Origin of the sequence: Bifidobacterium sp. wkB344 (assembly GCF_003688305.1) — a bacterium.
GTDB classification, from domain to species: domain Bacteria; phylum Actinomycetota; class Actinomycetes; order Actinomycetales; family Bifidobacteriaceae; genus Bombiscardovia; species Bombiscardovia mizhiensis.
In genome coordinates, this window is the sequence record NZ_NPOQ01000013.1 from 57,672 (window position 1) to 173,014 (window position 115,343).

The 115,343-nt window shown below is 58.3% G+C and carries 88 protein-coding genes, 4 tRNA genes and 1 pseudogene (2 of these 93 cut by a window edge); 59 read left to right on the forward strand and 34 right to left on the reverse strand.

Features of this window, described 5'->3' with window-relative positions:
• The 11 genes from CI601_RS03720 to CI601_RS03775 form a co-directional block, all read left to right on the forward strand.
• Position 1: a 1-nt sliver of a LacI family DNA-binding transcriptional regulator gene (locus CI601_RS03720; RefSeq protein WP_121914347.1), read on the forward strand. Its footprint begins 1,004 nt before the window's first position; only 1 of the gene's 1,005 nt is visible here; the start codon falls outside the window, past its left edge; its stop codon straddles the left edge of the window (only 1 of its three bases is visible, at position 1).
• A 348-nt stretch (positions 2-349) separates the two neighbouring features.
• Positions 350-2,746, forward strand: a complete 2,397-nt coding sequence (gene nrdD / locus CI601_RS03725; RefSeq protein ID WP_034524928.1) for an anaerobic ribonucleoside-triphosphate reductase — start codon at positions 350-352, stop codon at positions 2,744-2,746.
• Between the two features lie 69 nt (positions 2,747-2,815).
• On the forward strand, positions 2,816-3,538 hold the full coding sequence (nrdG, locus tag CI601_RS03730; protein WP_121914348.1) for an anaerobic ribonucleoside-triphosphate reductase activating protein: 723 nt from the start codon (positions 2,816-2,818) through the stop codon (positions 3,536-3,538).
• Positions 3,539-3,594: 56 nt separating this feature from the next.
• Entirely contained in the window at positions 3,595-5,121 is a 1,527-nt protein-coding gene (gene gltX / locus CI601_RS03735) for a glutamate--tRNA ligase (protein ID WP_121914349.1), read from the forward strand.
• A gap of 68 nt (positions 5,122-5,189) precedes the next feature.
• Positions 5,190-5,262, forward strand: a tRNA-Glu gene (locus CI601_RS03740).
• A gap of 41 nt (positions 5,263-5,303) precedes the next feature.
• Positions 5,304-5,375, forward strand: a tRNA-Gln gene (locus CI601_RS03745).
• Positions 5,376-5,690: 315 nt separating this feature from the next.
• Positions 5,691-6,866, forward strand: a complete 1,176-nt coding sequence (locus CI601_RS03750; protein WP_121914350.1) for an NAD(P)/FAD-dependent oxidoreductase — start codon at positions 5,691-5,693, stop codon at positions 6,864-6,866.
• A gap of 281 nt (positions 6,867-7,147) precedes the next feature.
• Positions 7,148-8,200, forward strand: a complete 1,053-nt coding sequence (gene cydB / locus CI601_RS03760; protein WP_121914352.1) for a cytochrome d ubiquinol oxidase subunit II — start codon at positions 7,148-7,150, stop codon at positions 8,198-8,200.
• Between the two features lie 61 nt (positions 8,201-8,261).
• The gene (locus tag CI601_RS03765) at positions 8,262-10,232 is read left to right on the forward strand and encodes an ABC transporter ATP-binding protein/permease (protein WP_259465301.1); all 1,971 of its coding nucleotides are present in this window, start codon (positions 8,262-8,264) and stop codon (positions 10,230-10,232) included.
• Between the two features lie 19 nt (positions 10,233-10,251).
• Complete coding sequence (cydC, locus tag CI601_RS03770) at positions 10,252-12,111, forward strand: thiol reductant ABC exporter subunit CydC (protein ID WP_121914353.1); 1,860 nt, start codon at positions 10,252-10,254, stop codon at positions 12,109-12,111.
• Between the two features lie 260 nt (positions 12,112-12,371).
• Positions 12,372-13,865, forward strand: a complete 1,494-nt coding sequence (locus CI601_RS03775; protein WP_121914354.1) for a cytochrome ubiquinol oxidase subunit I — start codon at positions 12,372-12,374, stop codon at positions 13,863-13,865.
• A 232-nt stretch (positions 13,866-14,097) separates the two neighbouring features.
• On the opposite strand, the gene CI601_RS03780 is transcribed toward CI601_RS03775, so the two are convergent.
• Entirely contained in the window at positions 14,098-15,057 is a 960-nt protein-coding gene (locus tag CI601_RS03780) for a polyprenyl synthetase family protein (RefSeq protein WP_121914355.1), read from the reverse strand.
• 228 nt (positions 15,058-15,285) lie between these two features.
• Between CI601_RS03780 and CI601_RS03785 the strand changes: the two genes are divergently transcribed.
• Positions 15,286-16,740, forward strand: a complete 1,455-nt coding sequence (locus CI601_RS03785) for a serine/threonine protein phosphatase (RefSeq protein ID WP_121914356.1) — start codon at positions 15,286-15,288, stop codon at positions 16,738-16,740.
• 26 nt (positions 16,741-16,766) lie between these two features.
• On the opposite strand, the gene CI601_RS03790 is transcribed toward CI601_RS03785, so the two are convergent.
• Complete coding sequence (locus tag CI601_RS03790) at positions 16,767-17,513, reverse strand: IclR family transcriptional regulator (RefSeq protein ID WP_172636696.1); 747 nt, start codon at positions 17,511-17,513, stop codon at positions 16,767-16,769.
• Between the two features lie 193 nt (positions 17,514-17,706).
• Here CI601_RS03790 and leuC point away from each other — a divergent pair, with 193 nt between their 5' ends.
• From leuC to rbsD, 14 genes are all read left to right on the forward strand, one after another.
• A complete protein-coding gene (gene leuC / locus CI601_RS03795; protein ID WP_121914357.1) occupies positions 17,707-19,110 on the forward strand; it encodes a 3-isopropylmalate dehydratase large subunit in 1,404 nt (467 codons plus the stop codon).
• A 52-nt stretch (positions 19,111-19,162) separates the two neighbouring features.
• On the forward strand, positions 19,163-19,849 hold the full coding sequence (gene leuD / locus CI601_RS03800) for a 3-isopropylmalate dehydratase small subunit (protein ID WP_110412409.1): 687 nt from the start codon (positions 19,163-19,165) through the stop codon (positions 19,847-19,849).
• A gap of 113 nt (positions 19,850-19,962) precedes the next feature.
• On the forward strand, positions 19,963-20,922 hold the full coding sequence (locus tag CI601_RS03805) for a CPBP family intramembrane glutamic endopeptidase (RefSeq protein WP_121914358.1): 960 nt from the start codon (positions 19,963-19,965) through the stop codon (positions 20,920-20,922).
• 168 nt (positions 20,923-21,090) lie between these two features.
• Positions 21,091-23,619: a CPBP family intramembrane glutamic endopeptidase gene (locus CI601_RS03810; RefSeq protein WP_121914359.1), complete on the forward strand. Its 2,529-nt coding sequence runs from the start codon at positions 21,091-21,093 to the stop codon at positions 23,617-23,619.
• Between the two features lie 103 nt (positions 23,620-23,722).
• Entirely contained in the window at positions 23,723-24,775 is a 1,053-nt protein-coding gene (locus CI601_RS03815; RefSeq protein ID WP_183129740.1) for a CPBP family intramembrane glutamic endopeptidase, read from the forward strand.
• A 139-nt stretch (positions 24,776-24,914) separates the two neighbouring features.
• Complete coding sequence (gene murA, locus CI601_RS03820; protein ID WP_121914361.1) at positions 24,915-26,246, forward strand: UDP-N-acetylglucosamine 1-carboxyvinyltransferase; 1,332 nt, start codon at positions 24,915-24,917, stop codon at positions 26,244-26,246.
• A gap of 14 nt (positions 26,247-26,260) precedes the next feature.
• A complete protein-coding gene (locus CI601_RS03825; RefSeq protein ID WP_121914362.1) occupies positions 26,261-27,154 on the forward strand; it encodes a 1-acyl-sn-glycerol-3-phosphate acyltransferase in 894 nt (297 codons plus the stop codon).
• 116 nt (positions 27,155-27,270) lie between these two features.
• Entirely contained in the window at positions 27,271-28,269 is a 999-nt protein-coding gene (locus CI601_RS03830) for an NAD(P)H-dependent glycerol-3-phosphate dehydrogenase (protein WP_121914363.1), read from the forward strand.
• A gap of 293 nt (positions 28,270-28,562) precedes the next feature.
• A complete protein-coding gene (locus CI601_RS03835; RefSeq protein WP_183129741.1) occupies positions 28,563-29,711 on the forward strand; it encodes a D-alanine--D-alanine ligase family protein in 1,149 nt (382 codons plus the stop codon).
• Between the two features lie 786 nt (positions 29,712-30,497).
• Complete coding sequence (locus CI601_RS03840) at positions 30,498-31,505, forward strand: LacI family DNA-binding transcriptional regulator (protein WP_121914364.1); 1,008 nt, start codon at positions 30,498-30,500, stop codon at positions 31,503-31,505.
• Between the two features lie 181 nt (positions 31,506-31,686).
• Positions 31,687-33,186 carry a sugar ABC transporter ATP-binding protein gene (locus CI601_RS03845; RefSeq protein ID WP_121914486.1) on the forward strand — a complete coding sequence of 500 codons (1,500 nt, stop codon included), beginning with the start codon at positions 31,687-31,689 and terminating at the stop codon, positions 33,184-33,186.
• Between the two features lie 23 nt (positions 33,187-33,209).
• Positions 33,210-34,196: an ABC transporter permease gene (locus tag CI601_RS03850; RefSeq protein ID WP_121914365.1), complete on the forward strand. Its 987-nt coding sequence runs from the start codon at positions 33,210-33,212 to the stop codon at positions 34,194-34,196.
• Positions 34,197-34,264: 68 nt separating this feature from the next.
• Positions 34,265-35,212: a substrate-binding domain-containing protein gene (locus CI601_RS03855; protein ID WP_121914366.1), complete on the forward strand. Its 948-nt coding sequence runs from the start codon at positions 34,265-34,267 to the stop codon at positions 35,210-35,212.
• A gap of 82 nt (positions 35,213-35,294) precedes the next feature.
• Positions 35,295-35,690 (forward strand): D-ribose pyranase, encoded by a 396-nt coding sequence (rbsD, locus tag CI601_RS03860; protein WP_121914367.1) that lies wholly within the window; start codon positions 35,295-35,297, stop codon positions 35,688-35,690.
• 155 nt (positions 35,691-35,845) lie between these two features.
• Here the strand turns inward: rbsD and CI601_RS03865 are convergent, their stop codons facing one another.
• Positions 35,846-36,730, reverse strand: coding sequence for a mechanosensitive ion channel family protein (locus tag CI601_RS03865; protein WP_259465302.1), 885 nt, complete (start codon positions 36,728-36,730; stop codon positions 35,846-35,848).
• The gene (locus tag CI601_RS03870) at positions 36,730-37,179 is read right to left on the reverse strand and encodes a GNAT family N-acetyltransferase (RefSeq protein ID WP_121914368.1); all 450 of its coding nucleotides are present in this window, start codon (positions 37,177-37,179) and stop codon (positions 36,730-36,732) included. Before CI601_RS03870 ends, CI601_RS03865 begins: the two co-directional genes overlap by 1 nt.
• A gap of 200 nt (positions 37,180-37,379) precedes the next feature.
• Between CI601_RS03870 and CI601_RS03875 the strand changes: the two genes are divergently transcribed.
• On the forward strand, positions 37,380-38,051 hold the full coding sequence (locus tag CI601_RS03875) for a sugar O-acetyltransferase (protein ID WP_395947999.1): 672 nt from the start codon (positions 37,380-37,382) through the stop codon (positions 38,049-38,051).
• On the opposite strand, the gene CI601_RS03880 is transcribed toward CI601_RS03875, so the two are convergent.
• Positions 38,011-38,820, reverse strand: a complete 810-nt coding sequence (locus CI601_RS03880; RefSeq protein ID WP_121914370.1) for an ABC transporter ATP-binding protein — start codon at positions 38,818-38,820, stop codon at positions 38,011-38,013. The genes CI601_RS03875 and CI601_RS03880 overlap by 41 nt on opposite strands.
• Positions 38,821-39,192: 372 nt before the next feature.
• Between CI601_RS03880 and CI601_RS03885 the strand changes: the two genes are divergently transcribed.
• The 4 genes from CI601_RS03885 (at position 39,193) to CI601_RS03900 (ending at position 43,720) form a co-directional block, all read left to right on the forward strand.
• On the forward strand, positions 39,193-40,218 hold the full coding sequence (locus CI601_RS03885; RefSeq protein WP_121914371.1) for a helix-turn-helix transcriptional regulator: 1,026 nt from the start codon (positions 39,193-39,195) through the stop codon (positions 40,216-40,218).
• A gap of 124 nt (positions 40,219-40,342) precedes the next feature.
• The gene (gene rpmB, locus CI601_RS03890) at positions 40,343-40,537 is read left to right on the forward strand and encodes a 50S ribosomal protein L28 (protein ID WP_015021347.1); all 195 of its coding nucleotides are present in this window, start codon (positions 40,343-40,345) and stop codon (positions 40,535-40,537) included.
• A gap of 101 nt (positions 40,538-40,638) precedes the next feature.
• Positions 40,639-43,086 (forward strand): ATP-dependent DNA helicase RecG, encoded by a 2,448-nt coding sequence (locus CI601_RS03895; RefSeq protein ID WP_121914372.1) that lies wholly within the window; start codon positions 40,639-40,641, stop codon positions 43,084-43,086.
• A 16-nt stretch (positions 43,087-43,102) separates the two neighbouring features.
• Positions 43,103-43,720 carry an RsmD family RNA methyltransferase gene (locus CI601_RS03900; RefSeq protein WP_121914373.1) on the forward strand — a complete coding sequence of 206 codons (618 nt, stop codon included), beginning with the start codon at positions 43,103-43,105 and terminating at the stop codon, positions 43,718-43,720.
• Here the strand turns inward: CI601_RS03900 and CI601_RS03905 are convergent.
• From CI601_RS03905 to trmD, 6 genes are all read right to left on the reverse strand, one after another.
• Complete coding sequence (locus CI601_RS03905; protein ID WP_121914374.1) at positions 43,702-44,544, reverse strand: DeoR/GlpR family DNA-binding transcription regulator; 843 nt, start codon at positions 44,542-44,544, stop codon at positions 43,702-43,704. The genes CI601_RS03900 and CI601_RS03905 overlap by 19 nt on opposite strands.
• A 184-nt stretch (positions 44,545-44,728) precedes the next feature.
• Positions 44,729-45,709, reverse strand: a complete 981-nt coding sequence (locus CI601_RS03910) for an N-acetylglucosamine kinase (RefSeq protein WP_121914375.1) — start codon at positions 45,707-45,709, stop codon at positions 44,729-44,731.
• Positions 45,710-45,727: 18 nt separating this feature from the next.
• Complete coding sequence (locus CI601_RS03915) at positions 45,728-46,303, reverse strand: AAA family ATPase (RefSeq protein ID WP_121914376.1); 576 nt, start codon at positions 46,301-46,303, stop codon at positions 45,728-45,730.
• A 7-nt stretch (positions 46,304-46,310) separates the two neighbouring features.
• Positions 46,311-47,663 (reverse strand): MFS transporter, encoded by a 1,353-nt coding sequence (locus CI601_RS03920; RefSeq protein WP_147437939.1) that lies wholly within the window; start codon positions 47,661-47,663, stop codon positions 46,311-46,313.
• Between the two features lie 121 nt (positions 47,664-47,784).
• Positions 47,785-48,447: a bifunctional 4-hydroxy-2-oxoglutarate aldolase/2-dehydro-3-deoxy-phosphogluconate aldolase gene (locus CI601_RS03925; RefSeq protein WP_121914377.1), complete on the reverse strand. Its 663-nt coding sequence runs from the start codon at positions 48,445-48,447 to the stop codon at positions 47,785-47,787.
• Positions 48,448-49,562: 1,115 nt separating this feature from the next.
• Entirely contained in the window at positions 49,563-50,510 is a 948-nt protein-coding gene (gene trmD, locus CI601_RS03930; RefSeq protein ID WP_121914378.1) for a tRNA (guanosine(37)-N1)-methyltransferase TrmD, read from the reverse strand.
• 281 nt (positions 50,511-50,791) lie between these two features.
• Between trmD and CI601_RS03935 the strand changes: the two genes are divergently transcribed.
• Positions 50,792-52,195 (forward strand): MFS transporter, encoded by a 1,404-nt coding sequence (locus CI601_RS03935; RefSeq protein ID WP_121914379.1) that lies wholly within the window; start codon positions 50,792-50,794, stop codon positions 52,193-52,195.
• Positions 52,196-52,225: 30 nt separating this feature from the next.
• Here CI601_RS03935 and CI601_RS08530 read toward each other — a convergent pair whose 3' ends face one another.
• A complete protein-coding gene (locus tag CI601_RS08530) occupies positions 52,226-53,326 on the reverse strand; it encodes a YdcF family protein (RefSeq protein ID WP_259465304.1) in 1,101 nt (366 codons plus the stop codon).
• A gap of 272 nt (positions 53,327-53,598) precedes the next feature.
• Between CI601_RS08530 and CI601_RS03945 the strand changes: the two genes are divergently transcribed.
• The 3 genes from CI601_RS03945 to CI601_RS03955 are packed head-to-tail and all read left to right on the forward strand — an operon-like array spanning position 53,599 to position 56,620.
• A complete protein-coding gene (locus CI601_RS03945; RefSeq protein WP_121914381.1) occupies positions 53,599-54,417 on the forward strand; it encodes a (Fe-S)-binding protein in 819 nt (272 codons plus the stop codon).
• On the forward strand, positions 54,414-55,919 hold the full coding sequence (locus tag CI601_RS03950) for a LutB/LldF family L-lactate oxidation iron-sulfur protein (RefSeq protein ID WP_121914382.1): 1,506 nt from the start codon (positions 54,414-54,416) through the stop codon (positions 55,917-55,919). Before CI601_RS03945 ends, CI601_RS03950 begins: the two co-directional genes overlap by 4 nt.
• Positions 55,916-56,620, forward strand: a complete 705-nt coding sequence (locus CI601_RS03955; RefSeq protein ID WP_121914383.1) for a lactate utilization protein C — start codon at positions 55,916-55,918, stop codon at positions 56,618-56,620. Before CI601_RS03950 ends, CI601_RS03955 begins: the two co-directional genes overlap by 4 nt.
• Positions 56,621-56,726: 106 nt before the next feature.
• On the opposite strand, the gene rimM is transcribed toward CI601_RS03955, so the two are convergent.
• The 5 genes from rimM to CI601_RS03980 form a co-directional block, all read right to left on the reverse strand.
• The gene (gene rimM / locus CI601_RS03960) at positions 56,727-57,332 is read right to left on the reverse strand and encodes a ribosome maturation factor RimM (RefSeq protein WP_121914384.1); all 606 of its coding nucleotides are present in this window, start codon (positions 57,330-57,332) and stop codon (positions 56,727-56,729) included.
• Positions 57,329-57,562, reverse strand: coding sequence for an RNA-binding protein (locus CI601_RS03965; RefSeq protein WP_015021362.1), 234 nt, complete (start codon positions 57,560-57,562; stop codon positions 57,329-57,331). Before CI601_RS03965 ends, rimM begins: the two co-directional genes overlap by 4 nt.
• A 35-nt stretch (positions 57,563-57,597) precedes the next feature.
• On the reverse strand, positions 57,598-58,056 hold the full coding sequence (gene rpsP, locus CI601_RS03970) for a 30S ribosomal protein S16 (protein WP_046322448.1): 459 nt from the start codon (positions 58,054-58,056) through the stop codon (positions 57,598-57,600).
• Between the two features lie 216 nt (positions 58,057-58,272).
• The gene (locus CI601_RS03975; RefSeq protein ID WP_121914385.1) at positions 58,273-60,588 is read right to left on the reverse strand and encodes a glycoside hydrolase family 31 protein; all 2,316 of its coding nucleotides are present in this window, start codon (positions 60,586-60,588) and stop codon (positions 58,273-58,275) included.
• 28 nt (positions 60,589-60,616) lie between these two features.
• The gene (locus tag CI601_RS03980; protein ID WP_220702623.1) at positions 60,617-61,996 is read right to left on the reverse strand and encodes an SLC45 family MFS transporter; all 1,380 of its coding nucleotides are present in this window, start codon (positions 61,994-61,996) and stop codon (positions 60,617-60,619) included.
• A gap of 159 nt (positions 61,997-62,155) precedes the next feature.
• Here CI601_RS03980 and CI601_RS03985 point away from each other — a divergent pair, with 159 nt between their 5' ends.
• Entirely contained in the window at positions 62,156-63,178 is a 1,023-nt protein-coding gene (locus CI601_RS03985) for a LacI family DNA-binding transcriptional regulator (RefSeq protein ID WP_183129742.1), read from the forward strand.
• 16 nt (positions 63,179-63,194) lie between these two features.
• On the opposite strand, the gene CI601_RS03990 is transcribed toward CI601_RS03985, so the two are convergent.
• Positions 63,195-64,265, reverse strand: a complete 1,071-nt coding sequence (locus CI601_RS03990; RefSeq protein ID WP_121914388.1) for an endonuclease/exonuclease/phosphatase family protein — start codon at positions 64,263-64,265, stop codon at positions 63,195-63,197.
• 30 nt (positions 64,266-64,295) lie between these two features.
• Positions 64,296-65,912: a signal recognition particle protein gene (gene ffh / locus CI601_RS03995; RefSeq protein ID WP_121914389.1), complete on the reverse strand. Its 1,617-nt coding sequence runs from the start codon at positions 65,910-65,912 to the stop codon at positions 64,296-64,298.
• 410 nt (positions 65,913-66,322) lie between these two features.
• On the opposite strand from ffh, the gene CI601_RS04000 reads away from it, so the two are divergent.
• The 4 genes from CI601_RS04000 to CI601_RS04015 all read left to right on the forward strand — a co-directional run bounded on the left by CI601_RS04000 (position 66,323) and on the right by CI601_RS04015 (position 70,726).
• The gene (locus tag CI601_RS04000; protein ID WP_121914390.1) at positions 66,323-67,633 is read left to right on the forward strand and encodes an ABC transporter substrate-binding protein; all 1,311 of its coding nucleotides are present in this window, start codon (positions 66,323-66,325) and stop codon (positions 67,631-67,633) included.
• A gap of 31 nt (positions 67,634-67,664) precedes the next feature.
• The gene (locus CI601_RS04005) at positions 67,665-68,600 is read left to right on the forward strand and encodes a carbohydrate ABC transporter permease (protein WP_024627639.1); all 936 of its coding nucleotides are present in this window, start codon (positions 67,665-67,667) and stop codon (positions 68,598-68,600) included.
• 20 nt (positions 68,601-68,620) lie between these two features.
• A complete protein-coding gene (locus tag CI601_RS04010; RefSeq protein WP_024627640.1) occupies positions 68,621-69,502 on the forward strand; it encodes a carbohydrate ABC transporter permease in 882 nt (293 codons plus the stop codon).
• Positions 69,503-69,601: 99 nt separating this feature from the next.
• Entirely contained in the window at positions 69,602-70,726 is a 1,125-nt protein-coding gene (locus CI601_RS04015) for a glycoside hydrolase family 172 protein (RefSeq protein ID WP_259465320.1), read from the forward strand.
• Positions 70,727-70,749: 23 nt separating this feature from the next.
• Here CI601_RS04015 and CI601_RS04020 read toward each other — a convergent pair whose 3' ends face one another.
• Both CI601_RS04020 and cysS read right to left on the reverse strand, forming a co-directional pair.
• Positions 70,750-71,760 (reverse strand): LacI family DNA-binding transcriptional regulator, encoded by a 1,011-nt coding sequence (locus tag CI601_RS04020; protein WP_121914392.1) that lies wholly within the window; start codon positions 71,758-71,760, stop codon positions 70,750-70,752.
• Positions 71,761-71,764: 4 nt separating this feature from the next.
• Entirely contained in the window at positions 71,765-73,342 is a 1,578-nt protein-coding gene (cysS, locus tag CI601_RS04025; RefSeq protein ID WP_121914393.1) for a cysteine--tRNA ligase, read from the reverse strand.
• A 91-nt stretch (positions 73,343-73,433) separates the two neighbouring features.
• On the opposite strand from cysS, the gene CI601_RS04030 reads away from it, so the two are divergent.
• On the forward strand, positions 73,434-74,159 hold the full coding sequence (locus tag CI601_RS04030) for a type 1 glutamine amidotransferase (protein WP_121914489.1): 726 nt from the start codon (positions 73,434-73,436) through the stop codon (positions 74,157-74,159).
• Positions 74,160-74,161: 2 nt separating this feature from the next.
• Here the strand turns inward: CI601_RS04030 and CI601_RS04035 are convergent, their stop codons facing one another.
• From CI601_RS04035 to coaD, 9 genes are all read right to left on the reverse strand, one after another.
• Positions 74,162-76,126, reverse strand: coding sequence for an ABC-F family ATP-binding cassette domain-containing protein (locus CI601_RS04035; RefSeq protein ID WP_121914394.1), 1,965 nt, complete (start codon positions 76,124-76,126; stop codon positions 74,162-74,164).
• A gap of 63 nt (positions 76,127-76,189) precedes the next feature.
• The gene (locus CI601_RS04040; protein WP_121914395.1) at positions 76,190-76,849 is read right to left on the reverse strand and encodes a sugar O-acetyltransferase; all 660 of its coding nucleotides are present in this window, start codon (positions 76,847-76,849) and stop codon (positions 76,190-76,192) included.
• Positions 76,850-76,879: 30 nt separating this feature from the next.
• Entirely contained in the window at positions 76,880-77,434 is a 555-nt protein-coding gene (gene ilvN / locus CI601_RS04045) for an acetolactate synthase small subunit (protein ID WP_015021375.1), read from the reverse strand.
• A 14-nt stretch (positions 77,435-77,448) separates the two neighbouring features.
• The gene (locus CI601_RS04050; RefSeq protein ID WP_121914396.1) at positions 77,449-79,389 is read right to left on the reverse strand and encodes an acetolactate synthase large subunit; all 1,941 of its coding nucleotides are present in this window, start codon (positions 79,387-79,389) and stop codon (positions 77,449-77,451) included.
• A gap of 217 nt (positions 79,390-79,606) precedes the next feature.
• Entirely contained in the window at positions 79,607-80,368 is a 762-nt protein-coding gene (gene rnc, locus CI601_RS04055) for a ribonuclease III (RefSeq protein WP_121914397.1), read from the reverse strand.
• A 142-nt stretch (positions 80,369-80,510) separates the two neighbouring features.
• Complete coding sequence (gene rpmF, locus CI601_RS04060) at positions 80,511-80,705, reverse strand: 50S ribosomal protein L32 (RefSeq protein WP_015021378.1); 195 nt, start codon at positions 80,703-80,705, stop codon at positions 80,511-80,513.
• Between the two features lie 64 nt (positions 80,706-80,769).
• The gene (locus CI601_RS04065; protein WP_121914398.1) at positions 80,770-81,390 is read right to left on the reverse strand and encodes a DUF177 domain-containing protein; all 621 of its coding nucleotides are present in this window, start codon (positions 81,388-81,390) and stop codon (positions 80,770-80,772) included.
• Entirely contained in the window at positions 81,387-82,079 is a 693-nt protein-coding gene (locus CI601_RS04070) for a cell division protein (protein ID WP_121914399.1), read from the reverse strand. Before CI601_RS04070 ends, CI601_RS04065 begins: the two co-directional genes overlap by 4 nt.
• Complete coding sequence (coaD, locus tag CI601_RS04075; RefSeq protein WP_045923959.1) at positions 82,076-82,585, reverse strand: pantetheine-phosphate adenylyltransferase; 510 nt, start codon at positions 82,583-82,585, stop codon at positions 82,076-82,078. The genes CI601_RS04070 and coaD overlap by 4 nt, the downstream gene beginning before the upstream one ends.
• An 86-nt stretch (positions 82,586-82,671) precedes the next feature.
• On the opposite strand from coaD, the pseudogene CI601_RS04080 reads away from it, so the two are divergent.
• Positions 82,672-82,944, forward strand: a pseudogene (locus CI601_RS04080) (DUF3039 domain-containing protein); the annotation flags it as partial.
• Between the two features lie 40 nt (positions 82,945-82,984).
• On the opposite strand, the gene CI601_RS04085 reads toward CI601_RS04080, so the two are convergent.
• Positions 82,985-84,004: an aldo/keto reductase gene (locus CI601_RS04085; protein WP_121914400.1), complete on the reverse strand. Its 1,020-nt coding sequence runs from the start codon at positions 84,002-84,004 to the stop codon at positions 82,985-82,987.
• On the reverse strand, positions 84,004-85,350 hold the full coding sequence (locus CI601_RS04090) for a nicotinate phosphoribosyltransferase (protein ID WP_121914401.1): 1,347 nt from the start codon (positions 85,348-85,350) through the stop codon (positions 84,004-84,006). The genes CI601_RS04085 and CI601_RS04090 overlap by 1 nt, the downstream gene beginning before the upstream one ends.
• 106 nt (positions 85,351-85,456) lie before the next feature.
• On the opposite strand from CI601_RS04090, the gene CI601_RS04095 reads away from it, so the two are divergent.
• The 10 genes from CI601_RS04095 to CI601_RS04135 all read left to right on the forward strand — a co-directional run bounded on the left by CI601_RS04095 (position 85,457) and on the right by CI601_RS04135 (position 107,250).
• Complete coding sequence (locus CI601_RS04095; RefSeq protein ID WP_024627655.1) at positions 85,457-86,095, forward strand: Pr6Pr family membrane protein; 639 nt, start codon at positions 85,457-85,459, stop codon at positions 86,093-86,095.
• Between the two features lie 65 nt (positions 86,096-86,160).
• Complete coding sequence (gene rph / locus CI601_RS04100) at positions 86,161-86,925, forward strand: ribonuclease PH (RefSeq protein ID WP_024627656.1); 765 nt, start codon at positions 86,161-86,163, stop codon at positions 86,923-86,925.
• A 36-nt stretch (positions 86,926-86,961) separates the two neighbouring features.
• A complete protein-coding gene (rdgB, locus tag CI601_RS04105; protein ID WP_121914403.1) occupies positions 86,962-87,648 on the forward strand; it encodes an RdgB/HAM1 family non-canonical purine NTP pyrophosphatase in 687 nt (228 codons plus the stop codon).
• Positions 87,649-87,895: 247 nt separating this feature from the next.
• On the forward strand, positions 87,896-90,775 hold the full coding sequence (locus CI601_RS04110; protein WP_259465305.1) for a hypothetical protein: 2,880 nt from the start codon (positions 87,896-87,898) through the stop codon (positions 90,773-90,775).
• Between the two features lie 480 nt (positions 90,776-91,255).
• Complete coding sequence (locus CI601_RS08535) at positions 91,256-92,647, forward strand: hypothetical protein (RefSeq protein WP_259465306.1); 1,392 nt, start codon at positions 91,256-91,258, stop codon at positions 92,645-92,647.
• 111 nt (positions 92,648-92,758) lie between these two features.
• Complete coding sequence (locus CI601_RS08540; RefSeq protein WP_259465307.1) at positions 92,759-94,120, forward strand: hypothetical protein; 1,362 nt, start codon at positions 92,759-92,761, stop codon at positions 94,118-94,120.
• 417 nt (positions 94,121-94,537) lie between these two features.
• The gene (locus tag CI601_RS04120) at positions 94,538-97,399 is read left to right on the forward strand and encodes a hypothetical protein (RefSeq protein ID WP_259465308.1); all 2,862 of its coding nucleotides are present in this window, start codon (positions 94,538-94,540) and stop codon (positions 97,397-97,399) included.
• A gap of 419 nt (positions 97,400-97,818) precedes the next feature.
• Complete coding sequence (locus CI601_RS04125; protein WP_229132602.1) at positions 97,819-100,680, forward strand: hypothetical protein; 2,862 nt, start codon at positions 97,819-97,821, stop codon at positions 100,678-100,680.
• Positions 100,681-100,998: 318 nt separating this feature from the next.
• Positions 100,999-103,899, forward strand: coding sequence for a hypothetical protein (locus tag CI601_RS04130; protein WP_259465309.1), 2,901 nt, complete (start codon positions 100,999-101,001; stop codon positions 103,897-103,899).
• A gap of 414 nt (positions 103,900-104,313) precedes the next feature.
• Positions 104,314-107,250 carry a hypothetical protein gene (locus CI601_RS04135; RefSeq protein WP_183129743.1) on the forward strand — a complete coding sequence of 979 codons (2,937 nt, stop codon included), beginning with the start codon at positions 104,314-104,316 and terminating at the stop codon, positions 107,248-107,250.
• Between the two features lie 53 nt (positions 107,251-107,303).
• On the opposite strand, the gene CI601_RS04140 is transcribed toward CI601_RS04135, so the two are convergent.
• Positions 107,304-107,384, reverse strand: a tRNA-Leu gene (locus CI601_RS04140).
• A 40-nt stretch (positions 107,385-107,424) separates the two neighbouring features.
• Positions 107,425-107,497, reverse strand: a tRNA-Thr gene (locus tag CI601_RS04145).
• 121 nt (positions 107,498-107,618) lie between these two features.
• On the opposite strand from CI601_RS04145, the gene CI601_RS04150 reads away from it, so the two are divergent.
• The 7 genes from CI601_RS04150 to CI601_RS04180 form a co-directional block, all read left to right on the forward strand.
• A complete protein-coding gene (locus CI601_RS04150) occupies positions 107,619-108,743 on the forward strand; it encodes a mannose-1-phosphate guanylyltransferase (protein WP_121914407.1) in 1,125 nt (374 codons plus the stop codon).
• Positions 108,744-108,872: 129 nt separating this feature from the next.
• Entirely contained in the window at positions 108,873-110,570 is a 1,698-nt protein-coding gene (gene pgi, locus CI601_RS04155) for a glucose-6-phosphate isomerase (RefSeq protein WP_121914408.1), read from the forward strand.
• A 222-nt stretch (positions 110,571-110,792) separates the two neighbouring features.
• A complete protein-coding gene (gene rplS / locus CI601_RS04160) occupies positions 110,793-111,164 on the forward strand; it encodes a 50S ribosomal protein L19 (protein WP_024627419.1) in 372 nt (123 codons plus the stop codon).
• Between the two features lie 145 nt (positions 111,165-111,309).
• Positions 111,310-112,074 (forward strand): signal peptidase I, encoded by a 765-nt coding sequence (lepB, locus tag CI601_RS04165; RefSeq protein ID WP_121914409.1) that lies wholly within the window; start codon positions 111,310-111,312, stop codon positions 112,072-112,074.
• Between the two features lie 7 nt (positions 112,075-112,081).
• On the forward strand, positions 112,082-112,789 hold the full coding sequence (locus CI601_RS04170) for a ribonuclease HII (protein WP_121914410.1): 708 nt from the start codon (positions 112,082-112,084) through the stop codon (positions 112,787-112,789).
• 38 nt (positions 112,790-112,827) lie between these two features.
• Complete coding sequence (locus tag CI601_RS04175; protein WP_029676182.1) at positions 112,828-113,949, forward strand: LacI family DNA-binding transcriptional regulator; 1,122 nt, start codon at positions 112,828-112,830, stop codon at positions 113,947-113,949.
• 101 nt (positions 113,950-114,050) lie between these two features.
• Positions 114,051-115,343 carry the 5' portion of a xylulokinase gene (locus CI601_RS04180; protein ID WP_121914411.1) on the forward strand. The gene runs 321 nt beyond the window's last position, so only the first 1,293 of its 1,614 coding nucleotides appear in the window; the start codon lies at positions 114,051-114,053; its stop codon lies beyond the right edge, outside the window.

The window sequence follows — 115,343 nt, forward strand, 5'->3', positions numbered from 1 at the left end:
GGTCGGTTCCTGCCTGATTCAGGGGTCGGGGCTCGACAAAATATGTGCGTGTCGGGCGGCTGTGTCCTCCCTGGAAATGACTTCCAATGGCCTTTCGGCCATTTGCCGCCCTTGTCCAGACCCCTCTATTTGTGACTCAGTTCACAAAACACGTGAATAACTAAATGTAGGCAACGGATCATCCTCAGACACTACATATGGTGGTCACGGTGTGCTAGAGTGAGTCTTGTCATCAAAGAATGACATCCATGTGATTCGCCGTTTCCAGTCTGGAATTTGGAAACGCCAAAGCAACTGCACATGAGTAACCGTATGAGTCGTATGAGGAGTGACGATGGGTACTGAGGTCATGACCGATAGCGTGAAGGAGCGTGGCATTTCGGATCGCGATGCTGTCGATGGCATTCTGGTCGAGAAGCGCGACGGCCGGATCGTCGATTTTGATCCCGTCAACATCATGAACGCCATCGAAGCCGCCTTCAAGGATGTCAAGCACGAGGTCAGCCCTGAGGATCGCCAGCAGATCCGGGATATGGCCCTGACCGTCCAGTCCGAGATCACCGATCGCTACACCAACCCGGTCAAGATCGAGGACATCCAGACCTTGGTCGAGCATGCCCTGGTCAATGCCCACCTTTACGAGATCGCTCGCTCCTATACCTCCTACCGTCTTGACCGCGACATTCAGCGGGCCAAGGCCACCGATGTCAATGAGGCCGTTCACCGCCTGACCAGCAAGGACGAGACCCTGGTGCGTGAAAACGCCAACAAGGATGCCAACGTCTACGCCACCCAGCGTGACCTGCTGGCCGGCGCGGTCTCCAAGGCTTCAGCCTTCGCCATGCTGCCCAAGGATGTCTCCAACGCCCACATGAAGGGTGACATCCACTTCCATGACGCGGATTACTCACCCTTTACGGCCGAGACCAACTGCTCACTGCCTGACTTCGGCGACATGCTGGCCCACGGTTTCGAGCTGGGCAACGCCATGATGGACTCGCCAAAGTCCATCGGCACGGCTGCCACGCAGATCACCCAGATCATCAAGGACATCGCCGGCTCCCAGTACGGCGGCCAGACCGTCAACCGTTGCGACGAGATGCTGGACAAGTATGCGCGTCTGGACTACAAGAAGAACTATTCCATGGCTGAGGCCGTTCTGCCGGACGAGGAGCCCATCGACGTGGCCAAGGAGGTCGTCCGTGGCCTCAAGGCCCGGGAAGCTGATTGGCTGCACCTGGACGATCGTGCTCCCATCGGTGAGGACGCCCCCTTCGATCTGGACGCCCCGCAGATCGTTCGGCTGCGTCAGGTCTACGCCAAGATTCTGACCCGCAAGAACATCTACGATGCCATGCAGACCATGGAGTATCAGATCAACTCCAACCGCGTCTCCAACGGGCAGACCCCCTTCGTCACCGTGGGCTTCGGCCTGGGCACCTCCTGGTTCGCCCGGGAGATCCAGCGGGCCATCTTCCTGATCCGCATCCGCGGACTGGGCAAGGATCGCCACACCGCCATTTTCCCCAAGTTGGTCTTCACCATCAAGCATGGTCTGAACGCAGACGAGGGCGATCCCAACTACGACATGAAGCAGCTGGCTCTGGAGTGCTCGACCAAGCGTATGTACCCTGACGTGGTCTTCTACGAGAACCTGATCAAGATCACCGGCTCCTTCAAGGCCCCCATGGGCTGCCGCTCCTTCCTGCAGGCCTGGACCAACCCCGAGACGGGCGAGGACGAAGAGGACGGCCGCATGAACCTGGGTGTCGTCACCGTCAATATCCCTCGCATTGCCCTGGAATCCCGCGGCGACAAGGATCGTTTCTGGAAGATCTTCGACCAGCGTATGGAGGTGGCCCACCACGCCCTGCAGTTCCGCATCATGCGCTGCAAGCAGGCCACGCCCATCAATGCTCCCACACTCTACGAGTACGGCGCCTTTGGCAGGCTGAAGCCAACCGACAGCGTTGACACCCTCTTCCGCAACAGCCGCGCCACCGTCTCGCTGGGCTACATCGGCCTTTACGAGGCCACTAGCGTCTTCTACGGCAAGGACTGGATGAAGGATCATTCCTGGGATCCGGAAGGCAAGGAATTCGCTCTGAGCATCGTGCGCCGGATGAACCAGCTCTGCAAGCAGTGGGAGAAGGCTGAGGGGTACCACTATTCGGTATACTCCACCCCGGCCGAGTCGCTGACCGACCGCTTCGCCCGGATGGACAAGGAGAAGTTCGGCGTAGTCGACGGCGTGACCGACCACGACTTCTACACCAACAGTTTCCACTACCCGGTCTGGCTGCGGCCCACTCCCATGGAGAAGCTCAGCTACGAGCGCGACTTCCCCTACCTGGCCTCGGGCGGGTTCATCAACTACTGCGAGTTCCCCTCCATGCAGCAGAACCCCAAGGCCCTGGAGGCGGTCTGGGATTACGCCTATGACATCGGCATCGGCTACCTGGGCACCAACACCCCCATCGACCACTGCTTCGTCTGCGGTTATGAGGGCGATTTCGAGCCCACCGAGGAGGGCTTCAAGTGCCCTGAGTGCGGCAACGATGACCCCGACAAGTGCAACGTGACCAAGCGCACCTGCGGCTATCTGGGCAACCCCGTCCAGCGGCCCATGGTCCACGGCAGGCACGAGGAGATCGCCCACCGTGTCAAGCACATGGAGGGTGAGACCGGCCACGTGGTCCTCAAGGATGGATCCACCAAGGAGTGGTTCGACGACAAGGCCGAATAGGCTCTGAAAAGACGCAACCAATGGCGGGCCGGGCAGTTTGCGGCCCGCCATTGTCATGAGGAGGACCGTATGACGGACAAACAGGGGGCCATGAGAAAGACAGGCGGCCACCGTGACTTCGCAGCTGATGAACAGGGGCGCGGTCCTGGGGTTCCCTCTGTGTTGACCAACAATCCCAGGGCCGGCCAGTGGGACGGTCGTCGGCTCAGCCGGGGAATTGTGGCGGACTACAAGCGACTGGTCATGACCGACGGCGAGGGGATCCGCTGCTCCCTCTACGTCAGCGGATGCCCCTTCCGCTGCCAGGGTTGCTATAACGCATCCATCTGGGACTTCGGTGCCGGGCACCCCTATACCCAGCAGCTTGAAGACCAGATCATCAAGGATTTGTCGCTGTCCTATGTACAGGGCATCACCTACCTGGGCGGGGAGCCCCTGCTCAACACTCCTATGCTGCTCGGCCTTTCGAAGCGGATACGGCGTGAGTTCGGCCACGAGAAGGACATCTGGTGCTGGACCGGCTACACTTGGGAGGAACTGAACCGGCCGGGGGAGACCCCGGACAAGGCCCAGCTGATCTCCTATCTTGATGTGCTGGTGGATGGGCGCTATTTGGAGAATCGGAAGAACAGTCTGCTCCAGTTCCGGGGCTCGGACAACCAGCGGATCATTGACGTACCGCGGTCCCTGGAGCAGGGCCAGGTGGTCATCTGGCCCAAACTGCATGACCAGACCAGGTTCATCCCCGAGACCTACAGCAAGGACCGGCAGCAGGAGCAGCAGCGGGGCTGATACCGGCTCCTGCTCTGAATTGGTCTACGTCGCCTTGCCGGGGCACAATGGGTGTCATGACTGATGAGCATGATCATGACGCCAAACCCGACCTGCCCAAGGATCTGAGGGTTCGCTTCTGCCCTTCGCCGACCGGCACCCCGCATGTGGGCATGGTTCGAACCGCCCTCTTCAACTGGGCCCAGGCCCGGCACTCGCACGGCACCTTCGTCTTCCGCATCGAGGACACCGATGCCCAGCGGGACAGCGAGGAGAGCTACCAGCAGATCCTGGAGGCCCTCAAGTGGCTGGGGCTGGACTGGGACGAAGGCGTGGAAGTAGGCGGCCCGGATGCCCCCTACCGGCAGTCCGAGCGCGGCGATATCTACCGCGATGTGGCCCGGCAGTTGCTGGATGCCGGCTACGCCTACGAGTCCTACTCCACCGCCGAAGAGATCAAGGAGCGCAACCTGGCCGCCGGCCGTCCTGCCGCTTTCGGCTACGACGGCTACGACCGTGACCTGAGCGACGAACAGCGCCAGGCCTTCCGTGATCAGGGTCGGCGACCCGCCCTGCGCATCCGTATGCCTGACGAGGACATCGCCTTCGACGATCTGATCCGCGGACATATCGAATTCAAGGCCGGGTCCGTGCCCGATTATGTGATCGTGCGTCCCAACGGCGATCCTCTCTACACCTTGACCAATCCGGTCGATGATGCCCTGATGCGCATCAATGTAGTCCTGCGCGGCGAGGATCTGCTCAGCTCCACCCCCCGGCAGATCGTCCTCTACCGGTACCTGATGAAGCTGGGCATAGCCCGGGCTATGCCCCTGTTCGGGCACCTGCCCTACGTCATGGGTCAGGGCAAAAAGAAGCTGTCCAAGCGTGACCCCGAGTCCAACCTCTTTCTGCACCGAGAGCATGGCTTCATTCCCGAAGGCCTGCTCAACTATCTGGCCCTGCTGGGCTGGTCCATCGGCCCAGACCGGGATGTCTTCTCCATGGATGAGATGGTTGAGCACTTCGACATCCGCGACGTCAAGGCCAATCCGGCCCACTTCGACATCGACAAGGCCGTGGCCATCAATGCCGAGCACATCCGCATGCTGGAGCCACAGGACTTCCTGAACCGTTCCCTGCCCTACCTCAAGCGAGACGGGCTGGTGAGTGCCGAGCGCTGGCAGGACTTGAGCGGTCGGGAGCAGCGGATTCTGAGTGCTGCCGCCCCCCTGGTCCAGCCTCGCGTGCGGCTGTTGGGCGAGGTCTCCGGCATGGTGGGCAGTCTGCTCAGCCAGGATGAGTACCTGGAACCCGAGCCGGATGCCCGCAAACAGCTCAAGGATTCCGCTGGGCAGGTTCTGGACCTGGCTATCGCCGCTCTACAGGGGGTGCCTGACCAGGACTGGAAGACCGATCACCTGCACAACCTGCTCACTCAGGCGCTGGTGGATGAGGGCGGATACAAGCCCCGTCTGGCCTTCGGCCCGGTCAGGGTGGCGGTCTCGGGAAGACGGGTCTCGCCGCCTCTGTTCGAGTCCCTGGAGATCCTGGGTAAGAGTACAACACTCCGAAGGATGTCTAACTTGCGCCAAAACCTCTGAGCGGGTATATTTCTTTTTTGTTGTGCTACTGACCTGCTGAACCGGGTTCGTACGCGGCGAAAAGTGAAGCCCCCGTCGTCTAGCGGTCTAGGACTACGCCCTCTCACGGCGCCAACACCGGTCCAAATCCGGTCGGGGGTACGACATGTGGCAACCGTCCAAGCGGTTGTCGCACAGCCAATTGGGGTATGGTGTAATTGGCAACACAGGTGATTCTGGTTCATCCATTCTTGGTTCGAGTCCAGGTACCCCAGCGATAGAGATATGAGATCCTCAGGAGCGGAACATCGACACGGTGTTCCGCTCCTTTTGTTTACGGATTACCATAGGTTCTAGGAATGCTTCTGGTTTGCAAAGCGGCGGCCAGCGGTATCCACGAGAGTTGCTCACGGTGTGAGCAAGCAAACAAAAAGAGGAGGCCCGGCAGACCGCTATGTCAGAGTTTCCGATGATGGAATCTGATACTTTGAGCATAGAAGCTTGAGTGAGGAACCCAATCATCGGCTGATCGGGCTACATCACCCGGTATATGAATCATTGTACGATTTTTTCGGTAAAGGTGTGTGATTATGACGACAATCATGGTGTTGGGAGCTGGTTATGCGGGTCTTCGCGTGGTCAAGAAGCTGGCCCATGCAAAGACCGATGCCCATATAGTCCTGGTCAATAAGAACGAGTACCACTACGAGTCCACCCAGCTGCACCAGGTGGCGGCAGGAACCAAGGAGCCGGCGGATGTGGTCTTCGACCTGCGCAAGTCCCTGCCTGATTCGGTGGAGCTGATTATTGACAAGGTGGTTGGCATCGATCAGGACAACCGCAAGGTCAGCCTGGAGCATCACGATCCTCTGTCCTATGATTACCTGGTCAACGCCCTGGGCTTCGAGTCCGAAACCTTCGGCATCAAGGGGGCCGATGAGTACGGGTGGCCTCTTGTTGATGTGGACACCGCTCTGGCGGCCCGCAAGAAGCTGGAACAGACGTTGGCCCGCTACCAGACCAGCCATGATCCACTGGATCTGAGCATCGTGGTCTGTGGCGCTGGCTTCACCAGCATCGAGTACCTGGGCGAGCTGGTCTACCGTCTGCCTCAGCTCTCAAAGCGCCTGGGCTTCCCCATGGATCAGGTCAAGGTGGACTGCATAGAGGCCTCGCCCAAGATTCTGCCCATGTTCAGCAAGGACCTGGTCGACTGGGCTGTGGATTACCTGCGCAAGCGGGGAGTTAACTTCCACACTTCGACTCCTATCACCGAGGTCAAGCAGGATGCTGTGGTCTCCAATGACCAGGAGTTCAAGGCCCACACGATCATTTGGACGACGGGTGTGCGTGGGAGCCACGTTATTGCCGATTCCGGGTATAATCAGAAGCGTAACCGTGTAGTGGTCAGGGATGACCTGTCGGTGGAGCAGCATCCAGAGGAGTTCCTGGTGGGTGATGTCAGTGCCGTTCCCGACCCCCAATCGGGTCGGCTCTACCCAACCACTGCACAGATTTCGATGGCCCAGGCTGATACCGCGGCTGCGAATGTCCTCGCCAGAATGCGGGGGCAGGAGCCCCAGCGGTTCACCTTCCGGAGCCTAGGGACCGTGTGCTCTCTCGGTCCTCACGATGGGGTTGCCGAAATCGACCGTATGGGCACGCTGAAGCTCAAGGGCAAGGTGGTCTCGGTCCTGAAGTGGATCGTGAACGAGCGGTCGGTCCTGGAATTGGCTGACGTGCGTACCATGTTGGAGAGCAACTGAACCAGCGTCTCAAGGGACGTAAAGGGCTAGACGACGAGGGAGAGGAGGACGAACATGATTCAGGTCATGTGGAAGCGGCGCATGTTCGTCCCGTCCCAGCCTCGGATTGGATCGTTCTGGGCGACGATGGCAATCGGCCCTGCGTCCATCGATATCATTGACTACCTCCTGCTCCTCCTCATTCCGGCGAAGACCGTGGCCGATTGTGGCCTCCGTCGGGATGGTGGAGGCCCCCGTGCCCGTGCACGGATCGGCAGGAGCGAGAGGAGAGTGGCATTAGCATGAGTTTTCTACAAGGTTTGTGGTTCTTTGTCATCGGCCTGCTTTTTGCGGGATTCCTTCTGCTTGAAGGATTCGACTTCGGCGTTGGCATGGCTACCAGGTTCGTGGCCCGCGACGGTGATGAGCGCGCCACTTTCATGAGGGCCATTGGCCCCCACTGGGATGGCAACGAGGTCTGGCTGATCACCGCCGGCGGCGCTATGTTCGCCGCTTTCCCGCTTTGGTACGCCTCCCTCTTCTCGGGGTATTACCTTCTGCTCTTCCTGGTGCTGGTCTCCCTGATTCTGCGTGGTGTTTCATTTGAGTTCGCCTCTCATGCACTGACCAGCCGTGAGCGTGGTGTCTGGCAGTGGGCCAACTTTATAGGCTCGCTCTTTGCGCCATTCTTCCTGGGCATGATGCTGACCAGCCTGATTCAGGGCATCCCCATGGATAAGAACGGCGATGCCTGGCCCGGGTTCTTCGACGTGTTCAACTGGCTGTCCGTGGTCGGTGGCATTGCTGTCGTCTTCTTCAGCTTCGTTCATGGCCTACACTTCCTGAGCCTGAAGATGGGCGTCATGGATTCCCGCCGGATGCTCAACGTCAGCGAGAAGGCCTACTGGATCGCCTATCCGGCCCTGGTTGTCTTCGTGCTTCTGGCCATCTTCAACACCGACTTCTACAAGGCTCGTCCGCTGTCCACTTGGTTGATCACCGTCATCATCCTGGCATCGGTTATTGGAGGCCACGTTGCCGTCTTCAAGAAGCACGGCGGCTATGCCTTCACCTGCTCAGGCATCACCCTGATGGCCATCATCGCCTTCATCTTCAACGGGCTCTTCCCGCGCGTGATGATCGCTGATGATCCGGCTCACAACCTGCTGATTCAGGACGCCTCAGCCTCACCGCTGACCATGAAGATCATGACCGTGGTGCTTTGCATCTTCCTGCCCATCATGCTGGCCTACTTCATCTGGAGCTACTTCATCCAGCGCAAGCGGCTGGACACCGATGGTGCCCATTTGACCTCGCCTGTGGCCCCTTCGGCCACCGCGGCTGAGACCGTCTGAAAATTACAGGAGGCAGGGGGGCAGTGCTGGCAGGACCGGAGCGCATCCGGAGGATAATGCATTGATTGACAAAAATCTCTTCCGTTTCGACGGAGTCCGGTCCACCTTGGGCTTGCTGGCCGCACTGTCCCTGCTCCAGGGAATAGGCGTGGTGGTTCAGGCCTACGGTTTGACCTTGGCTCTGGTGCGTATTTGGCACCTTCAGAACCTCAAGGTGTTGGTGGTGCCGGTACTGATCTTTGTGGCCGCCTACACATGTCGACAGCTCTGCGATGTGGCCAAGGATCGTTGTGCCACCGACCGTGCCGACGCCATCGTGGCCGAGCTGCGACCCAGTATTCAGGACAAGGTCTTCTCGCTGGGGCCATCGGCTCTGGCTCGGCGTGGCACGGGCTCGGCCGTCACCATGTTGGTGGATGGGCTTGATGAGGTGCGCACCTACGTACTGACGGTTCTGCCAAAGATGATGGATCTCATCTTCATTCCATTGATTGTCCTGGTTGTGGTTTGGACTCAGGATGCAGGTTCGGGGCTCATCCTCCTGCTCATGCTGCCCCTGCTCATCTTCTTCATGGTCATCCTGGGTCTGGCAGCCAGGGATCGCTCCAGCCGTCAGTATGCCCAATTCCGCAAGCTCAACACCAGGTTCATGGATACGGTGCTTGGTCTGCCGACCCTGAAGATGCTGGGCATTGATAAGGAGTACGAGGACGAGATCTATTCGGTCTCGGACCGCTTCCGCAAGAGGACCATGAGCGTTATCCGGGTGGCTATGACCTCCACCTTTGCTCTGGACTTCTTTGCTACCTTGGCCATCGCCATCATGGCCGTCTTCTTGGGCAACAACTTGATCAACGCCAAGGTGGAGCTCTTTCCAGCCCTCTTGGCCCTGATTCTGGCTCCTGAGTACTTCATGCCCATCCGCCAGTTTGGGGATGATTTCCACGCCACGCTGAACGGCAAGAATGCCTTGGACGATATTGCGGATATGCTGGCCCAGCCTGAGCCCAAGCGCTTGGAGGAACTGGACTGGTCCGGGTGGAAGGAAGACAGCCACCTGCACCTGGAAGGAATCGACTTTGCCTATCCTGGCCCCAAGCCGGTAGAGAGCAATGCTTCAGCCGGGGCGCAGATGGATGCCATGGCTAAGTCCGAGAGCCAAAAGACCAGCAAGAAGAGCCGCAGGCCCAAGTCACCCAAGGTTCATGGCGGTGATAGAGGGGCGGTCTCGGCTGAGTCCGGTTCTACAGCACCACAAGGAGCTGCAGTCGAGGCTGTCGCGGATTCACCGATCAATGGGTCTGAGGAGGGTTCGGAAGAGCAGCCTCTGGCACTGAGCGGCCTGGACTTCAACCTGCATGGTTTTTCCAAGGTAGCCATTGTCGGTCGTTCCGGAGCTGGCAAGTCCACGCTGATGGATCTGCTGGCCGGCTTTGATCAGCCCAAGGCGGGCACCATCGATCTGGATGGTCATCAGCTGGAGCATTGCAACGTGGCGGCCTGGCAGCGGCACATCAGCTACATTCCCCAGAACCCGTTCATCTTCCACGGTACTGTGGCCGACAATATTCGCTTCTACAACCAAGAGGCAGACGATGCCCAAGTGGCCCGCGCAGCTGATCGGGCTGGACTGACCGACTGGCTGAAAACATTGCCCGACGGTCTGGGCACTCAAATCGGTGAGGGTAACCGCGGCATCAGTGGTGGCCAGGCCCAGCGAATCGCCCTGGCCAGGGGCATCCTGGATCCCTCACGCGAGATTCTGTTCTTTGACGAGCCCACGGCACACTTGGACATCGAGACCGAATACGACCTGAAGCAGACCCTGCTGCCCATCATGGACGGGCACCTGGTAGTCCTGGCCACCCATCGTCTGCACTGGCTGGCCAACATGGACTGGGTGATCATGCTGGAGCATGGACGAATTGTGGCCCAGGGCGATCCGCACGAGCTGATCGGTCAGGGCGGACCATTGGATGCGCTGATCGATGAGATGGGAGGGAACCAGATTGCCGACTACCAGCAGGACTGAAACCGCCGGAAGAGACGACATGGGATCGTCGAAGACCTCCCGTCGCGGTCGGGGGCTGTCGGGCTATATGCATATCTGGCACCGGGACCATTGGTTCTGGCCCTACCTTCGACAGAATAAGGGGCTGCTTGCCCTGATCTTCTTCCTGGGGACCATCACCTTCGTATGCGCGGCCGGGCTGATGTTCACCTCCGGCTTCCTGATCAGCAGGTCGGCCCGCCACCCCTTCAACATCTTCGCCGTATACGTGCCGGTGGTGCTGACCAGGGCCTTCGGCATTGGGCGGCCCACATTCAAGTACCTGGAGCGCATCAAGAGCCATGACTGGGTGCTCCGGGTGGTTTCCAAGCTTCGGGTTCAGCTCTACCGCACCCTCTCGCAGGACGCAGCCTTCCTGAACGAGCATGAACGCACGGGCACGGTTCTGGGCATGCTCTCGGACGACCTGGACCATCTGGAGAACTTCTACCTGCGTACCATCTTCCCCACGGTCGTGGCCTACATGATGTGGGTGGTCGTCACCATCGCTGTAGGCGTCTTCTCCTGGCTGACCTCGCTCCTGCTCTTCCTGCTTTTCGCCCTGATCCTGATCCTGGTACCGCTGGTCTCGCTGGCTTATTCAGATGGGCGCTATGACATGGAGAAGGCACGGCGGCAGGATCAGTACACGGCAGTGACCGAGAGCTACATGGGCCTGGGCGATTGGGTAATCACCCGCCGTCGGCGCCGCTTCGTGGACACGGCGTCCGGTGATTTCACCGACATCGCCACCGGCCGCAGAGAGCAGAAGCGATTCGAACGCTGGCGCAACTGCGGCATCCAGATGATTTTCGCCCTCATGGTGGTAGCTCTGATTGTTGGAGCCGACCTACGCATGACCAGCTCCACATCCATTGCTGACTTCGCGGCAGCCGTGGTCTTGGCGGTTTTCCCCCTGGTCGACTGCTTCATCGTGGTCTCCCAGGCTGTGGCTGAGGTTCCTCTTTATACTGACTCGCTGGACCACCTGAATGATCTGACCGAGCGCGTCGAGTCCCGGCGGATTGAACCGAGTGCCCAGACCAGGTTGGAGGGGCCGATCAAGTCAATCGTCTTCGACCACGTCAGCTTCTCCTATGGTCCTGATGACCCCCTGCTGTTGGACGACTTCAGCCTGCGGATCGAAGGTGGCCAACGTGTGGCCTTGCTCGGTCCCAGCGGGGAGGGGAAAACAACGGTCCTTCAGCTGCTCCTGGGCGATCTGCGCCCCACCAGTGGCCGCATCCTGATCAATGGGATACCGGTCGATGCCTTGCAGGATCAGCGTCCAGAACTCTTTGGCTACCTGAACCAGCAGGCTTTCCTCTTCAACACCACCATTGCCTCCAATGGGCGTCTGGGTGCTCCCCAGGCCGATGACGATCAGGTTCGTCAGGCCTTGAAGGCTGTGCAGCTGGATCAGGTCGTGGATGACATGCCCCAGGGAATCGACACGCCGGTGGATGAGGCCGGCGGCCGACTTTCAGGTGGCCAGCGTCAGCGTCTGGCCCTGGCTAGGATTGTGCTCAAGCGCACGCCGATCATCCTTCTGGACGAGCCCACCATCGGTCTGGATCCCATAACCGAGCGGCGGCTCATGGCCATGATCTTCAAGGTCAGCCAGGATCGCACCCTTCTTTGGGTGACCCACCACCTTCAGGGGCTGGAGGAGGCCGACCAGGTAATCTTCATGCAGGATGGTCATATAGCCATGCAGGGTCGGCCTGTTGATTTGTACCATGAAAACGCCCGTTTCCGTGAACTTTATCGCATGGACGTCTCGGACGTGGACAAGGGTGCCGGTCAAGGGATATACTCAAAGAAGCAGTCAGATTCAGATGGACGGAACCCTGTTGAATGACCATCAGGCTGTTTCCCGAGCAATGAATTTTGCACGGTTGTCGGGTCGCCGATCTTGGCGGATGGCTTCCCGGCCGGTCACCGTGCGCCGTCGGTTCATGGACTGGACGGCATGGAAACCGGAGCCCGAGGAAGCGACCAGGTGGCAAAGTCGGGGAGAGCTGAAGGTTCTCGTGGGCACAAGCCTGGTCATATCTGAATCCGTCCGGATTCGACCCGTGTACCCGCGCCCGACGAACCCTGCAGAGATTGGGAGGAACGATGTTCACTGTATTGGGATTGTCTAGATTCCAGTTCGCCATGACGACGATATTCCACTTCTTCTATGTCCCTATGACCATCGGTCTGGCCCTGGCGGTCGCCATCATGGAGACTACCTATGTTGTGACCAAGAAGGATGTCTACAAGAAGATGACCATGTTCTGGTCCAAGATCTTCCTGCTTTCCTTCGCGGTCGGCGTGGTCACCGGCATCATCCAGGAGTTCCAGTTCGGCATGAACTGGTCCAACTACTCCAGATTCATGGGTGACATCTTCGGTGCCCCTCTGGCCATTGAGGCCCTGCTGGCCTTCTTCTTGGAGTCTACTTTCATCGGCGTGTGGATGTTCACTTGGAATCGGTTCAAGCCGGCCGTGCATGCGGTTTTCATCTGGCTGACCTTCCTGGGTTCCTCCATGTCGGCCATTTGGATTCTGGCTGCCAACAGCTTCATGCAGCACCCGGTCGGATTTGAGATTAACCAGGCCACCGGCCATGTGCGGCTGCGCAGTTTTGGTGATGTCATATCCAATCCCCAGCTGTGGATTGAGTTCCCCCACGTCTTCTTCGCCGCCGTCTGCACAGGGGCCTTTGTGGTCATGGGCTGCAGCGCTTTCAGCCTGCTGAGGATGCATATGGGGAATAAGGACCAGGCCGTGGCCGCTGTCGAGGCCGACTCTGAGAAGCAGGCCAAGGTCAACCTGTTCACCAAATCCATCCGTCTGGCCGCTCTGCTTGGGCTTATCGGTTCCATCTGCGTGATCACCTACGGTGATTTGCAGGGCAAGTACATCGTGACTGATCAGCCCATGAAATTGGCTGCCACCGAGGGCATCTACGAGGACACCGGTGATCCCGCTCCCTGGAATGCCGTGGCTCTGATCAACGAGAAGGACCATAAGATTGAGGGGTCCGTTGAGATTCCCGGAGCCATGTCACAGCTGGCTTACGGCAAGAAGACAGGCGCCGTCAAGGGCATGAACACCGTCAACAAGGAGCTGCACGAGAAGTATGATGCCAAATTCGGCAAGGACATGAACTACTACGTGCCGGTTACCACCCTATTCTGGGTCTTCCGTCTGATGGTCGGAATTGGGTTTGCCTTTGCCCTGATATCAGCATTGGTGCTCTGGTTCACACGGAAGAAGAAGAACACCCTGTTCACCACACGCTGGAAGCTCTGGATCATGGGTATCTTTACCTTCGCTCCCTTCGCTGCGACGACCAGTGGCTGGCTGGTGACTGAGCTTGGTCGCTATCCATGGCTGGTTTACGGTTATCAGACCATTGCCGATGGCGTTTCACCCACCAGCACGGTGCCGAACCTGCTCTTCACCTGCATCGTCTACTTCCTGCTCTTCCTGGTTCTGGGCGGAGTCATGATCTTCTACACCAGGAGAACCCTGCACCAGGGACCCTTCTACAAGCCGGATGACGGCAATGGGCCGCAGACTGCCAAGGTGCATGGTGCACCGGCTCGGGTAGCCTTGGCCTGATGGTCGCCTGACCTCAACCCTTCCTTCCCCTTCGGTAAATCCCCCGCTTCGGACCGTATGGTTCGGAACGGGGGATTTGCTGTCCTAGGGTGTTTGCCGTCAGCGGCAGTCAGCGTAAAGCAATACCAAACAAGGAACGGGGGGGTTTCGATGTGTATTCGGAGTATATCTGAAACCGAACTAACCGCACTCGTTCAGGTTTGACCGAACCGGTTCAGTCGTGCGAATTCGGTCAGACCTGGGCGGTTAGCTTGACTGTAATCCGCTGCAATAGATTACGTACGCCTTTGTCCATGGGAGAGTCCTCTAGGCTGTCCGCAGCCCGTTGCAGATAGTCCTTGGCGGTTTGCCGGCTGCCCTCCATCAACTGGGGATGAGCTCTGAGGTAGTCGATCACCCGGTCGGGATCGTCTTGCTGCACCAGTGTTCTAAAGTTCTCGTCCTCCTGGAATCCGAGTAGAACCGGCAGAGTGTAGATTCCGTCGCGGATATCCTCCAGCTTGGGCTTGCCAGTGTCACGATCCAGATCAAAATCGTTGATATCGTCGATGATCTGGAAGGCCATGCCTAGATTGCCGCCGAAGTCCCTGGCGGTCTGCTCCAAGGCCGAGTCAGTTGGCTGGCCATCAAGGCGGATCCCGGTCAGGCAGGCCAGGCGGAAGAGGGCTGCGGTCTTGCCTGAGATGGCTCGGTCGTAATCGTCAATGGTGATATGCGTGTGGTGGCGGTCTGACTCCTGGTAGAGTTCGCCGCCTACGATTTCGCAGACTGTACCGGCCTGCTCGCGGATAAAGGCTGTGTCAGGAGCGATTGAGGCCATGATCTCCATGTAACGCGAAAGGATCAGGTCTCCTAGGTAGATGGCGGCCTTGTTGCCCCGGATGGTGTGGACCGTGGGCTTGTTGCGGCGGATGGGGGCGTTGTCCAGAACGTCGTCATGGACCAAGGTGGCCAGATGAAGCATCTCGATGGCGGCGGCGCCGGTGATGACGGTATCGTCCAAGTGCCCTTCGAACTGTGCCCCTGCCCGGGCGAAGAGAACCACCATGGCGGCGCGAATCATCTTGCCGTGGTTATCCAGCAGACGACGGTAATCCTCCTGATAGGGTGCCACATGAGTACGCTCCTGGTGCAGGCGGTCGACAACCCGCTCAAGATCCTTGCGCAACAGGAGCTCTTGTCCTTCTGCCATGGAGGTACGCTCCCTCTATCTCGTTAAGAACCGCAACGTATCCAATATACCAAGACCGGAGCCGGGTCTGAAGATTGTCCGCCCGGACCTGGCTGTCGTCGTAACCACTGTGGTCAAGCTAACATCGGGGTGTTGCCGTGCTGTAATGACGCCGAGGCCTGAATCCGGTTCGTAAGGGGGCTGCACAGATAGCCCTAGGAGCGAAGCCGGGTGAAGTAGGCTAGACGTATGAGTCAGCATAACCACGCGGATCAAGTCTCCCCACAAGGCGGCGAGGGAGAGCATGATCGATCGCTGTCCGTTTCGGCCCGGCTGGGACGACTTCAGTTCCATTACTCGGGCAAGTTCAGACTTCTGCAGCTGGCCGACGTCCAAGAGGGCCCCAAGGTCTCTCCGGACACAATCAGACTGATAGGTGCGGCTTGCGATGCGGCAAAGCCCGATCTGGTGGTCTTCTCGGGCAACCAGGTAGCCGGTTACGACACAGCCTACGAGCGCACCTTCCGTAAGAGGCGCTGGAGCACCCCCTTGGACGGCATCTATTCGGCTGGTCTGAGCATGGGCGGCGCTCTGGGATTTGGGGGAGCCTCCCTGAAGCGCTCTTCCAGGCCTCAGGATGGTCAGGCAGCCGGCGACCGTCGGGAACCAGACCGCAGGGATGCCGAGCGTGTACGTCAGCAGAACATCAAGCACACCGAGGATCTGGTCCGCAGAACCGTTGGTCTGATCACCGGCCCGTTGGTTGAACGCGGGATTCCCTTCGTCGTCACCTATGGCAACCATGACTTCCAGTGCGGGCTGGACACCGATCAAATGGATGCCATCTATCGGGAGATGCCCGGTTGCCTGAACCCCGAGGCTACGGTCGCCCATCCTGATCGGGTCCATGCGCTGATCGGGTCGGCCCTGCCCTCCCAGACGGCCTTCGTCTGCGCTCCGGGCACCTTCGCGTTGCCTGTGGCGGATTGCGACGGTCATGGGGTGGTCATGGGATTGGTCCTGCTGGACTCTGGCGACTATGCCCGGTCAGGCGGCTATGGCTCACCGTCGGCCCAGGCCCTCGACTTTCTGGCGGCCGCTCCCGATCTTCTGGGTAACCGATCCATAGTCTTCCAGCACATGCCCATTCCCCAGTTCTATGATCTGCTCAAGCCGGTGCCAGCCACCACAGCCTATGCGGTTCAGGGCTACCGAAGTTTTGACTCACGTTGCTACATTCTGGACGAATCGCGTACCTACCCCGGCTCCTACCTGGGCGAGGGAGTCTCCTGTCCGGATGAGGACAGCGGCGAGTATGACCTGCTGACCCGGAATCGCGGCTATTTTGCCCTCTTTGCCGGGCATGACCATCGCAATGGCTTTGTCGGTCGTAGTGGGGATCTGATGCTGGGGGCCACGCCCACATGCGGATTCGGCTCATACGGGCCGGTGCCCAGCAAGAGGGCGGCACGGCTCTTTGAGTTTGACATCCGCCATCCCCATCATCCTCGCACGCAGCTCCTGGAGTTCGGGCAATTGGTAGGGCGGCCAGGATCCCACAAGGTCTATACCTTCGCCATGAGCCATGTGCCGACCTCTACCGGGGACGCGGTGAACCTCTTGCGTCGGCCGGGGTTCTTGGCGGGTGGACTGACGGCCCTGGCAGGGCTGATTGCCTCCTGGGGCTCCACTCGGCGACGGTAAGGCGGCGATAAGAGCCAGGAATGCGCTCAGACTCGGCGACGGGCGGGGGAAGAGGCTCGCAGCAGGGCTTCGGTCAGATATTTGCCGGCGGCCATGACCAGGGGGGCGTAGCGCCTTCCCGGCGTGGTGGACATGCGATTGACCGGCCCGGAGATGGATATGGCGGCCATGACCTGCCCGGATCCATTGCGGATGGGGGCTGAGATGGAACAGACGCCTTCTTCACGCTCGTTGATGGATTCGGCCCAGCCGCGCTTGCGAACCGTGGCCAGGGTCGCTGCATTGAATTTGGCGTGTCGCAGACCCTGATGGAGGCGCTCAGGTTCCTCCCAGGCCAGCAGAATCTGTGCAGCCGACCCGGCCTCCATGGACAGCAGGGCGCCTACGGGGATGGAGTCGCGCAGGCCCGAGGCGCGTTCCACTGCAGCGATGCAAACCCGGACCTCCCCTTGGCGGCGGAAAATCTGGGCTGACTCGCCCGAACGGTTAAGCAGTGTATGCAGGATGGGCCCCGAGGCGGTCAGCAGTCGATCCTCGCCGGCGGCAGCGGCCAGCTCGGCGAAGCGGGATCCCAGGACGAAGCGGCCATGTGCGTCCCGCAGCACGAAGCGGTGGCGCTCCAAGGCGATGGCCAGTCGGTGGGCTGTGGGTCGAGCCAACCCGGTTGCGTTGACCAGCTGGCCCAGGGTCATAGGCCCAGTCTCCAGGGTATCCAGAATTCGCACCGTCTTGTCCAGAACGCCGACGCCCGAATGAATCTCCTCCTGATGCATGTTCGGATCATTTGTGGAGGGGTATCTGTCGTCGTCGTTCATAGAAGGTGTGTCCATGGTTGAATTATGCCATCTCAGTATATGAAATGCAAAAGTTCATAACGGTTGGGCAGTTCCATACTCGGTGGTAAGAGGCCGGCGGGGTGCCGATGAGGCTGGTGCCCCGACCGGTCGTAGGTTTTCAGGAGGCGATATGGGACGCACAATGGCGGAAAAGGTCTGGGCCGATCATTTGGTCAGAAAGGGCCAGGGAGGCGAGCCCGATCTGATCTACATCGATCTGCAGCTTATGCACGAGGTGACTAGCCCACAGGCTTTTGAGGGGCTGCGCTTGGCAGGCCGGAAGATCCGTCACCTGGATCAGGTCATCGCCACCGAGGATCACAACACCCCCACCAGCGACATCGATCGGCCCATCGCCGACAAGGTATCGGCCCTGCAGATCTCCACCCTGGAGCGCAATTGCCGCGAGTTCGGGGTCCGTCTGCATCCGTTGGGGGATGCCGACCAGGGCATCGTCCACGCATTTGCGCCGGTCCTGGGACTGACCCAGCCCGGCATGACCATCGTCTGCGGCGATTCGCATACTTCGACCCACGGGGCCTTCGGGGCTCTGGCTTTCGGCATCGGCACCTCCGAGGTGGAGCATGTTCTGGCCACCCAGACCCTGAGCCTGAAGCCTTTCAAGACCATGGCCATCACCGTCCGCGGCCAGCTCAAGCCCGGCGTGGGCGCCAAGGACGTCATCCTGGCTGTCATCGCCAAGATCGGCACTGGCGGCGGCCAAGGGCACGTTCTGGAATACCGGGGTGAGGCGATTCGGCGTATGTCCATGGACGCGCGCATGACCATCTGCAACATGTCCATCGAGGCCGGGGCAAGGGCCGGGATGATCGCGCCGGACGAGACCACCTTTGCATACTTGGAGGGCCGGCCGCATGCCCCCAAGGGGGCCATGTGGGATCAGGCTCTGGACTACTGGCGGACCCTGCCCACCGATCCGGATGCAGTCTTCGACAAGGAGGTCATCCTGGATGCCGACCAGCTGACTCCCTACGTGACCTGGGGCACCAACCCCGGACAGGGCCTGCCCATTGGCGCCGATGTGCCTGTGCCCGGAAAGATCGCCGACCCGGCCAAGCGACAGGCAGCCCAGGAGGCCATTGACTACATGGGTCTGAAGCCGGGGATGCCCATCCGGGACATCGCCGTGGACACCGTCTTCATCGGTTCCTGCACCAACGGGCGCATCGAGGATCTTCGTGCGGCAGCGGCCATCATGAAGGGGCATCACAAGGCCAAGAACCTGCATCGTGTCCTGGTGGTTCCGGCTTCTTCGCGAGTTCGCATTCAGGCCGAAAAAGAGGGGCTGGACCGCATCTTCGAGGACTTCGGAGCCGAATGGCGCAACGCCGGCTGTTCCATGTGCCTGGGTATGAACCCCGACCAGCTGGTGCCGGGGGAGCGCTCCATCTCCACATCCAACCGCAACTTCCAGGGTCGTCAGGGCAAGGGCGGCAGGACGCATCTGGCCTCACCCGAAGTGGCTGCTGCGACGGCCATCAGGGGAACCATCTGCTCCCCGGCCGATCTGTAGGCCCATCAATCATTCGTTATTGTCATCGCCATCCAGCAGGCAGGAGGTCATCATGGAGCCACTTTCCGTTGTCACCGGGGTCGGAGTGCCCTTGCGCCGCTCCAACGTCGACACTGATCAAATCATCCCCGCTGTATTCCTGAAGCGGGTGAAGAAGACCGGCTTCGAGGATGCGCTCTTCTACGCCTGGCGAAGGGATCCGAATTTCGTGCTCAACCGGCCCGAATATTCAGGTGCCCGCATTCTGGTGGCCGGGCCGGACTTCGGCATCGGCTCCTCGCGCGAGCACGCGGTCTGGGCTCTGCGGGACTACGGCTTCCGCGTGGTCATCGCCCCCCGCTTCGCCGACATCTTCTATGGGAACACCGCCAAGAACGGAGTCCTGGCTGCCATCATGCCCCAGGAGTCAGTGGAGTTGCTCTGGAAGCTCCTGGAGGAGGACCCTGGTACCGAGATGACCGTGGACCTGGGCGCTCGCACGGTCACCTGCGCGGATGTGACCCTGCCATTCCAGGTAGACGACTACGTGCGATGGCGGCTCATGAACGGCTATGACGACATCGATCTGACCCTGCAGCATGAGGATGACATCCGTGCCTATGAGCGCATGCGGGCTGAGCGCTTCCCCTTCAAGCCGCGTACCCTGCCGGCCCAGCACATGCCCGAAGAGCCGGTCACTTCAGCCAGGGAGGGTCAAATCGACTGGCCTGGACCCCTGGCTGACCGCGGCATCATCTGACCGACGGGCCGTGAGTCCTCATATAAGAGTCATTTGCTCCCTCTTCGTTTACCATGGAATTGGCAGCCATTGGTCGCCTATGACCGGTTGGCAAGTGAAGAGGAGCGGTTATCATGAGGCACAGCAGCGGCGATGTGCACGACTGGGGCGTTAGACGGGCAGTGAATACCCTAAGTGCTTTTGCCTTCATCTACGTGGCTATTGAGACTCTAGCGGGCCTTTTGGGAGCCAAGGTGGTTGTGCCTGCGCTCTTCCCGCACGCTTCCAAGGCACAGATCAACGGGCCTCTGGGGGATTGGACAGTGGCCACTTCCGTAGTGCTGGCTCTGCTGTTTGCCTTGATTAGCCAGTGGCCGGTCATCGTAGGCCAGGAACGACATGGCCAGGATCAGGTGCAGTGGGTCACTGCGCGCCGATTCAGCCTTTTGGCCTTGATTATCGCCTTGGCCTGCTTCTTCCTCAGTCAGCTGGTGGCCGGGGTAGCCAACTCCGGGCTGACCGCCGTTCTGTCCAGTACTGGGCTGCATCCGCCGTCCGCACCAGGTGATGGAGGCATGGAAACGCCGATCATGCTCTTCTATGGCATTCTTTTGGGGCCCTTTGCCGAGGAGCTGGTCTTTCGCGGGGTCATCATGAACGGTCTGCGCCGCTTTGGCCGAGTCTTCGCCATTATTACTTCTTCCCTGCTTTTCGGTTTCATGCACGGCTCCTTGGTCCAGGGTCTGTTCGGTTTCATTTCCGGTCTGGTTCTGGGCTATCTGGCCATGGAGTACGGGCTGATCTGGTCCCTGCTGGTGCACATGCTCAACAATGCTTTCTCTTCAGGCCTGCTGGCCAAGTACATGCCTTTGGCACCTGAGGTGGTTCGCATCGGCCTGGGCTTTCTCATGATCCTGGTACTGCTGATTGGTGTTATCGGGCTGTTGTTCAAGATCAGGACTCTCCGTGATTACTGCCGCAGCAATCGTGCTCCCAAGGGAATCTACGCTTCCTGGCGGGCGCCCTGGTTCCTGCTCTTCTGCCTGGCATGTCTGCTGATGGCTCTGAGCGAATTCGTACCAGGGCTGGCCTGACCAGACAGTCGATGGCGCCGGGCCATTGTCGGGATTCTGTCGAAGAAGGGCGGGGTCGGGCTAGACTCGGACATGTAGTGTTGTGATATGAACGTGGGGAAAGGTTCGTGTCGCTGGACGCCCTTGACGGTCGTACGGTAGTGCATGAAGGGGAAGGATCATCGACGGATGAGGGATGATGAGGATCGCGACAGCGGCAGCGAGTCCGCCGATGCCCAAAGCGATCAGGGGCGCTGGAAGGTGTCGCGCTCCTCTATTGCCCTCATGACCGCAAGCCACAGTGCCAGCAAGGACTACGCCCGTCACTGGGATTATGAGGAGGGGTCCATCGACCTGCCGCCCTTGAGCCTGCCGGGGGAGGCCGTGGATGATGGCTTGGCCTACCCGGGTCGGATAGCTCATAGGAAGACTGCGGTTCTGGGCGATGAAGGAGCTGGCGGCAAGGGTGCCAGGCCAGTCGGTGAACGCCCGTCAGTGCTTCCAGGATCCTATGATTTTTTGGACTCGGTCACCATGGCCAGTCAACCGGGAGTTGCCGCATTTCCTCCTGAAGATCTACCAGCTGACGGGCATGGCGGGAAGGGATCCGACAAGGAGTCTTCTCCGCGGCGTGTGGTGGTTCATCGAGAGCCGGAGGTTGCAAAAGCCGCGGAGACCTCGGGGCAGCCGGGGCAGCCTGCGGCCAAGGTCGTCTGGTCCTGGACCAAACCCGAGACGACCAACGGCCCGGTCTTCTCCTGGAATATGCACAAGCGCCGCAAGCCTTCCGCAGGCACCCGTGCAGGCAAACCTGCGGCTTCCGCTGTTAAAACTCCATCCGTTCCCGCTTCTTCTGCAGCCGAACCAGCTGTGCCCAAGTCGGCGACCACGGCTGGGGCGTCCACGGCCGGGACACCCCAGGTCTCCGGTGCTGAGGTCTCTGCATCCGCAGCCCCTGTGGTATTCGCTGACCGACCAGTCGTGGTCCGTCGCTCGGATGCCGACTGGGATTCCCTGGTCACCGGTTCATCGGCTTCTGTGGAGAACGGTGCTGCTGTACAATCCGCGTCCAGCGAAGCCGATCATCAGGGGCGTCGGGTCTGTTCGACTCCGCGGGTAGTTGCCCAGCCCGCTGCAGTCTCCGGCGACGGTACCGGTGGTCGGGTCGTTTCGTCAAAGACTGTCGACGAACAAGGGCCGGCTGTCGCGCAGAAGGATCAAGTCGATCAGCCCATGCAGACCGACCAGGCAGAGATTGCCGTTCAGCCTGCCCCCTCTGAATCTCCGCAGGCTGTAAAGGCAGTCCCGGCGACGCAGTCGGTCGTCCAGTTCGCGTCTTCTTCGACATCCGTATCCGCTCCAGGCGCTTCTGTGGCTCTCGCCGCCAAGGCTGCCGAGGCTGCCGCGGCTGCTGTGGCCGCCAAGGCCGAGTCCGCAGAGACCGAGGAAGCCGCGACAAACGCAACCAGGCCGACCCGTTCTTCGCATGGCCTTCATTTCGGCCTTTCTGCCAGAGGTCATGAAAGGAAGAGGGGAGTCCGTCGGTCGTCCAAGCGGCGGGCTGCTCGCAACCGTACCCGTCCTTCAGCCGAGTCGGCAGCTCCTCGGGTCGTTTCCAATGCTTCGGCAGGACCGGTCAATTCGCAGCCGATCGCTGTTCCCAGTGAACTTGGCGCCGTCACGCCAGCTACTGAGGTTGCGGCTCAGCCCCAGCCTCAGGCTCAGGCGAAACCACAGACGGCCAGGACCACCACCGACAAGTCCAACTCCTACACAGCCAGTTCCGGGGTTCTCCACGCCGTCAACGGCCAGGCTGCTTTCGCCTTTGTCTATCTGGCCATATCGGTTCTGGTACTCATGGTCGGTTCGGGGATGATCCTGCCAGTCATCATGGAGCAGGTCAAGGACCCCAGATCCATCGCCTTTCTGTCCGATGGGATCACCCTCCTGTCGGTCCTGCTGGCGCTGACCTATGCCTGCATTTCAGAGTGGAGCGTTATTCGAGGTGTGGATCAGCGAGGACAGGACGCCGTCCACTGGCGAACCGATAGAAGAATGACCCTGGCGGCTCTGCTGGCCCTGATAGCGGTGCTCCTGCTGGGCCAGGGGATGGTTCATGAGCTGAATAAGTTCTTCAATCACTTCTGTCTGCTTCTGCACATTCCCTCCCTGGCCTCACACAGCCTGCTGGTCACGGGCGCTTCCTCGCCGATGATGGCCCTGTACGCCCTTCTGGCGGTTCCCTTGGCTGAGGAGCTGGTTTTCCGTGGCATCATCCTCAATGGGCTGCGTCGGTATGGGCGAGTCTTCGCCATCCTGACCGCATCCCTGCTCTGCGCCCTGCTGCAGAGTGATCCGGTCTCCGGGCTTTGGATCTTCCTGCTGGGACTGGCTCTGGGATACTGCTCCCTGGAGTATGGTCTGATATGGGCCATCGGGGCCCGTGTGGTCGGTGATCTGCTCTTCAGCGGCCTGCCCAACCGGTATTTGATGAGCGCTCCGAGAACCGCTCGTCTGTCGATTTTGGTAGTGGCGTTGGTCTTGGTTCTGGCTGGATTGCTCATGTTCTTCCTGCATCGCGCCAGCCTCTTGGACTACCGGCGGCGCTATCGGGCCCCTAAGGGCACATACGTTTCCTGGAGGCAGCCCTGGTTCCTGCTCTATTTGCTGCTCTGCCTGCTGCTGACAGTCTTCAAGTTCGTGCCCGGCCTGCTCTAGGGTATGACGCATTGATGCCGCCAGTGGTGGCGTAAACTTGGACCAGCTGGAGGTCAATGCCGGATGGCCAAACCTGCAGAGGATCATGAAAGGGCATGGTGACATGGGGCAGACAGCGACGGCGCCCGACGCGTCAGGGACTGGGCAGACTCAAAAGCCCAGACGAGGCACGGCGGATCGCGCATGGATGAGTGCGGCCAGGGGAATGCTCAACCGTCAGGCCGCCCTGCTGCTGGTCTATCTGCTCATTATCAACAGTGTCGGCCTTCTGTTCGGTGTTCTGGCTCAGATGGAGTGGAATGCCGTGTTTGATCCAGTGCCTGCCCACTCGGGATTTATCTATGTGATGAGCCATGCCGACAAGGAGTATGGGGGCATCATCAATCTGATCGCCGCCTGCACAGGTCTCTGCTTCCTGGTTTTTACACGACGCCGGCAGATCTGCGATTCCGGTCCTTCGGGTATCTTCCACACTGATCTGCACCCCATGACCTGGCAGGTGCTGCTGGGATGTTTTGCGCTGACGCTGACCGGGCAGACCCTGGCCGACTGGTATCAGTCAGGCATGGACTGGACCACGGCGCGGCTGGGAGTGCAGCAGTCCTGGACCACGACCGAGCAGATCCAACAGGCCTCGGGTACCATTCCCATGTTCATCTACGTCAGCCTGCTGGCCCCCGTCATTGAAGAGCTGGTCTTCAGAGGGGCCATCCTGCATGCGCTGAAGCCCTACGGCCACGTCTTCGCCATCGTCACCTCCGCGGTCATGTTCGGCTTCTTCCATGGCGACCTTGGCCAGGGGTTCTTCGCTTTCATTATGGGTCTGCTCCTGGGCTATCTGGCCTGCGAATACTCCATCTTCTGGTCCATAGCCCTGCACGTGTTCAACAACCTGGTCGTCAGCGACGGGCTGGAACTCCTTCTCAGGTTTATGAGCGACAACATGTCCTCCTATATCAACGTGCTCATGATGCTGGCGGGTTTGCTGGCAGCCGTCCTGGTTCTCTATTTGGGCCGTCATCGGATTGTCGCTTTTCTGCGGGAAAACCGCACCTATACGAACGTCTATGGCGCCTGGGCCTGCCCGTTTTTCATCATGCTGCTGCTGATCATGGGCTTCACGATGCTGACCCCCTTCGTTTCAGCCGGTGCCTGACCAGTACCTGACCGGGTGGACGCTCTATGCCGGAGGCGACAATTCACGGTGTCCCCACACCCCTTGTGGCAGACTTGCAGATAGGGCCGATGATGTGCCAAAGCCCGGCTCTGAGCAGATACGAGAAGGAAGCCGATATATGCCCAAGGTGAATACACAGAATGATGTGCTGCATGTGGTGGGCGGCAGACCCCTGCACGGCACCATTCAGGTCCGCGGGGCCAAGAACTTCGTCAGCAAGGCCATGGTGGCGGCCCTTCTGGCTCCAGATGTTTCAGTGCTCAAGAATGTTCCCGAGATCCGCGATGTCCATGTGGTCTCGGACTTGCTGAGGCTGCACGGGGTCAAGGTGGATGTCCGTCCCAAGGAGGGCGTGGTAACCATCGATGCCAGTCATGTGGAGCTGGCCGACGTGGCTGATGTAGACACCTTGTCGGGCTCTTCCCGCATTCCCATCCTCTTCTCCGGACCGCTTCTGCATCGGATGGGGGAGGCGTTCATCCCCGTTCTGGGCGGATGCCGCATCGGCAGCCGGCCCATCGATTTCCATCTGGAGACCCTGCGCAAGCTGGGGGCCAATGTCGACAAGGAGCATGAGGCCGGCATACACATCACAGCGCCCAACGGTCTGCATGGGGCCAAGATTCACCTGCCTTACCCTTCGGTGGGCGCCACGGAGCAGACCCTGCTGGCAGCTGTCATGGCCGAAGGACGCACCGAGCTGTCCGGGGCGGCTACCGAGCCCGAAATCATGGACTTGGTGGCGGTTCTGCAGAAGATGGGTGCGCAGATTTCCGTGGATGTGGATCGGACCATCCGCATTGAGGGGGTGCCGTCCCTCAAGGGATTCACCCATACCTCCCTGCCCGACCGGATTGAGGCCGCTTCCTGGGCCTCCGCCGCCCTGGCCACCCATGGCGACATCATGGTCAAGGGCGCCCACCAGCCCGATATGATGACCTACCTGAATGTCTTCCGCAAGATCGGCGGCCAGTTCGACGTGCGCGACGACGGCATCCGCTTCTGGCATCCGGGCGGCGACCTGCGGCCCGTGGCCATTGAGACCGATGTGCACCCAGGGTTTATGACCGACTGGCAGCAGCCTCTGGTGGTCGCTTTGACCCAGGCCAAGGGTCTTTCCATCGTTCACGAGACCGTCTACGAGAACCGTTTCGGCTTCACTGAGCCGCTGATTCAGATGGGTGCCACCATCCAGCTCTACAAGGAGTGCCTGGGATCCCTGCCCTGCCGCTTCCAGCAGCGCAACTTCAACCATTCTGCGGTCATCTTCGGTCCCACACCGTTGACCGGCCAGGACATCGACGTGCCCGACCTGCGTGGCGGCTTCAGCCACCTGATCGCCGCACTGACAGCATCCGGCCCATCCAACGTTCACGGCATCTCACTGATCGACCGCGGCTACGAAGACTTCCGCGACAAGTTGCTGGCCCTGGACGCGCAGATCGACTGATCCGGCAGGCATAGATGGTTTCCAAAGGCAAACCCTCCCCACGGTCTGCGGTGCCAGCGTTGTCTGACCAGCAGGTGGCTCTGCTGGCCCAGCGGCACAGGTTGGTGGATCCGACCCGCTACTATCCCACTGGACACCGCACACCGGCCTTGGACGAGATAGACGGTCAACACCCTGTGGGGACTACCCGTCTGTTGCGTGGAGTCTCCCAGGTGGTGCGGGACTCCTGCCGGGTCTATGCCTGGGGCCTGGAGCGGGTGCCGCAGAGCGGCCCCTTTATTACCGCAGCCACCCATGTGACCCAGTTCGACGTTTTCATTCCCATGATGGCGCTATTCCACCTGGGTCGTCGTCCACGATACATGGCCAAGGCCGAGATGGCCCATTGGCCCCTGATCGGCAGCTGGTTTCGCATGGTGGGCATGCAGCCGGTGGAGCGTAAGTCCGGCAAAGCCAGGTCGATTGAGGAGGAGTCGATCAGCATCATCACCTCGGGCAGGCCCCTGACCATCTGGCCCGAGGGAACCGTGACCCGTGACCCTCTGAAGTGGCCCATGTCGCTCAAGCCCGGTGTCGGGTTCATCGCCCTGGAGGCCTCGCGGCAGCTGGGTCGCATGGTTCCTCTGTATCCCAGCATCACCTGGGGGGCGGCTTCGATCAATCACAAGTGGCCCTGGCCTCGAAAGAACGTGGTCATGTGCTATGACCGGCTCCTTGACTATGCCGACCTTCTGGAAGACGTGGATCAGTGGGGAGCGGAACCTCCCAAGCAGTCCGTGCATGCCCTTTGTGTCCGCCTGCGCAACCGGATGGAGGAGGTCATGGCCGAGATTCGTGGCGAAGAGCCCCCGGTGGCTGGATACTTCGATTACGTGACCATGACCCGTCGGCCCAGAAACGAGCAGTAAGGCCGGAACCCGCCTCTAATTCCCCTTGCCTGGCGGTGGTGTCATAGGATGGTAGAGACAAGATTGAGGCTGCTGGTCGGCGTTCCCGTGCGCACGGCATTATGCAAAGGAGAATGATGACGAAGATCGCAGTATTGGGAGCAGGCGCATGGGGAACCGCTTTTGCCCAGGTATTGGCTGACGCAGGCAATCAGGTGGTCATGTGGGACATCGACCCGGATGTCGTGGACGAAATCAACAGTCAGCATTCGAATGCTCGCCGCCTGCCGATCGTGAAGAGGTTGCCTGACGCCATCAGCGCTGAGGGTGATCGGGCCAAGGCCGTCTCGGGGGCTGAAATTGTGGTCGTCGCCATAGCTGCTCAGCATGCCTGTGAGGCCTTGACGGAATTCAAGGGTCTGCTGGGTCATGATGCCATTGTGGTTTCCCTGATGAAGGGGATTGAACGGGGTACTGACAGGCGGATGGATCAGGTGGTCTGCCAGACGCTGGACCTGGGCCCGGTCAGGTTTGCGGCCGTATCAGGCCCCAACCTGAGCAAGGAGGTGGCCGCCCGCGAGCCCAGCGCTACCGTGGTCGCCAGCGCTGATGCCGATGCTGCCATGAGAGTGGCCCGTGCCTGTACGACCGACTATTTCAAGGCCTTCATCTCGGACGATGTGATCGGTCTGGAAATGTGCGGATCGCTGAAAAACGTCACTGCACTGGCTGTCGGGATGTCGCGGGGGGCTGGATTCGGGGAGAACACGGCCGCCATGATTCAGGCCAGGGGTCTGGCTGAACTCACTGCCTTAGGGGAGGCCTGCGGGGCCAAGTCCAAGACATTCGCCGGTCTTGCCGGGGTCGGCGACTTGGTGGCCACCTGCGGTTCATCCTTGAGCAGGAACTACACCTTTGGCTTTAACCTGGGTCAGGGCAAAAGCATTGAGGAGGCTACCCGCGTCAGCAAGGGTGTCGCCGAGGGCGTGCCCACCACCGATGCTGTCGTCGCCCTGGGCAGGCGTTACCAGGTGGCGACCCCGCTGGCTACGGCCATGAGCCATGTGCTGGGTCAGGGTCTGAGCTGCCGGGGCATGATTGACGAGCTCTTCGGCGGGCAGATCACCACAGAGTGAATCTGGCGGCCATCAGAACATTCTGAAGGCTATCGAGGGTGCGAAGGCTTTGAAGCCGACGCTACCAGTATTGTGCTTGACGATATATGGTTTTCCGAATCAATCGCGTGTCTGACTTGTCCGGTGCTTGCGTCAGCTCGACCATGCCTGTTCGTGCCAAGCTTGTGGATGAGCGACCCTGACCAGGCCCTGTTGCCCGCCAAGGGGATATTCTGCTGTCTTGAGTGGTGTATCTGCCCGAGCAGATGCGTGAGGCTCGAATGCATGTCCAGGATGAGGAAAGCCGAGGGATGATGGTCAGGAAACGTGTTGTGGTGCTCTATGGCGGGCGTGCTGACGAACATTCCATATCCTGTGTGTCGGCGGCCGGTGTGCTCAATGCCATCGATACCGACCGATACGAGCCCATTCCCATTGGCATCACCAAGGACGGCCGATGGACCATAGGCGGCCAGGATCCCAAGCAGTGGGGTCTGGGCGATGCCAGTCTGCCTACGGTGCAGATAACGGAAAGCAGCCGTCCGGTCATTCTTGACATGGCCCGCGGCAGGGATGGGTTTCTAATCGGCGATCATGACGACCTGGTCTCTGGAGCCCAACCTTCCCGGACAGTTGGGTCCCTGGAGCCTTTGGGGCATGTTGACGCGGTCTTTCCGGTGCTCCACGGCCCATACGGTGAGGACGGCACACTGCAGGGCCTGCTTGAAATGATGGGGCTGCCCTACGTAGGATGCGGGGTCTTCGCCTCTGCCGCATGCATGGACAAGCACTACACCAAGATTCTGCTCAGCCAAGCCGGCATACCTGTGGCTCCCGGCATCGCCATTGACTCCCGTGAACAGCGGTCCGGAGCCGACCTGCTGGCTGCTGTGGAGAAGGCGGAGCTGCATTACCCGCTCTTCGTCAAGCCTTCCCGCGCAGGATCCAGCTTTGGTGTGGTTAAGGTAGAAAAGCCTGAAGCCGAAGCCCTGGATGCTGCGGTTGCCGAGGCTGCAAGGCATGACTGGCGAGTCCTTCTGGAGGAGGGCATTGAAGGGCGGGAGATCGAATGCGCCGTGCTCGCCTCAAGCAAGGACACAAAACCCCGTACAGCCTGGCCTGGCGAGGTGGTGCTGGACAAGACCGATCAGGACGAGGCCTTCTACGATTTCGACAGCAAGTATGTGGACTCCTCCGCCTCCCACGTGGAGGTTCCCGCTGATTTGCCAGAGGAGACTCTTCAAAAGGTTCGCGACCTGGCTGCCAAGGCCTTCAGAACCGTGGATGGTGCCGGTTTAAGCCGTGTTGACTGCTTTGTGACGCCCGAGGGCAGGGTCATCGTCAACGAGATCAACACCATGCCTGGCTTCACGCCCATCTCCATGTATGCCAAGGCCTGGGAAGCAACTGGTCTGGATATGCGAGACTTGATAACCGAGCTGATCGAAGGCGCCTTAGACTGACGGTTGCAGGAGTAGGCAAAGTCAGTTCTGATATTGAGAACCGCTTCAATTGCCTGCCGTTTTCGCGCAGTCTTTCTCTTTTGCCCTAGAGGGAAGATATGAGCGAGATACATATTGGTGCGCAATAATCCTGCCTTCTGCAAGGTCGAACGGGCCTGATCTTGGGTAGTTAGCTGAGCCACCTAGTCGATCGGTTTGTTGTCTGTGCTCGATTGCATAGGAACAGCATATGATCGTGTGCTTTTAACTCATCAGTTGGAACTCGAGCGTGCGTAGATGTCGTACCACTTTGTACGCACTCGATGGTGTCTTTGTACTGTTTTAATCGCTTGGTTTGCGTCTTGAAAGTTGTAGCCGGCCCTTATTGCTCTGCCTAGCCTAATCAGATCTGATGTTCGGGGTGGCTAGTTTTCGAGCATGCGGGTTCCCCGAATTTCCCGTACGACACGCCTTTTGTTCCAACCAGGTTGTGGCCCTTGGACAGACAGTTATATACTTGTGGCAACGTTACCGCTCTTTTCTGAAAGGAGAGAGCATAAAATAGCGGAAACGTTCTTGCACTGGCTATGGATGTGAACGATGATTGTTCACGCATATCCAAAGAGTGCAGTTGGTCCGTATCGTCGACGTTGCGGATCTAGAGAAGTCATATGAATCAAGTCAAACATTCGTCCCTACTCTTCTGGAACTTCTTGTATCGACTCGGTTGGTAGAGCAATCGGGTTGGCACGTAAGGAACGTTGTCAGGTGAGCACTGAATGCTAGCGTTTACTGAGAGGAGGTGTGATGGCATACGTGACAATCCGCGAAGTGGCTCAACGCGCCGGGGTATCGGTATCTACGGTTTCCAGGGCATTGAACCATGCTGGACGTGTATCCAGGGTGACTGAAGCGAGAATAGAACAAATCGCCAAGGAGCTGGATTACATTCCGGATTCGCGGGCCCGAGCCATGCGTTCTTCCAGAACCAAGACCGTGGGTTTGCTGGTTCCAGATATCCGGAACGGTTACTTTGCAGACTTGGCGTATGCGATTCAAGACACCTTATTCAAGCGAAATTACAGCACATTCATCGGTACCTCTTCAGAAAGCGGTTCTCGTCAGGATGCCTTTATCATGAGCATTCTGTCGCAGCGAATCGATGGAGCCATCATCGTCCCTCAGGGCGAGCAAACGAGGGCCCTGCGTCAACTCGTAGCACGCGGCCTGCCGGTTATCTTCGTTGATCGGCATGTCAAGGGTATGCGAGATGTCCCGGTGGTGGATTCCGATCCTTTTCCTGGTATGGAGTCGGCTCTGCGTGATGTTCGTGACCACGGATTCAGCAAGGTTGGTTATGTGTCCGGCCCGGTGTTGGATTCTCCGTCCTTACAGGAACGCGAACTGGCTTTTCGGCAGGTGGCATCTCGTTTGTTTGGAGAAGAGAACCTATTCGTGGAATCGACCAGTTTCGATCAGGCTTCCTGCGCTTCTGTCCTTCAACGCATGAGTGATGTAGGTGCGGACGCCATGATATTCGGGTATTCGCCGGATGCGGTGAGAGCGATGTCCCTGTTGAATGACACAGGTGCCACACCGGGTGAGGAAATGTCGATGATCTCGTTTGATGATCTGGACATTTTTTCGCTTTCATCTCCCAAGATCTCGGTCATATCCCAACAAGTGCAGGAAATCGGCCACAAAGGCGCACGTCTTTTCCTGGATATGTTGGCTGGCAAGAAAATCGAGTTTCACGAGCGGGTGAAGACGATTTACATACCCCGGGGTTCACTAGGTACTCCGAGAATAAGGTAATCACCCTCGTTTCTCCTTCATTAGGGGAAGAGTGAACCGACGACCACCCAGTTCGAATGGGTAAACCGACTATGAAGAGCGGTGCTTCACTGTTGTAGCCCGCTTTTCGCATGGCCCGATGAATGAGTTCAATAAGCGCAGCCGCAATGGAGCTCATTGAGTTTATATGAAAGTGAACACTATGACACAATTATCTCTCGTCGAAGTTTCAAAAAAATTCGGCGATACCAAGGTGGTCGATCGAGTATCTATTACCGTCGAACCAGGCAAGGTACACGTTCTTCTTGGGGAAAACGGTGCAGGTAAGTCCACGGTCATCAAAATGATGAGTGGGATTTACCAGCCAGATGAGGGACACATCGAAATCGACGGTCAACAGGTACGCATTCCGAATGTCGATGCTGCCAGGAAGTTGGGGATTGCAGTCATCCATCAAGAGCTGAATATGGTTCCCCAACTCTCGATCATGGAAAATCTGTTCTTGGGTAATCTACCTGCCTCATCGGGCTTAGTGAACAAGAAAGAAATGAGGCGCAAGGCCAAAGAGGCCTTGAAACTGATACAGCTGGATGAGGATGTCTCTAGGCCGATGGGAGAGCTAGGCGTGGCTCGCCAGCAGATGGTAGAGATAGCCAAGGCTCTCATGCAGAACGCATCCATTCTTATCCTGGACGAGCCCACCGCTGCCTTGACTCACCATGAATGTGAGCATCTCTTCGACATCATGCGTGATCTCAAGGCCAAGGGTGTGGGCATGGTCTTCATTTCTCACCATCTGGATGAGCTTGCGAAGGTGGGCGATATCGTTACAGTCTTACGCGATGGGCAGTATATCGATACCGTTCCTGCAACCACGCCGGAACCTGAGCTTATAAAGCTCATGGTTGGGCGCAACATTGAGGATCAGTATCCTCGCCAGGCACAGAAGCCGGGAAAGGTGCTTCTGAAAGTAGACGGTATGACGCGCCAAGGCACCATGGAGGATGTTTCCTTTGAGGTCAGGGCCGGAGAGGTGGTCGGCATGGCCGGCTTAGTTGGTGCGGGTCGGACGGAAGTCATCCGGGCCATCTTTGGCGCTGATGATTATGACTCTGGTTCTGTGACTGTAGAAGGCAAGGTCCTTCCTAAGAATTCCATCAATGCGGCTATCAACGCTGGGGTCGGTCTAGTGCCCGAAGATAGACGCGCACAGGGGCTTATCGCGGAGGCTGCAGTCAGTGAGAATCTGGGCTTGCCTACCATGCGTTCAACCGCCCGTATGGGGTTCGTGGACCGCTCTGGACAAAAGAAACGCGAAGAGCTGACTGCGGAAAAACTATCAATCCGTATGGCTGGCATCAATCAGAACGCCGGATCACTATCCGGAGGCAATCAGCAGAAAGTCGTATTCGGCAAGTGGGCCATGGCCCATGTCAAGGTTCTGCTTTTGGACGAACCTACACGTGGTGTGGATGTCGGGGCCCGTGTCGAAATTTATGAGCTGATCAACCAGGTAACTGCCAATGGTGGGGCAGTGCTCATGGCTTCCTCTGACCTGCCGGAGGTCTTGGGCATGTCCGATCGAATCATCGTCATGAGCAATGGCAAAGTCAGCGGTTCCATGACCGCCGCAGAGGCCAATCAGCAAAAAGTCATGGCTCTAGCAGTTTCCCACATGGATGAAGCAGCCGTAAACGACTGATCAAAGCGCGAAGGAGCAAAGAAATGTCTGAAAAGATGAATGAGGGCAACACAGCTGTGGGGAGATCCGCAGGGGAAGAAATCAAGAAATTCGCCATGAGGAACGGGGCCTTGATTGGCCTCATACTGCTGGCCATCATTCTTTCCCTTGCCACACCTGCCTTCCTCACAGGATCGAACATCCTTAATGTAGGCATACAGGCCGCGACAGTCGCCATCCTAGCTTTCGGGGAAACTTTCGCCATTGTTGCTGCGGGTATTGATCTTTCCGTTGGATCTGTTGCGGCTGTCTCCAGTATGTTCGCCGCATATGCCGGAGCCTCCATGGGCATGCCGGCATGGTTGACTGTTGTCATTGGCATTGTAGCTGGTGCTGTCTTCGGAGCTTTGAGCGGCATTGCCAATGCGTATCTGAAGCTTCCCTCTTTCATTGCTACATTGGCCATGATGTCGGTTGCCAGAGGGTTGACGCTGGTCATATCGGACGGTAGACCTATCAGCACTTCAGGTGTGGTGAATTTCTTCGGCGGCACGATCCTCAATATCCCCGTCCCCATTGTCATGATGATCATCATGGGGATCATCGCGGCTATTATTTTGAATTTCACAACTATTGGTCGGTCTATGTATGCAGTCGGCGGCAACATGGAGGCTTCCAGGTTGTCTGGCATTTCAGTTCATAAGACGCAGATCGTTGTCTTCATTCTTTCAGGTATCTTCGCGGCCGTGGCCGGACTGGTTATTGCAGGTCGACTTCACTCTGCACAGCCGCAGGCTGCTACGGGATATGAAATGGATGCCATTGCTTCGACCGTCATCGGTGGGGCCTCCCTTTCCGGCGGTAAAGGTAAAGTGTCCGGGACTTTCGTGGGCGCCATCCTTCTTGCAGTAATTCGTAATGGTCTCAATATCCTGAACGTCTCCTCTTTCTGGCAGCAAGTTGTCATCGGTCTTGTAATCGCAGCTGCTGTGAGCTTTGATACCTTGCGCCGCAAAGAGGATGCGCACTGAAACCACGCTTTTGAGCAGTACCCGTATCGAAACCAAACAAGTAACAAAAAACAAGAAAAGAGAATGAAATGATTAATGTGAAACTCCACAAGGGCTTGAAAGCAGCTCTGGCACTGGTATGTGCTGGCACGTTCATGGTGGGCCTGTCGGCTTGCGGATCGTCAGGTTCGTCTTCTGGCAATGAAAAAGTGACCCTCCTGGTATCCACACTCAATAATCCCTTCTTCGTGGATCTTCGGGACGGTGCAAAGGCAGAGGCCCAGAAGCTGGGTATCGACCTTCAGGTTTCGGATGCTCAGAACGATTCAGCCACGCAGCAGAACCAAGCCCAAAATGCTCAATCCCAAGGGGCTAAGGCTGTGATCATCAATCCAGTGGATTCCGATGCGGCTGCATCAGCCGTCGCTCCTCTTCTCTCCTCTAAAGTGCCGGTCATATCCGTGGACCGTGCCGTCACCGGTGAGAGCGTCGACTCCCATATTGCTTCTAACAATGTGGCTGGTGGTGCCCAGGCAGCTGATGAGCTTGCCAAGTCTATCGGCGAAAAAGGCAAGGTCATCATCCTGCAGGGGACTCCCGGAGCAGCTTCTACGCGTGATCGCGGCAAAGGCTTCAAGGATCGGATTAAGAAGTACTCGGGTATTCAGGTCGTAGCTGAGCAGACGGCCAACTTCGATCGTGCTGAAGCTCTCAATGTCACAACCAACCTTATGCAATCACACCCAGATGCTACAGGCATCTATGCTGAGAATGACGAGATGCTTCTAGGCGGTGTCCAAGCCTTGGGTGATAAGGCCGGCAAGGATGTCAAGATCTTCGGCTTCGACGGAACCAAAGATGGACTCAAGTCAGTCGCTGATGGCAAGGCTGTGGGCACCATAGCCCAGCAACCTAAGGTGCTGGGCCAGAAGGCGGTTCAGGCGGCTTCCAAGATTCTCAAGGGTCAGAAAGTCCAAAAGACACAGGCCATTGAAGTGAAGACCGTGACGAAGGAAAACGTCTCACAATTCCAGTAAAGGATAGGCATGCGAACGGCACGGGTGTGGCTCCTGTCGCACCCGTGCCATCGTGCGCGCAAAGCATGTAAGGGAAACAAGAATGCTAACTCATGGGATATTGAATGCGCAGATGGCCGCCGCAGTGGCTCGGCTCAGACACAAGGATAGGTTTGTAATATCGGATGCAGGCCTACCAGTTCCGGATGGAGTGGAAGTGATTGACCTGGCATTGGCTTTTGGCGTGCCTCGTTTTTGTCAGGTCTTGGATGTGCTTAAACCGGAATTGGTCCTGGAGACAGGTCTCATGGCGGATGAAGCTAGAGGGACCGAAGCCGAAAGCTGGGTGAAGGATCGTTTCGATATTCCCCTAACCTACTGCCCACACGATGGCGAAAACGGTTTTAAGGCCAGAGTGAAAGGTGTGCGCTTCGTCATACGCACTGGTGAAACAACTTCCTATTCTAATGTGATTTTTCGTTGCGGGGTTCCCTTCTGAACTTGACTGACAAGAGCAGAAATGGCGAGGATAGGGTTGTTCTTACTATTTTGACTACTTCTCAATGATCGTCAGAGGCGTCTTCTTGTTCGTATCTACGAGAATAGAGCCTACGGGATTATATAGGGAGTCTGTTCGGAACGGATGAGCAATTCTTAACTTTTGTCGGCTTCCATGCCGCCTATCTGTGCTTCGGTCTCCTGGACCAGGTAGTCCTGGCCGGCCAGAGCGCGGGTGGCGGCATCCTGCATATCGGCGGCGATGACGCCCTGCTTAGCGAACATGACTACCTGGCCCTTGATGCCGTAAGGGGTGAAGCCCTGAAGCTGAACGATGGGTGGGTTGGCTGGCATGGCCATGCCCTTGGTTGCCTGGGCCACCACCTGTGCAATGGAATGGGAGGACCTGGCTATATCGGCATCCCCCCGCAGGGTGAAGGGAACCGTGGTGGCGGCCTCGCCGGCCTCGGTGATCTTCTCAAGCGCCGTGGTGTTGAGGATGGAGTTGGGGATCAGCAGCTGGTTGCCGGTCCTGTCGATGACGATGGTATGGCGCCAGGTCACGTCGCGGACCGTTCCGGTGGTGCCCTGGATGGTGATGATGTCACCGGGTTGGACCACCTTGCTGACCATCAGTCCGAAGCCGCCGACGATATTGGCGATCGTGTCCTTCAATCCGAAGGAGAGTGCCAGGCCGCTGACGCCCAGGGCGGCGACCACTGTGGATGGGTTGATTCCGAAGACGGGTTGCAGGACTGTGGCGGCGGCAAAGATCCAGATCAGGGCGCGGACGATGTTGACGAAGATGGAGGCACTGGGCAGGTTGGTCCGTTCCAGGGCACGTCGCATAGCCGCCGCTACGATCTTGGAGATTAATGCAGCGCAGACAGCCACGACGATCAGCAGGATGATCTTTCCAAAATTCTGGCGAAACCAATAGATGACGGCATCGCTGAAGCTGGAGATGGCCTGTTCGGATCTTCCCATGGGATCCTTATTCGGATTGATGCTTGTGTTGGCAAAGTTGACGGTCAGATTCATCAGGCCTCATTCTCCGGCTCGTTTCCAGCGCTGTCCGTTAGGGGCTTGTCCATCCACATGTGCGGGCATCCCTCGTCCTGGTCGTGAATGCCGATGTCTCTATACCCTAAAGCCTTATAAAAGCCCTCTACCCGTTCCTGGGCGTGAAGTGTGAGCTGGTCGGCCCCGTGGCTCCGAGCGGTTTCCTCAGCCTTGGCTACCAAATTGGCGCCCAGGTGCTGACCACGATAGGGTTTAAGAACGGCCAATCGACCAAGGGTCCATGCCTTGCCTTGGTCAGGGAAGATTCGGCATACCCCGACAGGTTTAACCCCGTCATAGGCCACGATATGGAGGCTGGCATCGTCGGTTTGGTCGAATTCGTTGTGAAAGCCCTGCTCCTCTACAAATACGGCCTTACGGATGGCCTTGGCATCCTCGGGAATGGCTTCGCTAACCTCATACCGCATGCTTCCTCCTCGCCATGGTCCTTCGCTGCTTCCAATCTACCAAGCTTGATCCTTGGCGTGAACGGATGTCCGCAGCAGGATGACGAATGTACGTGTGGCTGTCGGCTGTCTGACCCAGACGATTACATGGATGGGGAATATGCAAGCAGTGCAAACTTGCAGCAGTGACATTGAAGTGACGCGGGAACGATTGGATGGCCATGGATAAGGACTCAAAACTGACAGGTGTGGCAGGCGGAGCCGGTAAAGGGGCTTGGCGCTCTCAGAGGGAGCGGATGCTTGCTGGCGAGCTCTATGACGCCTCGGATCCCGAACTGGGCCAATTGCGAATCAAAGCCCACGAACTTTGCCGTCTTTTTAACGCGTCTTCTGAGCAGGAGCAAAACCTGCGCGGCCGGCTCTTGGACGAGCTGGTGCCCGAACATGGTCAGGACGTTGACTTTATGGGGCCTATCTACTTCGACTATGGATGCTTTACTAAATTTGGTTCGCGTATCTTCGCCAATTTCAACTTCACTGTTCTGGATACCTGCCCTGTGCAGATTGGCGACGATGTGATGATCGGCCCCAACGTCACCCTGGCCACCCCCCTGCATCCCCTGCGGTGGCAGGAGCGGAATCTGAGGCGCCATACGGATGGTTCCCTCTTCGACTACGAGTTGGGTGCTCCAATAACCATCGGATCCAACTGCTGGCTGGCATCAAATGTGACTGTAGCCGGGGGAGTGACCATCGGCGATGGTGCGGTTATCGGGGCCGGATCCGTGGTCACCCATGACATCGCACCTGACTCCCTGGCCGTGGGTGTGCCCTGTCGGGTAATTCGTACCATCACCGAAGCTGATCGGATGGAACTGCCAGAGGAGGGCTGAAGGCCTCCGGGTTTGGCGCAGCATCCATGCTGGCCAGCTGCTGGGCTATGGTCTGTGGGTCTCCGCCCGGGCAAGCAGCCTGAATGCGCCCGTCCTGGAGGAAGATGACCCGGTGGGCGCGGGCGGCGACGTTGGGGTCGTGGGTCACCATGAGGATGGTCTGGCCGCTGCGGACGGCCAGGTCGAAGAGGTCCATGACCTCCCGCGAGCTATGGGTGTCCAGGGCACCGGTGGGTTCGTCGGCCATGATGATCTCCGGGCTGGCGGCCAGGGACCTAGCGATGGCCACGCGCTGCCGCTGGCCTCCGCTCATGTCAGCTGGATAGGTGTTGGCGTACCCCTCCAATCCGACATTCGACAGGGCAGACAGGGCTGCTTGGGCGGAGATTTTCCTGCCGCCGAAGAGGCTGGACAGCATGGTGTTCTGCAAACAGGTGAAGGCGTTGACTAGGTTGTAGTCCTGGAAAACGAAGCCGATATGGTCGCGCCGGAGCCTGGTCAGCTCTTTCTCTTTCATCCGGGTCAGGTCTTCCCCGGCGATGGCCACCCTGCCCTGTCTGACCTGGAGCAGTCCCGCAGCGCAATAGAGGAGGGTCGATTTGCCGGCGCCCGAAGGACCCATGATGGCCGTCCAGGTTCCCGCCTGACATTCCAGACTGATCTCGTCCAACACCCGGGCGCCCTGCTTCTGCCGCGTTCTGTAGTCGTAGCAGATCTTGTCCAGAATGAGCGGTTGCGCGTATGGATCCTTGATCGCCCGATGCTGCATCGTTGCCTCCCTTTCAGTCATCATCTGCCTGGTTCCTACCTCTATAAGACCATGGTCAGAGCTCCTGTCAGGGTGTTTTCAGGGTCGAATCGGGGACGATTCAGGGTTGAGGTTCGCAGGATTCGCATTCCCTCCTGAAGGGTATGTATCGTGAACATAGAGGGGACGTATTGCTTGCCGGAGGGGGGATGATAGGGATTCAGCGACCACCTGCTTCCTTGGAATTGCAAGGATGCAACCGTCGGTTGACAGAAAATATTGGTGTCTTTGTCCGGTGCAACCCAAAGCTGGTGGCGATCGGAGCCCTGCGCGTTTCATCATGGTCTCGTTGCTGGTTGAATCGGCAATCTGCCGATCAGGAGAAAGAACATTATGAGTTTCAGAACCAATGTGCAATATCTGCGTTCGCAGCGCAACATGACTCAGGAGCAGCTAGCCATGCTGGTGGGGGTATCCCGTCAGGCGGTGTCCAAGTGGGAGTCGGACAAGGCATATCCTGAGATGGACAAGCTCCTGGCCATCTGTGACCTCTTCGGCTGCACCCTTGATGACCTGGTTCTAGGCGATGTTCGGCATCCGGGTTCCGGGCAGCGTGCGTCCAAGCCTGACCATCAGGATGCCGCGCAGACGACTTCGACAACGCACACGACTATACCTGTTCAGTCTGCTGCGGAAGACGTGACCGGCTACGCCTCCTTCAGCAATGCCTACAGTCTTCGGATGGCTTTCGGCATCGCCCTCATCATGCTGGGACTGGCTTTCGCCGGTCTCTTCGCCGCAGTCAGCCAGCCGACCGACGCACAGAATGGTCTGGCCTTCCTTGCTCTGATGATCGGCATCGTCCCGGGCCTGGCCTGTCTGATACCGGCGGTTTCCGCCAGAAGGGATTTTCGCCGCCGACATCCCTATGTAGCGGATTTCTATACCGATGAGGAGCGCTCGCGGGTTTATCGGCAGACTACCTGGGAGCTGGTCTGCGGTCTGGCAGTCGTGCTCTTGGATGTGGGGATCAACTCTGCTGGATTCCTGATCTGGGGCTGGTCCGATCAGGTCAGAGGGTTCGTTTTCTTCCTTCTCCTGGCTCTGGGGGTCTTTCTGCTGGTCCATGCGGGAACAAGCCATAGGATGATGAACCTCCGGGCCTACAACAGGCAGATTGATTCCGTCGAAGACGGTCGCTGGGATACCTACCGGTATGAGCACCGGATAAGCAATGCCATCAGCGGAACCATCATGGGTCTTTGTACGCTGGTGGCCCTGACCATGCTCTTCTCGGGCAATTATGACAACCTCTTCGGGTGGCGCATCCCATTCTGGGCTATTTGGATCATCGGCGGGGTGTTCTGCGGAGTGCTCCAATCACTGATTGGCATCTTCCGCAAGCCTCCTCGTGCTTGAGACCGCTGATTTGCCTTACTTGACGGAATGTAGTAGTCTAACAAAGTTGTGTGTTCATCCGTAGCCTTGCGTTGCGGGCAAGGACACCTGGGACGACTTGGAAAACAACGTAAAGGAAGTCATCATGGCAGCTCGTTGCGCGGTGTGCGGCAAGGGCCCGCAGACCGGTTACAGTGTTTCTCATTCGCATATCCGGAACAAGCGCATCTTCCGCCCCAACCTGCAGTCGGTGCACACCACCGTTGATGGTCAGAATGTGCGTCTGCGTGTCTGCGTCAAGTGCCTCAAGGCCGGCAAGGTGCAGCGCATCGCCGCCTGAGTGCGGTTTGTCGGTCGTATATGGACCCCCGGGGGCATAAGCTCCGGGGGTTCTTGTCATCCTAAGGGATGATGGTCGGCGCTTGCGGGAGGTGATCGGGTATGTCGGCAGTGGATCGTGTTGGTCTGCACAGTACCGTGGCTTCGCTGGTGGCCAACAGGCGTCGAGTGAGCGCCCTCAAGGCTTTGGGTGTGGTCACAGTGGGGGATGCGCTGACCTACTATCCTTTCCGCATTACCGATCCCATGCAGGTCACCACTATTGCCGGCATTCGGCTGGGTGAGCCCTGTGCATTCGCCGCCCGAGTTGATCAGGTGCGTCTGGTGCCACTGAGCGGGCACCGGGGTTTTCGGCTGGACGTGATGGTGGACGATGCAGCCTTCGTCAGTAGTCAAGGCGGCAATCCACTGGCGGTCAGGCTGGTTTTCTTCTCTCACAAGAAGCCCTATATGGACTGGATGGTCCGTCGGTTGCAGGTAGGGGCGGATCTGGTCGTGGCCGGTGAGCCCGGCATCTACATGGACCAGCTTCAGTTCACCCATCCGGAGACCCTGGTTGTTGCCGATGCGGATCGAGAGGTTTTGGCGGACGCTTCTCGACCCGATGTAGCCAGCCTTGACGAGGCCTTGGAACGCGTCCGTCGCCCACGGCCGGTTTATCATGCCAGTTCCCGCATCTCCTCGGACCATATTCACGATGTCATTCTGGGTTTTCTGCGTCTGCTGGCGCAGGCCGATGGGGTCGAAGAGGAGCAGCCCAGTGCCGAGGTCCGCATTGATCCGGAAGTGCTGGGCCGAGCCATACCTGATGTGCTGCCCGAGCAGGTCCGTGTCGACCAAAGGCTGATGCATCGTGCCCGTGCCCTCTTGGGCATGCATGCGCCCGAAAGCCCTGAGGACTTCGCTGCGGCGCGCAAGACCCTGCGCTACGAGGAGGCTTTCGTCTCGCAGACGGCACTCCTGCAGACCCGTCGCCAGACCCAGCAGCAGCCTACTTATCCATGTGCGAATTCGGGCGCCGACCGTCCAGACACCCTGCCTGCCCGTTTCATCGACTCCCTGCCGTTCCAGCTAACCGATGGCCAGCGTCAGGTCATCAATGATATCGGTGTCGACATGGCCAAGGATCAGCCCATGCAGCGGCTTCTGCAGGGCGAGGTCGGCTCTGGCAAGACCGTAGTGGCCCTGGCAGCCATGCTCCAGGCGGTCCAGGCCGGTCATCAGGCCGTCCTGGTGGCTCCGACCCAGGTGTTGGCCGAGCAGCACTATGCCTCTATCGGCGGCATGCTCAAAGCCATGGGCACCGATGTTACCGCCACTGCCGTAGAAGGCCGCCATAAGCCTGTGGACAACGTCACCATGATTCGTATGACGGATCAGCTGGTTCTGCCTCTGGTGTTGCTGACCGGTGGCATGAGATTGGCCCAGCGCCGCTCTGCCCTGGCTGTCTCGGCCTCGGGCCGTCCCTGCATCGTCATCGCCACCCACGCGGCCTTCTCCAAGACCTTCCAGGCTCCCAATCTGGCACTGACCGTCATCGACGAGCAGCATCGTTTCGGGGTTGAGCAACGTGAGGAGCTGCGTCGCAAATCCGATCGCGTTCCCCACCTGTTGATCATGACCGCCACGCCCATCCCGCGTACAGCCGCCATGACCTGGTTCGGTGATCTGGACATCTCCACCCTGACCGAGCTGCCCAGCAACCGCAAACCAGTCCGTACCCACGTCATCGCCGAGTCTGACGGAGCGACCATGGGTGCCATGTTCCTGCATCTACGTCGACGAATCGAGGCTGGGGAGCGGGCCTATGTCATCTGCGCTCGCATCGACGATGAGGACGACCCTTCGGTCTCCTCAGACCGCTCCGGCCAATCCAGTGCGTCTGACTCCCAACCTGAACTGCTGGTTGAGGAAGGCCAAGGTGATGGCCAGCGTCCGCCTCTGCACTCGGTGGCCGAAATGAGTCAGAGACTGGCCGCCCTGCCGCAATTCCAAGGCATTGCCATGGCCACGCTGACTGGTCGGGATGACGACGCCACAAAGAATGCTGTTATGGCGGACTTCGCCTCGGGTCGCGCGCCCCTGCTGGTAGCCACTACTGTGGTGGAGGTGGGGGTGGATGTGCCCCAAGCCTCCTGCATTGTCATCTTTGATGCCGATCGGTTCGGGCTCTCCCAGCTTCATCAGCTGCGTGGCAGGGTGGGACGCGGCGGCACTGACTCTTGGGCTTTCCTGATTTCGCGCGCCCCTGAGGATTCTCCAGCTGCCGAGCGGCTTGAGGTCATTCGTGACACTACGGACGGGGCCAAAATCGCCGAGGAGGATATCCGCATCAGAGGAGCCGGCGATGTGTTGGGTGATGCCCAGTCCGGCGGTCATTCTTCTCTGAAGCTTCTGCGGGTGGTCACCGACGCGCCCATGATCGCCCGTGCCCGAACCCAGGCAGACCAACTCCTGGAATCCGACCCTGCTCTGGCCGGGCAGCCCGAACTGGCTGGCGCCGTTCTGGACTTCATGAGGGGCAACGAAGGCTTCCTGGTCTCAAGCTGAAAGGACAACAGACCATATGCACATCATCGCCGGCCGCTTCAAGGGATTCCCTATTCCTGCAGCTCTCAAGGGCACCCGGCCCACCACCGATCGCACCAAGGAGGCCATTTTCTCCCATCTGGAGGCGCTCGGTGCCTTGGATGGAGCCAAGGTGCTAGACCTATATGCAGGCACTGGAGCCCTAGGGTTTGAAGCCTTGTCACGTGGAGCTTCCTCCTTGGAGTCTGTTGAGTCATCCGGACGTGCCGCTGGGCTTTTGTCCAGATCGGCAGCCAAGCTGGCCCATCATCCCGCTTGGAATTCAGACATGGATATACATGTGAGCAGAACCAAAGTGGAGCGCTTTGTCAGGCCCTTTGAGACCAACATGAATACTGATTTCTCCGCTGGCCAGTCGTGCCCAATGAAAGAACCTTACGACCTTATATTTATGGATCCACCTTACGATCTACCTACAGAAGACTGTCAGGAGATCATGAATGGTCTAGTTGAAGGGCAATTCGTTGGCTCCAATTCAGTGATGGTCCTGGAACGTTCCGGGCGTTCGAATCCCCCTGAGCCGCCTGTTGCCTGGGTTATATCCCAATCCAGATCCTACGGTGAAACTTCGGTTTACTACATCGAATCAGCCTGAGGAGCTGTTCCCTTTATTTCCCCATCGTTTGGGGCTGCGAGATGGAGTGGGATGCCTGTTTGCTTGATTTTCTCAGCGACTGCATTCTCTAACCCTTGGTCGGTGACTATATGGTCGATTTGATCGAGACTGCATACTTTGGCCAAAGAAATTGAGTTGTATTTGGTTGAATCGGCCATCAATATTGTTTGAAAGGCGTTGTTGAGTACAGCCTGCTTGAGCTGCGAACGTTCGATGTCAGGCGAAGTCACCCCATATTCAAGAGACCATCCCGGTGTTGACATGAAATAAATGTCGAAATTGATGTTCTGCACTGCGGAGATGGCTATGGGGCCGACTGAGCTCATGGTCTGATTGTCGATTTCGCCACCCGTATGAATTAGATGGAAGTCACTGGAAATAAGGTCGTTGACGATAATGAGGTCGTTGGACACCACGGTTAGGTTCTTTTTGCGCTTTATATAAGGGATCAATTCATAAGTAGTTGTACCAGGATCCAGATAGATGATCGAATTATCATTGATAAAGCGTGCGGCGACTTCTGCGATGCCTTTTTTCAGGTGTATGTTGATGTTTGATCTATTAGATCGCTTCAAAGGAGCTGGAACCGGTTTTCCGTTTTCGGACAAGGTCACCCCGCCGCGTATAGGAGCAACCTTGCCTTCTTCGATCAACGTCGCAATGTCTCTGCGGACAGTCATATGTGAAACATTGAGTAATTCTGTGAGTTTTTTAATGCTGAGGATGTTTTCATGCGAGAGATAATCGAGTATTTTTTTGTGACGCTCTGCCGGAATCAGCGCTTCACTTTTCTTCTTTCGCATATTTCCAATAATACGGGTCAGTTTCTATTTATTGTCAACAAATATACTATTTTGTAAAAAATAGTGATTCGTTGTGATTATCAGGATTGAATTCGATTGCCCTTTCGAGGTGTTCGACTGCTTCTAATTATGAATATGAGTGATAGAAGTGCCGGAGAGTCTTTCTATCCCCGGCACTTTCTGCTTACTTGATCGCGTGCGCTATCAGGCTGTGCAGGGGATTGTCTGGCTTAATATAGCCAAGTTGCCTGGCTCCGGACAGTGGGTCTCCAATCGGATCGATGATGGCGGCATGAGGCACCATGGAATGAATATACATGGTGAAGTGATCTGAGATGAATCGTGAATTAAAGACACTGCCGCGACCGCTGACTGCAATGTCAGCATATTTATCCACATCTGCTTTTCTCAAAGCTGTATATGCTGATATTGCCAGCTCCTTTGAAGCTTTTGAGCAGATTTCAAAAGCAACGGCATCTTCACCGGCCAGCCTGGTCACGTCTTCGGCCATGCTTCCCAGATGTTTGGTACTTTGGTCATCCGAGTACAGCTTCAAATATATTTTGTCAAGCCGTCCAAAGTGCTCTTCAGCTACTTTAGTTAGCCTGGTCTGCGGTCCGCGACCGTCATAAGCACGCATGGCCGCTTCCAAAGCGAGTTTACCCATCCAGCTAGCGGCGCCGGCATTTCCAATCATCCACCCCCAGCCGTCCACACGTTTGGTCAGGTGGGGGCCGACCCCACGAGTGACCACGCCGGTTCCGGCGCTGACGACGGCTCCATAACGCTCATGTCCCAGAGCTGCTAGATAACCCGTCACTGAATCATGTGCCAGGAAAACTTCGGATATGCCCAAATCCGATACACCATCCAGGAAGTCCTCTGCGCGGCAGTCTTTGGAAAGGCCGGAGGATCCTACGCAGATTGAGCCGATCGTGGTGTCTTTGCCGATGTTCATAGGTTCATTCTGATACCTCGAAAACATGCGGAAAGCATCGTGGGTCCGTTCAATCAGCTGAGGAATCAGTGGGTGACTGTTTTTTACGCCTGGCTTTTCGGGTAGGTCTATTCGCTCCTCGCCACCATCAGGCTTGGGAATATCGATACAGGCTCTTACCCCGGTTTGACCGGCATCCAAACACAGCACTGCTGCCTTTTTATTCATATTGCTCTCCTTTGAGTTTTAAACGGAATCTGGGAATATGCAAGAAATGAGGGTTTCAGGCCTGGCCTCTGCATCGTTGATGTAGCGAATGAGTTGTGATTCTGTCCATTCCGGTGGCGGGAGCGCGCTACCTTCCCAATATCGATCCCAATTTTCGAGTTTCCAGGAATCCCTGTCAAGATTTCTGGCTCTCATCCTTTTTTGGAGTTCGGATTTAGTGGTTTCGACGTAGATGACGTAGGACTCCACCTGTCCGGGCCATTTATGTTTCTTTATGACTTTGTTGAGAAACTCTTTGTCTTTCAAATATGGTGTGAACGGTGCGTCAAATATGACATCTTGGCCAATTTGAAGGTTGGATGAGCCCACTGCCAATAGAGACGAGTATTCGAGTGGCCTGACCACATTGGTATAGTAATGGCTCTCGTCTCGGGCGTATTCGGGCTCGCCGGCCAGGATCATTATGTGCCGGGTGAATTCGCTCACCATAGTGTCCTTGTCCAGGTAAACAGCTCTGGCTTTACGAGCCATAGCAAGGGCCAGAGTTGTCTTGCCTGAACAAGCTCTCCCGAGAATGAAAACGGCCTTGGTCATCGTCGCTTCACTTTCCTGCAACAGATGCTGTGCGACGGTCTTTGACCATAACCCCGTAGAAGAAGGCTCCGAGAATCAATGCGATGGCTCCTACAACGAAGACAAGGTTGAAGCTGCCGCCGGTTTTAGTCAGTATGTAGCTAGTTACGATTGGTGCAACAGCAGCGCCTAGGAAGCCGCCGAAGTTCTGTATAGATCCCAAAGAGGCAACCTGGTTGCTGTCTGCAACGTCAGCCGCGAGAGTCCAGATGCACCCGATGGGAACCTGGGCTCCGAAGTATCCGATGCAGAGAAGAACCATTGATAGCCCGAAGGAATCAACGTATGCGATTGGTGCCACGGCGCAAGCTGAAAGCACGGCTCCGCCAACAATGGGAATTTTCCTTGCGACAATGGGTTTCATCCCTCTTGTGATGAATCGTTTGCTTATCCAGCCGCCAAAGAGAACGCCAAGAATGCCAAAGATATAAGGAACAGCGGCAGCCCATCCGGTACCCTTTAGAGAGAGACCGCGAGCCTTTTCCAGATAGCCAGGAAGCCAAGTTATATAGACCCATACTGTGTAGAAAATCATGAAGCAGCCAATGGTCATATACCAGGTATTGGGCAGTTTCCACAGGGATAGCCACTCTCTGACGGCATGCTTGCTTTTTGCGGGTGTCTCTGCCTCATCCTCTTCCTCTGAACCTGACATGATGATTTTCTCTTCTGCTTCGGAGGGGTCCCGATAGAAAAACCACCAAAGTATGGCAACCACCAGTCCTGCCACGCCTACGATGATGAACATGGTTCTCCAGCTGAAAGTGACTAGAAGGGCGGTCAGCAAGGGCGGGCCGATTGCGTTGCCGATCTGAGAGCCAGTATTGATCACACTGACTGGCATGGATCTGTCCTTGGCATTGAACCAATACTGAGCTGCTTTCAGCCCCGCGGCGAAGAAGGGAGCCTCAGCAATACCTAGGAAGACCCTAGCGATATAGAAGGAAACGAAATTAGAGACGAATCCAGTCAAAATAGCAACGATTGACCATCCAGCAAGGCATCCAAGAAATACCTTTTTGGGGCCGAACCTATCAATAAGGAAACCTCCAGGTAGGTTGGCCAAGGCGTATGGCCATGAAAATGCCGATAGGAGCAGGCCCATCTGGATGGTTGTGAAACCTAGCTGGCCCTGAATGGTTGTGTTGCCGATGGATAGAGTGGAACGATCAAGGTAGTTGATGACTCCGCCCAGGGTGATGATGGCCACCATCCACCATCCGTAGGTTTCGAGTTTTCTGCGTTTTGCTTGAACATCTATCTGCGCACCGGATGTTTTGTCTGTTGCTAGTGCGGCAGACTGGTGATTTTGGTTTTGCATGCTTTCTTTCACTTCCTTATGAAATTAGCAATGTGGAATTCCCCCGCGGATCCATCTATTCCTTCATTGGTGTTGGAACATTACAGTCATCAGTGATTGCCAGTTCCATATACATCGATGGCTATTGTTGGCTGTTCTGCTCTTCCTCTTTTGCTCTCCACTCTTTGACTGCGGTAATGATTCGCTTTGTTGCGCGTGAAGCTTCGTCCAAGGATGTCGCGTTGGTGATGTACCCCCCTATGCCGGCGCAGACAGCTCCTGCATCAAGCCATTGCCCGATATTGTCCGCGTTAACTTTGCCTGTTGGCGAGATTGGTATCTGGGGAAGTGGGGCATGGATGGATTTGACATAAGCGGGTCCCAAGGATTCTGCAGGGAAAAGTTTGACTATGTCCCCGCCCATAGCCAGCACCTTCATCATTTCCGTCGGAGTAAAGGCTCCTCCTATCGACACACATTGGAACCGTTCAGCCACTTCCATGACTTCAGGAACCGAATACGGGCTCACCAGGAGTTTTGCTCCGTGATCAACAGCCGCAGCGGCACCATGGTGGTCAATAACTGTCCCTGCTCCAATCAGCACATCCTCGGACGGGTACTTATTTGCTAACTTTTCGATTACTCCTAAGGCATCGGGTGTCCCGTAGGCGATTTCAACTGCTCGTAAGCCACTGTCGATTGCGGTGCTTGCAATCGCATAAGCTGACTCCGCGGATGATTTCCGCACAATGAGAAAAGCTCCGACCGCTTCGATGTCAGAAATTCTATGTTGCTTTATATCCATTACAGCTCCTTTACTGTGATTACTTGTTAAAGATATCACAATCTTTCACAACACGATACTCTGTTCCTTTAATCTCGTGCGTGAAGGGAAAGCGCCTTTGAGGAGAGGGGTCAGTCATTTCCGTAGCCGTAGCTAATAGCGGAGGTTCTGAAATCGAAACAGAATATAAGACGAAGCCTTTTGATGTATCGCCGGTAAGGCGATGATCCTAATTTCGATTGAATAGTCAGGTTTCCAGACCTGGCGACATGACCGTAATAGAGTCTCGGCTGATGTTGATTGGACACCAGGGGGAGGAGATAGGTATTTGAAAAGGAACACTTCTAGGGGTGCTTACGCGTGGGGCGCAGATAGGGATAATAGAGTTAAGTAATTATCGTTGTCATAAAGCCGACTTGCGAACCTTATACAGGGGGGGTATAGCCTGCGAGCAAATGCACCGAGTCCAGGTTGTACCGCTATATCCACCAAAGAGGCAGCAACTCGCAAGAATGCGATCAAAATATACGATGATGTCGAAATGATAGTCGGCGACTTGGTTAACGTGTGCATGTATGTGCAGATAACAGGCCTGCACGCCATGATGTTGCAAGGGAAAGAAAAGGAAGCTGTCTGACAGAGCAACAATATCTGGAAGGACTTCTTCGACAGCGGATGCTATAAGGCTCTCTCTAAGGCCTTGACTGCATTGGCTTTACGCTGTTCCTGAGGGCGGGCATTGCTTTTTACGGCTCACAACAGGTATCGAGGGAACCCAAAAATGAACAATTTTTAACACTATTATAGCGTCTTTGACAGAGACCGTCCTGCCTGGCTGTCAACAGTTCAAGGGCTGGTAATTGCAATCGGGTACACAGCTGTCTTAGTCTGGCAGATCACTGATTCAAGTTGCGCGGGTACCATCAGCCTTACTAGATAATGATTCTGGAAACAGACTGGTACCAGAGTCAGGATGGAAAAAGGGCTAAGACAGCCTAGCAAATATGTTAATTTGTATGTTTTATGCTTCCTGGAACCTCCGGGTAAAGTGCTTCACGGATTTTTTACCGAGATCATGAATCTTTTTTTAAGGCAATTGTCTGTGTGTGAGTTTGCTGTATCAGCTGAACGTCTTCCTACTCATTCGTATTCTGTCGGATCGGATGGGTTCCTGAAGCTCGCCAGCCCAGATCCTCCAAAAGACGGCGGTCATGCTTATCGAGGGTGGAGCAGTCCAATCGGGCAATCAGGTCGGGACGGATCCGACTGGTTCGCCTGATGGCCTCGTCGCGTCGGAATCTGTCCACCTTTCCGTGGTCGCCGCTGGTCAGTATCTCGGGAACGGCCATGCCTCGCCAGGTGGTGGGACGTGTGTACTGGCGATATTCCAGCAGCGGCTCGTCCCCGGTATAGGACTCTTGCACAATGGATTCAGGATTGCCCATGAAGCCGGGCAGAAGTCGGGTGATCGCCTCCAACATGACCGAGACAGCCACCTCGCCCCCATTGAGCACGTAGTCGCCGATGGAGTACTCCCGGACATCGACCCCTTTGCTTCGGTAGTAATCGGGGATGCGTGCGTCGTAGCCCTCGTAGCGGCCGCAGCCGAATACCAACCTCTTCGCCTGTGACAGCTTAGTGGCATCGGCTTGGGTGAACAGGGGAGCGGACGGGTTGGGGAAGATCAGGACTGGTTCGGTCACGCCGGCCTCGTGGCTGTCTGCAGATGAATCTGCCTCGGATGCTATGCCGTCGCTTGTGTCGCTGGAACTCTTCATTACTTCTTTGTGTTCTGTAACATCAGCGGTGTCGGCTGTCTGGTCCGTGGGCGGTTGGTGCTGAGTTGATCCGTCTGGCATGTCCAGCAGGTCGTCCAGGCACTGGCCCCAGACTTCGGGTTTCATCACCATGCCTGCTCCGCCGCCCACCGGCGTATCGTCCACGGAGTGATGAACGTCATGGGTCCAGTCGCGCAGATTGTGGGCGCGTATGGTCACCAGGCCTTTCTCCTGGGCCTTGCCTAGCAAGCTGAGCCCAGTTACGTCAAAATATTCGGGGAAGACGGAGACGATATCGATTTGCATGTCACCAACTTTACCGAAACTGGTTTAGGTCCGGAGCGGACACGGATTGGTACGTCTGCGGGTGCTACACTAGCTTGGTCTTCAAAAGTTGTGGGGGTGAACCGGCTCGCCGTAGCATGTGGCTGTCAGCCCGGCGCCACCCTAGAAGATGTCATCAACGCAGCCAGAGAGCTATAACCGTTGCGCAAACAGCAATGAGAGCGGCATCGGACGATGTCATGCCGTACGGATCCGTGGTGATGGCTATGCGAACAGTCTGATGTGTGAGGAGCGGACGGTCCATGGTCGACCATGTTGATAAGAGAACAAAACTGTTGATTACCGGCACTGCCGGGCTCGCCTTCTGCGGGGTCCTTTTGGAGACCTCGCTGAACGTCACTTTTCCGGAGATGACCCGGTACTTCAGCACCGGGCTGGGCACGGTCCAATGGCTGACTACCGGCTATCTGCTGGTGGTAGCCCTGACGGTTCTGGCCGCCGCCTGGCTGGAGCATTCATTTACGACTCGTACATTGATTCTGGCCAGCGTGGGAATATTCCTGGGCAGCGACCTGATGTGCATTCTTGCTCCAAGCTTTCCTGTCCTTATGGCGGGACGCCTCCTGCAGGGCATCAGTACTGGTATCGCCCTTCCTCTGGTGTTTTCCCTGATTATGAGGAAGGTCCCTCTTCACATCCAGGGTCGCTACGTGGGCAGCGCCGGCATGGCGGTAGCCCTGGCGCCCTCCCTGGGGCCGACCTTTGGCGGGGCCGTTATCCAAGCTTTATCCTGGCGAGCAATCTTTTTGATCGTGTTGCCCATAGAGCTGTTTTTTGGGGTCATAGCGCTCATCTCAGTAGACAGGGAGAGCGCCCATGTCGGCCCCTTCGCCTGGCTCCAGTTTCTTCTTCTGGGTATTTTCCTGACCGGTCTGACCCTGGGGCTGAGCACCTTGGATGTGCACGGTCCTATCACCTGGCTGTCCCTGTTCATCGGTGTTCTGGCCCTGGTTGCAGGGATCTGGACCCTTACGCATCAGCGCACCAGGCTGATCAACATCGTGGTCTTCCGGAACCGTACCTTCACCCTTGCCCTGATCCTCTACTTCCTGGTCCAGTTCGTTCAGATTGGCCTGACGTTCATCCTGCCCAACATGGCCCAGTCCGTACTGGGAGAGACATCCACCGTGGCTGGCATGCTTCTGCTGCCGGGGAGCCTGCTCTCCGCACTCTGCCAGCCCATCACGGGCGGCTATTTGGATGGCCATGGTCTACGCGGACTGCTCGCGGTGGGAAGCGCCGCCTTCTTCCTTTCGGCCTTAGGCTTCCTGGTCCTCAGCCGGCACTTGTCCGTCCCCCTGATGGTTCTTCTCTACGCCTGCTACATGGCCGGTCAGGCTTGCGTCTTCAACAATCTGCTCACGGTCGGACTGCAGCATATCCCAGCCAAACTTGTGCCTGACGGCAACGCACTTTTCAACACCCTTCAGCAGTATTCAGGCGCCGCCTCGACCGGCGTGCTGGCCGCCATCATCACGGGCATGCCCAAGGCCAGAGGGATTCATGCCGGCGCTCAGGCCTTCCAGTTCGGAGCCGTCTGGGCTTTCGTTTTCGTCTTTCTCATCGTCCTGGTCATCCTCCTGGTGGCTTGGTTCCTGGAGCACAGCCTGGCCCGTCAGGATAAGGGTGCGGTTCAGGTTGTATGACCTCTGATTTCTTCTGGAAGGCCAATGGTGTTAATTGAGCAATGAGATACCGACCCAGACGGCCCAGCCTAGTGCAAGGACCAGGTAGGGCCACCAGTGCATGCGGGTGATGGCTACGAACTCCCGGATGAAAGCAGTCGGCCAGTAGTAGCCCTTGGTGTGCGAGCCGATCCCGTCGGCATTCAATCCGACCTTGCTGGCGTATTCGCTGGCCCGGAAGACGTGGTAGTCGCTGGTAACCAGGGCCACCCGATAATGCTCAGGCCCGGTGCCCATCTCGTAGCGGTCATCCAGGATCTGCTTGGAGTAGCGCAGGTTCTCCAGGGTTGTGGTCGACCTGTCCTCCATGATGATGGCCTCGGCTGGCACCCCACACGAGTTGCGTAGATACTGAGCCATGGCCCTTGCCTCGCTGATGACCTCGTCGGGGCCTTGCCCGCCGGAGACCACGAAGCGCCCCAGCCGTCCCTGACGCTTCCAGAGGTCTACAGCCTTGTCCAGCCGTCCCTGGAGCAGAGGTGTGGGTTCTTCGCCGCGCAGGCCTGCTCCGTGGATGATGATGTAGTCGTAGCGACGCTTGCGTGGCAGCAGCCTGTAAAAGCTGGAATAGAGCAGCAGGGCCAGGAAGGAGAAGAAGAACCAGGTGGCTTCCAGGTCGATCAGCCCAGCCAGCTTCTGCAGCCATGAGGGGGCGCCAAACCCTGCTAGGAGGGGCGAAAGAAACATGTAGGCTACCACGGCCAGCGCCAGCAGTCCTGGCAACAGGGTGGTCAGGGAGATCCCCTCATGCCGGATGACGATGACCGTGTTGGCCAGTAGGAAGGCGACCACCAGCAGGGGAGAGGCAATGAGCAGGATGACCAGGGGCAGGATCAGCCAGCGCATCCCGAACTGCAGAAGAAGCGCTCCACCCAGGGTCAGCAGCAGGAGCAGGAACCAGATGGCATTGCGGAACTGCCGTGGCTCCTTGTGCAGGTCCCAGAGGAAGAGCAGGCCGAAGATGATGGCGGGTGCATAGAGCAGGAGGAGCTGGAAGTAGTTGGTCATGCCGTGATTCCCCTTCCTGAGGACGAACTGGCAGGGTTGTATTCCACTGTAGCGAATGGATGAGTCGCCGCTCGTCCTTGACATGCCACCGCTTCCCAGCCTGCCGTGGTAGCATATATGTGGTAAATCTCACACGTTCAAAAGCTGAGGGTGGGCGATTCCCGACGGTGCGAATTCCAGGTCGAGACCATGATAATGATGGGTCCTTTCAGGATTGCACATCGGTGTCCGCATGGGCGTGGTCGGTCGCAAGGCAGCGATGCGTTGGAAGGATTAGGGGTTCAAGTGATGTTGGGTTTCTCTGCGATCCGGAGATGGTTCGGACCTGGCGTGCAAGGCTGTAGAGAGGTGCGGTAATGAAAGTAGTAATATTCTCCACCTGCGTGGTGGACCTCATGTTTCCGAACGTGGGGAAGGCCATGGTGGAGGTGCTGGAGCGGTTCGGCTGTGACACCTATCTCCCCAAGCAGCAGATATGCTGCGCCCAGCCCACTTTCAACAGCGGGTATGTCAAAGAGAGCATGCAGGTCATGCGCAACGAGGTTGATGCCCTGCTGAGCGTAGATGCCGACTACATCGTGGGTCCGGCGGGCTCCTGCGTGAATATGCTCAAGGAGCTGCCCTTCCATCTCAAGAACGACCCGGTCTATGCCGCCAAGGCCCAGACCATGGCTGACAAGACCTATGAGTTTTCGCAGTTCCTCTATCGTGTGCTGGGTGTGCTGGATGCGGGCGCCGAACTCGATGCCGTGGCCACCTACCATCGCTCCTGCCACATGACACGGCTGCTGGGGGAGCGGACCAGCCCATTCGTTCTGCTCGACCATGTCAAGGGTCTGACCATGGTTCCCCTGCCGCATATCGAGAACTGCTGCGGGTTCGGCGGCATGTTCTCCATGAAGGAGCCTGAGATCTCCAAGCAGATGGTGGACGAAAAAGTCAATGACGTGCTGAGCACCAAGGCCAGCGTCCTCATCTCCTGCGATCCAGGCTGCCTGATGAACATCGGCGGCCGTTTCAATCGGCGTGGCGAGAAGATCACCATCATGCATCTGGCTGAGGTGCTCAATCACAACGTGGACATGAGCCGCGTCAAGTATGTGGAAGGCCGCTCTGCTGGCGATGGGGCCGTGGGCTCCGTCAGGGCTGCCAAGGAAGAGGGGGCTCTGGTATGAGCAGCATGGTCAATGGCAAGAAGGCCGCACAATATCTGCGAACCAGCAAGGCTCCCTTCCTGACCAGGGTCAAAGAGTCCGAGCAAGACCAATTCGCCCAACAGGCAGTGGCCAAGGCCCAGGATGCGCAGTGGATCAAGCGTGAGGCCGCCCGCCAGGAACTGGGCAACTGGGAACAGTGGCGCGACCTTGGCGAGCAGATTCGCCAGCACGTCATCCGCTACCTGCCTGACTACCTGGAGGAGTTCTCCGACAACGTGGAGAAGCGCGGCGGCCACGTCTTCTTCGCCCAGACCGACGATGAGGCTGCCCAGTACATCAAGCAGATCGCCATCGAAAAGAAGGCCAAGCACGTCGTCAAGAGCAAGTCCATGGTGACCAGTGAGATCAACCTGGATCCTACGCTGATGACGGTGCCCGGCCTGGAGGTTCTGGAGACCGACCTGGCCGAGTTCATCCTGGAAGAGGACGACTGGGACCAGCCCACCCATCTGGTCTTCCCCGCCCTGCATAAGAACCGCGAGCAGGTTCGGCAGGTTTTCGAGAAGAAGCTGGGTTACAAGGGCGACAACGACCCTCAGCATATGGCTCGCTTCTCGCGTAAGGTTCTGCGCAAGCACTTCCTCGAGGCCGACATGGGCATCACTGGCTGCAACTTCGCTGTGGCTGACACCGGCATGATCAACCTGGTGACCAACGAGGGCAACGCCGATCTGGCCATGTGCATTCCCAAGACCCAGGTGGTGGTCATGGGCATGGAGCGTCTGGTGCCGACCATGAAAGAGGCCGAGACCATGGATAACATGCTGGCCCGGTCCGCTGTCGGCCAGAAGCTGACCTCGTATTTGACTTACACTGCGCCACGCACCGGACAGGAGTCGGACGGACCTGACGATGTCTATGTGGTCATTCTGGACAACGGGCGCTCCAACGCTCTGGGAACGGTTTTCGAGCCTATTCTTCAGTGCATCCGTTGTGCCTCCTGCCTGAACGTCTGCCCCATCTACCGGCACATCGGCGGTCACGGCTACGGATCCATCTATCCCGGTCCTGTGGGCTCGGTGCTTTCGCCGGTGCTGGACGGAGGCTACGACGACTTCGGGGACCTGCCCTACGCCTGCAGCCTGTGCGCAGCATGCACGGCCACCTGCCCGGTCAAGATCCCCCTGCATCAGCTCATGATCGAGCACAGGCGGATCATGATGGATGATCAGTCCCAGGCCAATTTGATCGACGACACGGTCATGAGGGTCATGGGCCTGGGCACCGGCCATTCCTCGCTCTTCCGCACCGCCCTAGGGGTGGATCACACCATGCTGACGCCCATATCCAAGAAGCAGCCGGAGACAGCCAAGAACCTCTTCGCCAGTGATCGGCACGTGGAATGGATGCCCTTCGTCTTCGGCGGATGGACCAAGGTTCGTGATCTGCCGGATCCGCCCAAGCACGGGCAGAACTTCCGCAGTTGGTTCGCTCATCATAAGAAGGAGCAGCAGGCATGACCGATCGTGAGGTATTCCTGGATTACCTGGCCAAGAAGAGCGGACGGCCCCGCCACCAGCTCAAGGATCATCCTTTGGTGCCGGTCAACGACCTGCCGGAGACCACCTTGTCTGGCCATACCCAGGATGAGCTGCTGGAGATCGCCCGGAAGAGCAGCGAGGCTGTCCATGTGGACTTCCGTACTTGTACCAAGGCTGGACTGCCCAGTGCTCTGGATGAGTTCATCGATTCACGCAAGGATGACAGCGACCATGTGATGCTGCCCACCTCCGACCTGTTTGCAGATTTCGGTCTGGAGGAGTGGAGGGACGGTCTGAACCCGCCCGCTACTTTCTGGAAGCCTGGAGCCAGCCGCGAAGAGAACATCAAGACCGCCGACGAGTCCGGTACGGCCATCGCCTTTGCGGACTTCCTGCTGGCGGAGTCGGGCACCATCACCGTAGCTACCACCCCGGGTCAGGGTCGTGCCTTCCACTTCCTGCCGGTGCACTATCTGAGCATCATCCGCAAGTCCAAGATCCTGCCCCGAACCCGGCAGGCCATGGACTACTATGATCCGGCTCTGGTCTCGGGCGAGCTCAAGACCTCCAACATCAACTTCATCACGGGCCCCTCCAACACGGGCGACATCGAGATGGTGATCGTGGTGGGCGTGCATGGCCCTCTGGATATGACATATCTGGTGGTTGAAGACATGTAGCTCTACAACATTTCCTGCTTAGGCAGGCGCATTTCCCGTAAGTGGGGAGTCAGCGGCTCAAAAAGGGGCGCTGACTCCCTACTTACGGTTTTGTTGAAAGATGGACTCAGCCCAGACCGGGCAGAAGTCCTCCAGGCGGATCGATGGCCACGTACCCGTTTTCAATGTCGACTTGGGGCACCAAGGCCTCGACGAAGGGTATCAGCCCTTCCATATGATCGTCGCTTTCTTCGGTAGTCATGCGGATCTGCAGCTGCTGCTGGGCTACACCGTCCAGCACGTCGCTGACGCGGCCGACCACTCGTCCGGCAGGCTCGCCCAGTGAGTTGCCTGGGGCCATGCGAACCTCGAGCCCGATCAGATCCTCGGGGTACCAGGCATCCTCCTGTGCCAGCTCCTCGGCTGGATCAGCCTGGACATACAGTTCGATGCCGTTCAGTGCTTCGGAGGCGTTCCTGTCTTCCACCCCTTTGAAGAGGACGATCCAACGCTGTTTGAAGCGGCGGGAGGAGGCTACCGTGAAAACCTGTCCGTCCTTGGTTTGCAACTGGAAACCTGGGGCGAATCGCCGCTCAGGCTCGTCGGTGTAAGCATATACGTTGACCTCGCCCTTGAGTCCCTGGGCGCGGCCGATACGGCAGACCCTCAGCAACCTTGGCTGCTGAGGGTCCGGACCCTGCGGGTCGTGATTGGTGGACCGGCTGGGGCTCACCGGCGCACGTCCATGATGTCGACGCGCACCTTGTGGTCGGCCAGCGCCTGGATCACGGTGCGGATGGCGTTGGCGGTCCTGCCGCCCCTGCCAATCACACGGCCGATATCCTCGGGGTTGACCCGTACCCTCAACAGCTCTCCGCGAGAGTTCTCGTGGGACTTGACCGACACGTCATCGGGAAAGTCCACGATATTCCTGATCAGGTGCTCAACGGCCTGTGCAAGCATGTTAGCCGGTCCTTCCAATCCTTGATGAATGTGCCTTACTCAGCTGCCTGCTCGGCCTGGGCGGCATCTGCCGACTCATCGGCCTTGGGGGCTTCCTTCTCCGCCTGGGCCTTGGCCTTGGCATCAGCCTCGGACTTGGCTGCCTTGAGCTTCTGGGCCTCGTTCTGTGCCTGCTCGATGCGAGCCTGGGCGTCGACCTCGGCCTGCGGCACCTTAAGGGTGCCCTCCTTGCCGGGCAGATCCTTGAACTTCTGCCAGTCGCCGGTGATCTTCAGAAGGTTGAAGACAGGGTCGCTGGGCTGAGCGCCCACACCCAGCCAGTACTGGGCGCGCTCGGAGTCGATCTTGATTGAAGAGGGCTGGGTGTTGGGATCGTAGGTGCCGATCTCCTCAATGACCTTGCCATCGCGCTTCTTACGGGAATCGACCACGACCACGCGGTAGAAGGGGTAGAACTTCTTGCCCATTCTCTTCAGACGAATTCTGGTTGCCAAAACGGCTCTCCTTGGTACTTGGTGTGCCCGGCGGCGTCTCCATGTGGGGCATGGTGGCGCTCCTGGCGTGTTCCTCATGGCCGTCGGAATGAGAGGGCTCCTCCGGACATGAATAACAGCAAAAGTATACCTCAACCTTAGGATTAAGGGTCTGCTGTGGCATACGCCCCAACAGGCCCTTGGTTCGGTTTTGCTCCAACCAGTTTTGACCGAGGTCTAAGCTTCGGTCTCCCTGTAGACCGGGGCCTGGCTCTTGTCATCCAGGCTTAGGGTCAGGGTTTGTTCAGGCAGAACCAGGTGGATCCTTCGATAGAGAGGCTTGAATCCATGATGGGGTACAGTAACCGAGCACTGACCCTGGTTATCCATATGGATCTGATAGAGGTTGTAGGCCCCCTGCTCGTAGTCGAAGCTGTATCCGTCATCCTGGTAGTGGGTGTAGTCGCCATGCTGGCCGAAGAGCCTGAACGTCATGGACTCCTCGGGCTGGTCGTCCATATGCTCCACCAGTCGACCCCAAGGTAGCATGGAGTCGGCCCTGACAAAGATGGGCAGCTGGTCCAGAGGAGCCTCAACCAAAATATCTCGGTGGCCACCGAAAGTGACCATGGTGCGTAGATCCACCCAGTCGCCCTCGGGCAGATAGACCATTCGGGAGACCTGCCCTTGCTCTACCACGGGTGCTACCAGAACTTGGTCGCCGATCATGTATTCGTCGTTCAAGTTCCGTGTGCGCGCATCCTCCGGGTAATTCAGGACCAGGGGACGCATAACCGGCAGGCCATCGTTCATTTGCTTGGCGAAGCAATCGTAGAGATAGGGGATGAAGCGATACCTCAGATGCAGGAAGTGTCGGTAGATGTCCAAGACCTCGGGGCCAAAGACCCAAGGTTCCTGGTCTCGTGCCTGAAGGGCGGAATGGTTGCGCAGAAGCGGGCTGAAAATGCCGGCTTCTATCCATCGGGTCAGCAGCTCCGGGGTCGTATCGGCGCTGAATCCACCGATGTCGGCCCCGGCGAAGCTGAATCCGCTCATCCCCATATTGCAGAGCTGAGGGATTGACATCTGCAGATGTGGCCAGAGGCTTTGGTTGTCTCCGGTCCAAACCGTCGCATACTTCTGCGTTCCCGCGTAGGCCGCGCGTGTGATGACGTAGGGCCGTCTGCCGGTGGCTTTTTTCAGGCCCTGATAGGTGGCCTTGGCCATGTTGTGCCCGTAGACATTGTTCATCCTGGCAAGATCGGACTTCTGATCTTCATCGCTGAAGACAGTGTCCTCCGGTATCTCTCCGTCGAATACGGCGGGTTCGTTCATGTCTGTCCAGATGCCGGCTGCCCCGCTGTCAACCAGGAAACGGCAATGCCCGGCCCACCAGTCGCGGACCTCAGGTCGGCCAAAGTCAGGGAATACGGACTTGCCGGGCCAGACCCTGTTGACATAGACGCTGCCGTCCGGGTTGGTTGCGAAGTATCCCTTATCCAGACCCTCCTGATAGATCGGGTAGTCGGGATCCTCTTTGACTCCAGGATCCAGGATGGGAATGACCCTAACTCCCCGTTTTTTCATATCCGCCAGGAACCCGGCGGGATCCTTGAAGATGCTCTTGTTCCAGGTGAAGACGCGGTAGCCGTCCATGTAGTCGATGTCGAAGTGGACGGCTTCCAGGGGGAGGTGATACTTGGCAAAGGTATCGACGATCTGCTCCACCCGGTCCTGGCTCATGCTGTAGCCCCAACGAGACTGCTGATAGCCCAGCATCCAACGCTGGGGGAGAGGGACCCGACCGGTCAGATAAGTGTAGTTGGAGACTACCTCCTTCAAGGAGGACCCGCCCAGTATGTAATAGTCCAGGTTTCCGTCGACGGCCGAGTAGAAGTAGTAGTCGGCGTTCTCCCTGCCCAGGTCAAGATGGCTCCGGTAGGTGTTGTCGAAGAAGATACCCCAAGGGTGACCTTTTTTCAGTCCGAAGAGGACCGGGACGGACTTATAGAGATTGGTGAAGGTTTCGATGTGCGGTCGTGGCTCATCATAATTCCAGTTGTCATATTGATAGGACCGCTTGTTCAGATACCCGGTCTTATCGCCCAGTCCGTAGAATTGCTCATCCGGATCCAAGACCTTGACTACCTGGTAGTAGTGATCCTCAGTCTGGCTCACGCCGGAGACTTCGTGGCCTTCGGCCCGCATGATGCTCTGGTGGGCGGCATCAATCGTCTTGGCGATGGGACGTCTCTTGCCGCGGTAGTCCAGGATCAACGGATTGCCTTGAACGTCGAAGACGTCCAAGAGCAGGTCAGGTCCGACCTTGACGGTCAGTTGTTCCGTAGACAGTTCCAGATGGTCGTTGACCTCTTTCAGATCGAAGGGAGTCTCTACCTTCTTTTCGCCTTCGATGGCATAGGAGTTGGTGTGGCGTCCCCGGTCCTGAAAGACGCGGATGATTTGGTCCGTCAGCACGGTCAGGATCAATGCTCCCTGGTCGGAACTCAGGGTGATGGTCTGACCTTTCGCGGTGTAATGCAGGTTCGTCATGGCAGACGTATTCCTTTCGTAAAGTTTCTTAAGCCTCGTTGGATTCGGGCTTCCGGCTCTTGATGATGTCCATCAGGGCTGCACCAATCAGCCAGGAGATGCCTCCGATCAGGAGCATGGTCGGCATCGATCTGCCTACCAGCGGGAAGATCGCGAAACTGCTGACCGATGCGATTATCTGCGGCAGGCAGATGAAGATGTTGAAGAGCCCCATGTAGGCTCCATCATTGGCCCCGTCGGTTTCCGTAGTGAAAATAGCGAAAGGTTCGGCATGCATGGTCAGGAAGCAGATGCCGATCAGTGTAAAGGAGCCGATCAGGGCGTACTGGTTGTGAGTGAAAGCGGTCCAAATCATTCCCAGGCCGCCGCAGAGCAGTCCAATCCGGTACCAGAACTTGCGCTTATACTGGCTGGTCCTGGACAGAACCAGGAATCCGTAGATGATGCCCACAATGGACTGGACGAAGGTGAGGATGCCATACCAGTTGCCGGCGGCCTGGAATCCGGCTGAAGAAGAGTCAGCGGTGTGCCAGACGTTTTGAGCGATGGCTCCGGTGGTGTAGGTCCAGAGGTACTGGACACCGAAGTAGGCGAAGAACTGGATGACTGCAACCTGCCAGAAAGTGCTGGGGGCCTCCTTGAGAAGGGTCCAGTAGGACTTCTGAGGTTTCTTTTCCTCATATTCGAAGTTGTGGTATTGGGCATAGGTCTTAGGATCGTATTCCTTGACCGAGAGGATAGTGTAGATGGAGGTGGCCAGAAGGACAGCCGCGGCGATGTAGAAGGAGAGTCGCACAGACATGGGGACCACTCCCTTCTTATCGATGTTGGCTATACCCAGTCCGGTCAGGAGGAAGGGGCAGAGGTTGGCCAGAACGCCTCCCAGATTGCTGAAGGACTGTTGCCAGGACCAGGCCTGGTCCTTCTGTTTCTCGTTCACCATGTCGCCGATGATCATGCGGAAGGGTTGCATGCAGGCGTTGTTGGACAAATCCATAAGGACGATGGCTGCTGCCCCGAAGCATAGAGCAGTCAGGGATCCGTAACCGAATCCGAAGGAACCGGAATTTGGCAGCAGGACCATGACGATGGCAGCCAGGGGAGCGGCCCAGAGCAGGATGGGCATCCGGCGGCCGAAGCGTGGGGACCAGTGGCCGTCGGAAAAGCGTCCCAGAATTGGTTGAATGATCATTCCGATCAGGGGCGGCAGTATGAAAAAGAATCCAAGCTTGCTGGGGTCGGCACCCAGAGTCTGGAATATGCGACTCATCTGCGAGGTCTGCAGGGAGAAGGCCATGTTGACGCCGCAGTAGCCGAAAGTAATGGCGAACATGGTCTTCATGGTGATATCCGGTAGCGAATGCCGTTTCTTGGTAGAGGCATCACTCGTCATTTGAGGTGCGCTCAAGGTATCTCCTTTGATCTTTTGTAAACAATTACTGTAAACGTTTACGGTATGAGTATACAGCTTTGTTCATCTCTTATCATGCCCGGGCGTGTGGCTATGATGGCCGATGACGTAGAAACTGGGTCCGGCATGGGCTCGCCAGAAGGAAAGATGGAGGTCATGGCTGAAGCTTCCAGAGTGACCTTAAAGGACATAGCACAGCGGTTGGGACTGTCGACGGCCACTGTTTCTCGTTCCCTTTCCGACACCGGTGAACACAGGGATCAGACTGTACGTTTGGTCAAGGAGACCGCCAAGGAGATGGGGTATATCCGCAACACAGCAGCGGCCGACCTCGTACAGGGCAAGAGCCATGCTTTGGCTGTCATTCTCTCCAACACCAAGACCAATTTTGATTCTTCAATCATTGATGGGATTGAACAATCAGCTACGGAACAGAACTTGGATGTTCTGATCCTGCATGCGGGCAACGCTGATCTGCAAGCTCAGCGGCGGGCCATCACCACTGCGGTAGAGCGTGCCGTCAGAGGAATTATTCTGGTCTCCCTCGAGCTCCAGGAGTCATTGATCGCCACCATAGAGCAGGTCGGGATGGACTGCATATCGCTCTCATCCTTTGTGGGTGGGGGACGGCTGCCTTGCATCACTTCAGATGACTATCAGATGGGGTATAAGGCCACGCAGTTTTTGATTGACCAGGGTCACCGACGGATCGGGTTGGCTGGCATTCCCAAGCATGGGTCAATCACTTTGCGCATCAGCGGGTACCGGCAGTGCCTGGAGGACAACAGCATTCCTTATAGGGAAAGTCTGGTTTTCCGTGGGGGATGTCTGTACCAGGATGGGATAGCCGCCATGAAGCACTGTCTAAAGTCGAAAGAACAGATCACTGCCCTTATCGGTGCCAGCGACCTGGTGGCTATGGGTGCCATCAATCAGGCTAGGGACCAGGGGTTGGATGTGCCCGGTGACGTGAGCGTCATGAGCTTTGACGGAACGGACATTGTAGATATGGTCAGGCCCACCATAACCAGCGTTACTCAGGCCTTTCACCGTATGGGGGTGGAAGGGGTCAAGGCCCTTCTGTCCGCAGACAAGCCGAGTTCGCGTTTTCTGCCTTTCAGGATAATCAGCAGACAGTCCACCGGACCTGGCCCTTACCTGCATGGTGATCCTAAGTGAGCAGCCCCTGCTCAGCTCACAGACGTAGTTGAGCCAAAAGGCCACAGTGGTCGGTGTGCGGGACTTTAATCACCTTCATCGATTCGACCCTGATGCCCTGGCTGACCAGGATATGGTCGATTTCGATCAACGGGGGCAGAAGTGCCTGGCAATGCGGAAAGGTCGGGTGCGGCCCGCAGCCTAGAAAAAGGGAGGCATCACGCAACCTGCCGGAGTGCAGCATGGCACGAAAGGTGGGATGGTGCAGGTTGGCGTTGCAGTCGCCCATGATGATGGTAAAAGCAGGCGATTCCACGTCTGGGACGGCCGCCACCTTTTCGCCGTTCAACAGAGCCAGACGCCTGATGCCTAGGCCCCATTGTCTGGCGCCGCGTTGGGGCGACTTCGGATGGACTGAAGCCACCCGGACAGTTCCAGCTAGGGTATGCAAATGCATTAGTGGGACGGCTGACGCTTCCAAATCAAGGCCTGCGGGTTGAGACCAAATGGGCTCCTGACGAGAGAAGAGGGCGTTCCTGCCGCCATTGTCATTCTGGGTCTGCGGTCCCTCCACCAGATATGGCATGATCCGCCTCATCCCTGCTTTCTGAAGATGGGTCAGCAGTGTCGAGTTCACCTCCTGCAGGGCTAAAACATCGACATTTTGGCTTTGAACCTGCTGCATGATGGACTGTGCATCTGCCATGCCATAGCGGCAGTTTAGCGTCATGACTTTCAGGCTGAGCGCAGGATCAGTTATATCCCGATTGAACTGATGTGATTCGGGAATGTCTGCATCAGCCTCTGCTTGATTCCTTGTATCAAGTAGCTTATTTCTGTGCCCCGAGCCTATGGGAGAGGCCAGGTGAAACCTGTATTGAAGTCTCCACAAGGTGACCAGGGTCAGCTCAATCAGGGCCAGGGCAGACTGTGGCCAGGCCTGGATCACAATGGCGCAGACCAAGATGGCCAATAAGGGAACAGCCAACAGGTCGATCAGAGCGATCAGCTCCACCAAAGGACGGTGCCAGTCAGCTCCGGCAGGCAGGAAGCGCAGGGCCATCCATAAGGCGATGAGAACAAGGAGAATCCAGAGAAGGGTGTTCACGTGCCATTGTCTCCTGCATGAAGGAGGCGGTTAGCGGCCGCCGAAGAGACCGCCCAGTCCACCGCCAAGGTTGGGGGGCAGATCCGGCAGACCTTCAGGCATCTGCGGAGTCTCAGGACGCTTGGCGAAGGCCGAGCCGCCGGAGGATTTGCCCTTGCCGGACAGGCGCTCGCGTAACGCCTTCTCTTCGGCCTCCCGCTTCATGGGATTGCCTGAACGGGAACCCTTGCGGCCTTTCTTGCCCTTTTTGCCTTTTTTGCCGCCGCCAGCACCCATGCCGCCCATGCCTGGGATCGAGCGGCTGCCATTGGTCATGCGTTTCATCATCTTGGCCGCTTGCTCGAACCGCTGCAGCAGGCCGTTGACAGCCGAGACCGTAGTGCCGGCGCCATAGGCGATTCGGGCCCGTCGCGAGCCGTCGATGATGCTGGGGTCGCGTCGTTCCTGAGGAGTCATCGACTGGATGATGGCCTGCGTTCGATCCACTTCCTTCTCATCGAACTGTTCAAGCTCCTTGCGGTGCTGGGCCATGCCCGGGATCATGCCCAGGATGCTCTTGAAGGAGCCTAGCTTGCGAACCTGCTGGAGCTGCTCCAGAAAGTCGTCCAGACCGAAGCTGCCTTCAGACATCTTCCCGGCGGCCTTGCGGGCCTCCTCCTCGTCGAACTGGCGTTGCGCCTGCTCGATCAGGGTCAGGATGTCGCCCATATCCAGAATGCGGGAGGCCATGCGGTCAGGGTGGAAGACCTCGAAGTCCTTGAGGCCCTCGCCGTTGGAATCGAAGAGGATGGGCTTGCCGGTCACCGAGGCCACCGACAGGGCTGCGCCGCCGCGGGCATCGCCGTCCAGCTTGGACAGAACCACGCCGGTGAAGTCAACACCTTGGTCGAAGGCTTTGGCTGTGGCGACCGCGTCCTGGCCGATCATGGCATCGATGACGAAGAGGATCTCGTCGGGGTGGACGGCATCGCGGATATTGCGGGCCTGCTCCATCAGCTCCTGATCCACGCCCAGTCGACCGGCCGTATCAATAATGACCACGTCGTAGAGCTTGTCCTTGGCCACCTTGATCGAATCGGCGGCCACCTTGACCGGATCGCCTGTGACCTGTCCAGGGGCTGCCAGTTCGGATCCGCTGGTCTGCACGCCCGGTTCGGGAGCGTATACCGGCACTTCCGCGCGCTCGCCGACCACCTGGAGCTGGGTGACCGCATTGGGCCGCTGCAGGTCGGCCGCCACCAGCAGGGGGGTGTGGCCAGCGTCCTTGAGCCAGTAGCCCAGCTTGCCGGCCAACGTAGTCTTGCCGGCACCCTGCAGGCCAGCCAGCATGATGACTGTGGGCGGGTTCTTGGCGAAATTGAGCGGTCGATCCACTCCCGCTCCCAGGATGTCAGTCAGTTCGTCGTAGACGATAGAGACTACCTGCTGGGCGGGGTTCAGAGCCTTGGAGACCTCCTCGCCCAAGGCGCGTTCCCGGATGCGCCCGGTAAAGGAACGCACCACGTCCAGGGAGACATCGGCATCCAGGAGGGCGCGGCGGATCTCGCGGATTGTGCCGTCGATGTCGGCCTCGGTCAGCTTCCCCTTGGAACGCAGATGGGTGAAGGCCTGGGAGAGCCGATCGGTCAAAGATGAAAATGCTGCCATAATGCCCCAAGTCTACCTGTCAGCCGGGAGATTGGCCGGTTGTTCCATAAGACCTGTGCCCAGAGCCGACCAAACAAACATAGGCAGTTCAGAAGAATTCGATATTGCTGGGCTAACAGCTGTAGTGCTCTTACCCTTGAGAAGTTCGGGAACATTGATTGAACATCGGTATGTGGATCATGACCAGGGGAGCGAGAGGATCTGAGTAGCTACATAAAAAAGACATGAGTCCACTTTGTGTCTTCTTGACATGATCCCCGACTGGCTTCTATACTGAGTCGAAACGATTCGACATCTTGAGTGCATCGACGGAGATGGTTTGATCCCTGCAATACACCCGAAGTCGAAACCTTTCGACATATTGAATCGCTATAGATGGATGCAAGGATGCAAGGAAGTTAGGAGCCATCATGAAGATCAGAAGAGGGATCGGGGCGGCCCTGGCCCTGGCCATGTCGATCCTGCCGCTGGCGGCCTGCGGATCGGGGGGTAATGCTCCCCAGGAAGCCCACCCGTCCAGCATCAAGATCTGGTACTACGAGGAGCCCAGCAGCGGTCAGGCCCGGGGCTGGCTGAAGGCTGCCGATATCTTTACCCGACAGACTGGCATCAAGGTGGATTTCGAGGTTAAGTCTTTCACTCAGATCGCCCAGAATGGCAGCCAGTTCCTCAACTCGGACGACGCCCCGGATGTCATGGAGTCCAATCGTGGCAACGGTTCGGCCGGGGTCCTGTCCACCCTGCAGCTGCTGACCGACTTGAAACCCTATGTGCAGAAGTACGGCTGGGACAAGAAGGTACGCGGCCAGGCAGCGGCAGTGGGCAAGTACGACAAGCGCGGTGTCATGGACGGGGATACCTGGTACGGGGTTTCCTCCTATGCGGAGATGCAGCGGGTCTACTACAACAAGGACCTCTTTGCCAAGTACAAGATCCCCATCCCGCAAACCTTTGACCAGTTCGTAGCTGCCCTCAAGGCCTTCAAGAGTCACGGGGTCACGCCCATAGCGGCCGATGCCCAGGAGTACGGGGTGCTTTGGCTCTGGTGGCAGCTGGCCATGACCAAGGCCGATGCCCAATTCGTTGACGACTGGCAGCTCTACAAGCATCCGGTCAATTGGCGCAGCAAGCCGTTGACCTTCGCCACGAATACCATCCGTGACTGGATTGACAAGGGATACATCTCCAAGAACGCCACCGGTATGAAGGCCGAGGACACGACCACGGCATTCATCAAGGGGACCTATCCCATCTACCAGACCGGCACCTGGAACCAGACCCGCTTCATGGAGCAGGTGAAGGCCTTCGACTGGACGGCATCCATCTTCCCAGGGGCCAAGATGGTCGAGGGCTGCGCGGGCAACCTGCTGGTCATCCCGCAGAAGTCACGGCACAAGGATGCCGCAGCCCGCTATATCAACGTGGTCCTGTCCAAGGAGGTTCAGAACTACATCGGCAACAAGGGCGGCGTGCCAGTGGCGGCCGATACGGATGCCATCACCAACCCCAAGAGCCGTGATCTGGTCAATGAATACACCAAAGCCTCTGACGCCAGTCGGATGAGTTACTATCCCGACTACCCTGCGCCCAACCTGACCGACGCCATGCCGGCCGCCTTCCAAGAGCTGGTCAACGGCACCAAGAGCCCCGACCAGGTTCTGGACACTCTGCATAAGAACTACGACGACGGCGTCGCCCAGCTCGATCTGGATGACGACTGAGCTGCGTCAATCCGCCAAGGAGAGTACAAGCATGTCTGACACACATAGCAGGAAGAAGGCGCAGTCCCGCATCCCGGGCAGCGCGCCCTCGCGGTTCGTCCCTTATCTGATTCCCGGCCTGATAGGCATCGTGGCTATCGTCATCGTGCCCATCTTTTGGAACATCTACCTGAGCTTCACCCGTTGGAGGGGGGTGGGACCGACCAAATGGGTTGGTCTGCGTAACTGGCGACGGCTCATGGGCGACTCGACCTTCTGGGTCTCCTTCGGGCACACCCTCTGGATCATCGTGGCCATCGTCATCATTCCCACGGTCTTGGGGCTGCTGATCTCCTCGGCCTTGACCGACGTGATCCAGAAGAAGTTCGGCCCCCACACCTCCTCGACCCTCCGGGCCCTCTACTACCTGCCCCAGGTTCTGCCTGTGGCTGTGGCCACCATCATCATGGGCTGGATCTTCCGGCCTGAAGACGGTGCGGTCAACGACCTGCTGACCAAGATCGGCCTCGGCGGACTGGCCCATAACTGGCTGGGTTCGACCACCACGGCCCTGCCCATCCTCATGGTCATCCTGATCTGGATCCAGCTGGGCTATCCCATCGTCATCTTCATGTCCGGACTGCAGCGGGTAGACCCCGAGCTCTACGAGGCCGCCAGCCTGGATGGGGCCAACTGGTGGCAGAAGTTCCGTGTCATCACCCTCCCCTCCATCATTCCCGAGCTGCTGGTGGTCATTCTCACCTCCACCATCGGTGCCCTGAAGACCTTCGCCCCGGTCTATCTGTTGACCAAGGGCGGGCCCGGCACCTCCACCATGGTTCCCTCCTACTACTCCTACAACCAGTTCTTCCAGGTGCAGCAGGTGGGTTACGGCGCCGCCATCTCGACATCCCTGACCGTGGTCATTGTCATCTTCTCCATCGTCTTCACCATCGTGCAGAAGCGCGTGCAAAAGAGCATCGCCTGAGGAAGGCTAGGAAGCACATCATGAATAATCAAGCTACACTGCAAGCCGACGCCCGGGTGTCCTCCCGGCACGCCCATAAAATCCGCACCTGGGGGGACTGGGCCGGTCTGATCCTGCTGATCGCGGGAGCCGTAATCATGCTTTTCCCACTGCTGATCCTGGTCCTGAATGCCTTCAAGACCACGGCTGACTACAACGCCACAGGCCCCCTCTCCGTGCCCGCCCACTTCAGCATGGACGGCATCATCTCCTTCTGGAACAAGAGCAATTTCCCGCTCAAGCTGGGCAACTCCCTGCTGATTTCCCTGGTGGTAGCCGTGGTCGGGGTCCTGCTTTCGGTCCTCAACTCCTTCGCCTTGGGCATCGGCAGAGTCAAGGGCAACACGGTCATCCTCCTGTTCATCATGCTGGCCAATATGGTCCCCCAGGAGGCCTTGCTCTACCCGCTCTACGTCATGTTCAAGTGGATGGGCTTCTATAACTCCCAGTGGTCCATCATCATCATCTTCACCATCATCCAGAGTGCCTACGGTACCTATTTGCTTTCCTCGGTCTACGGGACCTTCCCCCAGGCCATCCTGGAGGCGGCCACTGTCGACGGGGCCTCGCGCTGGCAGATTCTGCGCAAGATCGTGCTGCCGGTGTCCTGGTCGACCATCAGCGTCCTTTTCGTCTTCTTCTTCATCTGGACCTGGAACGAATACATGATCCCCATGGCCTTCCTGATGAGCGAGAAGACGCAGACCATTCCGCTGGCCCTGGCGACCATGCAGGGGCAGCACACCATGGCTGCTACCGACCTGGCCTCTGCCTCCCTGCTCAGCATCATTCCCACCATCATCTTCTTCATCTTCTTCCAGAGGAAGCTCTCGCAGGGGATAGTGGCGGGTGCCGTCAAGTAATCGCCGCTGTACAAGTACACTGAACATGGCCGTCCGCTGCAAGAAGGCAGGGGAGGGGAGTGGACGGCCCGAATATGAAAGGCAACCACAACCATGGGTATGACCATGCCGAACATCACCAACGGTCTTGAGGCGCTGACCCGCCCATCCACAGACCGCACCCGCTGCATCAACGCCGAGAACCCTCGAGGAGGCAAGGGCAGTGCAGCCATGACGGCCAGCAATCTCGGTCCATCCAGAAAAGGGACCCCCTGCCTCAAGAACATTCCTCCCGGGCAGGACATGGTCCTGGCCGACCTGTCCGGTGCGGGCGAGATCCGTCATATCTGGATGACCGTGACCGATGCCACCTCGCCCACCGGGCCCAACGTCCTGCGCAATCTGATCCTGGAATGTTACTGGGATGGCGAACAGACGCCCTCCGTCTGCGTGCCTTTGGGCGACTTCTTCTGCTGTGGCCACGCCCAGGCCTGCCGGGTGGAGTCCGTGCCTGTGGCCGTCTACCCGCGCCGGGGCTTCAACTGCTACTGGCCCATGCCCTTCCATGACGGGGCCAGGATCGTCCTGCGCAACCGCCACAACGAGCCCATCGAGGCCTTTTTCTACCAGATCGACTACGTGGAAAAGGACGAGTTGCCCAAGGAGGTCATGACCTTCCATGCCCAGTGGCGCCGTCAACGGGTCACCGAACTGGGTCAGGACTACGTGATCCTGGACGGGGTGCATGGCCGGGGCTCCTACGTGGGCACCTATCTGGCTCTGACTGCCCTGGAGAGCCGCTGGTGGGGCGAGGGCGAGGTCAAGGTCTACCTGGACGGGGATAAGGACTATCCCACCTGGTGCTCCACAGGCAGTGAGGACTACTTCGGTGGCGCCTGGAGCTTTGCCGGGCAGGACGCGGATGGTCGCATGCACGAGGTCACTTACAGCGGGGCCTACATGGGATTTCCCTTCCACTCCAGGCAGTTGGACAACCGCGAATCCCAGTACTGGGATGCCGACACCCCAGTGACCAGGGGGTTCTACCGCTGGCACATCCCTGACCCCATTATTTTCGCCAGCGATATCAAAGTGACCCTGCAGCAGATAGGAGTAGACGAACAGGGCTACTTCGAGCGCCAAGATGACCTGGCCAGCGTGGCCTACTGGTACCAGCAGGAGCCCCATCAGCCCTTCCCGCAACATGTGCTGGAGACAGGAGAGCGGGATCGTCGGCCTCGCTGAGCGACTCTGGGGGCCTCCAGCTTCTATCGGCTGATGGAAGAGCGGTCGATCAGCCTTGGTCGCTCCAGTTGGACTCGACCTGCCAGGGGGGCTCCCTCCTCCACAGCCTGGGTCAGCAACTCCGCAGCCTTGGCACACAGTGAACGGGGTGTAAGGGGAATCTCAGAGATTCCTTGAAGCTCAAGAGTGGGGCTGACCTTGCCTGCAGCGCAGGACAGGACGGCCACGTCATCGGGAATGCTTACGCCGTCCGAGCGCATGCGGATCACCACGGTGTCCAGCAGCGAGGGGCGGATCTGGCCAATCAGGCCATCAATGTGGCCGTGATGGATGACATCCAGCACCTGCTGGGTGTAGGCCAGATCGCTGCCGGTAGGTCCCGGCTGAAGCTGCAGATCCATGCCCAGGCGGCCGGCCCAGGTCTTGAGACTGCGTAGCAGGATAAGGCGGAAACCGGACCCACGCCGGTACTCGCCCTCCAGATCCTCCAGAAAGAGCAGGCGTTTGCGTCCCGCTCGAGCCATGGCTTCCACCGCCATGCGGCCCATCAGATCGAAGTCCAAATCCACACATGCGCAGGCCACGTGCTGCCGAGGCACTCCCAGGGCCACGCAGGGGCGCCTGTATGATGCGGCCTGGGCGGCACGGATATCATCGTCCACCAGATCCATCAGGACCACTCCGTCAGCCAGATTGCTACGGGTGACCCGCCGGATATCTTCGACGCCGTTCTCAGCGGTCAGCAGCAGGGAGTCGTAGCCACGAGCATGCTCGCAGCTGGCCATCTCGATGAAGTAATCTGCGTAGGAGGCCCGGTTCTGCCCGGGGCGCAGCGGGGCGCTTAGGGCGACGATCTGATTGCGCTTGGCTCGCAGCATCCGGGCTCCGGCATCCGCGGCGTAGTCCAGTTCGTCGGCGGCCTGCATGATCCGCTGGTAGGTTTCCGGAGAGACGGGACGTTTGCCAGAGAAGGCATAGGAGACTGTGCTGACCGAGACCCCGGCCCTTCTGGCGACGTCGCGTATGTCGGACATGGGTTCAGCGGCTCAGGTCCCAGGTACTGCCAGCGGGTGTGTCCGCCACGGTCACACCGGCCGCCGCCAGCTTATCCCTGATGGCATCGGCCCGGGCGAAGTCATGATCCTTTCGTGCTTGGTCGCGCTCCTTCAACTGCTGGCCTACCAAGGCATCCAGAGTATTCATGGCTTGGTCGTCACGGTCGGCTGTGGCCCCTGCCCAGTGGGGATCGAGAGGATCAAGTCCGAAGACATCCAGCATGGCTCTGACCTGGAGCAGGGAATTGGCCAGCCATTGCCGGTCCAGAGCCTCCGGGTCCGCATCCATGACAGCGTTGGCTTGGCGGATCAGCGCATAGAGGGCGGCCAGACCGCCGGAGACGTTGATGTCGTCATTCATGGCTTGTACGAAGTCCTCCGGCAGATCGTCCGCACTCAGTCCCGCCACACGGTCACGCTCGGGTTGCGCGCCCAGGATCCGCCCGGCCCGGTCCACGAAATTGCTGATGCGCTCGTAGGCGCCCTCGGCCTCCTGCAGGGACTGGTCGGACCACTCCAGCATGGACCGGTACTGCACCGAGACCAGCGCGTAGCGCACCACCCAGGCCGGATGCTGAGACAATACCTGTTCCACGGACAGCCCGTTGCCCAGGGACTTGCTCATCTTCTCGCCCTTTTGGGTCACCCAGGCCGTGTGCATCCATCGATGGGCGAATCCCCAGCCTGCTGCGTGCGACTGGGCCATCTCGTTCTCGTGGTGGGGGAAGCGCAGGTCCAGGCCGCCTCCGTGGATGTCGAAATCCGCACCCAGATAGCGGTGACTCATGGCTGAGCATTCCAGATGCCATCCCGGCCGACCTGTGCCGAAGGGGGTTTGCCAGCGAGCCGTGGGCGGGTCTGTGGGCTTGGGTGCCTTCCAAAGTGCGAAGTCGCGGGGGTCGCGCTTACCGGGCTCCTCATCGGTATCGGCAGCCTGGTCATCAGTGTCGATGCTGGGCCCTAGCCGGTCGTTGGCGGCGGCTTGCTCGTCAGCGGGCTGGGTGCCAGTCTGCTGGTGGGTCAGGGCACCATACTCAGGCCAGGAGGCCACGTCGAAGTAGACATTGCCTGATGGGCGGCCCTGTTCGTCGGGCACCACATAGGCGTGGCCGCGGTCGATGATGCGCTGGATCAGGTCGATCATCTCGGGGATGTGCCCGGTGGCTCGGGGCTCGTAGGTGGGTGGCAGGACTCCCATGGTCTCATAGGCATGGGTGAATTCGCGCTCGTAGATGTAGGCCCGCTCCCACCAGCGCTGGCCGTTGGCCGCCGCCTTGGTCAGGATCTTGTCGTCAATGTCGGTCACGTTGCGGATCAGGGTCACCTGGTAGCCCAGTCTGAGCAGCCAGCGCCTGATCACGTCGAAGGCCAGCGTGGTCCTGATGTGGCCCAAGTGGGGCGAGCTCTGCACCGTGGCCCCGCACACGTAGATGCCAACCTTGCCCGGTTCGATGGGTCTGAAGGGGGTCACCTGGTGATCAGCTGTGTCATACAGACGCAGACCAGCTGCGGCCAGGCTGACTGAAGCCTTGGAATCATGCGGTTGCGAACTCGTATCCATATCCTTGAGCCTACCAAGGCTTGCTGACCGTCCAAGAGGAAATGCCGAGCCTGCAGACCCGGTCCGACGGCATGTGTGCAAGAATGGAATCATGGCGAAACCTAGGGTGCTGGTAGTCCAGCATGTGGATTGGGAGAAGCCAGGTCGCATTCTCGACAACCTCCAGGAGTGCGGGCTGGATACCGAGATCACCAATATCGTGGACGAGAAGAAGCCCAAGCTGCCGCGCTCGCGGGAGTTGGCGGGACTGGTCATCATGGGCGGGCCCATGTCGGCTGACGACTACGCACATTACCCCGGACTCAAGGCGGAGACCAAGCTGGCCAAGGCTGCGATGGCTGCCAACAAGCCCATTCTGGGGATTTGCCTGGGCCATCAGATTCTGGCGCGAGCCCTGGGAGGCACCCTGATGCGGGACCAGGAGCCCGAATATGGCATGGGGCCCATCCGCTGGGTGGGGCAGGACGACGACGTGGCCATGTGGAGCAAGAACACGGATGTGCTGCACTGGCATGCCGACCAGGTCACCCTGCCGCCGGGGGCCAAGTTACTGGCCCGCTCCCAGGCAACCAAGGTTCAGGCTTTTCGGCTTGGGTCAGCCCTGGGTCTGCAGTTCCACCTGGAGGTGACGGCGCCCATCTTCGAGGAATGGATGCAGGTGCCGAGCATGGTGGGCTCTATGAAGAAGTCCAAGATCGCTAAAATGCGCGACGATTTTATCGAAGGGATGCCGCAGATGCAGCCCTTGGCCGATGCCATCTTTTCTGCCTTTGCGGCCAGGTGTTCGACCCAGGCCGCTCAGCTGGCCGCCGACTGAGGCTATTCCAGCTCCTCTCCGATGGTCAGCCACTCCTCTTCCAGCTGGTCCGACTGTCCGGTCAGATCCTTGAGCTTGCTGTTGAGCTCGTTGAGACCTTGGTAGTCGCCAGGGTCGTGCTCAGCCATCTGTCGTTCAAGATCTTTGCGTTGATCAGCCAGCTTGGCCAGCTTGCGTTCAATGGCGGAGGCCTGCTTGCTCAGATTTCGCCTGGCAACACGTTCGGCCTTGGCCTGATTGTGATTCCCGGTCTCCTTGGCTGATGCCTGGCCCGGTGCATCCGTAGCCTCACGGTCGGCCGACTCGACCATGTCCAGGTAGTCCTGGACACCGCCGGGCAGATGAACCACCTTGCCGTTGATCAGCGCGAACTGCTGGTCGGTCACCCGCTCCAGCAGGTAGCGGTCGTGGGAGACCACGATCAGGGTGCCCGGCCATGAGTCCAGCATGTCTTCCATGACGGCCAGCATGTCGGTATCCAGGTCGTTGCCTGGCTCATCCATGATCAGTACGTTGGGCTCGTCCAGCAGGATGAGCAGGAGCTGCATGCGGCGCTTCTGTCCGCCTGACAGGTCACTGATCCTGGTCATCAGCTGGGAGCTTTCAAAGCCCAGGCGCTCCATCAATTGGCTCGGGGATACCTCCTTGCCCTCCACCAGATAGGTGGGCTTGTAGCGGCTGAGGACCTCCTTGATCCGATAGCGGCCCAGTTTCTCCAGCTCGTCCAGACGTTGGGTCAGCACCGCAAAGCGGACCGTCTTACCTACTTTGACGTGTCCTGCTGTGGGAGCCACGCTGCCGTCAATCAGACCCAGCAGGGTGGACTTGCCCGCTCCGTTGGCGCCTACGATGCCGAATCGGTCGCCAGGGCCGATCAACCAGGTCACGTCGTCCAGGACCTTGTGACCGCTGATAGTGAGGGTGTCGGCCGCTGCAGTGCTCGGGCGGTCCTGGCCGTCCTCACCACTCTTGTCGGGATCGGTAGCCACGGTCACCGAACCCATCAGCGGACGTTCGGCGTGAGGGGAGGGGACCCGGTCGTTCTTGTTTCCATCGGTATCGGGGTCGGCACCTGGATAGATCTTGGTCACGTCGATCAGGTCCACCACCTGCTTGCCCAGGCGGGAGGTGGCCATCCGCTTAAGCTCCAGGCTGTTGCGCATGGGTGGCACGTCGGCGATCAGTTCCTGCGCCGCCTTGACATGGAACTTCTGCTTGGTCGAGCGGGCCCGGGCGCCTCGGGTCAGCCATGCCAGTTCCTTGCGGGCCAGGTTGCGGCGCTTGGTCTCGGCCAGATCCGCCTGGCGCTCGCGCTCCACCCGCTGGAGCATGTAAGCGCTGTAGCCACCCTCGAAGGGGTCGATGGTTCCGTCATGCACCTCCCACATGGAGGTGCAGACCTCGTCCAGGAACCAGCGGTCGTGGGTGACCAGCAGGAGGGCTCCGGAGTTCTTGGCCCAGCGGTTCTTCAGGTGTTCGGCCAGCCAGTGGATGGTGAGCAGATCCAGATGATTGGTCGGCTCATCCAGGGCCAGGATGTCCCAATCCCGGAGCAGCAGCCGGGCCAGATCCACCCTGCGGCGCTGACCGCCTGACAGGGTGCCCACCTTGGCTTCCAGCTCCATGCCGCCCAGAAGGGACTCGACGATTTCACGGGATCGGGGGTCGGCAGCCCACTCGTAGTCTTGCCGATTCTCCAAGGCAGCCTTGCGGACCGTGTCCTCGTCCTTCAGGGGATCACGTTGGTCCAGCATGCCGAAGGTGAGTCCATTGCGCATGGTTACCCGGCCCTGATCGGGTTCCTGGGTGCCTTTCAGCAGATGCAGCAGTGTGGATTTGCCGTCACCGTTTCGGCCCACGATGCCGATCCGATCGCCCTCGAAAATACCCTGCGTCACATCCGTAAAGATGGTTTTGGTGGCGAAAGATAGAGCGACGTGTTCCAGACCGAGATCATAGATGGGCATGATTCCCCAATCTACCGCCAGCCTTGGATGGAATGAGCTGTGGGCTTTTCAAGGGGAGAGGGATTATTGGTCCTGGTCGTTCTCCTGGTTACGCTGATGAATTCTGTCCAGGTAACCGGTTTTGTCCGCATCGGTGATAGATCGCAGGACAGCGCAGGGGTTGCCGACCGCAACTACCTGATCCGGTATGTCATGGGTGACGACAGACCCTGCTCCGATGACGGCTCCACGGCCGATCCGCACTCCTCCCAGGACGACTACGTGGCCACCCAGCCAGGCTCCCTGGCAGATTTCGATGGGTCGGGCCTGGCAGGCGCCAGCCTTCCGCTCCTCATAGTCCAGGGCATGGTTGGTGCAGAAGAGCCCTGCGCCGGGGCCTATCCACACGTTCCTGCCTATGGTGATCGGAGCGTTGTCCAGCATGACGGCCCCGTAATTGATTAGCGTCTGACTGCCGATCCGTATGTTGCAACCGACTTCGCATCTGAAGTCCGGATTGATGACGACATCCTGTCCCACCTGGCCCAGCAGGTCTTCCAGAATCCGTCGCCGTTCCTGCTTCTGCCCAGGGCCGGTCCTGTTGTACTCCAGGAAGAGGTTCTCGGCACGTTCCCTTTGGCGATCGATGTCGGGATGGGTGTCTTGATAGACCTGACCGGATACCATCCGCTCCCATTCGATTCGGCCGGTCCGGCTCATTCCCGCCGTCACATCGTCAGTCATGCGCACCACCTTCCAGGATTACAGGAGGAATCAGCGGCCGGTGATCTGGGAGCCCAGCACCTTCTCGCTCAGAGCCCGGGGACCCCGGGTAACAGCCACGGCGCCCGACCGGACCAGCTCGATGATGCCGAAGGGCCGCAGCAGCCGCAGCAGGGCCTCCAGTTTGCCCTCTGCCCCCGTAGCCTCAATGGTCAGGGACTCGGGATGGACATCGACTACGCGCACGCGGAAGAGTTTGACGATCTCCAGCACGTCGGAGCGGTTGCGTTCGTTGGCCTTGACCTTGATCATGACCAGCTCGCGCTCCACGGCCTCGTCACCCTTGAGCTCGACGATCTTGAGCACATGCAGCAGCTTGTTGAGCTGCTTGATGATCTGTTCCAGGGGGACGGCCTCCACGTCTGCTGTGACCGTGATCCGGGAGATGTCGTCTCGCTCGGTGGACGAGACGGACAGGGAGTTGATGTTGAAGGCGCGCCGGGCGAACAGGCCAGCCACCCTGGCCAGGACGCCGGGGCGGTTCTCGACCAGGACGGAAAGGGTGTGCCGTTCGGAACCGGGCTTGGATGCTGGATAATTGGCCATGTGGTGCCCCTTTCCTACTTGTTCATGCGACCGGCGGCGTCGCTGGCCATGGCTGCCCGGTCGGCTCCGGTCTGCTCATGCGGCTCGGGCTGCTCCTGCTCCGGACGGATGCCGGCCAGGGGCTGCACGCCGGGCTTGTAGATGATGGTGTCATTGGAGGCGCCTGCCGGGACCATAGGCCAAACCATGGCATCCTTCCAGACGCGGAAGTCAATTAGGACCGGCCGGTCGGTCACTGCGTTGGCCTTATCGATGGCCTCCAGGGCCTGTTCCTGGGTAAAGGCACGCAGTCCCAGGCAGCCATAGGCCTCGGCCAGTTTGACGAAGTCGGGGATGCCATTGCCTTCTGTGGGCTTTGCGCCACCGTCCTCCAGGTTGGTCTGGGAGTAGTGGCTGCCGTAGAAGAGGGTCTGCCACTGACGCACCATGCCATAGACCGAGTTGTTGAGTATGGCTATGCGGATGGGCAGTCCCGCCTGCCCGGCTGTGGCCAGCTCCTCGGAGGTCATCTGGAAGGAGCCGTCCCCGTCGATCAGCCAGACGGGCCGCGGATCTTCCTGTTCCCTGGTGCCGATGGCTGTGCCGATAGCGGCGGGCAGGCCGTAGCCCATGGTTCCCAGTCCGCAGGAGGAGACCCAGGAGCGGGTGCGTTCGAAGTCGATGAACTGGCTAGCCCACATCTGGTGCTGACCCACGCCGGATACCCAGATGGTGTTGGGATCGGCCTTGTTGCTCAGGGTCTGGACCACCCACTGGGGGGCCAGGGTGCCGTCCGGGCTGGGCTCAAAGGTGGTGGGGTAGTCGTGCCGCCAGCCGTCGATCAGTCGCCACCAGGGCTTGAGGTCGGGCTTGCCCCAGGTGCGTTGGGCTGCCTTGAGTGCCGGGATCAGGTCGTCCAGCACCTGGCCCACGTCCCCGACGATGGGTACGTCTGCCTGCCGGTTCTTACCGATTTCGGCCGGGTCGATGTCGATGTGGATGACCCTGGCCACAGGGGCGAAGTCCTCAAGGCTGCCGGTCACCCGGTCGTCGAAGCGTGTGCCTACGGCCACCAGCAGGTCGGAGTGCTGGATGGCGCCGTTGGCGGCCACTGTGCCGTGCATGCCGGGCATTCCCAGTACTGCAGGATCGGAGTCAGGTACGATGCCTCGCGCAGGCAGGGTGGTGACCATGGGGGCACCGGTGGCTCGCACGAGTTCCTGGACCTGCCGACGGGCGTCGGACCGGACTGCGCCGCCGCCCACATAGAGGACAGGCCTGTGCGACTGGACCAGGAGCCGGGCGGCATCATCCAGGACGTGCCCGTGGGCGCGCGTCACCGGGTTGTAGCCAGGCAGGATCATCTCCTGGGGCCAGGAATAGAGCATTTTGCCGTTTTGGGCCGTCTTGCTCAGGTCCACCACCACCGGGCCGGGCCTTCCCGAGCGGGCGATGTGATAGGCCTCGGTCATGACCCGGGGGATGTCCTGGGCCTTGGTCACCAGATAGGAGTGTTTGGCCACCGGGTAGGTGATGCCCACGATGTCGGCCTCTTGGAAGGCGTCGGTGCCGATGGAGTCCACACCCACCTGGCCGGTCACCACTACCAGGGGAACCGAGTCCATCATGGCATCGGCTATGGGGGTGACCATGTTGGTGGCTCCGGGTCCGGAGGTCACCAGGCAGACCCCCACCTTGCCTGTGGAGACGGCGTAGCCCTCGGCTGCGTGGCCGGCTGCCTGCTCGTGGCGGGTTAGTGTGAAGTTGAAGCGCACCTGCTCGTCAATGGCGTCGTAGGCGGGCAGAATAGCGCCTCCTGGAACGCCGAAGACCTGGGTGACCCCCAGATCCTCCAGGGACCGAATCAGCGCCTGGGCTCCCGTCATGGGCTCGCCTTGGGCGGGGACATCCTTGTCGTCATGGTCCCAGTTCTTGGGTACCGAGCTGAATGCTTGCAGAGGTGTCGGCAGACTCATGTTTCCTCTCGACCTCCAGACTGCGCGCCGACCTGCGGCCGTGCATGTCGAAATACGAACCTGTCGGAGCGTCGGCGGGGTGGGCGGACGAATCCCGATCAGGAGGAGGCACCTGTGCCGTTCGTGACGGCGTGCTTCCGGGTTATGCCCATAGTCTAAACAGGGGTCTGGTCGGGGCGTTGGCGCAGTACCGCATGCCGGAATTTCGGTTGGAACCTCAGGAGGATTGCTCGGCGCGCAGAGTCGCAAGCAGATCCTGGTCGTCCAGCCGCTTCCACCCCTGGGCGGCAGCAGCCAGCTGGGCCTTCCGCTTGCTACTGGCCCGGCCCTTGCCGATCACGGTCCCGCCGTCCTCCAGGCGCAGTTCGGCGGTAAAGACCTGGGCGTATTCCGGTCCGGAGACCGCCATGGCGTACCGGGGCTCGCCCAAGCCCAGCTTGTGGGCCTTGACGGTGATCGAGGTCTTCCAATCCAGTGCCGGCCCCTCGGTGGCTACCTCGGCCAGGGTGTCGTCAAGAAGGGTATGGACGGTGGTCCTGGCCCCCTCGATGCCGTGTTCCACAAAGACCGACCCGATCAACGATTCGACGGTGTCGCAGAGTATGGAGTCCTTGTCGGCCCCGCCGTTTTCGCTCTCGCCATGGCCCAGAAGAATATACTGCCCCAGGTGCAGTTTCTTTCGGGCGATGGCCGACAGCGCCTCCTCGGAGACCGCCTTGGCCCGCATTTTGGCCAGCTGGCCCTCGGTCATGTCTGGATGAACCTTGTATAGGGTCTCGGTGGCCACTAGTTCCAGAACCGCGTCGCCCAGGAACTCCAGCCGTTCATTGTTGGGCATGCCGGGGTGCTCATGGGCGAAGGAGCGATGGGTCAGGGCGTGCACCAGCAGTTCCGGGCTGATCCTGCCACCCAGGGCCTGGAAGAGCTCCTCAGCCGCCTGGTTGCCGGGATCCACTTGCTCCTGTTCCTCCTGCTGCATATGGTCTTCCTGATCCTTTCTGGACTGCTCTGTCTGCATGGCCTTTCTCGCTTTCTCGGCCTTGCCCTCTGATGATATGGAAAAACCCCTGCCACCCGTCGATGGCCGGGGTTCTCTCATTGCGTATCGTTCGCCGATTGGCTCACTTGCTGAACTGCGAGCGAATGGCGTCGCGGTAGACGCGCCCGCGGTACATGCCGCAGCTGGGGCATGCCATGTGCGGCAGCGCAGGGGCTCCGCAGTTGGGGCAAGTCACCGTAGCGGCGGCCTGGGTCTTCCAGTTGGCGCGCCGGGAATGGGTGTTGGCGCGCGAGGTCTTGTACTTTGGCAGTGCCATATTGTCCTCTGTTTCGATCGAATACTTCGAGCTTAAGCGTAGAGCAGTCTACCGCAACCTCCGGTCATTCGCCAGCCTGGCCGTCGTTGCCGGGGTTCTCCTCCTGCTCCAAGCGCTGTTTGAGTCCCGCCAGGGCCGCCCAGCGGTCGTCCATTATCTCGTGGTGGTGATCGGGATGGTCGTTCAGATCCATGCCGCACTGGGGGCACAGACCCCGGCAGTCTGGTCGGCACAGGGGCTGCAGGGGGAGGGCCTCCACCAGGGTGTCGCGCAGCAGGGCTTCCAGATCCATAAAGGCGCCCCCGCTGGCCAGAGGATAGGTCTGACCGCTGGCTTCCTCCTGTTCGGCCAGGATCTCCTCCTTACCATGGGTCGGCTCCGGTTCGGGCTCCTTGTAGGGGAAGAAGACCACCGGGTCGTCCTGGATACTGGTATTCACGGGTCTCAGGCAGCGGGTGCATTCGGTCTTCAGGGGCGCGCTGATGTGGGCCTGCAATAAGAGTCCGTCCACAAGGGAGTCGATGTCGCCCTTCACGTGCACTGGTGTTCCTGCCGGGATGCCCACTACCTGGTCGCCAATGCCCTCAGGGGCTGGAAAATCGCGGTCCACCTGGGTGCTCTGCCCTGCCCGCGTCGACACCTGGGCCACTGAAACCGCCCAGGGGGAATCCTCTGGTCTGCTCATCCCTGCGTCTCCTTTCCCTGATCCGAGACTGACGCGTTCATGCTACGCGCTGCCTCCTGCTCACGCTGGTGGAGAACCTCCAGACCGGCACGCACATCCTGACTCATCTTGCCCAGCTGGGCGTCAAGCTCACCCATGACCTGGGCGGCATACCCATCGGCCCCTTGGACCAGACGGTCTGCCTGGGCCTGGGCCGTGTCAATGATGGTCTGGGCATTTTGCCGGGCTATGGCCACTACGTTCTCCTGGCCGGCCAGGAAGCGGGCCTGCTCGCCAGCTTCCTTGACGATGTCTGCAGCTCGGCTCTGAGCGTCGGATATGGTGGCGTTGGCCTGGGTCTGCGCCGTGTTCAGCCGGCGTTCCGCCTCCCTCATGAGCGCCGAGGCCCGCTCCAACTGCACTGGCAGCATTTTTTTGAGTTCGTTGAGGTCGTCGGCCAGCTCGTCCCGGTCCACCTTGACCAGTCCCGGGCTGAAAATGGGGGCCTTGGCCTCGTCCAGCATGGCCTGGATCCGGTCGATGATGTCATAGACGGTGGTGAATTCCGATCGGGGATTCCCGCTCTCGCTTCGATCCTCCTGCAGGTCGGGCAGGTCCTTCATGTCGACTGCGGATCTGGGAGCGCTCGCTCTGGTCGAGTCGTCGATAGGCTCGTCATCGTCCCTTTCCTGGGTCTGCTCGTTCATCATTGGCTCTTTTCCGTGTGCGGTGTGTCCCTGTGCAAGGTGTCTATCAGTGCATCCACGACGCTGTCGGGGACCATGCCGGTGATGTCCCCTCCATGCCTGGCCACATCCTTGACGATGGTGCTGGAGATGTGTTCCCTCACCGGATCGGCTGGCAGGAAGAGCGTTTCCACTCCGGACAGCTTGCGATTGACCAGGGCCATGCCCAGCTCGGCTTCATAGTCCCCGTTCTGCCTCAGTCCCTTGACGATGACCGAGGCGCCCACCTTACGGCAGTAGTCGGTGATCAGGCCATCGGTAGAGGCTACGGTGATGTTCGGGTATCCGTCCTCGTCCAGGGCACGGCGGATCATGGCCACCCGCTCCTGTTCGCTGAACATGGGGGTCTTGGCGGCATTGACGGCCACAACCACGTGAACCGTCTCAAAGAAGCAGGCGCAACGTTCGATCACATCCATGTGGCCGGAAGTGACCGGATCATATGAGCCAGGGCATACAGCGATAGTCATGATTCTCAGCGTAGCGCGTCATAGGGAGCGAACGTGTAGCTCGCCGCCGTACCATGGATGTCATGACTGCAAGCAAGAGCATTCGCATGGAGGATCCGGAGCGGGAGCAGAACCCCGACCAGGGCACTGGCACGGCTGTGCTGGACCGTCCGGACACCGAGACCGCCGAGAAAACCCGGCTGAACGACCAGGGCGATGCGGACCGGTTCGCCCACTACGTCTCCCGTGAGCGCATCGCCGAATCCAAACTGACGGGCCGACCGGTCGTGGCCCTCTGCGGCAAGGTCTGGGTGCCCAAGCATGACCCCTCCCAGTACCCGGTCTGCCCGGACTGCAAGCGCATCTACGAGCAGATGACCGGTGGCAGCCACTGGGCGCTATTGAGCGGTCCGGGTTGCTTCAGGACTGCTTGTCCAAGGCGATCCGGTCGATCATCTCCAGCTCCTCCCGGCTGAAGTCGGCCGACTGGACAGCCTTGAGATTGTCCAGGATTTGCTCGGGCTTGGAGGCGCCGATGAGCACCGAGGTGACAGCCGGGTCCCTGAGCAACCAGGCCAGGGCCATCTCTGCCAGACTCTGGCCGCGTTGACGGGCCAGGTCGTTCAACTTCTGAATCTGCTTTAGCCGCTGAGGGGTCAGCGCAGACTCCTTGAGGAAGCGACCGTCGGACCGAATGCGGCTGTCCTCGGGAATCCCGTGCAGGTAGCGGTCGGTCAGCAGCCCCTGGGCCAGGGGGCTATAGGTGATCAGTCCCTTCTTCTCTTTCATCACGGCTTCTTTGAGCCCGTTGTCCTCGATGGTTCTGTCGAAGATGGAATAGCGGTTCTGGTTGATGACGAAGGGGACGTGCATCTCAGTCAGGATGGCCGCAGCCCGTGTCATGGTCGGCCCGTCGTAGTTGGATAGTCCCAGGTAGAGGGCCTTGCCGCTGGTGACCGCCTGAGCCAGGGCGCCCATGGTCTCTTCTAGGGGTGTGTCCGGATCGGGGCGATGGTGGTAGAAGATGTCCACATAGTCAAGCCCCAGCCGTTTCAGGCTCCGGTCTAGTCCGGACAGCAGATGCTTGCGTGAGCCAAGGTTCCCGTAAGGGCCGGGCCACATTTCATAACCAGCCTTGGTGGAGATGACCAGCTCCTGGCGGTGGTGGCTGAAGCATCGCCGCAGGATGATCCCCATGTTGCGTTCGGCGGCGCCCGGTTCAGGCCCGTAGTTGTCGGCCAGATCGAAGTGGGTGATGCCGTGGTCGAAGGCCGTCGTGCACAGCTCCTGCATACGATCCAGGGGTGTGGTGTCGCCGAAGTTGTGCCAGCAGCCCAGGCAGATGGGTGGCAGTTTCAGACCGCTGTCGCCACAGGGCCGGTAGGTTGTGGAATCGTACCGGCTCGGGTCGGGCTGGTAGGTTTCGGATTGTGTGCTCATCAGATGGTCCTCACTAGGGTGGGCAGGACCGGCTCCCCCTTCATCAGGCTCAGGGCGTTGATGGGCAGCTCCTTAAGGGCCTTGGCCCGGTGCTCCCGGGCGTCCAGCACGGCTTGCTCACCCTGGAACTCTGGCTTGCCCTGGCCATGATCCACGTAGGTGACCAGCAGATCCCGCCAGTCCTGCTCGGGCGTATAGGCTGCCAGCGCATCCTCAGCGCCCGAGATGACGTGCTCAGCATCGGCCACTCCGTTGTGGTAGGAGCGGTAGGCCAGCTTGCGCCCCGGCACTGAGGCCTTGCCCACCGACTTCTTGGCGACGGCCTGCATAACTCCGTCGGAGTTCTCACGCTCGGTCAGCTTGTAGACCATGGCGCAGGTGGGGGCCCCTGAACCGGTGACCAGCATGGTGCCCACCCCGTAGGAGTCCACCGGGGCGTCCTGCAGGGAGGCGATGGCGTACTCGTCCAGATCGTTGGTGACGGTGATGGTGGCCTTGGTGGCTCCCAGGGAGTCCAGCTGGGCGCGGACCTGCTGGGCCAGCGAGCCCAGGTCTCCAGAGTCGATACGAACCCCGCCCAGCTCGGGTCCGGCCACCTCGACGGCTGTCCTGACGGCCTCCTCGATGGAGTAGGTGTCGGTCAGCAGGGTGGTTCCCTTGCCCAGGGCTTGGATCTGCCCTTGGAAGGCCTCGCGTTCATTGTCATGTAGGAGGGTGAATGAGTGGGCTGCGGTGCCGATGGCCTTGAAGCCGTATAGCTTGGCCGCCAGCAGGTTTGAAGTCCCCTGGAATCCGCCGACTATGGCCGCTCTGGCCGCTGCCACGGCCGCATATTCGTTGGCCCGGCGTGCGCCCATGTCCATGCAGGGCCGGCCCTTGGCCGCGGTGACCATGCGGGAGGCGGCCGAGGCCACAGCCGAGTCGTAGTTGAGTATGGAAAGGATCAGCGTTTCCAGCAGGGTGCACTCGCCGAAACTGCCTTCGATCTGCAGAATGGGGGAGTCGGGGAAGAATATCTCGCCCTCCCGGTAGCCGCGGATGGTTCCGGTGAATCGGAAGTGTTCCAGCCAGTCGATGGTGGTCTGGCTAACGATGTGACGGTCGGACAGGAAGCGCAGCTCATCCTCGCTGGGGTGGAAATCCGCCAGCGCATCCAGAATCCGTCCAGTGCCTGCTACCACTCCGTAGCGGCGCCCTGCCGGCAGGTGTCTGGTGTAGACCTCGAAGACGGATCGTCGCCCGGCCGTACCGTCCTGCAGGGCGGCATCCAGCATGGTGTATTCATACATGTCGGTCATCAGAGCCGTCGAGGTTCCGGTGTCCTTACCATTGTTTTCTGCGTTCATATCTTCCCCTTTGTGGGTGGAAAAGCCCTTGGTTGGCCCCCAGTCTAATCCTCTGCCGACCTACTGGCTCGCCCTGCCCTCCTATGGTCGGGTTAAGCTGGTCCGCATGAGATTCGTCGTGGGCATCTACCGGTTGCTGATCGCCTTTTTCTGCCTGGGCGGCACCTACGAGGCCTGGCTGCTGGGGATCGGCAACAAGTGGGTCTATTTTACCTTCCAGACCAATATCGCCCTGGGTCTGGTCATGCTCTGGGCCGGAGCGGCCACCCTGCTCAAGGGCATCCAGCCTCCCGCCTGGCTCAAGGGCTGCCTGACGCTTTACATTGTTATCACTGGGCTGGTGGCCATCCTGGTTCTGGGGCTGAATAGCACGGACTACAAGCTGGTCCTGGGCATCCGGACCACATGGATGATTCACGTCATCAGCCCCATCCTGGCAACGGTGGACTTCCTCTTGTTCGACCCTCATCGTCGCTTCCACTGGCACAACGTGCTGACCTGGCTGATCTATTTCCCCTTCTACGTAGCTTTTGTGTTGATTCGGGCCGCCATCTGGCCTCATTCGGGACCGGAGCCGGGCGGTAATCCCTACCCCTATGCCTTCTTGGATCTCGGGCACCTGGGCTGGGCCCAATTGACGGTCAACCTGGCGGAGTACCTGGTTGTTTTCTTTGCCCTGTCGCTGGTCATCTTCCTGATTGATCGCATCCTGCCGGCCAAGACACCGCTGACCATTGATCGGTAGACGGCTGACGGAATAATAGGGACCAGACCAGGGGAGCCTGGGCGGAACGGAAAGGATCATCACTGATGGTTGCTATCAAGGACATGCTTCAGGAGGGTGCCGTGCTGCGGCCTGACGGCAGGGCGGCTGATGAGCTGCGGCCGGTCGTCATCACCAGGCATTGGACGGAGGCTCCCGAGGGGTCGGTGCTGATCGAGTGCGGCAAGACCAGGGTCATGTGCACGGCTTCCTTCACGCCGACGCTGCCCCGTTGGCGCAAGGACTCCGGGCTGGGCTGGGTCACGGCCGAGTACGCCATGCTCCCCAGAGCCACCAGCGACCGTACTGCACGCGAGTCGGTCCGGGGAAAGGTCGGCGGCCGCACCCAGGAGATCAGTCGGCTGATAGGCCGTTGCCTGCGCGGTGTGGTGGATATGAAGGCGCTGGGTGAGAATCAGATCCAGCTTGACTGCGATGTGCTTCAGGCCGATGGCGGCACCCGTACCGCCTCGGTCACCGGTGCTTACGTTGCCATGGTCGATGCCCTCAGATGGGCCCAGGACCACCATCACATTCGTAGCGCCGACAAGGTGACCAAGGATTGTGTCTCGGCCGTCTCGGTGGGCATCATCGATGGCAAGCCCATGCTTGACCTTCCCTATCTGGAGGACAGCAGGGCCATGACCGATATGAACGTGTCCATGACCGGCTCCGGCGATTTCATAGAAATACAGGGAACGGCGGAGCATCGTCCCTTCAATCGTCAGGAGCTTGGCATCTTGCTGGACCTGGCATCCAAAGGAAACAAGGAGCTTCAGGCCGCTCAGCGCAAGGCTCTGGCATCTGACTGACGCCCACGGTAGGTATTTTCAGCGAGGAGGATCGGTATGGGACAGGCCAGAAAAGTGGTTGTGGCCACGCACAACGAGGGCAAACTAGCTGAGCTTCGTCACATACTCGACGGTTTCCTGGCCGATGAAGGTCAGAAGATTGAGCTGGTTTCGGCGGGGCAGCTGGGACTGTCCGATCCGGTAGAGACCGGCACCACTTTTCAGGAGAACGCTCTTATCAAGGCTGGGCAGGCCGCTCGTGAGTCCGGTTTGCCCTCGCTGGCGGACGACTCAGGGCTGGTCGTTGATGTAATGGGCGCCGCCCCGGGAATCCTCTCGGCACGGTGGAGCGGCCGCCACGGCGACGATCAGGCCAACTTGGAGCTCTTGCTGAACCAGCTGAACGACATTCCCGACGACCACAGGGGAAGTCGGTTTGTCTGTGCTGCCGCCCTAGTCGTTCCGGATGTGCCGGGGTACGCAGTCCGGGGATCTCAAGTGACCAGGGTCGGCGAGATGCCTGGAAGCATCATCCGTCAGGCACGAGGGGACAATGGGTTCGGTTACGACCCGATCTTCGTGCCCCGTGATCAGCCTCGGCGTGCCAGCGACCGGCAGCCGTTGACCTCGGCGGAAATGACCTCGGATGAAAAGAACGCCATTTCACACAGGGGCAAGGCCCTGGCGGCCATCATGCCGATTCTTGTCAGCTGGGTGCTGGGCGATGGCCATATTAGAGGCTGATAAATCCTTATAGATTCCGTACGGTTAACGGTCGCGAAACATCGATAATCATGCCCTGAGTGCCCGGTTAAGCTTGAATTATGTAAAGAAAACGCGAAGGTGCGATTTTTTTATCTCTGTGATACAGTCAGCGGTATTGGGGACGAACAAAAACAAAGTCAGTTTGTTATAACCCACGATTCTATCGAGACTTGGGGGTTTCGTATTGAAGCAACTGCAAGAACGGAACGATAAGGGATCGTTTCATGTGAACCGTCCGATCATTGCCGTTCTGGTAACGCTTCTGGCGACGCTGGCCATGGTTGTTCCGCTGGGACTGAGCGCTCTATCGGCCAATCAGGCCAACGCCATCGATGGAGAGGACGAAACAGCCAGCAGGAAACCCCTGCTCTACACGATGTTGGCTTACAACGACAAGAACGATTCGTATCAGGATGAGCTGCGTATGGATTTTATCCTGCGCGTGGCACACGGTGAGTTCAAACCGGATTGTGTGAAAACAGGTAGCGCTGATACCAATGGTTCTTGCAACTTATCCTTTATATATCAGTATAATGGAACACGTAATCCAGCACACTACCGCCGAGTAAAGTATCTCAACACTATTGCATCGGACAACACCTCTAGCGGTGCTGAGCAATGGGCAAAAAACCAGGATGAGTTTTTCACGGTTCATAAGGTGATCAACTCAGGTTTGTATGATTTCCTGGTAGTTTCCATTGAGGGTGATATGGATCTATTGAATAATGCCGCTGATGTAAAAAATTATCTGCCGAAGGCTGAGGTTGCTCCATATTTCCAAGCCGGCGGCCATGTAGAGCCCCTGACTGTCTATGCGATTGTAGGTTCACAGAAAGATGCACTGTCTTGTAACGGCGGCTCCTGGGCTTATGGGACCAATGATTGTGACCCCTTTGACCCTAATACGATGAGCAATCTGCAAGATAGGTCAGCCAACATCATGGATGATTTGGCCAAACAGGGCAAGAGCATGAAGCTGTATATGGGGGATTGCTATGAAGCCAGTTCTGATCCCAAGAGCTCTGATCTCAGGTGCAGCGGTCCCTATTCCTGGATAGGTTGGGACTACCACCCGGATCTTTATCTTAGCCATCAGGCTAATTGGGGCCTGGTGACTGACTATGGTCTTCCTGCCGATTCCGGCCATGGAATAAAGGCTGTTGGACCCGGGGTGGCGCCTCCCCGCTCTTTCTTCGTGTATTGGGAAAACCCTAGGGGAGGCAATGTCGGTAAGGGCATATGCTCTGAGACCACGTCATACTACTATCAATGGGTGGGTCTCAAAGACAGCCAATGGGTGCCTGTCGATGATCTGACTCCTGAGCCGATCCTGGTGGAGGGCCAGCAGCCGAGTCCGAACACGCTGACCACTACTAATGGGACTCAAGGCACGGCTGATTCCTATTCGGCCTTCAATTTGCCTAAGCAGCCGAATAATTCCAATGAGATGTTTGCCACTGACAAGAACGGTCAGCCTATGCCCGCTCAGAATGCTGATGGCTCCATTGACTTCAAGAAGGCCAAGGAAGACCAGGATCTGGACGGCTATTTCAAGCTGGTTACCTGGCCTGTGACCAAGAACTTGAATGACACCGGCACCGTCAACAACTGCAATGTCAATCCCGAAGTATACAACCCCATGCGCAAGGGTCTCGCGGGCATCGATGATGGCATGTCTGACGCGAAGAAAGATGAGAACTTGACTGCAGGATGGACCATCGATACTGCATTCTATAAGTACGATGTGCCTCGTCCCGATGATCCGACGATCACCAACATCCAGAATGATACCGACGGTTCCTTGAATACCTCAGGAAGCGTCTATACCGGCAAGCTTGATCCGGTGGTCAGCGGTGAGTGCACTCCCTCCAAAAACAGTGCGCATCCGAATGTTGTGACGCTCTACGGTGAGGATCCCAGCAAACCCTTTAACGATGGTCAGGGTGCAAACAATGACGATCTTGTAAAATCCGCGGACACTTGGGGATTCAAGCTGGGCGAGGCTGAATGCAAGGCCGACACTGGCAGCAAACAAGGAGGCTCCTGGCAGATACAGGACACCAATAAGCAGTATCCGTCGCCGGATCCAGGCAATAAGTACAACGGTTACAGGCGCTATCACGCCTGGGTGACCGAAACAACCTCTGGGTTCGGCTTGACCTCCTTCTTCTCGAATATTGGGACGGCCTATTTTGTTTCAAAAGAAAACGTCCCGGACGCGAGCAAGTTCTCGGTTACGGTGCCTCATACCATCAACGGGACGCTGCCGGCCAATGTAGTAATCACCTTCAAGGGGACTGTTTCACCTATATATACGGCCTGGTCCTCGGGAGGGCTGGGGATGACGGATTCCAGGATGGCCGTTTCGATGAAGCAGAATGCTGCCTCGGATTGGACGGCCCTGGTGACCACTCCGGCCAACACCTTCCAGAGAGACGCGGCGGTCGGCACCGCGCCTTCCGTAACAGATTCCGCGACGGGTCTTACGCTGAATCTCACCAAGACGGCAGCTACCACCTGGTCCTGGTCGCTGAACATACCCGCTGACAAGTTCACCGGCTACAACGGCAGCGACGAGACGCAGACCTATGCCTTCCAGGTTGAGATGATCAACCCGATGAACATCCGTTCGGGCCCGGCTTCCATCGAACGGAAGGTTGACATGACGCCTACCACGCTGACCATTGATCGTCATGATGTCTTCCAGGTGGCCGGCAAGGCCGATAAGTATGTGGACGGCAACACGAAGGTTCCTGAGACCAAAGGGACCATGGTGCATGTGACCTGGCCTGACAATACCGGCACGGATGTGGCTGTGGGGGACCAGGGCATATGGCAGGCGGTTCCTCCTGAAGGGATGAAGCAGGGGGATGTCGCCGTCCAGGTGCTTTCCGATGATGCCGAGGGCCCTGATTCGCAGGGCAGGTTCCAAGGCGGGAACCAGTCGGCTTCGGTGTCGCAGGAGCTGGAGTTCCGGCCTTCGACATCCTCCCTGCCGCTGACCGGCGGCTGGCCGCTTTCCGTGCTCAAAATCCTGCTGCTGATAGCCCTTGGCCTGGTGGGCTTCGTGGCCTGCCTGAGGAACAAGCAGGAAAGTCGCCACTGACCCCGAAAGTATAAGCCAGGGCCCGTTCCCACCTCGAGGAATTAGGAGGTGAGGGCAGGTCCTGGTTTTTTTTTTAACTTCCATGCGGGTGCCAATACACTATTCGTGCCTACGGTGTGTCCTGTCGTTGCCAAAGGTGCTCGGTGAAAGAGCTGCTTGACAGCATCGAACAGTGAACCTTCTCATTACCAATCAGACGCTCTGTCAACCAATCCAGACCAGCCAGAGTCAAGACCGTGGACGGTCGCGAAACGCCGATTATAGAATAATTTATCTGAATCCCAAATAATGCTTCTAATTTCTGTACTCTTAGCTGCGTAGTAAAAAATGAAGCTGCTTTTTGTGCTCTATATACAGTTGGCTTAATTGGGGATAAGTCAAAAGCAAAGTCGATCTGGTCTAGAGCTTGATTTCATTGTGATTTTGGGGGGTATTGTATTGAAGCGTTTGCAGGAACGGGGCACCAAGCGTCCACAACATATGAAACGTCAGATCATCGCCGTTCTGGTAACCCTTCTGGCGACGTTGGCCATAGTGATTCCGCTTGGGCTGAGCGCTCTGTCAGCCAGTCAGGCCAATGCCGTCAACGGACAGGATGAAACAGCCAGCAGAAAACCCCTGCTCTATCGGATGTTGGCCTACAACGACAAGATCGATTCCTATCAGGATGAGCTGCGCATGGACTTCATTCTGCGCGTGAAACACAACGATTTCGACCCTTCTTGCGCCGATGCCTCCGGTGGTGTCGATACCAGGGGCGCTTGTAATTTGTCCTTTGTATATCCGTATCTTGGTTCGACAAATCAGTCATACTATCGGAGGGTTAAGTATCTGAACACTATAGCTTCAGCATCATCCTCGGGTCAGCCCTGGTCCGGAGCCTACAAGTGGGCACAAAATCAAGATGAGTACTTCACCGTACACACGATAATCAATTCTGGTTTATACGACTATTTGACCATTTCCATCGAGGGCGATTTGAATCTCAGGGATACTTCCAGCAATGTGTCAGATTATAAAGCTGGTGGTACTGATGAGCCTTTGAACGTCTTTGCGGTCGTTGGACAACAACAGGGGGCACTGTCTTGTGGCGGTATTTCGTGGGGCTGGGGTATTGCCGATTGTGGCACTTTTAAGCCTGACACGATGATTAACGCGCCTGATAGGACATCGAATATCACCTCATCCTTAACGGCGAACGGCAAGAACTTTAAGCTATATATGGGCGACTGCATGGGCAAGGGCGCCGATCTTCAGTGCAGCGGACCGTACTCTTGGATTGGGTGGAATGACCAGCCAGATCTCTATGGCGGGAATCAGGCTAATTGGGGCATGGTGACCGATTATGGTTTTCCTGCCTATTCTGACACCAGTGTTGGAAGTATCAATGGCACCAATCCGGGCACAGCCCCATCGCGGTCTTTCTTCACGTACTGGCTGAATCCGCGTGGCAGTACCATCTATAACCCTGATGGCATATGTTCCGAGACCAATTCCTATTATTACCAGTGGGTGGCTTTGAAGGACAGCGAGTGGGTGCCTGTTGATGAGTTGACACCTGAGCCGGTCCTGGTGACAGGCCAGCAGCCGTCTCCTAATTCGGTCACCACCACGGTAGGTAAGCAATATCAAGTCAGCAGGTATTCGGCTTTCAACGTGAGTCCAAAGGACCCAAGGTATCTCAATAACCCCGATGAGCTTTTTGCGACCGATAAGAACGGCAATCCGATGCCTGCCCAGAATTCGGACGGTTCCATCAATTTCAAAGAGGCCAAGGAGAAGCAGGATCTTGACGGCTACTTCAAATTTGTTACCTGGCCTGTGACCACGAATCGGGATGGCAGTGCTTGTACGGTCAGTTCTGAAGTGTAAAACCCTGATAAAAAGGGTCTCGTCGGTATACGTGACGGCATGAACAGTTCGGATATAGACCGAAATCTGTCTGCGGGTTGGACGATTAATACGGCGTTTTACAAGTATGATGTGCCCCGTCCTAACGATCCGACTATCACCAAGATCGAGAATGATGGGGATGCGGGTTTGGATGCTTCGGGGAGCGTGTATACGACCAAGCTTGATCCGGTGGTCAGTGGTGAGTGCACGCCTTCCAAGGATGCTGCGCGTCCCAACAAGGTTGTTCTCTACGGGGAGGATCCAGCCAATCCGATTGTGGGTGGGCAAGGTTCGAATGGCGGGGACCTGGTGAAAAGTTCGGACACGTGGGGGTTCAGACTTGGTGAGGCTGCGTGCGAGGTCGATCCCAAAAGCAAGCAGGGAGGGTCCTGGCAGATACAGGACACGAACAAGCAATACCAGTCTCCGGACCCGGGTAACAGGTACAGCGGGTATAGGCGGTACCATGCCTGGGTGGTCGAGTCTATCTCCGGGTTCGGTTTGACCTCCTTCTTCTCGAATATCGGGACGGCGTATTTCGTCTCGGGCGAGAACGTTCCGGATGCGAGCAAGTTCTCGGTCAGCGTGCCTCATACGGTAAACGGGAGCCTGCCCGCAGGTTCAGCAGTCACATTCAAGGGTGAAGTATCACCTACTTATCTCGCCTGGTCCTCGGGGGGTCTGGGGATGACGGATTCCAGGATGGCTGTTTCGATGAAGCAGAAGACTGCCTCAGACTGGACGCCCTTGGTGACCACTCCGGCCAACACTTTCCAGAGGGGTGCGGCGGTCAGCACGGTGTCTTCCGTCACGGATCCGACGACGGGCCTCACGCTTAGCCTGTCCAAGACGGCAGCGTCCACATGGTCCTGGACACTGAACATACCCGTCGGCAGATTCACCGGCTATAACGGGGGCGACGAAACACAGACGTTTGATTTCCGCGTTGAGATGGTTAATCCGATGAACATCCGCTCGGGTCCGGCATCCATTGAGCGGAAGGTCGACATTACGCCCACCATACTGTCCCTGGAGCGGTACGATGTCTTCCAGGTGGCGGGCAGGGCCTACAAGTATGTGGACGGGGATACGAAGGTTCCTGAGACCAAGGGGACTGTGGTGCATGTGACCTGGCCTGGCGGTGGCGGCACGGATGCTACTGTGGGGGACCAAGGCCTATGGCAGGCGGCTCCTCCTGAGGGGATCAACCAGGGTGAGTTCTCCGCTCAGGTGCTTTCCGATGATGCTGAGGGTGCTGACGCACAGGGCAGGTTCCAGGGAGGGAACCAGTCGGCTTCGGTGTCGCATGCGTTGGAGTTCCGGCCTTCCAATTCGGCTTTGCCTTTGACCGGCGGATGGCCGCTTTCGGTGTTCAGGATCCTACTGCTGTCGTCATTGGGGCTGGTCGGCTTCGTGGCATGTCTGAGGAACAAGCAGGAAAGCGGGCACTGACCTCGGAAGCATAAGCCGGGGCCCGTTCTCATCCTTCCAATTCCACGGAGATGAGGGCGAGCCCTGTTTTTTAATCCCCTGCCGCTGCCGCTGTCAAAGCAACATTTGCTCCTAATCCAGGTCGGTCGGAAGAAGAAAATATTTTACTTCTCGCCAGCCGTGTGCCGGGCCTACCAGGGGCAAGACCTGAACAGCCGCAAAACACCCTATCTGAATCCCGGATCACGCCTCTTATCTCAGTACGCTTTTGAGTCGTAATGACAAATGAAGGTGCATTGTTGTGCTCTACATTCAATTGGCTTAATTGGGGATGAGTCAAAAGCAGAGTTGATCTGCACTGGAGCATGATTTCATTGTGGTTTGGGGGGTATTGTATTGAAGCGTTTGCAGGAACGGAACAATAAGGGATCACTGCACGTGCGCCGTTCGATCATCGTCGTTCTGGTAACCCTTCTGGCGACACTGGCCATGGTTGTTCCGCTGGGGCTGAGCGCGCTTTCGGCTGGTCAGGCCAACGCCATTGATGGACAGGACGAGACGGCCAGCAGGAAGCCGCTGCTCTATAGGATGTTGGGATACAACAACAAGATTGATGCCTACCAGGATGAGCTGCGCATGGACTTCATCCTGCGGGTAAAACACAAGGAGTTCGACCCTTCCTGCGCCAATAGCACCGGTGGTGCCGATACCAGGGGCAGTTGCAATCTGGCCTTTGCCTATCAGTACAAGGGCTCAGAATATCCAGCATATTATCGCAGGATAAAGTATCTGAACACCATAGCTTCAGCGTCATCCTCGGATCAGCCCTGGTCCGGAGCCTACAAGTGGGCACAAAACCGAGATGAGTACTTCACTGTGCACACGATAATCAATTCCGGTTTGTATGATTATCTGACTGTTTCCATTGAGGGTGATCTGGCGCTTAAGAATTCTGCCGATGCGTCATATTATCAGCCTGGCGGGGCCAACGAGCCGGTGAATATCTACGCGGTTGTTGGACAGCAGAAAGGGGCACTATCCTGCCTTGTTCCTGGTAGTTCATGGAATTGGGTCGCAGGAATCAATGACTGTGCCACTTTTAACCCTGACACCATGATCAATGCGCCGGACAGGGTATCCAACATTACCTCAGCCTTAACGGCAAATGGCAAGAACTTCACCCTGTATATGCAGACATGCCAAGGCAAAGGCGCTGATCTTCAGTGCAGCGGCCCGTATTCTTGGGTAGGCTGGGATGGCAATCCTTTACTCTATGGAGGCAGTCAGTCCAACTGGGGCATGGTAACCGACTATGGTTTTCCTGATTACAATAGCCTTACTCTTGGGAAAATGCCGGGCTCTGATGCTGGCGTAGCTCCGCCCCGCTCTTTCTTTGCGTACTGGCTGAATGTGCGTGGCAGCACTATCTATAACCCTGATGGCATATGTTCTGAGACCAATTCGTACTATTATCAGTGGGTGGCTCTGAAGGATGGCCAGTGGGTGCCTGTTGATGAGCTGACCCCTGAGCCGGTCCTGGTGACAGGCCAGCAGCCGTCTCCTAATTCGTTGACTACCACGGTAGGCGCGGAAGTCCAAGCTAGTAGGTATTCGGCTTTCAACTTGCCCAAACAACCGACAAATCCCAATGAGATGTTTGCCACTGACAAGAACGGTCAGCCTATGCCTGCCCAGAATTCGGATGGCTCCATCAATTTCAAGGAGGCTAAGGCCAAGCAGGGTCTTGATGGCTATTTCAAGATGGTCACCTGGCCTGTTACGACCAATCGGGACGGCAGCACTTGTACCGTCAGCCCTGAAGTATACAACCCTGATAAGAAGGGTCTCGTCGGGATACACGACGGCATGAACAGCTCGGATGTAGAACGGAATATTTCTGCGGGTTGGACGATCAACAGTGCCTTCTATAAGTATGATGTGCCTCGCCCCAAGGATCCGACGATCACCAACATCCAGAATGATGCAGATGGCAGCTTGGATGCTTCGGGCAGCGTGTATACGTCGAAGCTTGATCCAGTAATCAGTGGTGAGTGCACGCCCTCCAAGGATGCTGCGCATCCAAACAAAGTTGTTCTTTACGGCGAGGATCCCGCCAATCCCATCAGTGACGCGCAGAGCCAGAACGGCGGAGACTTAGTGAAGACCGTAGACACGTGGGGGTTCAGGCTTGGTGAAGTTGAGTGCAAGGTCGATCCCAAGAGCAAACAGGGAGGATCCTGGCAGATACAGGACACCAATAAGCAGTATCCGTCGCCGGATCCAGGCAACAAGTACGACGGGTACCGACGGTATCATGCCTGGGTGATCGAGTCCACATCCGGGTTCGGTCTGACCTCGTTCTTCTCGAATGTCGGGACGGCCTATTTCGTCTCAGGCGAAAACGTCCCGGATGCGAGCAAGTTCTCGGTCACGGTGCCCCATACGGTCAACGGGAGCCTGCCGACGGGTTCGATGGTCACGTTCAAGGGTGTGGCATCTCCTGTGTACACGGCCTGGTCGTCGGGGAAATTGGGGATGACTGATTCGAAGATGGCCATTTCCATGAAGCAGAATGTTGCCTCCGATTGGACCAGCTTGGTAACTACTCCGGCCAATACTTTCCAGAGGGATGCAGCAGCCGGCACCACGTCTTCCGTCGAGGATTCCACGACGGGCCTCACGCTGAATCTTACAAAGGCGGCGGATTCCACCTGGTCCTGGTCGCTGAACATCCCTGCCGGTAAGTTCGCTGGCTACGACGGCAGCGACGAGACGCAGACCTATACTTTCCAAGTTGAGATGATCAACCCGATGAACGTTCGTTCAAGGCCTGCGTCCATCGAGCGGAAGGTCGACATGACACCCACGGCGTTGACCTTGGAGCGGTATGACGTTTTCCAAGTGGCGGGCAAGGCCTACAAGTACGTGGACGGGAATAGGAAGGTTCCTGAGACCAAAGGGACTGTGGTGCATGTGACCTGGCCCGGCGGCAGCGGCACGGATGTCGTTGTGGGGGACCAGGGTTCATGGCAGGCGGTTCCTCCCGAGGGGATCAACCAGGGTAAGTTCTCTGCCCAGGTGCTTTCCGATGATGCTGAGGGTGCTGACGCGCAGGGCAGGTTCCAGGGAGGGAACCAGTCGGCCCCGGTGTCGCATGCGCTGGAGTTCCGGCCTTCGACATCCTCCCTGCCGCTGACCGGCGGCTGGCCGCTGTCCGTGCTCAGGATCCTGCTGCTGATAGCCCTTGGCCTGGTCGGCTTTGTGGCCTGCCTGGGGAACAGGCAGGAGAGCCGCCACTGATCCCGAAAGTATAAGCCAGGACCCGCACTCATCTTTTCATTCCATGAAGGTGAGCACGGGCCCTGTTTTTTAAATTCCTGTACTGCTGCCATTGCCGGAGCAGTATTCGCAACCAATTTGGACCGGACTGAGGGAAGACAGCATATTGCTTCTCGTCGGCTGGTTGCCGGGCCTGTCAGGGTCAAGAACTTGAATGGCTGCAAAACACCCGATTTGAATCCCAGATATTGCCCTTAATTTCTGTAGCCTTGAAAAGGCAAAGAAAAATTTAGATGCATTGTTGTGCTCTATGCGCAGTTGCCTTAATTGGGGGTAAGTCAAAAGCAGAGTTGATCTGTTCTAGAGCATGATTTTATTGTGATTTGGGGGGTATTGTATTGAAGCGTTTGCAAGAACGGGGCGCTAAGGGTTCACAAGGTGTGAGCCGTCCGATAATTGCCGTTCTGGTAACCCTTCTGGCGACCCTGGCCATGGTTGTTCCGCTAGGGCTGAGCGCGCTTTCGGCTGGTCAGGCCAATGCCATCGATGAGCAGGATGAGACGGCCAGCAGGAAGCCTCTGCTCTATAGGATGTTGGGCTACAACAACAAGCTTGATTCCTATCAGGATGAGCTGCGCATGGACTTTATCCTGCGCGTGAAGCACAACGAGTTCGACCCCTCTTGCGCCGATGCTACCAACGGTGCCGACACCAAGGGCAGTTGTAATCTGGCCTTTGTCTATCAGTACAAGGGGTCAGATGACACTTCCTTTTATCGCAGAATAAAGTATCTGAACACCATAGCTTCAGCATCATCCTCGGATCAGCCCTGGTCCGGAGCATATAAGTGGGCACAAAATCAAGATGAGTATTTCACCGTGCACACGATAATCAATTCCGGTCTATATGATTATCTGACCGTTTCCATCGAGGGTGATCTGGCCCTTAAGAATTCTGCTGATGCGTCATACTATCAGCCTGGTGGTGCCAGCGAGCCGGTGAATATATACGCAGTTGTTGGCAAACAGGGCGACGCACTATCTTGTCTTCGTCCAGGTAGTTCATGGAGTTGGAGCTCTGGAATCGATAATTGTCGCAATTTTAACCCTGACACCATGATTAATGCGCCGGACAGGGTATCCAACATTACCTCAGCCTTAACGGCAGATGGCAAGGATTTCACCTTGTATATGCAGACATGCCTGGGCAAGGGCGCTGATCTTCAGTGCAGCGGCCCGTATTCTTGGGTAGGCTGGAACAGCAACCCAAATCTCTATGGTGGCAATCAGGCTAATTGGGGCATGGTAACCGACTATGGTTTTCCTGACTATAAGAGCACTGCTACTGGGGCAATCGCCGGCACTGCTCCAGGAACAGCCCCGGCACGGTCCTTCTTCGTGTATTGGTTGAATGTGCGTGGCAGTACAAGTGATAATCCTGATGGCATATGTTCTGAAACTAATTCCTATTACTATCAATGGGTGGCTTTGAAGGATAGCGAGTGGGTGCCTGTTGATGAGTTGACTCCTGAGCCGGTCCTGGTAACAGGCCAGCAGCCGTCTCCCAATTCGGTCACCACCACGGTTAGCAAGGCAGCCCAAGTCAGTAGGTATTCGGCTTTCAACTTGCCTCAACAAGCGGATAATCCCAATGAGATGTTTGCCACTGACAAGAACGGCAATCCTATGCCTGCCCAGAAAGCTGACGGCGGGATTGATTTCAAGGAGGCCAAGGCCAAGCAGGATCTTGATGGCTATTTCAAGATGGTCACCTGGCCAGTCACCACGAATCGGGACGGCAGCGCTTGTACCGTCAGCCCTGAGGTATACAACCCTGATCAAAAAGGTCTCGTCGGGATACGTGACGGCATGGACAGCTCGGATATAGAACGAAATATTTCTGCGGGCTGGACGATCAATAGTGCCTTCTATCAGTATGATGTGCCTCGTCCTGATGATCCGACGATCACGAAGATTGAGAACGATGCCGACAGTGCTCTCGATTCTTCGGGGAGCGTGTATACGTCGAAGCTTGATCCGGTGGTCAGTGGTGAGTGCACGCCCTCCAAGGATGCTGCGCGTCCCAACAAGGTTGTTCTCTATGGCGAGGATCCTGCCAATCCGATTGCGGGTGGGCAGCGTTCGAATGGCGGGGACCTGGTGAAAGCCGCGGACACGTGGGGGTTCAGGCTGGGCGAGACTGTCTGCAAGGTCGATCCCAAGAGCAAGCAGGGAGGGTCCTGGCAGATACAGGACACCAATAAGCAGTATCCTTCACCGGACCCAGGCAACAAGTACAGCGGCTACAGGCGGTACCATGCCTGGGTGATCGAGTCTATCTCCGGGTTCGGTCTGACCTCCTTCTTCTCGAACGTTGGGACGGCCTATTTCGTCTCCGAGGAGAACACACCGGATGCGAGCAAACTCGCGGTCACTGTGCCTCATACCGTCAACGGGAGCCTGCCGGCGGATTCAGTTGTTGTGTTCAATGGCGAGGCGTCTCCTGTATATACGGCCTGGACCTCAGGAGAGCTGGGGATGACGGATTCCAGTATGGCTGTTTCCATGAAGCAGAAGACCGCCTCGGACTGGACGCCCTTGCTGACCACTCCGGCCAACACCTTCCAAAGGGATGCAGCAGCCGGCACCACGTCTTCCGTGGAAGATTCTGCGACGGGCCTCACGCTGGGCCTGAACAAGACAACGGCATCCACATGGTCCTGGACGCTGAATATACCCGCTGACAGGTTCAGCGGCTACGACGGCAGCGACGAGAAGCAAATGTATGATTTCCGCGTTGAAATGGTTAACCCGACGAGCAGCCGGTCAGAGCCGGCGTCCATTGAGCGGAAGGTCGACATGACGCCGACTACTCTGGTCCTGGAGCGGTATGACGTCTTCCAGGTGGCGGGCAAAGCCTACAAGTACGTGGACGGTGATACAAAGGTTCCCGAGACCAAGGGCACCGTGGTGCATGTGACCTGGCCCGGCGGCAGCGGCACAAATGCGGTTGTGGGGGATCATGGTTCATGGCAGGCGGTTCCTCCCGAGGGGATCAACCAGGGTAAGTTCTCTGCCCAGGTGCATTCCGACGATGCCGAAGGTGCTGACGCCCAGGGCAGGTTCCAGGGCGGAAACCAGTCAGCTTCGGTATCTCACGCGCTGGAGTTCCGGCCTTCCAACTCGGCTTTGCCTTTGACCGGCGGATGGCCGCTTTCGGTGCTCAAGATCATGCTGCTGATAGCCCTTGGCCTGGCCGGCTTCGTGGCCTGCCTGAGAAACAGGCAGGAGAGCCGCCACTGATCCCGAAAGTATAAGCCAGGGCCCGCCCCCACCTCATGAAGTTGAAAGGCTGGGTGGGGAGGGGGTTCTGCCGTTGTTCAACCGACCCCCATCCCACCAATGCAGACTGTGTTTAGTCAAGACTCTGGACGGTCACGAAACACCCTTGTTTGAATCCCAGATCACGCTTTCAGTCTCGGTACTCTTAAAGCATGTAAAAGGGAAAAAGAAGATGTCATAAGTGAAGATGCAGTACTTGTGCTCTAGGGTTTCGTGGTCTGCACTGGCGACAAATCAAGTGTGCAGTCCATCTGACCCTGAAGATGGTCGCATAGTGGTGTGGGGGGTAGCGTGTTGAACCGATTGCATGAAAGGGGCAATAAGGGTCCACGGCATGTGGATCGCCCTATAGTCGCTGTTTTGATTACTCTTCTGGCGACCCTGGCCATGGTTGTTCCGCTAGGGCTGAGCGCTTTGTCGGCCAGTCAGGCCAATGCCATTAATGGGCAAGATGAGACGGCAAGCCGGAAGCCGCTACTCTATAAGATGTTGGCCTACAACGACAAGATTGATTCCTACCAGGATGAGCTGCGTATGGACTTCATTCTGCGCGTGAGACACAACGATTTCGATCCGCAATGCGTGCCGATGCGTGATACTTCTCCTTATGATTCAGTAAACTGCAATTTGTCTTTCGCATATCAGTTTGAAGGAGCACAAAATCCGTCCCACTATCGCAGGATACGGTATCTGAATACTATTTCGACAAACCCTAACGACCCTACTGGCGGTGCTCAGCAATGGGCGGAAAACGAGGACGAGTTCTTTACGGTTCATAAAGTAATCAACTCTGGTTTATATGATTTTCTTGCTGTATCCATAGAAGGTGATTTGTCCTATATGGATACCTCCAATGATCCGAAATATTACGTCACTGGCGGTTATCCGGAACCTTTGAACGTCTACGCAATCGTTGGTCAGCAAAACAATACGTTGTTGTGCGGAAGTTCCCCATGGACTTCTCCATGGGACTACACTACGAATGACTGCACCTTCGATCCCAGCACTATCAGTAGTAATGTGCAAGACAGAGTTGCCAATATCACTGCAGACCAGGGTAAGGGCATCAAGTTGTATATGGGCACCTGCCTAGGTGATAGTCCGCATCCGAAGTGCAGCGGGCCTGGTTCCTGGGTTGGCTGGAACAACAATCCCCTTCTCTATGGCGGTCACCAGGCCAATTGGGGCATGGTAACGGATTATGGATTTCCTATAGGAGATAAGCCGGTTCCAGGAGTGGCGCCCCCCAAATCCTTCTTTGTGTATTGGTTCAATTTGCGTGGAAATAACAGCGCAGGTGGAATATGCTCCACGACCAACTCTTATTACTACCAATGGGTAGGACAGAAGGATAGCCAATGGGTTCCTGTCGATGCGTTGACGCCTAAACCGGTGCTAGTAACAGGTCAGAAGCCAGCCGTGAATGGCTTGACCAGTTCCTGGGGTCTTCAATATCAGGTCAATGACAACACTGCGTACAATCTGCCAACAAGTTCGGGCAATTCGAACGAATTGTATGCAACTGATAAGAATGGGAACCCCATGCCCGCCCAGTTGCCTGACGGTTCAATCGACTTCAAGAAAGCTCAAGAGTATCAGCAGCTCGATGGTTATTTCAAATTAGTTACTTGGCCTGTCACTACTAATGACGATGGCACCCAGTGCAAGCCGACGGCAAGCACTCCTGAAGTCACCACTAAGATATATGACCCGCAACAGGATGGTCTTGTTGGGATAACAGACGACATGCCTGCAGCTCAGAAAAACACGAATTTGGACGCGGGATGGGCTATCGATACTGCATTCTATAAGTACGATGTGCCTCGTCCTGATGATCCGACGATCACCAACATCCAGAATGATACTGACGGTTCCTTGAATGCCTCAGGAAGCGTCTATACCGGCAATCTTGATCCTGTGGTCAGCGGTGAGTGCACTCCCTCCAAAGATGACACACATCCCAACACGGTTACCTTGTTCGGGGAGGATCCTGGCAATCCCTTCAAGGAGGGGCAGAACAAGAGCAGTGACGATCTGGTGAAAAGCTCGGACTCCTGGGGGTTCAAGCTGGGAGAGACCGTATGCAGGGTCGATCCCAAGAGCAAACAGGGAGGGTCCTGGCAGATACAGGACACCAATAAACAGTATCCGTCGCCGGATCCGGGCAACAAGTACAACGGTTACAGGCGCTACCATGCCTGGGTGACTGAGTCCGCCTCCGGGTTCGGCCTGACCTCCTTCTTCTCGAACATAGGCACAGCCTATTTCGTCTCCAACGAGAATGCTCCGGATGGCAAGCTCTCTGTCACAGTGCCCCATACGAAAAATGGGATTCTGCCGGCAAACTCGGTCGTCACCGTCAAAGGGACTGTTTCACCTATATATACGGCCTGGTCCTCGGGAGGACTGGGGATGACTGATTCCAGGATGGCCGTTTCCATGAAGCAGAACACTGCTTCGGATTGGACGCCCTTGCTGACCACTCCGGCCAACACCTTCCAGCGGGATGCAGCAGCCGGCACCAAGTCTTCCGCCACGAATCCGACATCGGGCTCTGTGCTCAATATTGTCAAGACGACGGCTTCCACCTGGTCCTGGACCTTGAACATACCAGCTGACAAGTTCACCGGCTACAACGGTGACGACGAGACAGAGAAATATACCTTCCAGGTCAAGATGATCAACCCTCTGAATGTCCCTTCGGATCCGGCTTCCATCAACCGGACGGTCGACATGACGCCAACTACTCTGACCCTGCAGCGGTACGATGTCTTCCAAGTGGCGGGCAAGGCCTATAAGTATGTCAACGGCAACACTAAGGTTCCTGAGACCAAAGGCACCATGGTCCATATAACCTGGCCCGGCAATGGCAGCACCGATGTCGCCGTGGGAGACCAGGGTTCGTGGCAGGTGACTCCGCCTGAGGGCATCAATCAGGGAAAATTCACCGCTCAGGTTGCCTCCGATGATGCTGAAAGCAGTGATCCTCAAAGCGGCAACTTCCAGGGAGGAAACGAGTCGGCTGCGGTGTCGCATGGGCTGGAATTCCGGCCCTCCACCTCATCCCTGCCCTTCGCCGGAGGATGGCCGCTTTCCGTGCTCAAGATCCTGTTGATGTTGATACTGGGTCTGGCTGGCTTTGTGGCCTGCCTGAGGAACAGGCAGGAAAGCCGATACTGATTTCGGCTGCATAAGGCAGGGCCTGCGCTCACCTCCGTGGAATTCGGGGGATGAGAGCAGGCCCTGTTCGTGTTTCCTGCCTGTGCGCGAGACGGGACTCGAGTCTAGATGTTTAAAGGGCGGCTGGTGAGAGAACCGCTTGACAGAATCGAACTGTCGACCTTTCCATGACAAAGTGGCCTCCACCCACATCCCAGACCAGCCCCATGAAGACCGTAAACGGTCGCGAAAACTGTTCGCGAAACACGCTATATGAATCCCAGATCATGCTTGCAATTTCAGTGTTCGTAAAGCGCGTAAAGAAAAAGTGATGATGCTATTTTATTATCTCTATGATAGGGTCGAAGCTATTGGGGACAAGTTAAAAGCAAAGTAGAGCCGCTCTAAGGAATAATTATATCTTGGTTTGGGGGTATGGTATTGAAGCGATTGCAAGAACGGAGCGCCAAGGGTCCGCAGCATGTCAGCCGACAGATCATCGCCGTTCTGGTAACCCTTCTGGCGACGCTGGCCATGGTTGTTCCGCTTGGGCTGAGCGCCCTTTCGGCCAATCGGGCCAATGCCGTTGATGAACAGGACGAAACGGCCAGTAGAACACCGAAGCTCTATAGGATGATGGCCTTCAACGACAGGATCGATGCCTACCAGGATGAGCTGCGCATGGACTTCATCCTGCGCGTGAAGCACAATGAGTTTAAGCCGGATTGTGTTGGTGTTGGTGGAACTGACACCAAAAATCCGTCACAATGCAATCTATCCTTCATCTATCAGTATGTTGGTTCTGACAACCCTGGCTATTACAGACGCGTGCGGTATATGAACACTATAACTCCAGATGATTACGTAGACAGCAATAAAAATGCCAATGCTTATGATGGGGCCTTAGCCTGGGCTAGGAATCAGGATGAGTTCTTCACCGTTCACAAGATAATCAATTCTGGTTTGTATGACTACCTGACCATATCCATTGAGGGTGACATGAATATCGCAGATTCGTCTTCTGATCCTGCAAAATTTGCGGTTGGTGGTCACCCTGAGCCCTTGAATGTCTTTGCCATCGTTGGTGACCAGAATAAGGCCCTGTCTTGCGGTAGTTCTTCGTGGTCTTGGACTACCGATAATTGCACAAATTTTGATCCTGCTTCCATGAGTGATTTACAGGCTCAGGACAGATATTCAAATATCACGGCAAGCCTGTCCAAGGACAAACAGATGAAGGTGTATATGGGTTACTGCTTGGACAGCAAAGCAGATATGAAGTGCAGCGGCCCGTATTCTTGGGTCGGTTGGGACTACAATCCAAATCTCTACCAAAACAATCAGGCTAATTGGGGCATGGTAACCGACTATGGTTTTCCTGAATATAGGAACACTTCCACTACTGGGCTAATCAATGCCACTGTTCCGGGCACAGCCCCGGCACGGTCTTTCTTCGTGTACTGGCTGAATCCGCGTGGCAGTACAAGTAATAATCCTGATGGCATATGTTCTGAGACCAATTCGTATTATTACCAGTGGGTGGCTCTGAAGGATAGCGAGTGGGTGCCTGTTGATGAGCTGACTCCTGAGCCGGTCCTGGTGACAGGCCAGCAGCCGTCTCCCAATACGGCGACTACCACGACCAGCAAGGCAGCCCAAGTCAGGCAGTATTCCGCTTTCAACGTGAGTCCAAAGGATCCGAGATATCTCGACAACCCCAACGTGCTTTTTGCCACTGATAAGGATGGCAATCCTATGCCTGCTCAGAAGGATGATGGCGGGATTGATTTCAAGGAGGCCAAGGAGAAGCAGGGTCTTGACGGCTATTTCAAGATGGTCACTTGGCCTGTTACTACGAATCGGGACGGCAGTGCTTGTACCGTCAGTCCTGAAGTGTACAACCCTAAGAGCGCTGGTCTTGTGGGAATCGATGATAACATGTCCGCCGCGCAGAGGGATACGAATATCTCTGCGGGTTGGACGATTAATACAGCGTTTTATAAGTATGATGTGCCTCGTCCTGATGATCCGACGATCACCAAGATCGAGAATGGTGCGGATGCCGACTTGGATGCTTCTGGGAGCGTGTATACGACCAAACTTGATCCGGTAATCAGCGGTGAGTGCACGCCCTCAAAGGATGCTGCGCGTCCCAACAAGGTCACTCTCTACGGGGAGGATCCCAACAATCCCATTGTGGAGGGGCAGGGTGCAAATGGCGATGACCTGGTGAAAAGCTCGGATACGTGGGGATTCAGGCTGGGCGAGGCTGCCTGCGAGGTCGACACTAGCAGCAAACAGGGGGGTTCCTGGCGCATACAGGACACGAACAAGCTGTATTCGTCGCCGGATCCGGGTAACAGGTACAGCGGCTACAGGCGTTATCATGCCTGGGTAACTGAGTCTATCTCCGGGTTCGGCCTGACCTCATTCTTCTCGAATATCGGCACGGCTTATTTCGTCTCAGGCGAGAACGTCCCGGATGCGAGCAAGTTCTCGGTCACGGTGCCCCATACGGTAAACGGGAGCCTGCCGGCGGATTCGGTGGTCACATTCAAGGGTGAAGTATCACCTACTTATCTCGCCTGGTCCTCGGGAGGGCTGGGGATGACGGATTCCAGGATGGCTGTTTCCATGAAGCAGAAGACCGCCTCGGATTGGACGCCCCTGGTGACCACCTCGGCTAACACCTTCCAGAGGGACGCGGCGGTCGGCACCGTGTCTTCCGCCACGGATTCCACCTCGGGCCTTACGCTGAATCTCACCAAGACGGCAGCTACCACCTGGTCCTGGTCGCTGAACATTCCCGCTGACAAGTTCACCGGCTACAACGGCAGCGACGAGACGCAGACCTATGCCTTCCAGGTTGAGATGATCAACCCGATGAACATCCGCTCGGGCCCGGCTTCCATCGAACGGAAGGTCGACATGACGCCTACCACGCTGACCATTGACCGCCATGACGTCTTCCAAGTGGCCGGCAAGGCCTATAAGTATGTGGACGGCAACACGAAGGTTCCTGAGACCAAAGGGACCATGGTGCATGTGACCTGGCCTGACAATACCGGCACGGATGTGGCTGTGGGGGACCAGGGCATATGGCAGGCGGTTCCTCCTGAAGGGATGAAGCAGGGGGATGTCGCCGTCCAGGTGCTTTCCGATGATGCCGAGGGCCCTGATTCGCAGGGCAGGTTCCAAGGCGGGAACCAGTCGGCTTCGGTGTCGCAGGAGCTGGAGTTCCGGCCTTCGACATCCTCCCTGCCGCTTACCGGCGGCTGGCCGCTTTCCGTGCTCAAAATCCTGCTGCTGATAGCCCTAGGTCTGGTGGGCTTCGTGGCCTGCCTGAGGAACAAGCAGGAAAGCCGCCACTGATCCCAGCAGGATCAGACAGGGCCTGTTCTTGCAGGCCCTGTTCTTAATACCCGTGCGCGAGATGGGACTCGAACCCACACGTCCGAAGACACAGGAACCTAAATCCTGCGCGGCTACCATTACGCCACTCGCGCGTACGACATACCCTGCCGTTGAAAGGGCAGCTGGTGGAAGAGCCACTTGACAGAATCGAACTGTCGACCTTCTCATTACGAGTGAGACGCTCTGCCAACTGAGCTAAAGTGGCCTTAGCCTCCCGTCCGGATCTGCCGGAAGAAGACAACATGCTACATCATACTGGATGCGCGCGATAAAAACGCTTTGGGTTTCGGGCCGAGGGTGTACAAGCTTCTTGACACAATGGAGGTATGGATCTCAATGATTTCTATGCCGTCATTCCGGCTGGTGGTGTGGGTACCCGGCTCTGGCCATTGAGCCGTCAGGACCGGCCCAAGTTTCTCTATGATCTGTTGGGGTCAGGCAGAACCATGATCCAGGGTACCTTTGACCGGCTGGCCGGTATTTGCGGGGCCGATCATGTGGTTGTCTCCACTGGCCAGCGGCATGTGGATCAGGTGCGTCAGCAGCTTCCGGATCTGGCTGAGGACGCGCTTTTCGCCGAGCCTGTTCCCCGCGATTCCACGGCGGCTATAGCCCTGGCGACTGCCGTGCTGGCCCAGCGGCATGGCGGGGAAATCATCGTGGGCTCCTTCGCTGCCGACCACGTTATCCGCGACGACAAAGCGTTCGCAGCCTCGGTGGGGCAGGCGGTGGCAGCGGCCCGGGCCGGTTATGTGACCACCATCGGCATCGCCGCCTCTCGTCCCTCCACCGCCTTCGGCTACATCCACCAGGGTCCCTCCCTGGCCGATCGCATTCCCGGCGCCCCGGATGCCCACCTGGTCAGCGAATTCGTCGAGAAGCCGGATGCCTCTACAGCCCAGGCCTACCTGTCTACAGGGGAGTACCGATGGAACGCCGGCATGTTCGTCATGCAAGCGCAGGTGCTCCTGGACTGCCTGCGTCGTTACAAGCCTGAGCTCCACGCCGCGATCATGGCCATTGCCCAGGTCTGGGACCAGGGCGGGCAGGCCCGCAGCCAGGCCATGGAGGAGCACTGGCCGGGCATCGAGAAGATCGCCTTCGACTATGCCGTAGCCGAGCCCCTATCGGCGGCTGGTGGCGTTGCGGTGGTTCCAGGGGGCTTCGATTGGGATGACATCGGTGACTTCAATTCAGTGGCGGGCCTGCTCCCGTCGTCCAACAGGCGCAACATCAAGATCCTTGGGGATGCCGACCGGGTCATGTATTTGGATTCAGCCGGAGACATGGTCGTGCCCGGCTCGGAACGCACGGTTGCTCTTCTGGGCGTGGATGACATGATCGTCGTCGACACTCCCGATGCTCTCCTGGTGGCTCCTAGGGCCCGCAGTCAGGAAGTCAAGGACATGGTGGCCAAGCTGGCCCAGTACGGCTGTGACGACATACTCTGACAGCGATCCGGCTCCGTTAAGAAAATTGACTGATTTTGTTGTCTTCTGTCTGCTTTTGTGAGTAGTTTGGGTTACAGAACCGGGTGCTCGGTAGACCGGGCATCACCTCATGAAAGGACCCGAACAACCATGGCCATCAATCCTCCAGTGGACGCTACCAGCACCAAGGCCTGGGCGGCCTTGCACCAGCACTTCGACGACATGCAGCGCCAGGGGATCGATCTGCGCGCATGGTTCGCCGAGGATCCGCAGCGCACCGAAAAGCTCAGCTTCGAGCTGGGTGATCTCTATATCGATCTGTCCAAGAACTTGATTCAGCCTGAGACCCTGTCCCTGCTGGCCCAGCTGGGCCGCGAGGTCGGCCTTGAGGAGCGGATCGAGGCCATGTTCAACGGCGAGCACATCAACAACACCGAGGACAGGGCCGTTCTGCACACAGCCCTGCGCCGTCCCGAGGAGGATCGCGGCCGACTGATCGTGGACGGCCAGGATGTGGTGGGCGATGTCCGCGACACCCTCAAGCGCATCTATGCCTTTGCCGACCAGGTCCGCTCGGGAAGCTGGACCGGTCTGACTGGCAAGCGGATCACCACCGTGGTCAACATCGGCATCGGCGGTTCCGACCTTGGTCCGGTCATGGCCTACGAGGCTCTGAAGCCCTATGCGGATGCCGGCATCAGCGCCCGCTATATCTCCAACATTGACCCCAACGACCTGGCCGAGAAGACGCGCGATCTGGACCCGGAGACCACGCTCTTCATCATCGTCTCCAAGACCTTCACCACCCTGGAGACCCTGACCAACGCCCGCCAGGCCCGTGCCTGGCTTCTGAAGAGCCTGGGGGAGCGTGGCCTGCTGTCCAAGGACGGCGAGGACCTCTCGGCCGAGGCCATCCGTCGGCACTTCATCGCCGTCTCGACCGCCCTGGACAAGGTGCGCGACTTCGGCATCGATCCTGACAACGTCTTCGGCTTCTGGAACTGGGTCGGCGGCCGGTACTCGGTGGACTCCGCCGTGGGCACCTCCCTGGCCATCACCATCGGCCCCGAGCGCTTTGAGGAGTTCCTCAAGGGCTTCAACACCGTTGATCGCTACTTCCGCGCCACTCCTCTGGATCGGAACGTAGTTGCCCTGATGGGTCTGCTCAACGTCTGGTACGTCAACTTCTTCGGCGCCCACTCCCACGCCGTGCTGCCCTATGACCAGTACCTGCACCGCTTCCCGGCCTACCTGCAGCAGCTGACCATGGAGTCCAACGGCAAGTCCGTGCGCTGGGACGGCACCCCGGTGACCAGCCTGACCGGCGAAATCTTCTGGGGGGAGCCCGGCACCAATGGCCAGCATGCCTTCTACCAGCTGATCCACCAGGGCACCCGCCTGATTCCCGCTGACTTCATCGCCTTCGCCAACACTCCCAACCCGGCCAAGGACGGCGACCAGGACGTGCATGAGCTCTTCCTGGCCAACTTCCTGGCCCAGACCAAGGCATTGGCCTTCGGCAAGACCGCCGACGAGGTCCGCGCCGAGGGCACTCCGGAGGCCATCGTCCCTGCCCGTGTCTTCACCGGCAACCGGCCCACCACCTCCATCTTCGGCGATGCGCTGACCCCGGCAGCCCTGGGCGAGCTGATTGCCCTCTACGAGCACATCACGCTGACCGAGGGCACGGTCTGGGGCATTGATTCCTTCGACCAGTGGGGCGTTGAGCTGGGCAAGAAGCTGGCTCGCGAGATCACCCCGGCCATCTCCCGGGATGACCAGGCGCTGGCCGAGCAGGATCAGTCCACTAAGTCCCTGATTGCCTTCTACCGGGCTCACCGCCGCTAATGTCCAGCCGGGCCCTTGCAGGTCCGGCTCGTGGTATATTATTGGACAGTTGTTTGCCGGAAGGGCAGCTGCCGCATGGGCTCCCTTCCTTTCAGGTCCAGCCGGATGCTCCGGCGGATCGGCACCCCCGACGGCAGACCGTCGGGTTCCGTCCAGGATCGCCTCCTTTGGTGGTTGCGGTCCATGTCATGGGTCGATGTGCGGCGGCCATGGAGGAACAGCATGAACGCGATTCAGGAATTTGACGCCAGCCACATGAAGCCTGCGGAGCAGATCCCCGACTTCCGTCCCGGCGATACCGTCGAGGTCAACGTCAACATCACTGAGGGCAACAACTCCCGTATCCAGGCTTTCACGGGCGTGGTGATTGCCCGTCAGGGCTCCGGCGTACGCGAGACCATTCTGGTGCGCAAGGTCAGCTTCGGCGTGGGCGTCGAGCGTCGCTTCCCTCTGCACTCCCCGCAGATTGACTCCATCAAGGTGCTGCGCCACGGCCGTGTCCGCCGCGCCAAGCTCTACTACCTGCGTGGGCTGCACGGCAAGGCCGCCCGCATTGTCGAGCGTCGCGACAACAAGGCCGAGTCCAACAAGTAGGATTCAGCCAGGGCGACCCAGTCCAGGCCTGGCCGCTAACACCCGGGATGTAATGCTCCCGGGTTTTTCCATGCTTGGGTGTGTACGCTATGAGGCATGCGGAACCTTTTTGCGTGTGGGTTCCGGCGGATGACAAGGAGTGGATATGGCCCTTCGGGATGAGGAAGCAACCTCGTCGGGACTCTGGTACCCGGACGGCAGGCAGGCCACCTCAGCCCCGGTGCCGCCCCGTCATGCCTTCGACCGCCCGGGTGGGCGCGGCTCCACCAAGGGCAGTCACCCGCGGCTGGGCGAACGCGGTTTTCTGCCTGAGTTTTTGTTCGAGCTGGTTGCCTTGCTGGCCGTCGTCGCCATCCTGCGCATATTTTTGTTCAGCATCTACGTCATCCCCTCCGGTTCCATGGAGAACACCCTTGGCATCGGAGACAGAATCCTGACCACTCACCGGCTGACCAGATCCATGATGGCTCCCCGCCGAGGGGATGTGGTGGTTTTCACTGATCCTGCCAACTGGCTAGGCGAAGAGTCCACACCCAGCTTCCGCGGCAGTCACCTGGTCAAGCGCCTGATCGGCATGCCCGGCGACACAGTGGCCTGCAAGGGTCATGGCGCCCCAGTCACCGTCAACGGCGTCGCCTTGGATGAGAGCTCCTACCTGCGCCCAGGAGTGGAGCCCAGCTCCTTTGCCTTCAAGGTCAAGGTAGACCCTGGGTACGTCTTCGTTATGGGTGACAACCGTTCCAACTCCGCCGATTCCCGCCTGCACAAGGACGACGGCCACAATGGCCTGGTCCCCATGGACAACATCAAGGGCACCGCACTGCTGACCTATTACCCGGTGGGCAGCTGGAAGCTGCTCAACAACCAGCACAAGGTCTTCGACTCCGTGCCCGAGCCAACGCAGGACTGAACCGGCTGTGAGGCGGATCCTACCGACCCTGGCCACCGAGGCTGCCTTGGCTGACCAGGGAGCCGAGTATGTGCTGGGCCTGGATGAGGTCGGCCGCGGAGCCTTGGCAGGTCCGGCCATGGTCGGCGTGGTGGCGGTCCGGTCCGCCGACCTGCCTCATCTGAAGATCCCTGACGGGGTGGCTGATTCCAAGATGCTGACCCCTGCGCGTCGACTGGCCATGTACCGTGACCTGGAGGACTGGGCTGCCGGTTGGGCGGTGGGGGCCTGCTCCAATCATGAGATCGATCAGTGGGGCATCGTCCACGCCCTGGGCATCGCCGCTCTGCGTGCACTGGCCGAGTTGGAGCATGGGATGAACCTGGGGGCAGACTGCAATCTGGCAGCCATCCTCGACGGTCCCCATGACTACATCACCCCGGCCGCTGATAGCTTCGATGCCCCCGACCTCCCGATTCTGCCCAAGGTTTCCACCCAGGTCAAGGGTGATGCCCACTGTGCCAGTGTGGCTTGTGCAGCAGTCATCGCCAAGGTCACTCGTGACCAGCTTATGGTTCGGCTGGCTGCCTCCGATCCCGCCCTGGCCCCCTACCAGTGGGAGCACAACAAGGGCTATGGGTCGCCTGCGCACCTGGAGGCCATTCGCCGTCTGGGGCCCAGCCGTCTGCACCGGGTCAGCTGGCATTTGCCTTCGTCCGGTCCCGGCAGGGGCTAATATCGGAACGGTCGACACGGCTATCGGAAGAAGGTCACATGCCCGCAGGCAGCGGGGGCAGGTCACGGTCCAAACGCCCCTCCATGTTCGAGGTTGCCCGGCTGGCCGGGGTCTCCCACCAGACCGTGTCCAGGGTCATCAACAACTCTAAGGACGTTTCTCCAGCCACTCGGATCAAGGTCCAGCAGGCCATCAGGAAGCTGGGCTACCGTCCCAGCAACTCTGCCCGGGCCCTGGCATCCAGCCGCAGCCGGACCATCGGACTGGTGGCTGGCGGTGTCAGTCTCTTTGGGCCTGTTTCGTCAATCACGGCCATCGAGACCGTGGCCCGTTCCCATGGACTGTTCATGTCGGTCATGATGGTGGACGAGTCGGCCTGCACGCTTGCCGGATTCCAGGAACTCTGCGGCACCTTCCTGGAGCAGAATGTGGATGCCTTCATCTTTCTGACGCCGACCGACACCATGTTCCAGGCCGCCTGCCAGGTTGAGGTGAGCCAGCCCCGGGTCATCGTCACCTCCACGCATGGCATCACCAGCGTCGAAGAGGCTCTGAGTCGCCGACGGGGTGACGGCCGTATTGCCCTGACCGGAATCGACCAGTGGGGTGCCGTTCAGCGGCTGGCCCGGCTGCTGGTCTCCCGGGGCCATAGACGGGTGCTCTACATGGCCGGACCTGCGCAGTGGCGGGATGCAGCCACCCGGCTGGCCTCCTGGAAGGTGGCCTGCGCTCGCTGCCGCATACGAACCGCCGTGGTCCACGCCCGCAGCTGGGAGGCGGGGGAGTCCTACACGCTGATGAACCACCTGATCGATCAGCGGGGCATGAGCGGTACCTCCCTGCCATCCGCCGTGGTCACCGCCAATGACAATCAGGCTGTGGGCGTGGCCCGGTCCCTGCAGGAGCATGGCATCCGCATTCCCAGTGACATCAGTCTGGTGGGCTTCGACGATGTACCCACGGTAGACAACATGTATCCGCCGCTGGCCACGGTCCGTCCCCGCTTTGAGGATCTGGGGGTGGCCACCATGCGTCAGGTCCTGGCCCTGCTTCACCAGGGGCAGCCGGTGGACTTCCCGGTCACCCACCATGGGGTTGGGCTGATCCAAGCGGATGTGATTCAGCGTCGGTCACTGGGCTACGCCATCAAGCGCCTTTGACCACTGTTGGCTAGCACCCGCTGGTTTGCCTGATGCTTTGGTCTCGGTTACAATCGTAACCAGGCTATGTGAGCGTTAACATATCAGGCAAAGGAGCAGACATGGTTGTTGGCGAACAAGGCGTCATCGTGAGTGAATTAAAGGAGGGCGCGACCAGTCTGGGCATCGAATTCGGCTCCACCCGTATCAAGGCTGTACTGATCGACCATGACTACCGGACGCTGGCCACCGGGGATGTCGAGTGGGAGAACCGGTTGGAAGACGGCCTCTGGACCTACTCCATGGATCAGATCCACCAGGGTCTGCAGGCGGCCTATGCGGCACTGGCCGAGGATGTCCGTCGCCAGTACGGGGTGACGCTGACCAAGATCGGTGCCATGGGAATTTCGGCCATGATGCACGGCTACCTGGCCTTCGACAAGGATGGCCAGCTGCTGGTGCCCTTCCGCACCTGGCGCAACACCAACACCCGTCAGGCCCATGATGAGCTGTCGCAGGCCTTCAAGATCAATATTCCCGAGCGCTGGTCCATCGCCCACCTCTACCAGGCCATTCTGAATGGCGAAGAGCATGTGCCCAGGGTGGCCTACATCACCACCCTGGCCGGCTATATGCACTGGAGGCTCTCCGGCCGCAAGGTGATCGGCATCGGCGATGCCTCGGGCATGTTCCCCATTGACTCCTCCCGCAAGGAGTTCGACCAGGGCCTGCTGGACATCTTCTCCCGACTGCCCCGAGTCCAGGACCAGCCCTGGGACATCCACGACCTGCTGCCTAAGCCATTGACCGCCGGCAGCGACGCGGGGGCACTGACCACAGAAGGGGCCGCCTTGCTCGATCCCAGTGGTCAGCTGCAGCCCGGCGTGCCCATGGCTCCGCCCGAGGGTGATGCGGGAACCGGCATGGTGGCGACCAACGCGGTTCGTCCCCGCACCGGCAACGTCTCTGCGGGTACATCCATCTTCGCTATGGTGGTTCTGGAGCATCCCCTGCGTGACTTCCACCCCGAGGTGGATCCGGTCACCACACCGGCTGGGGATCCGGCCGGCATGAGCCATGCCAACAACTTCACCTCGGACCTGAACGCCTGGGTGGGGCTGTTCGGGGACTTTGCCAAGGCTGCCGGTCTGGACCTGAAGGGGAATGCGCTCTACGCCACCCTGTTCAACCAGGCCCTCCAGGGAGATAAGGACGCCGGCGGGTTGATCAACTACTGCTTCTATTCCGGGGAGTTCCTGGCTGGTCTGGAGGAGGGCCGCCCCGTCTTTGCCCGCGGCCCCGAGGGACGGATGACCCTGGCCAACTTCATGCGGGCCCAGCTCTTCTCGGCCTTCTCGCCGGTCACCATCGGCATGGATGTGATGACCCGGCAGGAGCATGTCCAGGTGGACACC

Bases quoted from the DNA above. Each gene is read 5' to 3' on its own strand.
- CI601_RS03945 (WP_121914381.1), top strand. From the start codon at position 53,599: ATGAAAGTAGTAATATTCTCCACCTGCGTGGTGGACCTCATGTTTCCG.
- nrdG (WP_121914348.1), top strand. From the start codon at position 2,816: ATGACGGACAAACAGGGGGCCATGAGAAAGACAGGCGGCCACCGTGAC.
- cydB (WP_121914352.1), top strand. From the start codon at position 7,148: ATGAGTTTTCTACAAGGTTTGTGGTTCTTTGTCATCGGCCTGCTTTTT.
- CI601_RS04150 (WP_121914407.1), top strand. From the start codon at position 107,619: ATGGATCTCAATGATTTCTATGCCGTCATTCCGGCTGGTGGTGTGGGT.
- CI601_RS03850 (WP_121914365.1), top strand. From the start codon at position 33,210: ATGTCTGAAAAGATGAATGAGGGCAACACAGCTGTGGGGAGATCCGCA.
- CI601_RS04065 (WP_121914398.1), bottom strand. From the start codon at position 81,390: ATGAGCAGACCAGAGGATTCCCCCTGGGCGGTTTCAGTGGCCCAGGTG.
- CI601_RS03830 (WP_121914363.1), top strand. From the start codon at position 27,271: ATGACGAAGATCGCAGTATTGGGAGCAGGCGCATGGGGAACCGCTTTT.
- CI601_RS03810 (WP_121914359.1), top strand. From the start codon at position 21,091: ATGAGGGATGATGAGGATCGCGACAGCGGCAGCGAGTCCGCCGATGCC.
- cydC (WP_121914353.1), top strand. From the start codon at position 10,252: ATGGGATCGTCGAAGACCTCCCGTCGCGGTCGGGGGCTGTCGGGCTAT.
- CI601_RS04095 (WP_024627655.1), top strand. From the start codon at position 85,457: ATGAGATTCGTCGTGGGCATCTACCGGTTGCTGATCGCCTTTTTCTGC.
- CI601_RS03880 (WP_121914370.1), bottom strand. From the start codon at position 38,820: ATGCAGCATCGGGCGATCAAGGATCCATACGCGCAACCGCTCATTCTG.
- nrdD (WP_034524928.1), top strand. From the start codon at position 350: ATGACCGATAGCGTGAAGGAGCGTGGCATTTCGGATCGCGATGCTGTC.
- CI601_RS03870 (WP_121914368.1), bottom strand. From the start codon at position 37,179: ATGCGGTATGAGGTTAGCGAAGCCATTCCCGAGGATGCCAAGGCCATC.
- ilvN (WP_015021375.1), bottom strand. From the start codon at position 77,434: ATGGCCAATTATCCAGCATCCAAGCCCGGTTCCGAACGGCACACCCTT.
- leuD (WP_110412409.1), top strand. From the start codon at position 19,163: ATGGAGCCACTTTCCGTTGTCACCGGGGTCGGAGTGCCCTTGCGCCGC.
- CI601_RS03840 (WP_121914364.1), top strand. From the start codon at position 30,498: ATGGCATACGTGACAATCCGCGAAGTGGCTCAACGCGCCGGGGTATCG.
- CI601_RS03790 (WP_172636696.1), bottom strand. From the start codon at position 17,513: ATGCATCAGGAGGAGATTCATTCGGGCGTCGGCGTTCTGGACAAGACG.
- CI601_RS04010 (WP_024627640.1), top strand. From the start codon at position 68,621: ATGAATAATCAAGCTACACTGCAAGCCGACGCCCGGGTGTCCTCCCGG.
- CI601_RS03910 (WP_121914375.1), bottom strand. From the start codon at position 45,709: ATGAATAAAAAGGCAGCAGTGCTGTGTTTGGATGCCGGTCAAACCGGG.
- CI601_RS03965 (WP_015021362.1), bottom strand. From the start codon at position 57,562: ATGCTTGCACAGGCCGTTGAGCACCTGATCAGGAATATCGTGGACTTT.
- CI601_RS03865 (WP_259465302.1), bottom strand. From the start codon at position 36,730: ATGAATCTGACCGTCAACTTTGCCAACACAAGCATCAATCCGAATAAG.
- CI601_RS03845 (WP_121914486.1), top strand. From the start codon at position 31,687: ATGACACAATTATCTCTCGTCGAAGTTTCAAAAAAATTCGGCGATACC.
- CI601_RS03855 (WP_121914366.1), top strand. From the start codon at position 34,265: ATGATTAATGTGAAACTCCACAAGGGCTTGAAAGCAGCTCTGGCACTG.
- rnc (WP_121914397.1), bottom strand. From the start codon at position 80,368: ATGCAGCAGGAGGAACAGGAGCAAGTGGATCCCGGCAACCAGGCGGCT.
- CI601_RS04020 (WP_121914392.1), bottom strand. From the start codon at position 71,760: ATGTCCGACATACGCGACGTCGCCAGAAGGGCCGGGGTCTCGGTCAGC.
- CI601_RS03785 (WP_121914356.1), top strand. From the start codon at position 15,286: ATGAGTCAGCATAACCACGCGGATCAAGTCTCCCCACAAGGCGGCGAG.
- CI601_RS03950 (WP_121914382.1), top strand. From the start codon at position 54,414: ATGAGCAGCATGGTCAATGGCAAGAAGGCCGCACAATATCTGCGAACC.
- CI601_RS03835 (WP_183129741.1), top strand. From the start codon at position 28,563: ATGGTCAGGAAACGTGTTGTGGTGCTCTATGGCGGGCGTGCTGACGAA.
- CI601_RS04000 (WP_121914390.1), top strand. From the start codon at position 66,323: ATGAAGATCAGAAGAGGGATCGGGGCGGCCCTGGCCCTGGCCATGTCG.
- leuC (WP_121914357.1), top strand. From the start codon at position 17,707: ATGGGACGCACAATGGCGGAAAAGGTCTGGGCCGATCATTTGGTCAGA.
- CI601_RS04070 (WP_121914399.1), bottom strand. From the start codon at position 82,079: ATGATGAACGAGCAGACCCAGGAAAGGGACGATGACGAGCCTATCGAC.
- ffh (WP_121914389.1), bottom strand. From the start codon at position 65,912: ATGGCAGCATTTTCATCTTTGACCGATCGGCTCTCCCAGGCCTTCACC.
- rdgB (WP_121914403.1), top strand. From the start codon at position 86,962: ATGGGACAGGCCAGAAAAGTGGTTGTGGCCACGCACAACGAGGGCAAA.
- CI601_RS08535 (WP_259465306.1), top strand. From the start codon at position 91,256: ATGAAACGTCAGATCATCGCCGTTCTGGTAACCCTTCTGGCGACGTTG.
- CI601_RS04005 (WP_024627639.1), top strand. From the start codon at position 67,665: ATGTCTGACACACATAGCAGGAAGAAGGCGCAGTCCCGCATCCCGGGC.
- CI601_RS03985 (WP_183129742.1), top strand. From the start codon at position 62,156: ATGGCTGAAGCTTCCAGAGTGACCTTAAAGGACATAGCACAGCGGTTG.
- CI601_RS04090 (WP_121914401.1), bottom strand. From the start codon at position 85,350: ATGAACGCAGAAAACAATGGTAAGGACACCGGAACCTCGACGGCTCTG.
- CI601_RS03920 (WP_147437939.1), bottom strand. From the start codon at position 47,663: ATGCAAAACCAAAATCACCAGTCTGCCGCACTAGCAACAGACAAAACA.
- CI601_RS04015 (WP_259465320.1), top strand. From the start codon at position 69,602: ATGACCATGCCGAACATCACCAACGGTCTTGAGGCGCTGACCCGCCCA.
- murA (WP_121914361.1), top strand. From the start codon at position 24,915: ATGCCCAAGGTGAATACACAGAATGATGTGCTGCATGTGGTGGGCGGC.
- CI601_RS04175 (WP_029676182.1), top strand. From the start codon at position 112,828: ATGCCCGCAGGCAGCGGGGGCAGGTCACGGTCCAAACGCCCCTCCATG.
- CI601_RS03825 (WP_121914362.1), top strand. From the start codon at position 26,261: ATGGTTTCCAAAGGCAAACCCTCCCCACGGTCTGCGGTGCCAGCGTTG.
- rpmF (WP_015021378.1), bottom strand. From the start codon at position 80,705: ATGGCACTGCCAAAGTACAAGACCTCGCGCGCCAACACCCATTCCCGG.
- CI601_RS03775 (WP_121914354.1), top strand. From the start codon at position 12,372: ATGTTCACTGTATTGGGATTGTCTAGATTCCAGTTCGCCATGACGACG.
- CI601_RS03885 (WP_121914371.1), top strand. From the start codon at position 39,193: ATGAGTTTCAGAACCAATGTGCAATATCTGCGTTCGCAGCGCAACATG.
- coaD (WP_045923959.1), bottom strand. From the start codon at position 82,585: ATGACTATCGCTGTATGCCCTGGCTCATATGATCCGGTCACTTCCGGC.
- rplS (WP_024627419.1), top strand. From the start codon at position 110,793: ATGAACGCGATTCAGGAATTTGACGCCAGCCACATGAAGCCTGCGGAG.
- rpmB (WP_015021347.1), top strand. From the start codon at position 40,343: ATGGCAGCTCGTTGCGCGGTGTGCGGCAAGGGCCCGCAGACCGGTTAC.
- CI601_RS03915 (WP_121914376.1), bottom strand. From the start codon at position 46,303: ATGACCAAGGCCGTTTTCATTCTCGGGAGAGCTTGTTCAGGCAAGACA.
- CI601_RS03905 (WP_121914374.1), bottom strand. From the start codon at position 44,544: ATGCGAAAGAAGAAAAGTGAAGCGCTGATTCCGGCAGAGCGTCACAAA.
- CI601_RS03780 (WP_121914355.1), bottom strand. From the start codon at position 15,057: ATGGCAGAAGGACAAGAGCTCCTGTTGCGCAAGGATCTTGAGCGGGTT.
- CI601_RS04135 (WP_183129743.1), top strand. From the start codon at position 104,314: ATGGTATTGAAGCGATTGCAAGAACGGAGCGCCAAGGGTCCGCAGCAT.
- trmD (WP_121914378.1), bottom strand. From the start codon at position 50,510: ATGCAAATCGATATCGTCTCCGTCTTCCCCGAATATTTTGACGTAACT.
- CI601_RS03805 (WP_121914358.1), top strand. From the start codon at position 19,963: ATGAGGCACAGCAGCGGCGATGTGCACGACTGGGGCGTTAGACGGGCA.
- CI601_RS04035 (WP_121914394.1), bottom strand. From the start codon at position 76,126: ATGCCCATCTATGATCTCGGTCTGGAACACGTCGCTCTATCTTTCGCC.
- CI601_RS03955 (WP_121914383.1), top strand. From the start codon at position 55,916: ATGACCGATCGTGAGGTATTCCTGGATTACCTGGCCAAGAAGAGCGGA.
- CI601_RS04050 (WP_121914396.1), bottom strand. From the start codon at position 79,389: ATGAGTCTGCCGACACCTCTGCAAGCATTCAGCTCGGTACCCAAGAAC.
- CI601_RS03875 (WP_395947999.1), top strand. From the start codon at position 37,380: ATGGATAAGGACTCAAAACTGACAGGTGTGGCAGGCGGAGCCGGTAAA.
- CI601_RS03900 (WP_121914373.1), top strand. From the start codon at position 43,103: ATGCACATCATCGCCGGCCGCTTCAAGGGATTCCCTATTCCTGCAGCT.
- CI601_RS03750 (WP_121914350.1), top strand. From the start codon at position 5,691: ATGACGACAATCATGGTGTTGGGAGCTGGTTATGCGGGTCTTCGCGTG.
- CI601_RS04085 (WP_121914400.1), bottom strand. From the start codon at position 84,004: ATGAGCACACAATCCGAAACCTACCAGCCCGACCCGAGCCGGTACGAT.
- CI601_RS03975 (WP_121914385.1), bottom strand. From the start codon at position 60,588: ATGACGAACCTGCATTACACCGCGAAAGGTCAGACCATCACCCTGAGT.
- pgi (WP_121914408.1), top strand. From the start codon at position 108,873: ATGGCCATCAATCCTCCAGTGGACGCTACCAGCACCAAGGCCTGGGCG.
- lepB (WP_121914409.1), top strand. From the start codon at position 111,310: ATGGCCCTTCGGGATGAGGAAGCAACCTCGTCGGGACTCTGGTACCCG.
- gltX (WP_121914349.1), top strand. From the start codon at position 3,595: ATGACTGATGAGCATGATCATGACGCCAAACCCGACCTGCCCAAGGAT.
- CI601_RS03815 (WP_183129740.1), top strand. From the start codon at position 23,723: ATGGGGCAGACAGCGACGGCGCCCGACGCGTCAGGGACTGGGCAGACT.
- rph (WP_024627656.1), top strand. From the start codon at position 86,161: ATGGTTGCTATCAAGGACATGCTTCAGGAGGGTGCCGTGCTGCGGCCT.
- cysS (WP_121914393.1), bottom strand. From the start codon at position 73,342: ATGGATACGAGTTCGCAACCGCATGATTCCAAGGCTTCAGTCAGCCTG.
- CI601_RS04040 (WP_121914395.1), bottom strand. From the start codon at position 76,849: ATGACTGACGATGTGACGGCGGGAATGAGCCGGACCGGCCGAATCGAA.
- CI601_RS03925 (WP_121914377.1), bottom strand. From the start codon at position 48,447: ATGGATATAAAGCAACATAGAATTTCTGACATCGAAGCGGTCGGAGCT.
- CI601_RS03935 (WP_121914379.1), top strand. From the start codon at position 50,792: ATGGTCGACCATGTTGATAAGAGAACAAAACTGTTGATTACCGGCACT.
- rbsD (WP_121914367.1), top strand. From the start codon at position 35,295: ATGCTAACTCATGGGATATTGAATGCGCAGATGGCCGCCGCAGTGGCT.
- CI601_RS03895 (WP_121914372.1), top strand. From the start codon at position 40,639: ATGTCGGCAGTGGATCGTGTTGGTCTGCACAGTACCGTGGCTTCGCTG.
- CI601_RS04030 (WP_121914489.1), top strand. From the start codon at position 73,434: ATGGCGAAACCTAGGGTGCTGGTAGTCCAGCATGTGGATTGGGAGAAG.
- CI601_RS08530 (WP_259465304.1), bottom strand. From the start codon at position 53,326: ATGTCAAGGACGAGCGGCGACTCATCCATTCGCTACAGTGGAATACAA.